Genomic DNA, 115,343 nt, shown 5'->3' on the forward strand with positions numbered 1-115,343 from the left:
GCGTAGTCGAGTGCCGCGTAGGTGACTTCACCGCCGGTCACGAGCGGGACGGTGACGTCCCGGCCGAGGACCGGCAGCGGGGCGCCGCAGCAGGGCGCATCCCCGGCGGCGGTGTCCGCGGCGGCGGTTCGCGCCGGCGCGGCCGAACCCGTGCCGGCGCAGGCAGGGACACAGGCACCGGCGCAGGCAGGGACACAGGCACAGGCACAGGCACAGGCAGGAGCACCGGTACCGGTAGAGACGCAGACGCAGGCGCAGGCACGAGCACCGGTGCCGGCAGGAGCAGCGTTGCAGTCGCAGGCAGGGACACGGGCAGGGACACAGGCGGAGGCAGGGGTGGCGGTGGTGCGGAGGCGCACGGACATGGCGGTGTCTCCCGGCGGTCGGGGGCGAGCTGGCGTGGGGAACCCGCACGGCGCGACGGCGGCACGGGGCGGCCGCTCCGCGTACGGGTGTTGCCTCGACGCACGCCTGGCGGCGTACGGAGGGGGGCGAGGGCCGACGGCCCGGGGCCGTGTCCGCTGGTCCGTCCGCCCGTCGGGCGGGCGGCGCTCACGGACGTGGCCTAACGCATTCGCTTGCTCACGAGAAGGCTCCCTCGAGGACCAGGACCCCAGGGATGCGACATTCACCGATGTCCGCGGGGTCCGCGCTTGCCGCAGACCTCGCTGCCTGCGGCCTGGTCTTCACCCGGGGCACCCCGCCACGGACGGAGGGTTGCCGGACAGCGGGCCGGGGCCGTCGTCGCTGTCACTCATGACCTTGGGAGGCATCCTGCCACAGGGTGCCCGGTGCGCAAGGCGCGGTCCGCCATCCGGACCGCGCCCGCCCCGCGCCCGCCGCGCCCGCCCCGCGCCCGCCGCGCCTCACGCGTGGCTCGCCGCCACCCACCGGTCCAAAGCGCGCCTGGCCGCGCCGGAGTCGATGGACTCCGCGGCCCGGGCCATGCCGGCCCTGATCTGCTCGACCAGACCGCCCTCGCCGTTCCCGAGCGCGGCGAGCGCCGCAGCCGAGTTCAGCAGGACCGCGTCCCGTACCGGCCCGCCCTCCCCGGCGAGGAGCCGGCGGGCGACATCGGCGTTGTACGAGGCGTCCGCGCCGCGCAGCGCCTCGACCGGGACCAGTTCGACGCCGACGTCCCGGGGGTCGAAGGACTCCTCGCGCACGGCGCCGTCCCGGACGACCCACACCCGCGAGGTCGCGGTGGTCGTCAGCTCGTCCAGGCCGTCGTCGCCGCGGAAGACCAGCGCGCTGGATCCGCGTGCGGCGAGCACACCGGCCATGATCGGGGCCATCCGGGCGTCCGCCACACCCGTGGCCTGAGCCCTCACCCGGGCGGGGTTGGTCAGCGGGCCGAGGAAGTTGAACGTCGTGCGGATGCCGAGTTCCCCGCGGGCCGCGGCGACGTGCCTCAGCGCCGGATGGAACCTCACCGCGAAGCAGAAGGTGATCCCCGCCTCGCCGGCGACCGCCGCGACCCGCTCGGGCGCCAGCTCCAGATTGACGCCGAGCTTCTCCAGGACGTCCGACGCCCCGCTCGCGCTGGACGCGGCCCGGTTGCCGTGCTTGACCACCTTCGCGCCCGTGCCGGCCACGACGATCGCGGACATGGTGGAGATGTTCACGGTCCTGGCGCCGTCGCCGCCGGTGCCGACGATGTCGACCGTCGCCCCGGGCACCTCGATCGTCCGGGCGTGCTCGTACATCGTGCGCACGAGCCCGGAGATCTCCTCGACGGTCTCGCCCTTGGCGCGCAGCGCCACCGCGAACCCGGCGATCTGCGCGTCGGTCGCCTCGCCCCGCAGGATCCGGTCCATGGCCCAGGCCGTCGCCTCCGCGCCCTGGTCGCGCCCGCTCAGCAGGGAGTCGAGCACCGCGGGCCAGGACAGGGCCGCCGCGGTGGATCGCGCCTCGCCGGGGGCACTCCCGTCTGCGGGGGTCACAGCGCTCATGGTCCCTCCTGGGTCCGGTGCGGATGGGGATGCCTCCCACCCTATCGGCCCGCGGCACGGCGAAGAGCCCCGTCCGGGGGATGGACGGGGCTCTTGGTGCGGCGGTCGCCGGGAGGCCCGGCGGTGGCGGTCGCCGCGATCAGCGCGGGGGATCAGTGGTGGCCGTGGCCGCTGGTGATCTCCTTGTACTCCTCGACGGTCGGCTTCGCGACCTGGTTGTCCCTGCCGTAGTACGCCTTGCTGAGACGCGCCCGGAGCCGCTCGGTGCGCGACACCTTCCGCTCCACGCCGTTCTCGTCGACCGTCGGGCCGACCTCGACCGGGGTGTACTGGTAGTGGGAGGTGAGCGTGTGCAGGGCCTCCTGCGTCAGCGGCTCGTGGACCTCGACGAACTCACCGTGCGGCAGGCGCTTGATGATGCCGGACTCGCGTCCGTGCAGCACCTTGTCCCTGTCCCGCCGCTGGAGGCCCATGCAGATCCGCTTGGTGATGATGAAGGCCAGGACCGGTCCGGCGAAGAAGAAGATCCGGACGAACCAGGTGATGGCGTTGATGGACAGGCTGAAGTGGGTGGCCCAGAGGTCGTTTCCGCCGCCGACCAGCAGGATGAAGTACCACGTCAGCCAGGCCACTCCGAAGGCGGTGCGGGTCGGGGCGTTGCGCGGGCGGTCGAGGATGTGGTGCTCGCGCTTGTCCCCGGTGACCCAGGACTCGATGAACGGGTACACCGCGATCGACGCCAGCACCAGCGGGAAGATCACCAGCGGGATGAAGACGCCCAGGACCAGGGTGTGGCCCCACAGGTTGACCTCCCAGCCCGGCATGACGCGGATCAGGCCCTCGGAGAAGCCCATGTACCAGTCGGGTTGCGCGTTGGTCGACACCTGGTCCGGCCGGTAGGGGCCGAGCGCCCAGATCGGGTTGATCGTGGCGATCGCCGAGATGACCGTGATGATGCCGAAGACCAGGAAGAAGAAGCCGCCCGCCTTGGCCATGTAGATCGGCAGCAGCGGCATGCCGACGACGTTCTTGTTGGTCCGGCCGGGGCCCGCGAACTGCGTGTGCTTGTGGTAGAAGACCAGGATCAGGTGCGCCACGAGCAGACCGAGCATGATGCCCGGCAGCAGCAGGATGTGGATCGAGTAGAACCGGGCCACGATGTCGCCGCCGGGGAACTCCCCGCCGAACAGGAACATCGACAGATACGTGCCGACGATCGGGACGGACAGGATCGCGCCCTGCATGAACCGGACACCGGTGCCGGAGAGCAGGTCGTCCGGGAGCGAGTAGCCGGTGAAGCCGGTGAACATGCCCAGGACGAACAGCAGGAACCCGAACAGCCAGTTGATCTCGCGCGGCTTGCGGAACGCGCCCGTGAAGAAGACGCGCATCATGTGGACCATCATGGCCGCGAGGAAGATCAGCGCCGCCCAGTGGTGGATCTGCCGGATCAGCAGACCGCCGCGGACGTCGAAGCTGATGTCCAGGGTCGAGGCGTACGCCTCCGACATCAGCACGCCCTGCATCGGGACGTAACTGCCGTGGTACTCCACCTCGTTCATCGACGGGTGGAAGAACAGCGTCAGATACACACCCGTGAGGATGATGATGATGAAGCTGTAGAGCGCGACCTCGCCCAGCATGAAGGACCAGTGGTCCGGGAAGATCTTGCGCATGTTGGCCTTGGCCAGGGAGTAGATCCCCAGCCGGCCGTCGGCCCAGTCGGCGACGCGCTCGCCGGCCGGAGCCTTCCGCTTGTCGTTCGCAGTGCTCATCCGCGCTCCCAGAAAGAGGGACCGACGGGCTCGTCGAAGTCGCCGAGCGCCTCGAGGAATCCTTCGTCATTCACACCGATCCGCAGCTGCGGGAGGGCGTGGCCGGCCGGGCCGAAGATGACGCGGGCGCCGTCGGAGAGGTCGAAGGTGGACTGGTGGCACGGGCACAGCACATGGTGCGTCTGCTGCTCGTACAGGGAGATCGGACACCCCACGTGGGTGCAGATCTTCGAGAAGGCGACGATGCCCTCGTGGGACCACTCGAGTTCGCGCCGGTCCTTGATGTCCTCCGGCTGGATCCGGACGATCATCAGGGCGGCCTTGGCGATCTCGGTCTGGAAGCTGTGGTCGTGCTCGCTGAGGCCCTCGGGCATGGCGAAGGTCAGCGAGCCCACGGAGACGTCCTCGGGACGCAGCGGCTCGTTGGTGTTCATGTTGATGAGCTGCTTGCCCTTGGCCCACAGGGTGTGGCGGAGCTTGTCCTCCGGCAGCGGGCCGAGGTCGCGCAGCAGCATCACACCGGAGAGCGGCACCATGGCGAGCGCGCCGAAGAGGGTGTTGCGGATCAGCTTGCGCCGGCCGAAGCCGGACTCCTCCGCGCCCGCGGCGAAGTCGGCCATCACCTTGGCCCTGACCTCGGGCGGGGCCTCGATCGGGTGGCGCTCGTCCACCCGCTCCTCGTCGGACATCAGGGTGCGGGCCCAGTGGACCGCGCCCGCGCCGATGCAGAACAGGGCCAGACCGAGGGTCGTGCCCAGCGCGAAGTTCAGGGCGCTGACATGGCCGAACGGCCAGATGTAGACGATCTTGTCGACCGGGAAGACGACGTACGACGCGATGAACGCGACCGTCGACAGCATCGACACGGTGAACAGCAGGGCGACCGTGCGCTCGGACCGCCGGGCGGCCCGCTCGTCGATGTCCTGGACCCGCGGCCGGTGGGCCGGGAGGCCCGGGTCGGCGAAGGGTTCCTTCACCGCCACGGCGCCGTGTGCGTGGTCCTGCTCGGAGGACGGGGACTCTTCGGGAATGTCTTGGCTACTCATGACTTCTTGGCCTTAGCGGTGTGGGCCGCGACCCAGATGGCGGTGGCGATCAGCGCGCCCATCCCGAACACCCAGGCGAACAGTCCCTCGCTGACGGGGCCGAGCCCACCGAGGCTCAGTCCGCCCGGGGTGGGCGTGTCGCCGCTGTTGACGCTCTGGACGTACGCGATGATGTCGCGCTTCTCCTGCTCCGGCATCGTCGTGTCGGGGAAGGACGGCATGTTCTGCGGGCCGGTCTGCATGGCCTCGTACAGGTGCTTCGCGCTCACTCCCCTGAGGTTGGGGGCGTACTTGCCGTCCGTCAGCGCGCCGCCCTCACCCGTGAAGTTGTGGCACTGGGCGCAGTTGGTGCGGAACAGCACGCCGCCGTTGGCGATGTCGGCACCCTCGGGGTTGTACTGCGACTCGGTCGGCGTGACCGGGCCCGGGCCCAGGGAGGCGACGTACGCCGCGAGCTGGTCGATCTCGGCCTGGCTGTAGATCACCGGCTTCTTCGGCATCTGCGCGCCCGGCTGCTGGGCGGGCATCCGGCCGGTGCCGACCTGGAAGTCCACGGCGGCGGATCCGACGCCGACCAGGGACGGGCCGTCGGACGTACCCTGACCGCCGGTTCCGTGGCAGCTGGCGCAGCCGACGGTGTAGAGCTTCTTGCCCTCCTCGATGGCGAGGGACTGGGCGGTTTCATCGGCCTGCGCCTTGTCCGCGGGTGCGAACGCGGCGTACAGCCCCCCGGTGGCCGCCAGCGCGAGGAGTAGGACGACGAACGCCGCCAGCGGATGGCGTCGTCGTGCGGAGAGCTTTTTCACGGATTACCCCGGTGTCAGGATCTTCTGCGTCGGTGCTTCTGGAAGGTGTGCGGGTACGGGCCCGGCTACTTGATCATGTAGATCGTGGCGAAGAGGCCGATCCAGACGACATCGACGAAGTGCCAGTAGTAGGACACGACGATGGCCGCGGTCGCCTGCTCGTGGGTGAACCTCCGGGCCGCGTACGTCCTGCCGAGAACGAGCAGGAAGGCGATGAGACCGCCCGTCACGTGCAGGCCGTGGAAGCCGGTGGTCAGGTAGAAGACCGAGCCGTACGGGTCCGACGAGAGCGAGAGGCCCTGGTGCTTGACCAGCTCGGTGTACTCGAACACCTGGCCGCCGATGAAGATCGCACCCATCACGAACGTGATCACGAACCACGTGCGGAGCTTCTTCACGTCACCGCGCTCGGCGGCGAAGACGCCGAGCTGGCAGGTGAGGGAGGAGAGCACCAGGATCGTGGTGTTGGTCGCCGCGAAGGGGAAGTTCAGGGCAGATGCCTGCTCCGCCCAGTAGTCGGCACCCATCACTGATCGCAGGGTGAAGTACATCGCGAAGAGGGCCGCGAAGAACATCAGCTCGGAACTCAACCAGATGATGGTTCCGACGCTGGTGAGGTTCGGCCGATTGACCGACGGGTGCGCGTGCCCGGTTTCTACTGTCGTTGCTGTCGCCACGACCGACATTATGTCGGTCGCTTATCCAGCCCTCACTCCGGGGGTGCCGTTCGGTGTGTCAGTGGGCCTCCTCCAGCCCGAACGGCCCAGCAAAAGCAGTCACCGAGCCGGTACCGGCGGTACTGGGCGGGCCCGGTGAGGAGTAGCATCCGGCCCATCGGTGCAGCCCCGATCTCCCCGACGAACCGGAGGAACGATGCAGTCGACCGCCACGGTGCTGGTGTACAGCGACAACTCCGGCACCCGCGAACAGGTGCGGCTCGCCACGGGCCGCCGCCCGGCCGCCGACGCTCCCGCGGTCGAGTTCGTCGAGTGCGCGACCCTGCCCGCGGTCCTCGAGAAGCTGGACGGGGGCGGGATCGACGTGTGCGTGCTGGACGGCGAGGCGGTGCCCGCGGGCGGCATGGGCGTGTGCCGGCAGATCAAGGACGAGGTCTTCGACTGCCCGCCGGTGCTGGTGCTCATGGGGCGCCCGCAGGACGCCTGGCTGGCCACCTGGAGCCGTGCGGACGCCGCGGTGACGCTCCCGGTCGAGCCGGTGGAGTTCGCGGGCGCGCTGGCCGGGCTGCTGCGCCGGGGGCGGGCCGCGGCCTGACACCGCGGGGCCCGCCCCGCACGCTCAGACCCGGGGCCGCAGCCGTGCGCCGCCCGTGCCGGCGGCGCCGTCCCGGGTCCCCTGGAGCAGTGCGCTGCCGGTGCGCCACTCGTCCCAGTCGAGGTTCCAGTCGCCGAAGCCGTTCCCGAACGGGTCCATCGGCGCACCGAGGCTGTTGACGACCTCGACGATGTCGCCCTCGCGCACGTTCCTGAAGAACCAGGCCGCGTGCGCGGTCGACATGCCGGTGCAGCCGTGGCTGACGTTCGCGTACCCCTGGGAGCCGACCGACCAGGGGGCGGCGTGGACGTACTCGCCGCTCCAGGTGACCCGGGTCGCGTAGTAGACGGGCAGGTCGTAGGACTCGGCGCTGCCGACCGGGATGCCGATGCTGGTACCGCGCATACGGACGAAGTACTCCTTGCCGAGCACCACCTTGACGCCGTTGCGGGTGGAGAAGCCCGGCTTGCCGGTGGTCACCGGAATGGTGTTGATCACTTCTCCGTTGCGCTTGACCGTCATCCGGTGGGTGGACGCGTCGGTGACGGCCTCCACACGGTCGCCGATCGTCAGCTTCAGGGGCTTGGCGGGGCCGCCGTACAGCCGGTCGCCGACCTTCACACCGTCCAGGGTGCTGCGCACCTCGACGGAGGCGCCGGCGGGCCAGTACTCCTTCGGGCGGTAGTGCAGCTTCTTGTCGTCCACCCAGTGCCAGGCGCCCTCGACCGCCGGGTCCGAGGTGACCTTGAGGGAGCGTTCGACCGCCGCCCGGTCCGCCGTGGCCGACACGGGGCTGCTGAGTTCCGCGGTGACCGGCTGCCCCACCCCGTAGGTGCCCGCCTTCGGTCCCAGCTCGATGCCGAGGAGGCGCTTCGGCGAGGCCGTCTCGAAGGTGAGGGTGCGCAGGCCGGGGGCGCCGCCGCCGTTCTCCGTGGCGACGCGGACGGTGTAGCGCGTGCCGGCCGCGAGAGGGGCCGTGGAACTCCATCTCGCGCCGTCCGCGGACAGCTCGCCCGCCAGGTAGCGGCCGGCGGTGTCGACGGCGGTGACGTCCGTGATCCGGCCGTCCTTGCCCTTGGCGGTGACCACGAGGGGCTTGTCCGGGTCCGCCTTGGTGCCGGAGGGCGGCGCGTTGAAGGCGACCTGACGCGCCGCGTCGTACGGCCGCGCCGACAACGGGTGGCTGTCCTGGCCGCCGCACCCGGTCGTCCCCGCCCCGAGGGCCAGGGCGAGCACGGTGCAGCTCGCTACGGTGCGCTTGCGCGGCGTGTCGTTCATGAGCACACGCTATGGAGGAACCCCCGCGGCGGCGCGCCGGAAGACTGCAAACGAGGGGCCCGGACACCACCCTTTCGGGTCAGTGTCCGGGCCCCTGCGCGGTGGTGGGCGGCGTCGCCGCCACCTCACCGCTACTGGTTCTGGTTCTCTCCGCGGTAGTACTCGAAGACCCAGCCGAAGATGCCGACCAGGATCAGCGGAGCCGAGAAGTACATGATCCACCAGCCCATCGCGACGGACAGGAAGGCCAGTGCGCCGCCGGCCGCGAGCGAGAGCGGCTGCCAGCTGTGCGGCGAGAAGAAGCCGACCTCACCGGCCTCGTCCGCGACGTCGGCCTCCTTGTCGTCCTGCGCCATCGCGTCGACCCGCCGGGCCGTGAAGGCCAGGTAGTAGCCGATCATGATGCTCAGGCCGAACGCCAGGAACAGTGCCGTCGTACCCGCCGGCTCCTTCGACCACACGCCGTAGAGGACGGCCATGGCGAGGATGAAGACGCTCAGCCAGATGAACATCCTGCCTTGGATCTTCACTTGCCGGCCTCCTTGTCAGCGGTGACGGCACCGTGACCGGCGTGGTCGAGCTGGTCGAGAGCCGCGATCTCCGGGTGGTGCAGATCGAAGGCCGGGGATTCTGAGCGGATCCGCGGCAGGGTGAGGAAGTTGTGCCGCGGCGGCGGGCAGGACGTCGCCCACTCGAGCGAGCGGCCGTAGCCCCACGGGTCGTCCACCTCGACCTTCTCGCCGTACTTGGCGGTCTTCCACACGTTGTAGCAGAACGGGAGGATCGACAGGCCGAGCAGGAACGAGCTGATGGTGGAGACGGTGTTCAGCGCGGTGAAGCCGTCGGCGGCCAGGTAGTCGGCGTAGCGGCGGGGCATGCCCTCGGCGCCCAGCCAGTGCTGGACCAGGAAGGTGCCGTGGAAGCCGACGAACAGCGTCCAGAAGGTCATCTTGCCGAGTCGCTCGTCCAGCATCTTGCCGGTGAACTTGGGCCACCAGAAGTGGAATCCGGCGAACATCGCGAAGACCACGGTGCCGAAGACGACGTAGTGGAAGTGCGCCACGACGAAGTAGGAGTCGGAGACGTGGAAGTCCATCGGGGGCGAGGCCAGGATGACACCGGTCAGACCGCCGAAGGTGAAGGTGATCAGGAAGCCGATCGTCCAGAGCATCGGCGTCTCGAACGACAGCGAGCCCTTCCACATGGTGCCGATCCAGTTGAAGAACTTCACGCCGGTCGGTACCGCGATGAGGAACGTCATGAAGGAGAAGAACGGCAGTAGCACCCCTCCGGTGACGTACATGTGGTGCGCCCACACCGTCACCGACAGGCCCGCGATCGCGATGGTCGCGGCCACCAGGCCGATGTAGCCGAACATCGGCTTGCGGCTGAAGACCGGGATGACCTCCGAGACGATGCCGAAGAACGGCAGCGCGATGATGTACACCTCGGGATGGCCGAAGAACCAGAAGAGGTGCTGCCACAGCAGCGCGCCGCCGTTGGAGGCGTCGAAGATGTGGCTGCCGAACTTGCGGTCGGCCTCCAGCGCGAACAGGGCCGCGGCCAGTACCGGGAAGGCCAGCAGGACCAGCACACCGGTCAGCAGCACGTTCCAGGTGAAGATCGGCATGCGGAACATCGTCATGCCCGGGGCGCGCATGCAGATGATGGTGGTGATGAAGTTGACCGAGCCGAGGATCGTACCGAAGCCGGAGAACGTCAGACCCATGATCCACAGGTCGGCGCCGACGCCCGGCGACCGGACCGCGTCCGAGAGCGGCGAGTAGGCGAACCAGCCGAAGTCGGCAGCGCCGTTGGGGGTGAGGAAGCCGCCCACCGCGATGAGCGAGCCGAAGAGGTACAGCCAGTAGGCGAACATGTTCAGCCGCGGGAACGCCACGTCGGGAGCGCCGATCTGCAGCGGCATGATCCAGTTGGCGAATCCGGCGAACAGCGGCGTCGCGAACATCAGCAGCATCACGGTGCCGTGCATCGTGAACGCCTGGTTGAACTGCTCGTTCGACATGATCTGCGTGCCCGGACGGGCCAGCTCGGCGCGCATGAAGAGCGCCATGACGCCGCCGATGCAGAAGAAGAAGAACGAGGTCACCAGGTAGAGCGTGCCGATCGTCTTGTGGTCGGTGGTGGTGAGCCACTTGACGACCACGTTGCCGGGCCGCCGGCGCCGGACGGGGAGCTCGTTCTCGTACGCGTCGGTACGCGAGGCGTCTTCCGCCGCGGCACCCTGGGGTTCGTTGAGGATGCTCACAGTTGGTTCTTCTCCGCATTCCGGGCCGGGTCAGACTGCGCGATGCCCGACGGGATGAAGCCGGTCTGCCCCTTCTCGGCCAGCTCCTTGAGGTGCTGCTGGTAGCGCTCCGGGGAGACGACCTTGACGTTGAAGAGCATCCGGGAGTGGTCGACACCGCAGAGTTCGGCGCACTTGCCGAGGAAGGTGCCCTCCTGGTTCGGAGTGACCTCGAAGACGTTGGTGTGACCCGGGATGACGTCCTGCTTGAACAGGAAGGGGACCACCCAGAAGGAGTGGATGACGTCCCTGGACGTGAGGATGAAGCGGACCTTCTCGCCCTTCGGCAGCCACAGCGTGGGGCCGGGGTTGCCGGTCTGCGGGTTCCGGGTGCCCGGGATGCCGGCGTCGTAGACGCCCTCGGCACCCTCCGGGAAGTCGTTGGTGTACCTGTCCGGAATCGCGTTCAGTTCCTTCTGGGCCGCGGCGTCGCCGGTGGCCGGGTTCCCGTCCACGTCCTCCAGGTAGTTGAAGCCCCAGCTCCACTGGTAGCCGACCACGTTGACGGTGTGGGCGGGCTTGTCGGAGAGAGCCAGCAGCTTCGACTCGTCACGTGCGGTGAAGTAGAACAGCACCGAGACGATGATGAGCGGGACCACGGTGTACAGCGCCTCGATGGGCATGTTGTACCGGGTCTGCGGGGGAACCTCGACCTTGGTCCGGCTGCGCCGGTGGAAGATGACGCTCCACAGGATCAGACCCCACACCAGCACGCCCACGGCGAGGGCGGCCGCCCACGAGCCCTGCCAGAGGGAGAGGATCCGGGGAGCCTCCTCCGTGACGGGGGTGGGCATACCGAGGCGGGGGAAGTCCTCCCAGGTGGGGGAGCAACCGGTCGCGGTTGCCACGATCAAGCCCGCCGTCAGCACCTGCGGCAGCTTCCGCCGCATCGGGCGCCGCGACATGGGGGTACCGCCCCCGCCGTTCGGGCGGTGGGGGAGGTCGGAGCCGTTGGGACTCACGTAGCGCCTTCCCGAGAGTCTCGCCCGCGCGGCCGGCCGCGGCCGTCACGCTGGTCGGTCGCCGCTCCCTGACGCGGGCAGGGGTTTGGATGTTTATGCGGACCAAACCCTACTGGACGCTATTTGGGGTCACGCATGGAGGGTGCCCAACGCGCCGTCCGACGACCCGAAGGGATGGACCGAGCCGTTCCGGAGGCCGTGCGGCGCCTGGTCGGACGCCCTCCAGCGGGCCCGGGACGACCGCCGGCCGGGGCTCCCGCCGACCCCTGACCGGGCCCCGCGCCGACGCCTCCCGACGACCCCTGACGGCTCCCGGCGGCTCCCGACAACTCGACGGCCCCTGACGGCTACCGACGACTCCCGGCGGCTCCCGACGACTCCCGACGGCTCCCGGCGGCTCCCGACGACTCCTCTGAGCCCGCGCGTTAGCGTGGTGGCGTGCCCTACTTCGACGCCGCGTCCTCGGCCCCGCTGCATCCCGTCGCCCGGCAGGCCCTCCAGGCCTCCCTCGACGAGGGATGGGCGGACCCGGCGCGGCTGTACCGCGAGGGCCGCCGGGCGCGGCTGCTGCTCGACGCGGCCCGGGAGGCGGCGGCGGACGCCGTGGGCTGCCGCCCGGACGAACTCGTCTTCACTCCTTCGGGGACACGCGCCCTCCATACGGGCATCGCGGGCGCACTCGCGGGCCGCCGCCGTGCGGGAAGCCATCTGGTCGTCTCGGCGGTCGAGCACTCCGCCGTGCTGCACGCGGCGGAGGGCCGGCCCGTCACCGAGGTGCCCGTCGACCGCTGGGGCGCGGTCTCACCGGGCGTGTTCGGGGAGGCCCTGCGCGAGGACACCGCGCTCGCCTGCCTGCAGTCGGCGAACCACGAGGTGGGCACCGAGCAGCCGGTCGCCGAGGTGGCCGAGCGCTGCCGGACGGCCGGGGTGCCGCTGCTCGTCGACGCCGCGCAGTCCCTCGGCTGGGGCCCGGTCGGCGGGGACTGGTCACTGCTCGCCGCGAGCGCGCACAAATGGGGTGGCCCGGCGGGTGTGGGACTCCTCGCGGTCCGCAAGGGCGTCCGTTTCGCCCCTCAGGACCCCGCGGACGAACGGGAGTCGGGGCGTGCCCCGGGCTTCGAGAACATCCCGGCGATCGTGGCGGCCGCGGCGTCGCTGCGGGCCGTGCGGGACTCCGCCGAGGCCGAGGCCCGGCGGCTGCGGGAACTGGTCGACCGGATCCGCGCCCGGGTGCCGGAGCTGGTGCCGGACGTCGAGGTGGTCGGCGACCCGGTGCGCCGGCTGCCCCATCTCGTCACCTTCTCCTGCCTCTACGTCGACGGGGAGACGGTGCTGCACGAGCTGGACCGGGCGGGCTTCTCGGTGTCCTCGGGCTCGTCCTGCACCAGCTCGACGCTCACCCCCAGCCATGTGCTGCGGGCCATGGGCGTCCTGAGCGAGGGCAATGTGCGGGTGTCCCTTCCGCCGGGCACCGCGGAGGAGGACGTCGACCGCTTCCTGGAGGTCCTGCCCGGGGTCGTCGCCGGCGTCCGCGGCCGGCTGGGGGCACCGGTGGCCGGGGAGACCTCCCCCGGGTCCGGGTCGCTGGTGGTGGACGCCCTCGGCAAGCGCTGCCCCGTCCCCGTCATCGAACTCGCCAAGGTCATCGGAGACGTACCGGTCGGCGGCACGGTCACCGTCCTCGCCGACGACGAGGCCGCCCGGCTCGACATCCCGGCCTGGTGCGGGATGCGCGACCAGGAGTACGTCGGGGAGTCCCCGGCGCCGGGCGGCACGGCGTACGTGGTGCGTCGCCGCGGCTGACGGGCGGCCCGGGAGGCGGGGCACCCGGCGGCGGGGCACCCGGCGGCGGGGCACCCGGCGGGGGGAAACCCGGCGGCGAGGGACCCCGGCACGCGGAACGCCACGCCCCTCGGGGCGTGGCGTTCGAGCGGCCGGGAACCGGGGCCGGGAGTCCCCGGCGCCGGGCGGCACGGCGTACGTGGTGCGTCGCCGCGGCTGACGGGCGGCCCGGGAGGCGGGGCACCCGGCGGCGGGGCACCCGGCGGCGGGGCACCCGGCGGGGGGAAACCCGGCGGCGAGGGACCCCGGCACGCGGAACGCCACGCCCCTCGGGGCGTGGCGTTCGAGCGGCCGGGAACCGGGGCCGGGAGTCCCCGGCGCCGGGCGGCACGGCGTACATGGTGCGTCGCCGCGGCTGACGGGCGGCCCGGGAGGCGGGGCACCCGGCGCCGGGACCGTCCCGGCGGCGAGGGACCCCGCGACGGGGGCCGCGCAGCCGGGACGTGGCGTTCGAGCGGCCGGGAACCGGGGCCGCGCGGCCGGGACGGGTGGGCGCGGATGTCCGGTGGGGGTCCGCGGCCGGCCCCGACCCGGCGGGTCAGGACAGGTGTGCGCGGACGTCGGACGCCGCGTCGTGGCCGTACGCCTTGGTGAAGCGGTCCATGAAGTGGGCGCGGCGCAGGGTGTACTCCTGGGTGCCGAGCGTCTCGATCACCAGCGTCGCGAGCATGCAGCCGACCTGGGCGGCGCGCTCCGGGCCGACCCCCCAGGCCAGGCCCGAGAGGAAGCCCGCGCGGAAGGCGTCGCCGACGCCCGTCGGGTCCACCTTGGACTCCTCCTCCGGGCATCCGACCTCGATCGACGGCTCGGACCTGTGCTCGATGCGCACGCCGCGCGAGCCGAGCGTGGTGACCCGGTGGCCGACGCGCTCCAGGATCTCCTCGTCGCTCCAGCCGGTCTTCGACTCGATGAGCCCCTTCTCGTACTCGTTGGAGAAGAGGTAGGTCGCCCCGTCCAGCAGTATCCGGATCTCGTCGCCGTTCATCCGTGCGATCTGCTGGGAGAAGTCCGCGGCGAACGGGATGCCCCGGGACCGGCACTCCTCCGTGTGCCGCAGCATCGCCTCGGGGTCGTCGGCGCCGATCAGCACCAGGTCCAGACCGCCGACCCGGTCCGCGACCGACTTCAGCTCGATCAGGCGCGCCTCGCTCATCGCGCCCGTGTAGAAGGAGCCGATCTGGTTGTGGTCGGCGTCGGTCGTGCAGACGAAGCGCGCGGTGTGCAGCACCTCGGAGATCCGGACGGAGGCGGTGTCGACGCCGTGCCGGTCGAGCCAGGCGCGGTACTCGTCGAAGTCGGAGCCGGCCGCTCCGACCAGGACCGGGTCGGTGCCGAGCTGGCCCATCCCGAAGCAGATGTTGGCGCCGACCCCTCCCCTGCGCACGTCGAGGTTGTCCACGAGGAAGGAGAGGGAGACCGTGTGGAGCTGATCCGCGACCAGCTGGTCGGCGAAGCGGCCGGGGAAGGTCATCAGATGGTCGGTGGCGATGGAGCCGGTGACTGCGATTCGCACGGCTGAGTGCTCCTGGAGGGGAGGCGGAGTTGACGGTTAACGCTACCGGTTGTCCCGGGCCCCCTGAAGGACGGAAACTACCCGATAGTAGGTCTTTTACCTCAGCGTTACCCTGCGTACGGTGCCGATATGCCTAACCCCACGTCGCACGTCACCCTCCACGAGCGCCGCCCGGCCGGGCTCGGGCAGATCGACATCAGCCTGGCCGAGCTGCGCGGCGACAGCGCGCGGATGGCGCCGCACTGGGTGGCGCCACCGGTGACCCCGGCCGACCCGGTGCACCCTTCGCTGATCCACGGGGTCGTCGTCGGCCCCGCCTCCGCGCGGCTGGTCGGCTCGATGCCCGGGTACGGCGACTGACACGCGCCCCCGAACGCTCCGCTACCCCCGCACGGCGCACTCCGGGAACCGCGCGCTCCCCCACTCCGTCCCATGGATGCCCCCGATGAACCGGGTCCGTCCGAAGGAGCGATGCGGTGAGCAGCACAGAGCGCCCCCAGAACAGCGCCGACGGCGCCGGAGGTCCCGAGGGCGGAGCGGTCCGCCGTCTTCGGCGATCTCCGCTGGCCGTCGCGTCCGTGGCAGCCGCGGTCCTGGTCGCGGGGGGTGGCGGGACCTGGTTCGCCGCGACCGCCCTCGACGGCGGGGGCGGGGTCCGAGGCGGGGACGGGGGCGCCGCACCGGGAACCGGCCCCGAGCCCCCGCCACTGGCGCTGGACGGCGCCACGGGCATCGCCGTCGGCGAGCCCGGGCCCTACGGCGTGCGGTACCGGGCGCAGGGCGGACTCCCGGACGGCCCCGGCTCCGCCCGCCTCCACGAGGTGAACGGGACCGTCGGAAAGGCGCAGGTCGAGGCGCTGGCCGAGGCCCTCGGTGTGCCGGGCGAGCCGCTGCTGCGGGGCGACGTGTGGAAGGCCGGTGCGGACGGGGACGCCGGCGGCCCGATGCTTCAGGTGAACCGGCAGGCCCCGGGCACCTGGACGTTCAGCGCCTTCGGGCCGCCCAAGGGCGACGACTGCGCCGGGGGCAAGGACGTGTGCGATCCCCCCGCGACCGGCCCGGCCGCGCCCCGGCCGCCGAACGCGCCGGCGGTGAGCGAGGCCGCCGCGAAGAAGGCGGCCGCCCCCGTGCTGGCGGCGCTGGGGCTGGGCGACGCGAGGCTGGACGCGAGGCAGGTGCTGGGTGCGCACCGCGTCGTGCGCGCCGACCCGCTGGTCGGCGGTCTGCCGACGTACGGCTGGTCCACCAGCGTCCATGTGGCCGCCGACGGCACGATCGGGAACGGCAGCGGGCAGCTGGTGCGGCCCGCCGCGGGCCCGGAGTACCCGGTGGTCGGTGCCGAGGAGGCGCTGAAGCGGCTGAACGCCGAGCGCTCGGCCGGCGGCCCGGTCGGCATCGGGGGGTGCGCGACGCCCGGACCGCTGGCCGAGGGGAAGCCGCCTGAGGAGAAGCCGGCCGAGGGAAAGCCGGCCGAGGGGAAGCCGGCCGAGGGGAAGCCGGCCGCGCCGTGCGAGCCGGAGAGCGGTGCGCCGGTTCCCGCCGAGGTGGTGAAGGTCACCGGAGCCGAGTTCGGGCTGGCGGTGCGCTCGCTGGAGGGACGGCCCGCCCTCGTTCCCTCGTGGCTGTTCGCGACGGAATCGAGGACCGGCGCACCGGGTGCCACGGTCGTCTTTCCCGCCGTGGCACCGGAGTACCTGAAGTCCGCCGCCGAGCGGCCGCCCGCGCCGCCGGCCACCGCCGTACCCTCCCCGCCCGACGACTCGAAGCTCCCGGAGACCTCGATCCGGTCCGTGGAGTCGTACGCCGTGGCGAAGGACGGGCGCACCCTGACCCTGCGCTTCTGGGGCGGGGTGTGCAGCACCTACTCGGCGGAGGCGGAGGAGACCGGCAGCGAGGTGAAGGTGAAGATCATCGTGTCCCGGCCGGATCCCGGGCGGGTCTGCATCCTGATCGCCAAGGAGCTGACCGAGGAGGTCACGCTGAGCGAACCGCTGGGTGACCGCATCGTGGTCGACGAGGAGAGCGGCGACGCCGTGCCCCGCAGGTGAGCGGGCGTCCGGCGGTCCTGCGGGTCCGCCCGGTCCGGTCCGCAGTCCGGTCCGGTAGTCCGGCGGTCTGGTCCAGTCCGGTAGTCCGGCGGGCCGGGCGGAAGGTTCGGCCGACTCAGCTGAAGGAGTCGCCGCAGGCGCAGGAGCCCGTCGCGTTCGGGTTGTCGATCGTGAAGCCCTGCTTCTCGATCGTGTCGACGAAGTCGATGGAGGCCCCACCGAGGTACGGCGCGCTCATGCGGTCGGTGACGACCCTCACCCCGTCGAACTCCTTGACGACGTCGCCGTCGAGCGAGCGCTCGTCGAAGAAGAGCTGGTAGCGCAGGCCGGAACAGCCACCGGGCTGAACCGCGACACGCAGCGCCAGGTCGTCCCGGCCCTCCTGCTCCAGCAGGGACTTCACCTTGGCGGCGGCGGCGTCGGACAGGAGGATGCCGTCGCTCACGGTGGTGGTCTCGTCCGATACGGACATCTGCTTCTCTCCCGGGTTGTACGGACACTGCTTGCCGACGTTGGCAACCGGCTGGGCCCCGGATTCATTCCGGACCGGCCCTGGCTTTTCCCTTTCATGCTCGCACATGCCCTCCCTCCGGGTCATCGACCAGTGGACGGCTCGGCACCGGGAATTGCGTCACATCGACACTATGGACATCGTCAAAGTGACGTGAAGCGGTTATGATAGATAGCGTCAAATAGACGAAAAGGCTCTCCGGTGCACCTCGGCGAGCCACCGGACGCGGCTCCGCCGCCCCGATCGAAGAGTAGAAAGGGTGCGTGACGTGACCACCGCCCAGCCCTCCCTCACCGCGCCGGACGCAGCGGGAGGCTCCCAGGATGTCCAGCCGACACCGCTCGCCCTGCTGCTGCTCGGCCGCGAAGCCGACCCCAGGAGCGAGCGGGGCGTCGAGTGCCCCGGTGACCTTCCCTCCCCGTCCGACCCGGACCTGGTGGAGCGCGCCCGTGCGGCGAAGGAGAAGCTCGGCGACAAGGTGTTCGTGCTGGGCCACCACTACCAGCGCGACGAGGTCATCCAGTTCGCGGACGTCACCGGCGACTCCTTCAAGCTCGCGAGGGACGCGGCGGCCCGGCCGGAGGCCGAGTACATCGTCTTCTGCGGTGTGCACTTCATGGCCGAGTCGGCGGACATCCTCACCGGCGACGACCAGAAGGTCGTCCTCCCCGACCTCGCCGCCGGCTGCTCGATGGCCGACATGGCCACGGCCGAGCAGGTCGCCGAGTGCTGGGACGTCCTCACCGAGGCGGGCGTCGCGGAGCGGACGGTGCCCGTCTCGTACATGAACTCCTCCGCGGACATCAAGGCCTTCACCGGCAAGCACGGCGGCACGATATGCACGTCGTCGAACGCCAGGCGGGCGCTGGAATGGGCCTTCGAACAGGGCGAGAAGGTCCTCTTCCTGCCCGACCAGCACCTCGGCCGGAACACGGCGGTCCGCGACATGGGCATGTCCCTGGACGACTGCGTCGTCTACAACCCGCACAGGCCGAACGGCGGACTCACCGCCGAGCAACTGCGCGACGCGAAGATGATCCTGTGGCGCGGCCACTGCTCGGTGCACGGCCGCTTCTCGCTGGATTCCGTCAACGACGTCCGCGAGCGCGTTCCGGGGGTGAACGTCCTGGTCCACCCGGAGTGCAAGCACGAGGTCGTCGCCGCGGCGGACTACGTGGGCTCCACGGAGTACATCATCAGGACGCTGGAGGCCGCCCCCGCGGGCTCCGCGTGGGCGATCGGCACGGAGCTGAACCTGGTACGCCGTCTGGCGAACCGTTTCGCCTCGGAGGGCAAGAAGATCGTCTTCCTCGACAAGACGGTCTGCTTCTGCTCGACGATGAACCGGATCGACCTGCCGCACCTGGTGTGGGCGCTGGAGTCCCTGGCGGAGGGAAACCTGGTCAACCGGATCCAGGTCGACTCCGAGACGGAGAGCTTCGCCAAGCTGGCCCTCGAGCGCATGCTGGCGCTTCCCTGACCGTGACGGGCCCGCCCGTGTGCGCGGGCCCCCCGTCGCCCCGGCACCTGCTCGCCAGATGCCGGGGCGACACCGCCCCCGCCGGGCCCGGCATCCGCGCGAGCGGACCAGAGCCACCAGGACGTGACGCGGGGGCCGGCAGGACGCCCGGGGGTGGTGCCCCCGCACCGGGACGACGGCGTTCCCACCGAGGCGGCGGGGGTCCCGGGTCGCCGCCCACGGCCGCGTACGCGGGGTGAAGCGGAGCACTCTCAGCGCGTCCCCCATGTCGGCGCCACCCGCGCCCGTGTACGCGGGGTGAAACGGCTTCCGGTGGGGGCCCTGCCGGGGTGAAGCCCTGCCGCATGGAGTGCTTCCGCGTGAAGCCCTGCCGCATGGAGTGCTTCCGCGTGGAGTGCTTCCGCGTGGAGTGCTTCCGCGTGAAGCCCTGCCGCGTGGAGTGCTGCCGCGTGAAGCCCTGCCGCGTGGCGACTCAATCCGCCCCTGGGCGTACCAGACCCGACTCGTACGCGATGACCACCAGCTGCGCCCGGTCGCGGGCGCCGAGCTTCGCCATCGAGCGGTTCACATGCGTCTTGACGGTGAGCGGGCTGACCTCCAGCAGCCCGGCGATCTCGTCGTTGGGGTGTCCGCCGGCGACGAGGACGAGGACCTCGCGTTCCCGGCCGGTCAGCGCGGCCAGCCGCTCCGCGTACAGCCCGGAGTCCTGGTGCCCCGGACCTCCGCCCTGGGCCAGGAACTCGGCGATCAGGCCCTTGGTCGCCGCGGGCGAGAGCAGGGCGTCGCCGGCGGCGGCGATCCGGACGGCGTTCAGCATGTCCACGGGTTCCGCGCCCTTGCCGAGGAAACCGGAGGCCCCGGCCCGCAGCGACTGCACGACGTACTCGTCCACCTCGAACGTCGTCAGCATCACCACCCGCACCCCGGCGAGTCCGGGGTCGGCGCTGATCATGCGGGTGGCGGCGAGACCGTCCGTGCCGGGCATCCGGATGTCCATGAGGACGACATCGGGGCGGGCCGAGCGGGCCAGCTCCACGGCCTGGGCTCCGTCCGCGGCCTCTCCCACGACCTCCATGTCGGGCTCGGAGTCCACCAGCACCCTGAACGCGCTGCGCAGCAGGGCCTGGTCGTCGGCGAGCAGCACCCTGATGGTCATCCGTCCACGTTCCCCTCCGCGTCCGCCTCGACCGGCAGTATCGCCTGCACCCGGAAGCCGCCTCCGTAGCGGGGGCCCGCGATCAGGGTGCCGCCGAGGGCCGTGACGCGCTCGCGCATACCGACCAGTCCGTGCCCGCCGCTGCCGCCTCCGGCCACCGGTTCGCCGCCCGCGCCGTCGGCACTGCCCGTGCCGTTCATGTTGTTCGTGCCGTTCATGCCGTCCGCGCCCTCCGGCCCGGGTCCGGCGGGGCGGCCGTCGTCGAGGACGGTGACCTCCACGGCCCCGACCACCCGGACGACGCTCACCTCGGCCTTCGCCGCGGCCCCGGCATGCTTGCGCACATTGGTGAGCGCCTCCTGCACGATCCGGTACGCGGCGAGGTCGACGGCGGCGGGCAGCTCGGCGCCCCGGTCGGTACGTGCCAGCCGGACCGGCATCCCGGACCGCCGGAAGCCGTCGAGCAGCGGCTCGAGGACGGCGAGTCCCGGCGCGGGCTCGGTCGGCGCCGCCGGGTCGCCGGACTGCCGGAGCAGACCGACCGTGGCCCGTAGCTCGTTCAGCGCCGAACGGCTCGCCTCCCGCACCTGGGACAGGGCCTCCTTGGCCTGGTCGGGCCGCCTGTCCATGACGTGTGCCGCCACTCCTGCCTGCACGTTGACCAGAGCGATGTGATGGGCGACGACGTCGTGGAGGTCTCGGGCGATCCGCAGCCGCTCCTCGGCCACCCGGCGGCGGGCCTCCTCCTCCCGGGTCCGCTCGGCCCGCTCGGCCCGCTCCCGCATGGCGTCGACGAAGGCGCGCCGGCTCCTCACGGCGTCGCCGGCGGCGGACGCCATGCCGGTCCACGCGAAGAGCCCCAGGTTCTCCTGGCTGTACCAGGGCGCGGAGCTGAACAGCACGGCCGCCCCGGTCAGCACGGTCATGGCCGGCAGGCCGACCCGCCAGGTCGTCGGGCGGTCGGTGCGGGACGCCACCGTGTAGAGGCCGACCACCACGGACATGGCGACGGGCGCGGGCGGATCGCCGGAGACGAGTTCGGCGACGCACAGGGCCCCGGTGACCGCGACCACGGGCACGGGGCGCACACGCCGGAACACCAGAGCCCCGGCGGCCGTCACCATCAGCAGCAGACTGCGGACCTCGGGTGTGCGGGTGCCGAAAGTCGGCCCGTGGGGCCCGTGGGGGTCGGCGAACGACGCGGCGACCATGCAGAGGAGCACCGCGGCCGCGAGGCCGGCGTCGAACGCCGTCGGATGCGCACTGAGCCAGGAGCGCGTCGGTGCGAGCCGGCTGAATCCGGCCAGAGATGCGGTCACGTCAGGCAACGGTACGGGGTCGGCCGGGACGGGAGGCGGGCCGCGCCCGCCCCGGGGCGCAAGGGGGCGTAAGGCAGCGCAAGGGGCGCACTGCGGGGCGTGCGGGAGGTACGCAGGCGTGCGGGAGGTACGCAGGCGTGCGGGTGGTACGCGGCTGACGGGCGCGGACATACGACCGCCCGGAAGGCGACGGGCCGGACCGGGCCGGGGACGTACGGCCGCCGGAAAGGACGGGCCGGGGACGGGACGTACGGGGACGTACAGGCCCGGCCGGGAACGCCGGGTCCCCGGCCCGGCCGGAGCGTCGTCCGGGCGCGGGCCGTGGCCGGGGGACAGAAGCCCGGACCGGGCTCAGCCCGGGATGAGGCCGCCGTCGCTGAGCATGGCGCGGACCTCGTCGAGGGTCGCGTCCGGGGCGGGCAGGATCAGCTCGGAGGGCTCGAGGGCGTCGTCCGCGAGCGGTGCCCCGCAGCGGCGCACCTCGTCGAGCAGGGCGCCCAGAGTACGGCGGAAGCCTTCCGCGTCACCCGTCTCCATCTCGGCGAGCAGCTCGTCGTCGAGCTTGTTCAGCTCGTCGAAGTGGCTGTCCTCCAAGGTCCACTGCCCCTCCCCCATGATCCGTACGATCATGACGCGCCGTCCCTACTGCTTGTCGAACTTGTGCCGGGTACTGCCCTGGGCCTGGTCCTGCGCCGAGGCGTCGCCGCCCTCGATGGCCTGCTGCCGGGTGCCGCCGCCCTCGGAGCCGATGGCCTGCTGGGAGGTGCCCCCGGCCAGCTCGGCCTTCATCCGCTGGAGTTCCAGCTCGACGTCGGTGCCTCCGGAGATGCGGTCCAGCTCCGCGGCGATGTCGTCCTTCGCCATCCCGGTCGGGTCGTCCAGCGCACCGGACGCCAGAAGCTCGTCGATGGCCCCGGCCCGGGCCTGCAACTGGGCGGTCTTGTCCTCGGCCCGCTGGACCGCCAGACCCACGTCGCCCATCTCCTCGGAGATCCCGGAGAACGCCTCGCCGATCCGGGTCTGCGCCTGGGCGGCGGTGTAGGTGGCCTTGATCGTCTCCTTCTTCGTACGGAAGGCGTCCACCTTGGCCTGCAGCCGCTGGGCGGCGAGGGTGAGTTTCTCCTCCTCGCCCTGGAGGGTCTCGTGCTGCGTCTGCAGATCGGTGACCTGCTGCTGCAGCGCGGCACGCCGGGACAACGCCTCGCGCGCCAGGTCCTCGCGGCCCAGCGCCAGCGCCTTGCGGCCCTGGTCCTCCAGCTTGGAGGACTGGCTCTGGAGCTGGTTGAGCTGCAGTTCCAGGCGCTTGCGGGAGGTCGCCACGTCGGCGACACCACGACGGACCTTCTGCAGCAGCTCCAGCTGTTTCTGGTACGAGTAATCGAGGGTCTCGCGCGGATCCTCGGCCCGGTCAAGGGCCTTGTTTGCCTTCGCGCGGAAGATCATCCCCATACGCTTCATGACACCGCTCATGGGCTTCGCGCGCCCCCTTCTGACGGAACTCAGCTCCAGCTTCTCCAGAACCCACAGTACGGGCCCTGCATCCATTACCGCACTGTTCGGGCGCCGATGCGCTCATCCCCGAGGACGACCTGCGGGCCGCTTCGCTCCCGCGCAGGGAGTAGGTGGCCGTCAGGGGGCCGCGGAGGCGCCGTCCCGTGCACGCTGCTTCTGCTTCTGCTTCTGCCCCTTGCAGACGAGTGCCGTTGCCGGATCGTTCCCCAGGGGGCTGGGGCTGCCGCCCGCCACCCCGTACCCTTGTGTTTTGTGTTCCGTAGCCGTTCCAACGAAGAGAAGGCCCCCACCGACAAGGTGACGGCGGACCTCTCCAAGCAGCCCCGCGACCCCGAGGCCCCCAAGGGCCGCCCGACCCCCAAGCGCAGCGAGGCCCAGACCCAGCGCCGCCGGGCGCAGTCGGCCCCCCTCGACCGCAAGGCGGCCATGCGCCGCCAGCGCGAGGCGCGCCGAGCCGATCTGGCCAAGCAGCGCGAGGCACTGGCCGGTGGCGACGAGCGCTATCTGCCGGTCCGCGACAAGGGTCCGGTGCGCCGCTTCGTCCGCGACTTCGTGGACTCGCGCTTCTGCGTCGCCGAGTTCTTCCTGCCCCTGGCCGTGGTGATCCTGGTGCTCTCCATGGTCCGCGTGCCCCAGTTGCAGAACATCGCAATGCTGCTGTGGCTCGGTGTGATCGTGATGATCGTGGTCGACTCGATCGGCCTCTGGATCCGGCTCAAGAAGCAGCTGAACGAGCGATTCCCCAACGAGCCGAAGCGCGGCGCGGTGGCCTACGGCCTCATGCGCACGCTCCAGATGCGCCGGCTGCGGCTGCCCAAGCCCCAGGTCAAGCGCGGAGAGCGGCCCTGAGCGCGAGCGTCTCCCCGACATCCGAGCGATCCGAGCCGTCCGAGCCGCCCGCGCTAGCCGCAAGGCCGTTCAGTTTGCGGATGGGTGGGGTTGTCCAGGGTCCGTAAGCTGCGGTTTCGCGGACATGAGGAGCGGAGCCCCGGTAGAACTGGCAGTCGACCAAGACAAGCCGTTCACAAGGACCGGAGGCTCCGCTGTCCGGACAGTGTGCCATCACTCGTGTCGTCACGGTGGCCGGAGGCCGGTTCGCACCCGGTCATCTCGGTGAACTCACCCAGTGCATCCCCTTCGAAATGGTCGACGAGGCATTGAAGGCCACGGGCAGGGTCCAGGAGCGGCTGCGGGACCTGCCATCCCGGGTGGTCGTCTACCTGCTGCTGGCCGGGTGCCTGTTCCCGGAGGTCGGATACCTCGGGGTCTGGCGCAAGCTCACCGGCGCTCTGGCCGGTCTGCCACTGGCCGCGCCGTCGGCAAGCGCGCTGGCCCAGGCCCGCCGCCGTATCGGCGCCACACCGCTGAAATGGCTGTTCGACCTGCTGAAAGGCCCGGTGGCCGGGCCACGGACACCGGGAGCATGGTGGCACGGTCTGCTGGTGATCGCGCTCGACGGCACCACCCTGACGGTCCCCGACACCCCTGCCGTCCTGACCCGGTTCACCAAGCAGGCGGGCAACCACGGCGGGACCGGCTACCCGCAGGTCCGCCTGCTGACCCTGGTCGCCTGCGGCACCCGCACCCTCATCGACGCGGTCTTCGGACCCACCACATCGGGTGAGACCACCCACGCCCCGCGCCTGCTGCCCAGCCTGCGGCCGGGGATGATCCTGCTGGCCGACCGCAACTTCGCCGCCCAGGGGCTGATCAACGACATCGCGGCCACCGGGGCCGAGGTCCTGGTCCGGCTCAAGAACGGCCGCCGGATGCCGATCCTGGCCCGCTACCGGGACGGCTCCTACCTCTCCGCCCTCGGCCCGGTACCCGTGCGCGTCGTCGACTGCGAGATCACCATCACCACCACCGCCGGGAAACACACCGGCCTCTACCGGCTCGCCACCACTCTGCTCGACCACCACCGCCACCCCGCCGGTGAACTGGCCATGCTCTACCACCAGCGCTGGGAGATCGAAACCGCCTACCTGGAACTGAAATCGACCATCCTCGGCGGCCGGGTCCTGCGCGCCCGCACCCCCGAGGGCATCGACCAGGAGATCTACGCCCTGCTGGTGGTCCACCAACTGCTGCGGACCGCCATGGCGGACGCCACCAGCACCCAGCCCGGCACCGACCCGGACCGGGCCGGCTTCTCCATCGCCTGGCAGGCCGCCCGCGACCAGCTCGTCCTGGCCGCGGGCATCATCGCCGACCCGGTCGTCGACCTCGTCGGCATCATCGGTCGGCACGTCCTGGCCGGCCTGCTGCCCCAGCGGCGGCTACGGGTCAGCCCCCGCATCGTCAAACGCGCCATCTCGAAGTACCAGGCACGAGGGCCCTGTATCGACCGGACCAGCTACAAGGCCACCACCGGCATCGAGATCCTCGCAGCCGCAGGCCCTTGACGACACGGCCCAGCCGCAAACTTCACGGCCTTGGCGCTAGCCGAGGACCACGGGCCGTTCGGGGACCACGGGCCATCCGGGGATTCCGGGCGGTCCGGGCATTCCCAGGGGTCCGGGCAGTGCACGGAATCCGAGCAAGCCGAGAGACCTCACGGACCCGGGAAGCACGAGGGACCCGGGAAGCACGAGGGACCCGGCAGGGGCGACGTCTCCGGTTTCGCAAACGGCGCCGCCGCCTGGCTCAGGGGTCTCGGCGGACTGCGCAACACGGTTCGGCAGGAACTCGTGGCACGGCAGCTCGACGAGCAGTTGGCCGCCCGCTTCCCCGTCGGGCAGCGGCTGCGCGTCCTCGACGTCGGCATGGGGCAGGGCACCCAGGCGCTGCGTCTCGCCCGGGCCGGGCACAAGGTCACCGGTCTGGAGTCCGACCCGGACCTGCTGCGGGTCGCCCGGGAGGCCCTGGCGCACGAGCCGGAGGGCATCCGGGAACGCTTCAGGGCGATCGAGGGCGACGGCCGTGAGACCGGCGTGCACTTCCTGCCCGGTTCGTTCGACGTGGTGCTGTGCCACGGTGTGCTGATGTACGTCGAGGACCGCGACGCCATGCTGGCGGGCCTGGCCCGGATGCTGGCGCCCGGCGGTCTGCTGTCCCTGCTGGTACGGAACGCGGACGCGCTGGCGCTGCGGCCGGGGCTGGCGGGCGACTGGGAGACGGCGCTGACCTCCTTCGACACGGACACGTACACCAACCGCCTCGGCCTCCGGGTGCGCGGGGACCGGCTCGCGTCGCTGACCGCGACCCTGGCCGGGATCGCCGCTCCCCTGCACACCTGGTACGGGGTGCGGGTCTTCACGGACAGCGTGGCGGACGACGCGGAGCCGCCGTCCGGGGAGGAACTGACCCGGCTGCTCGCGGCCGAGGACCGAGCGGGCCGGACGGAGCCGTACCGCTCGGTGGCGGCGCTGCTGCACCTCTGCGGAGTGCGCGGCAGCTAGAGTGCGGCCCCGCGTTCGGCAGCCCCCGCACGGGCGGTCGCCACACGGGCGGTCGCCACACGGGCCCCCTTCACCGTGTGCTCCCCGCGCCTTCGACGGGCCGTCCGCCCGGGCCGACCGGCCCCTGAGGCCGGCCTTCCGCGCGTTCGGCGGGCGGAGGGACGCGGGCACGGGATGGGCGCCGGCGTCCTGGGGTGCTCGGACAGCAGCCCTGCCTCGGGTCACCTCGGGTCACCTCGGGTCACCTCCGGCCACCGGGTCGCCGGGTCACCAGGTCGCCTCGGGTCGGGTCGGGTCGGGTCGGGTCGGGTACGGGCGCGGTGACTCGCCCCGGAACTCGTCCCGGCGCCGGCTCAGGTGACCGGGCCGCTGAGGCGTCCGTCCCCTTGTGACCACCAACGCATCGGACGTGTCCGCGATGGACACCCCCCGTCTCCCCGCCCGCGAGACCTTCCGGGCGCTCTACCGCCATTTCCGGCCCCATCGCTGGACCGTCGCGTTCGGGGCCCTCCTCGCCCTCCTCGGGGCCGCGAGCGGGCTACTCCAACCACTGGCCGCGAAGGCCCTGGTGGACCGGCTCGGCGCGGGCCAGTCCATCAACGGGATCCTGCTGGTGCTCACCGCCCTCGTGGTCCTGGGCACCGCGATCCACGCCGTCGGCGCCTATGTGCTGGAGCGCACCGCCGAGTCGGTCGTGCTGGCCGCCCGCCGAACGCTCGTCGGCCGACTGCTGAGACTGCGGCTGCCCGAGGTGGAGCGGACCCAGCCGGGCGACCTGATGTCCCGGGTCACCTCGGACACCACTCTGCTGCGCGCCGTGACCACCCGGTCGATCGTCTCGGCGTTCACCGGGTCCCTCTCCTTCGTCGCGACGCTCGTGATGATGGCGGTCATGGACGCCGTGCTGCTCGGTGTCACCGTGGGGGTGATCGTTCTGATCGGCGGCTCCGTCGCGCTGGCGATGCCCAGGATCGCGCTGGCCACACAGCGGGCGCAGGAGGCGGTCGGGGAGATCTCCACCGTGCTGGAGCGGGTGTTCGGCGCGTTCCGCACGGTCAAGGCGTCGGGCGCCGAGGAGCGTGAGACCGCCGTCGTGGAGGCGGCGGCGCGGCGGGCGTGGCGGTACGGCGTGCGAACGGCCAAGTGGCAGTCGGTCGCCGGCTCGTCGGTGGGGCTCGCCGTGCAGGTCTCGTTCCTCGCGGTGCTGGGCATCGGTGGGGCGCGGGTCGCGTCGGGGGCGATATCCGTTTCCACGCTGATGGCGTTCCTGCTCTATCTCTTCTATCTGATCGAGCCCGTGACGGATCTGGTCGAGGCGGCGTCCCAGTACCAGATGGGTTCGGCGGCGGTCGCCCGCATCGCGGAGGCGGAGCGGCTGGAGACGGAGGAACTGGATCCGGTCGGCCCCGACAGGCCGCGCACACCCCGTGAGGCCACGTCCGCGCGGTACGGGACCCCGCCCGTACCCCACGGGACCCCGCCCGTAGCCCAGGAGGCCGCGTCCGTGCGGTTCGAGGACGTCTCCTTCAGGTACCGGGACGATCTGCCGTATGTCCACCGCGGCGTCGGCTTCGAGGTCGCCGGCGCCGGTATGACGGCGTTCGTCGGCCCCTCGGGAGCGGGCAAGACGACGGTCTTCGGTCTTGTCGAGCGGTTCTACGAGGCGACCGGCGGCCGGGTGCTGGTCGACGGGCGGGACGTGAGGGACTGGCCGCTGACCGAACTGCGCGCCGCCATCGGCTACGTGGAGCAGGACGCGCCGGTGCTGGCCGGAACGCTGAGGGAGAACCTGGTGTTCGCCGCACCCGGCGCGACGGAGGACGAGATCCGGGACGTCCTCGTACGGGCCAGGCTGGACGGGCTCGTGGAACGGCTGCCGGACGGTCTGGAGACGGTGGTCGGGCACCGCGGCTCCAAGCTGTCGGGCGGCGAGCGCCAGCGGGTGGCGATAGCGCGGGCGCTGCTGCGCCGGCCCCGGCTGCTGCTCCTCGACGAGGCGACGTCGCAGCTCGACGCGGTCAACGAACTGGCGCTCCGGGACGTCGTCGCCGAGATCGCCCGCGAGGTGACGGTGCTGGTGGTCGCACACCGGCTCTCCACCGTGACACTGGCCGACCGGATCGTCGTGATGGACGCGGGGCGGGTTCGTGCGGTCGGCACCCATGCCCGGCTGGTGACGGAGGACCCGCTGTACGGGGAACTGGCGGCGACGCAGTTCCTGTCATCGGCCCGCTGACGACGGCGTCCCGCGGAAACCGGCCCGCGGGCACGGAGCACCGGGCAGGGGGCAGGGGGCAGAGGGGGCAGGGCACCGGCCGGCAGGCACCGGGCGCGGCCACGGACCGGCCCCGGGAAGGCCACGGCCCACCGCGCCGCGTCGGCGGAGCGGCGGGCCGTGACCGTGGCCGGTGGCCGATGGCCGTGGCCGTGACCGTGGCCGTGACCGTGGCCGATGGCCGCGAGGATCAGCCCTCGGCGCGTCCTCAGCCCTCGGCGTGCAGGCTCATGGGGCCGTAGACGCGGCCGCCGTCCTCGTAGAGGAAGACCTGGTCGGCGCCGCCCTCCCGGAGTTCGCGCCAGACCTCGCCGATCCAGGACTCGGCATCCCCCTGGGTGCTGAACTCCTCCGGTTCGACGGCCGGCTGGACCTCCGTCCCGTCGGACTTCTCGAACCGCCACGTCCATGCCATGTGCGCCTCCTGGTCCCACCACGTGACCGCGGTGCCGATCGTCCCTGCCGATCACCTTGCTGCCCGCAGCGTAGCCGGGCGCGCACCCGGCGCGGAGACGCGGGAAGATCGTGACCGTGGAACTGACTCTGCTCGGCACCGGAGCCCCCACCGGGCTCCCCCGCCCCGACTGCCCCTGCGCCGTATGCGCCACCGCCCGCGGCGACCGGGCGCGCGCCGCGACGGCCCTGCTCGTGGACGGCGCGCTGCTGCTCGACCTGACGCCCGGTGCCGCGCTCGCGGCCGCCCGCGCGGGCCGTTCACTCGTGGGCGTACGGCAGGTACTGCTGTCGCACCCGCACACCGGGCCCGCGGTGGAGCTGCCCGCGGGGCTTCCGGCGGCCGGACGGGTGCCGGACGGCCAGGAGCTGACGCTGATCAGCGGTCACCGGGTGCGGGCCGTGGCCCTGGACTCGCCGGGCACCGGCTACGAGGTGGCCTCACTCGACGGGGAGCGGCTGCTGTACCTGCCGCCGGGCGGGGGGCCGGCCGGGGCCACCGACGGCGACCCGCTCCCCTACGACATGGTCGTGGCCGATGTGCTGGGGCGGCCGGACGGCCTGGCGAAGCTGCGGGCGAGGGGCGCGGTCGGTCCCACCACCGACGTGATCGCCGTCCACATCGACCACGACGCGCTGCCCGGCCCCGAGCTGGACCGGCGGCTTTGCGCCTCGGGGGCCCGGACCGTGCCGGACGGCACGACGCTGTACGTGGGCGAGTACCAGGACGTACCGGACGTGCCCCGGCGCACCCTCGTCACCGGCGGTGCGCGGTCCGGGAAGTCCCTGGAGGCCGAGCGGCGGCTGGAGACGTTCCCCGGCGTGGTGTACGTGGCGACGAGCGGGACGCGCCGCGACGACACCGAGTGGGCGGAACGGGTAGCCGCCCACCGTGAGCGCCGGCCGGGGAGCTGGCGGACCCTGGAGACCTGCGACCTGGTCCCGCTGCTGACCGGGAGCGGACCGCCGCTGCTGATCGACTGCCTGGCGCTGTGGCTGACGGACGCGATGGACCGGGTGGGCGCCTGGGACGACGCGCGCTGGGAGGCGGCCGGCCGCACGGCTCTGCGCCGGCGCACGGCCGCCCTCGTCGAGGCTCTGCGCGGTACGCGCCGTACGGTCGTCGCCGTGACCAACGAGGTCGGTTCGGGCATCGTCCCCGCGACCGCCTCGGGCCGTCGATTCCGCGACGAACTGGGCCGTCTGAACGCCTCCTTCGCCGCCGAGTGCGAGCATGTGGTGCTGATGGTGGCGGGGCAGGCGATGCCACTGCGATAGCGCGGTTCGGAGGGTTCCCACCCGCCCGGCCCCGACGCGGCCCGGGCGCCGAACACCGCGCGCGTGCCGGTACTGTTCGGCGAATGAGCTCGCTGAATCTCGACGACTTCTCCGACCTGATCGAGCGCCCCGACAGCGGTGTGCGGCGCGACGCCGCGGAACGCCGGGAGCGGCTGGCCGTGCCGCCTGGCGCTCTGGGCCGGCTGGACGAGCTGGGTGAGTGGCTGGCGGCGGCGCAGGGAGCCGTGCCGGTACGGGCCGTCGAACGGCCCCGGGTGGTGCTGTTCGCCGGCGACCACGGGGTGGCGGAGCTGGGTGTCTCCGGCCGGGCCGCGGGGACCGCGCACGAGCTGGTGCGGTCCGTGCTGGACGGGGTGAGCCCCGTCGCGGTGCTGGCCCGGCGGGCGGGCGTGCCGGTGCGGGTCGTTGACGCCGGCCTGGACTGCGACCCGGACCTGCTGCCCAAGGACGTCGTCCGGCACCGGGTGCGGCGCGGGAGCGGGCGGATCGACGCCGGGGACGCGCTCACCCGGGAGGAGGCCGAGCAGGCGGTACGCCTCGGGGTGGCGATCGCCGACGAGGAGGCGGACGCCGGCACCGACCTGGTCGTGCTCGGCGATCTCAGCGTGGGCGGTACCACCCCCGCCGCCACGCTCGTGGCCGCGCTGTGCGGCACGGACGCCTCAGTCGTCACCGGCCGCGGCGGCGCCGGCATCGACGATCTGGCGTGGATGCGCAAGTGCGCGGCGATCCGCGACTCGCTGCGCCGGGCCCGGCCCGTGCTGGGCGACCAGCTGGCGCTGCTGACGGCCGTGGGCGGCGCGGATCTGGCCGCGACGACCGGGTTCCTGCTACAGGCCGCGGTGCGGCGGATGCCGGTGATCCTGGACGGGGTCGTGTCGGCGGCGTGCGCCCTCGTCGCCCAGCGGGCGGCGTTCCGGGCGCCGGACTGGTGGCTGGCGGGTCAGGTCAGCGGGGAGCCGGCCCAGGCGAAGGCGCTCGACCGGATGGCCCTGGAGCCGCTGCTCGACCACGGGGTCACCGCCGGGGAGGGCACCGGCGCCCTTCTCGCGCTCCCCCTGGTCCAGGCGGCCGCCGCGCTCGCGGCCGAGCTGCCGGAGCGTGCGACCGCCGCGGGGAGCGGCACCGCAGGCGGTACCGGGGACGGCACAGGAGACGGTACCGGGGGCGGCACAGAGGTCTCGGGCCCGGCCGGGTCCGGAAGCGAGAACCCGGCCGCCGCCGACGGCGACAGCCGCTGAAGCGACAGCCCGACCGCCGGCAGCGGCCCGGCCGGGTGACAACCGCGGTCGATGAGGAACCGGCGCCAGGCGGGGACGGGACGGAGCAGGCGTACGGGACGGACGGGGCAGGCGGGCGTACCGGACGGACGGGGTGTACAGGACGGACGGGGAAGGCGGACGTACCGGACGGACGGGGAAGGCGGGCGTACCGGACGGACGGGGTGTACAGGACGGACGGGGAAGGCGGACGTACGGGACGGACGGGGAAGGCGGGCGTACCGGACGGACGGGGTGTACAGGACGGACGGGGAAGGCGGACGTACGGGACGGGCGGGGCAGGCGGCAGGGCGGCAGGGTTGGAGCCGTAGGGGGCTCTCGGCGGGTTTCGTGGTCGGCCTTCGGACGCCGGACCTCGACGGCCAGGCCTCCGGCGACCCAGCGGTCTCGGCGGTCTCGGCGACCTCGGCCCGGTCCGGCAGCCGTAGTTCGGTGCGCCGGGCGGCGATGGTGAACCCCGACAGCAGGGCGGTGGCGTCCCGGCGGCCGCAGGCCTGGTGGTGTCGACGGACACGAGCGTCTTCCGGAGCGCGGCGGCGGTGGACGGGAGCGACGTTCGCAGCACGCCTCGGTGGCGACCTGTGCGGCGGTCTGCCCTCAGCGCGTTTCGCGGTCCCTGCCCGGGCCGGCGGGACCGGCCGCGGGCAGCCGGTCCGGGGCACCGCCGATCAGGTCCTGGATCTTGCGGCGCGGCCCGCTCCAGCGCCTGTCGTGGCGGAAGGCCCGCAGCATCGCCCTGGCCCGGGAGCGCGGGCGGTGCCGGTAGAGGCGCCTGGCCCACGGTGAGGTGGGCCTGGCCAGCCGCAGGGCGCCGACGATCGCGACGAACGGCACCAGGGTGCCGATGATCGCCATACGCGGCTTGCCCTTGAAGAGGGAGATCAGGACGAACATGAAGTTGACGGCGAGGGTCAGCAGGAAGGCCCGCCGGTCGTCGCGCTCCTCCTCGGACAGGTCGTTCACGCCGAGGGGTGCGAAGCCGCCGAGGGCGAGCAGCAGCAGGGCGGTGGTGAGGACGACGACCTCGACGCTCTTGCGCCCTTCCTCGGTCCAGTAGACGTCGTCCAGATGGAGGATCAGCGCGAACTCGTCCAGGACGAGTCCCGCGCCCACCCCGAAGACCACGGCGAACACCACGGTTCCGGCGCCGGTGTGCTGACTGCTGGCGACCGAGCCGAAGCCGCCGATCACGGTGAGGACGACTCCGGGCACCACATGGTGGATATGGAGTCCGCCGGCCCTGACGTTGCCGAACGGCCCCTTGCCCGCCCGGATCATCCTGGTGACGATCCGGGTGATCAGAAAGGTCAGGACGAACGAGGCCAGCGCGAGGAGCAGCGGGAGCTTCCCGGGCTCCAGGATGTTGCGGTAAAACCAGTGACCCATGCCACCCGCTCCCGTTTTGTCCGTCATGCGCAATTTACCGTCGTGGTGCACCGGCTACGCTGCGCGCGGTGAACTCCCACAACACACCCGGTCTCGCGGGCCTACGGTTCGCCTTCGGCACCCTCACCGTGCTGCCCGTCCGCGTGAGCCGCTGGGACCGCGACTGCGCGGGCGCGGGGATGCGCTGGGCCCCGCTCGCCGGACTCGCCGTCGGTCTCTGCGCGGGGGCCGCGGGCGGACTGCTCCTGCTGCTGGGCGCCGGTCCGCTGCTCGCCGCGGTGGCCTCCGCCGCCGTGCCCGCGGTCCTCACCCGCGGTCTGCACCTGGACGGCCTCGCCGACACCGCGGACGGACTGGGCAGCGGCCGACCCGCCGAGGACGCGCTGCGGATCATGAAGCAGTCGGACATCGGGCCGTTCGGAGTCCTCGCCCTGGTGTTCGTACTGCTGGCCCAGGTCGCGGCGCTGTACGAGCTCTACGGGCGCGGCTGGGGGTACGGGGCGACGGCGGCGGCGGTCGCCGGCGCCGCCGCCCGGCTCGCGCTCACGCTCGCCGCCCGCTCCGGCGTCCCGGCGGCACGGCCCGAGGGGTTGGGCGCCATGGTCGCGGCCACCGTGCCGGCGCGGCAGGCACTGGGCATCGCGCTGCTGGTCACGGCCGGTTTCGCCGCCTGGGGGACGCTGTTCGGCGGGTACGGGGCGCCGCGGCTCGCCCTGGCCGTGCTCGCCGGGGCCGCCGCCGCCGAACTGCTGCTGCGGCACTGCGTGCGACGCTTCGGCGGGGTCACCGGCGACGTGTTCGGAGGGGTCGCGGAGACGGCGGCGACGGCTGCGCTGATCGCGCTCGCCGTCGGGTTCCGGTAGCCCGTCGCGCGGCCCACCGGGCCGCCGCGACCCACCGGGCATTCGGGATCCACCGAATACCCGCGGCCCACCGGACATCCGCGGCCCGCCGACAGACCCACCGGACGGCCGCCGCCCTACCCAGACATCCGCAGCTCTACCGGACATCCGCGGCCCGCCGGCAGACCCACCGGACATGCGCGACTCGCCGACAGACCCACCGGACGGCCGCGGCCCGCCCGGCTTCCGCGGTCCGTCCGCCTCAGCAGGGCTGGCGCCAGGCGTCCAGCTCGTAGCGCTTGCGCATCGAACTCAGCCCGAGCTGCCGCGACCGGGGGCAGAAGCGGCTCGTCGGCACCTCGTACTCGACGTGGAACACGGCCTTGCCCGCCTCGACGAACGGTGTCAGCGCCTCGCACTCCGCGTACTGGGCGCACTGCTCGTTGACCGCGAAGTCGAAGTCGCCGACGAGGGCCGGGATCTGGTCGAGGTCGTTCTTCAGCCCGACGGCCAGCCCCCGCTCATGGGCCATCCGGGCGATCAGCCGGTTGTAGCGGAGCTGGTCGCCCGCGGTGAGGGGGAAGCCGGTGTCGTTGGCGTAGCCGTCCATGTTGTCCGGCTCGATCGCGTCGAAGCCCTTGTCCCGGCACATGTCGAAGCGCCTGGCCATCAGCGGCTCCAGGACGTCCGTGCGGCGGATGTCGAGCCAGCGCTCCCCCTCCCAGCCGTTGCCCTTGCCCAGCAGTTCCGCGGGGAACTCGTCCGCGTCGGGGCGGAACTCCTCCCAGGCGCCGGTTGACAGATAGCAGATCACTTTGCGGCCGCGCCGCTGGAGGTCGGCGACCGTGGACCCCGGGTGCTCGAAGCCGTCGATGTCGTACACCGGGACGTCCACGGTCGTGTCCAGACGGCCGCCGAGCTGCCACTGCCACGGTGTCCCCGGCCCCGGCCGCCAACGGGTGGTGCGCGGGGGCGCGGAGTCGTCGGGGGCCGAGGTGCAGCCGGCCAGCAGCACCAGGGCCACCAGCGGCAGCAGCAGGCTTCGTGTCCGGGCCGGCAGGCTCATGATCCGCGACTCCCTCAGCGATGTGCGGTGATCCGGCCCAGCTGAGCACAGACCAGCAGGACGAGCACTCCGGACGCGGCGGCCGGAGCGAGCAGCGGCCCCGAACCCGGCAGCAGCAGCGGGACCAGCGCGGCCAGGCAGCACACCGCGGCCGGGCTCAGCACCGCCCCGAACGCCTGGAGCAGCAGCCCGGTCCACAGCACCGCCCCGAGCAGCAGTGCGCCGGCCGTCGCGGCCGGGGCGGGGCGGTCGGCCCCACCGGGCCACAGCAGCAGGGCCGCGGCCATCAGCGCCGGCAGGACGGCCAGGTATCCGGCGAGGGAACGCAGCAGCGCCGAGCCGACCGCGATCCGGAAGGCGCCCGGGGAGGTGCAGGCCCGCAGTCCGGCGAGGCTGTCCGCCCGGAACCGGTGGAGCAGCCACTCCGCCGGTCCCATGCCCAGGGTGAGGGCGACCGCGAACGGCGGGTTGTCCAGGGCGACATGGAGCACCAGCACCCCGGAGCCCAACCCGAACAGTCCGTACGGGACCGAACCGCCGAGCCCGCTCGGCGCCGCGCGCCCGCGCCCGTTCCGGCTCCGGCTCCGGCTCCGGCTCCTGCTCCTGCTCCGGCCCCCGTGGCCCGCCGGCCGGAGCATCCCGGCGACCGCGCCCGCCGCGAGGCCGGTGGCGGCCGTGACGGACGCCAGGGGGAGCACCGGATGCGCCCAGCCGGGCATCGGCTGCAGCGCCGTGTACAGCGCCCCGCCCACCAGCGGCAGCAGGGCCGCCAGCAGGACCCGCTCGCGGCCGAGGACCAGCAGCACCGTCGCCGCGGCGAGGTAGAGCGACTGGCCCGCGGCGAACAGCAGCGCCGGGCCGTGATCGGGAGCGGCGGGCGCGACCGCCGCGGCGGCGGCCGTGCCGAGCACCACCCCCACCGGGGCGCCCCTCAGCAGGGCACGGGCCGCCGCGGGGCGGTCGCCGAGTCCGAGCCAGGTGTACGCGCGGTGGGCGAGGGCCTGGTTCCAGGCCCACCCGGCCAGCGCGGCCGCCAGCAGCGGGGCGTGGGCGGTGCCGCCGCCCGCGAGGACGGGCGCGGCCAGGACGTGGCCCAGCCCCGGGAGGGTGAACAGCAGGCCCCGCAGCAGGCAGCCGAGGAGCGCCGGGCTCCCCGGGCCGGGCGGCGGGTCGCCGGTGCGGGGGAAGCGCCGCTCGACGCGCGCGTAGAGGTCCTCCGCCAGGGCGAACGAGTCGTCGTGTCCGTAGCGCCGACGTATCTGCTCGTCCGTCAGCCCGTCGGACTCCAGCAGCGCCGCCACCTCGTCGGGGTGGACGGCCGCCGCCACGAAGTCGTCCAGCCGTCCGGCCAGTTCGCCGACCGGGTCGGCTCCAGCCCGGCCGGACCGGTTCCGTTCCGCTGCAGGCGGCAGGGCGTCCCGCACATCCGTGCCCGGGTCCTTCAGCCACGGCGAGCCGCTCACCGGACACCCCCGTGGACGGGCACGGAGGAACCCGAGGAACCCGAGAGACCCGAGGAACCCGAGAGACCTGAGAGACCTGAGGGTTCGGACCAGTGGTGGCCCCAGGCCGTGTGCTCCTGGTACCAGGGGTCCCTCAGTTCGACCGTCCAGTCGGCGACCGTCTCGACGGCGGGCGGGGCGTACACCGCGCCCGGCGTTCCGGCGAGTTCCCGGTAGATCTGCCGGAACGCGTCCACCGAACGCCGCAGGGTGAAGAGGTCGACGACCCGCTGCCGGGCGCGGCGGCCCAGTTCGGCGCGGCGCGCGTCGTCCTGGAGCAGTTCCAGGGCCGCGGCCGCCAGCGCCTCGGGCTCGCGCGGCGGGACCACCAGACCGGTGTCGCCGACGGCCTCGCGCACCCCGCCCACATCGGTGGACACCGTGGTCCGCCCGCAGGACATCGCCTCGATGATCGAGAACGGAAAGCCCTCGCTGATGCTGGAGAGCATCACCACATGGCCGGCCGCGTAGGCGCGTGCCACGTCGCCGATCCGGCCCTCCCAGAACACCCCGTCGGCGACGCCCAGTTCGGCGGTGAGCTTCTCCAGCGCGGAGGCGTACCACTCGCATCCGGCGGGGGCGGCGCCGAACAGCCTGAGCCGCAGCGCCGGAACCTCGGCGCGGGCCAGGGCGAAGGCCCGGACCAGCGTCTCCAGGTCCTTGATCGGGTCGATCCGGCCGGCCCAGCTGAGGGTGGGCTCGGGCGGCTCCGCCCCGGCGTGCGGGAAGGCGTGCGGGTCGACGCCGTTGTAGACCGTGCGGATCTTGCCGGGGAGGGCACCGCCCCGCTCCTCCCAGCGGCGGTTGTAGCGGTTGCACGGGGTGATCAGGTCGGCGCGTTCGTAGCCGAGGGTGTTGAGTTCCCGGTAGAAGCCGAGCATCAGCGCCTTGACCGGCCAGCGCTGCGCCTCGGTGCGGTAGCCGAGGTAGCGTTCGCGCAGATAGATGCCGTGCTCGGTGAGGAGGAACGGCACCCCGTCCGACCGCTGTGCGGCGAGTGCGGGAAGGGTGGCCAGCCCGCTGCTGACGGCGTGGGCGACGCTGTCCCCGGGGATGCGCACCGCCAGCGGGCGCAGCGCGTGTTCGAGCAGGTCGACGGCGGTCAGGGCGTCGTGGACGGTGGGTTCGGCGGCGGCGGTGGGCAGTGACGGCCGCCTCCACAGGCGCATCAGCGTGCGGACCGCGGTCTCGGTCCGCAGTGCGGCGGTGAGACGGCCCGCGCGTGCCTCGTCGGCCAGCTCGTCGAGCGCGGGGCCGAAGTCGGCGTGCGCGTCCGGGTCAAGCAGCGACAGCAGAAACCGTTCGAAGGTGTGGAGGAAGCGCCGGCGGACGGCACCGCGGCGGGGTGCGTGCTGCCGGCCGGGCCGCGGTCCCCACAGGGGCACGGGGGTGTGGTCGCGGACGTTCGGCGGCAGCTCCCAGGCGACGGGCTCACGTCCGCTGCCGGTGAGGGAGACGACGGTGAAAGCGACCTCGGGCATGCCCCGGACCAGCTGGTCGCACCAGGTGCTGACACCGCCGTGGACGTGCGGATAGGTGCCTTCGGTGAGCATGGCGACATGGAGTCCCTGGCTCATCGGCTTGAGTTCTCCTGGACATACGGGTGGTGGGCGCGGAGTGCCGGGGCACGAGGTGGTACCCCGGGTGCTGCGGGCGGGCGGCGCGGGGGCCGTGCCGTCGCGTACCCCGGCCGCGCGGGCCGGGGTACGCGACGTGCGGCCGGGCGACCCCGGTCAGGAGGAGGGCAGTCGCAGGGTGACGGCGGACTGGAGCAGCTCCGGCTGGGTCCAGGCCGAGCGCTGTCCCGCGTAGGCGGTACCGAAGGCGCTTGTGCCGAGCAGGTGTTGCTTGCGGGTGCCCTCGGGCGCGGTGACGGGGACGACGACCCCGCCGGGTGCCTGGACGGTGACGGTGGTGCCGATCCGGTACGCCGTGACCCGGTCGGCGTCCAGGGCCGACTGCCAGGCGGCACGGCGGCTCAGTTCCACCCCGGCGTCCCGGTGGCGCGGGTTGACGAGGGGCGTGTTGTCGGCGAACGTCGCCCGGTAGTCGGCGAGGATCCGGTCGAGGACGGGGTAGAGGAGCCGGTCCTCGGCCAGGTTGGACTGGTGGACGTAGTGCGGGCGCGGGTCGTTGGCGACGATGTGGCCGAGGGCGATCCGGGCCTCCTGCGGGACGATGTGGGTCCCGTACCCGGTGGCCACGTCGAGGGGCTCGTCCAGGCAGGTGGAGGCCGGGTCGGTCTCGCAGACGCCGCTTCCGCCGTCGGCCCGCGAGGTGTAGATCCAGTTGTACTCGTCGGCCATCTCGGTCGCCGTGCCCACGTTGTAGTACACGTTCATCGGGTGGCGGGGCACGGTGTCGGCGGCGCCGACGGGACGCTGCTGGGGCTCTCGGGAGTTGTCGCTCGCGATCCACTTGACGCCGTTGTCGGCGAGGGCGGGCGCCAGGTTGGGGTTGTCCACCGGCTGCTGCGGCAGCGTCTTCAGCCCCGAGTGCTCTCCGGTGACCAGCTCCGCGCGGTCGACGGGGAGGTCCTCGTCGACCGCCCAGTCGTGGTTGTCGCGGATCTGCGCGGAGATCTCGGCGCGGCTCATCCAGCGGGTGGCGCCCGACGCGTCCTTGGAGCACTGCCAGGGGACGACGGAGACGTCCTGGACGCAGCCGAGGAACGGGTGGCTCCAGGTGTGGTTGACCCAGCGGTACTCGTCCCGGTCGGCGAGCAGTTGCGCGGTGAGGGCGTCCGTGCCGCCGTTCTCCGCCTTCCACTCCTCGGCCGCGCCCGCGTTGTAGACCATGTCGAGGGTGAGGCCGCTGGTGCGCTGCCACTGGGCGGCGTACTGCGCGTCGGCCACGGTCATCCGGATGTCCGGGACCTGTTCGCCCGGTCCGCCGACGCAGTCGATGTCCCCGGGGGTGCAGTTGCGCTCGGTGTCCCAGCGGGCGTCGGACGCGAAGACGTCGTCCACGTGGACCGAGAAGTAGTTCCGGTTCCGGCCGAGGTGGACGCCCTGGGTGAGCCATTCGACGATGCCGCGCGCCAGCAGCCGGAACTGCCGCTGGTGCTGGTTGTAGGAGAAGGTGACGACGAGTTCGCGGCGCCCGTCGTGGGCGTACTCCCCGAGCAGGCTGCCGCGGCCCTCGCCTCCCGGCACGGGGGCGTCGACGTAGCTGGTGAAGCCCTCGCGGGGGCGGGCGAGATAGCCGTAGCTCTCGCTGACGGACGGCGCGTTGTCCTCGAAGGCCAGGGCGCCGTCGAGGTAGCCGAACGGGCCGGACCTGCCCGCGGCCGTGACCTCGGCGGCCGCGCCGTCGAGCGTGCCGGACCAGCCGCCCTCGCTGGTGTAGTCGAGCCCCACCCCCGGGTGGGCCCAGGTGTAGGCGTCGACCTGGCGGACGCCGAACCGCTGCTCGTACGCGACGAGCGCGGCCTGCTCGGCGGTCCCCGCGGAGCCCTGCCCGAAGGGCGCCTCGTTCGGCAGCACCACCCCCTGGTACTTGGCACGCGGCCGGCCGGACACGGTGTCGCTCAGGAACGCGGCGTCGATCCTCGGGCGGTCCGGGTCCGCGAGGTCGAGCAGGCGGTACGGAACTCCGGTGCCGCGCAGCTCGGCGGTGACGGCGGCGACCGCCGGCCCTCCGTCGTCGACGACGAGGACCTTCAGGTCGATCCGCGGCACCGGGTCGGCGGCCGCGGCCGGGGACGCGGGCAGCGCCGCCGCGAACAGCGCCGACGTGGTGAGCGCGACCACCGCCGCGCCGAGCCCGCCCCGCCGGCCGGTCCCCCGGCCGGGCGCTCTCCCGCCGTGGCCGCGCCGGGCCGACGCCCTCGGCGATCCGCCCGTGAGCCCGCCTGTGCCGGTTCCCCCGGCGAATACGGATGCCATGGTGTTTCCCCCACCCCTTGTTGATCCGCTGTTGCTCTGTAGTCGATCCGCTGTTGCTCTGTGGTTGATCCGCTGTTGCTCTGCCGTTGATCCGCAGTCGTCTGCCGCTGATCTGCAGTCGTCTGCCGCTGATCTGCCGCCTGCCCGCCCCGCGAAGACACGGGGGAGGACATGTGGAAATCATGCGAAGAGCCGGTCGCTCCCTTGCTTCTCCGGCCCGAGTGTGGCCGAGAGATCGGTGTCGCGGCGGGAAACCAGGCGGACTGACCACGGATGGGTGAATCTTCGTCGGCGCGAGCGAACATCGCGGGCGCGCGTAGGCTCGTGGCGGCGCTCCGACCCGCCCGACTTACGATGCGCCGGGCGGCCGACCCACCTCTTCGGCCCAGGAAACTCAACGGAAGCGAGATTTCACCACCGTGACTGCTCTCACTCTCAGCACTGCCGGCGCTGCGACGCTGCGCGCCGACGCGGTCGTCGTCGGCGTCGCCAAGAGCGCCAGGGGCGCCAGGGGCGGCAAGGGCGACAAGGGCGCCGGCCCCGTCGTCGCAGCCGGCGCCGAGGCCGTGGACGCGGCGTTCGACGGGAAGCTCGCCGCGGTCCTGGAGACGCTCGGCGCCTCCGGTGCCGAGGGCGAGGTGACCAAGCTGCCCGCGCCATCGGGTCTGAAGGCCCCGCTGGTGATCGCGGTCGGGCTCGGCGCCGCCCCGGAGAAGGACGGCGCGTACCCGGCCGAGTCGCTGCGCCGCGCCGCCGGCTCCGCGGCCCGCGCGCTGGCCGGCTCGAAGAAGGCGGCGTTCGCCCTGCCGGTCGGGACCGCCGCGGACGCCCAGGCGGTCGCGGAGGGCGCGCTGCTCGGCGCGTACTCCTTCACCGCCTACCAGGACGAGGGGAACGGCAAGAAGCCGCTGGCCGAGGTCGCCCTGCTGGGCGCCAAGCCGCGCGACAAGGACTTCAGGGAGGCCGCCGCGCGGGCCGTCGCGGTGGCCGAGGAGATGAACCGCGCGCGTGACCTGGTCAACACGCCGCCGAACGACCTCTACCCCGAGTCGTTCGCCGCCGTCGCCACCGCCGCCGGCAAGGAGCACGGCCTGAAGGTGCAGGTCTGGGACGAGAGGGCGCTCGTCAAGGGCGGCTTCGGCGGCATCCTCGGCGTCGGCCAGGGCGCGGCCCGCGGCCCTCGCCTGGTGAAGGTGGCGTACACGCACCCGGAGGCGGAGAAGTCCCTCGCCCTCGTCGGCAAGGGCATCACCTACGACTCCGGCGGCATCTCGCTCAAGCCGGCCGGCCACAACGAGACCATGAAGTGCGACATGAGCGGTGCCGCCGCCGTGTTCGCCGCCGTCGTCGCAACGGCCCGGCTCGGTCTGCGGGTGAACGTCACCGGATGGCTGGCCCTGGCCGAGAACATGCCGTCCGGCACCGCCACCCGCCCCGGCGACGTGCTGCGGATGTACACCGGCAAGACGGTCGAGGTGCTCAACACCGACGCCGAGGGCCGTCTGGTGCTGGCCGACGCCATCGCCAAGGCGTCGGAGGAGGGCCCGGACGCGATCGTGGACGTGGCGACGCTGACCGGCGCGATGGTCCTGGCGCTCGGCCACCGGCGCTTCGGGATCATGTCCAACGACGACGCGTTCCGCTCCGCGGTCCACGAGACCGCCCAGGAGGCGGGCGAGGACTCCTGGCCGATGCCGCTGCCCGCCGACCTGCGCAAGGGCATGGACTCGCCGACCGCCGACATCGCGAACATGGGCGACCGGATGGGCGGCGGCCTGGTCGCGGGCCTGTTCCTGAAGGAGTTCGTCGGGGACGGCATCACCTGGGCCCACCTGGACATCGCGGGCCCGGCCTTCCACGAGGGCGCGCCGTTCGGCTACACGCCCAAGGGCGGCACCGGCTCCGCGGTCCGCACCCTGGTCAGGCTGGCCGAGCGCGCCGCCGACGGCGACCTGGGCTGACGCGGGCGGGCCGGGTGGCCGGGGGCCGGGTTCCGGGGCCTGCCCGGAAGCCCGGCGCCGGGCCGGCGTCCCGGCCCGCGGGAGCTCGGGAATACCGGGCGCCGGCCCTCCGTTCGCCATCGACGGAATCCGCGGGTTCCTACGTACTGGTAACCGACGGGGGCGGCGGCGGTGCCGTCCCGTATCCCGGCCCGGCGTCCCGGCTCCCGCCGACAAGTGCGAAGATGGGTTCCCGGCAGGACAGGGCCCCCACCACAGGGCCGAAGACAAGCGGCCGAACACCAGCCGCCGCCCGGCCGTCCCCCGCCCTGGGAGACGCCGGCGCCCGGCGCACATGCATGGAGGACGTGACGTGGCGAACGACGCCAGCACCGTTTTCGACCTAGTGATCCTCGGCGGTGGCAGCGGTGGTTACGCCGCGGCCCTTCGCGGAGCGCAGCTGGGCCTGGACGTCGCCCTGATCGAGAAGGACAAGGTCGGCGGCACCTGCCTGCACCGCGGATGCATTCCCACCAAGGCCCTGCTGCACGCCGGCGAGGTCGCCGACCAGGCCCGCGAGAGCGAGCAGTTCGGCGTCAAGGCCAGCTTCGAGGGCATCGACGTCCCGGCGGTCCACAAGTACAAGGACGAGGTGATCTCCGGGCTGTACAAGGGCCTGCAGGGTCTGATCGCCTCCCGCAAGGTCACGTACATCGAGGGCGAGGGCCGGCTGTCCTCCCCCACGTCCGTCGATGTCAACGGCCGCCGGGTCGAGGGCCGCCACGTCCTCCTCGCCACCGGTTCGGTGCCGAAGTCGCTGCCCGGTCTGACCATCGACGGCAACCGGATCATCTCCTCCGACCACGCGCTGGTCCTGGACCGCGTGCCGAAGTCCGCGATCGTCCTGGGCGGCGGCGTCATCGGTGTCGAGTTCGCCTCGGCCTGGAAGTCCTTCGGCACCGACATCACGATCATCGAGGCGCTGAAGCACCTCGTCCCGGTCGAGGACGAGAACAGCTCCAAGCTCCTCGAGCGCGCCTTCCGCAAGCGCGGCATCAAGTTCAACCTGGGCACCTTCTTCGAGAAGGCCGAGTACACCGAGGACGGTGTGCGGGTCACCCTCGCCGACGGCAAGACCTTCGAGGCCGAGGTGCTGCTGGTCGCGGTGGGCCGCGGGCCGGTCTCCCAGGGCCTCGGCTACGAGGAGCAGGGCGTCGCGATGGACCGCGGCTACGTCCTGGTCGACGAGTACATGCGGACGAACGTGCCGACCGTCTCCGCCGTCGGCGACCTGGTCCCGACCCTCCAGCTCGCGCACGTCGGCTTCGCCGAGGGCATCCTGGTGGCGGAGCGTCTGGCCGGTCTGAAGACCGTGCCGATCGACTACGACGGTGTGCCGAAGGTGACCTACTGCCACCCGGAGGTCGCCTCGGTGGGCCTGTCCGAGGCCAGGGCCAAGGAGGTCTACGGCGCGGACAAGGTCGTCGCTCTGAAGTACAACCTGGCGGGCAACGGCAAGAGCAAGATCCTCAAGACCGCGGGCGAGATCAAGCTCGTCCAGGTCAAGGACGGTGCCGTCGTCGGCGTCCACATGGTCGGTGACCGTATGGGCGAGCAGGTCGGCGAGGCCCAGCTGATCTACAACTGGGAGGCTCTGCCGGCCGAGGTCGCGCAGCTCGTCCACGCGCACCCGACGCAGAACGAGGCGCTCGGCGAGGCCCACCTGGCCCTCGCGGGCAAGCCCCTCCACTCCCACGACTGATCTCGGTCACGGGCGCGACGACCACTACCGCACTTTCGTAAGGAGCAACCGAAACCATGCCGGTTTCCGTAACCCTTCCGGCGCTCGGCGAGAGCGTCACCGAGGGCACCGTCACCCGCTGGCTGAAGGCCGAGGGCGAGCGCGTCGAGGCCGACGAGCCGCTGCTGGAGGTGTCGACGGACAAGGTCGACACCGAGATCCCCGCACCGGCCTCCGGTGTGCTGGCGTCCATCAAGGTCGCCGAGGACGAGACCGTCGAGGTCGGCGCCGAGCTGGCCGTCATCGACGACGGCACCGGGGCTGCGGCCGCCGAGCAGGCGCCGGCCGCCGAGCCCGCCCAGGCCCCCGCGCCGCAGCAGCCCGCACCGGCCGCCGAGCAGGCCCAGGCTCCCCAGCAGGCCCAGGCCCCCGCGCCGCAGCAGGCCGCGCCGGCCGCCGAGGCCGGCACCGGAGCGGGCGCGGGCGGCGCGGAGGGTACCGACGTCGTCCTGCCAGCGCTGGGCGAGTCGGTCACCGAGGGCACCGTCACCCGCTGGCTGAAGGAAGTCGGCGAGGAGGTCGTGGAGGACGAGCCGCTGCTCGAGGTGTCCACGGACAAGGTCGACACCGAGATCCCCGCACCGACCTCCGGTGTGCTGCTGGAGATCGTGGTCGGCGAGGACGCGACCGCCGAGGTCGGCGCGAAGCTCGCCGTCATCGGTGCCCCGGGCTCCGCTCCGGCCGCGCCCGCCGCGCCGGCCCCGGCACAGCCCGCAGCGGCCCCGGCGGCTCCCGCACAGGCACCGGCGCAACCCGCGCCCGCCGCTGCCGCCGCACCCGCCGCACCCGCCGCACCCGCCGCACCCGCTCAGGCAACTCCGGCTCCGGCACCGGCACAGCCCGCACCCGCCGCTGCCGCCCCCGCTCAGGCGGCCCCGGCACAGGCACAGGCACCGGCCCCGGCTCCCGCACAGGCCGCCCCGGCCGCGCCGGCCAAGCCCGCGGCCGCCCCGGCACCGGCCCCCGCCGCCCCGGCTGCGGACGACGGCGCCTATGTCACACCGCTGGTCCGCAAGCTCGCCGCCGAGAGCGGAGTGGACCTGTCCGCGGTCAAGGGCACCGGGGTCGGCGGCCGTATCCGCAAGCAGGACGTCGTCGCCGCCGCCGAGGCCGCGAAGGCCGCCGTGCCGGCCCCCGCCGCGGCAGCCGCACCGGCCCGGAAGCAGGCACCGGTTCTCGAGGTGTCCCCGCTGCGCGGCCAGACCGTGAAGATGACCCGCATGCGCAAGGTCATCGGCGACAACATGATGAAGGCGCTCCACGGCCAGGCCCAGCTCTCCTCGGTCGTCGAGGTCGACGTCACCCGGCTGATGAGGCTGCGCGCCCAGGCGAAGGACGCGTTCGCGGCCCGCGAGGGAGTCAAGCTCTCCCCGATGCCGTTCTTCGTCAAGGCCGCGGCCCAGGCGCTGAAGGCCCACCCGGTCGTCAACGCCCGGATCAACGAGGACGAGGGCACCGTCACCTACTTCGACTCGGAGAACGTCGGCATCGCCGTCGACTCCGAGAAGGGCCTGATGACCCCGGTCATCAAGGGTGCGGGCGACCTCAACCTGGCCGGTATCGCGAAGGCCACCGCCGATCTCGCGGGCAAGGTCCGCGGCAACAAGATCACGCCGGACGAGCTGGCGGGTGCGACGTTCACGATCAGCAACACCGGTTCGCGCGGTGCGCTGTTCGACACGATCATCGTGCCGCCGAACCAGGTCGCGATCCTGGGCATCGGCGCCACGGTGAAGCGTCCGGCCGTCGTCGAGACGCCCGAGGGCACGGCCATCGGCGTCCGCGACATGACGTATCTGACGCTGTCCTACGACCACCGTCTGGTGGACGGCGCCGACGCCGCGCGCTACCTGGCCGCGGTCAAGGCCATCCTGGAGGCCGGTGAGTTCGAGGTCGAACTCGGTCTCTGAGCGCCCCGGCTGTAACCGGCCTCACCGGCGGCGGCCGTACCCGGGAGTACTTCCCGGTACGGCCGCCGCCGTATTGTCTAGGGGTCTTCTCTTCTTGAAGGAGCGGTCCATGACCATGCCCGTCGTCCACTCGCTGCGCGACCAGATCCGCGAGCACATCGTGGAGGGCATCGTCAGCGGCCGCTGGAAGCCGGGCGAGCGGATCGTGGAGCGCCGCATCGCCACGGAGCTGGCCGTGAGCCAGACGCCCGTACGGGAGGCCCTGCGCGAGCTGGAGTCCCTCCGGCTGATCGAATCGGCACCCAACAAGGGCGTACGGGTGCGCAACCTCACCGCGGCGGACCTGGAGGAGAGCTACCCGGTCCGGGCGGGGCTGGAGCAGATCGCCGCCGAGCTGGCCGCCGAACGGCTGGCGGCCGACTGCTCCGCGCTGGAACCGCACGTCGCCGCGCTGTACGAGGCGGACCGCGCAGCGGACGGGACGGCGCAGGTGCGGCACACGGTGGCGTTCCATCGGGAGCTGGTCAAGGCGGCGGGCAACGGGGTGCTGCTGCACACCTGGGAGGGCCTCGGCATCGAGGTCTTCACCGCCCTGTCCATCCGGTGGCTGGGGACGAAGCAGAAGTCCTACGCCGAGGAGCACGAGGAGCTGGTCGAGGCGTTCCGCCGCCGTGATCCGCGGATCGGCGCGCTCGTCAAGGCCCACGTCCTGGGCTGCGCGCCCCGCGCCTGAATCAGGGATCCCACCAGAACCCTCCACAGCCAACACCGGTGTTACCAACCTCGATGTCAGTAGCACCACCGGCAGGTGGTGAGGGAGAGATGGTCCCATGACGGCATTCGTGGGTAGGCGGCACGAGCTCGAGACGTTGGACCCGCGAGCTGGGCAAGGTGGCGAGCGGGGTCGGCGGGGAGCGGCCCGGGCGCTGCGTGATGCTTCGCGGGCGTCGCCGGGTGGGATAAGTCGCGGCTCGTGGAGCGGTTCGCCGAGAGGTCCGGCGCGCCGTTCCTCTTCCACGCCGCCACAGGAGCGTCGCCGGAAGCGGACCTGGAACGGCTCAGCCAGGACGCCCGGGCGTCGAGCCTTCCGCTGGCGAGCCTACTGACCGCGGCCCGCCCGGCGACCTGGGACGCAGCCTTCGATGTCCTGGTGGCGGCACTTCCACCCGACCGGGCGAGCGTGGTGGTCATGGACGAGGTGCCCTATCTCATGGACGCGGAGGGCGCTTTCGAGGGCACGCTTCAGCGCGCCTGGGACCGAGTACTGGAGATGAAGCCGGTCCTGCTCGTTCTCATCGGATCCGACCTGTCGATGATGGAGACGCTGAACAGCCATGGACGCCCGTTCCACCAGCGCGGACGGGAGATGGTGCCGGGTCCGCTGAACCCGGCGGAGGTGGGCGAGATGCTCGGTCTCGATCCCGCATCGGCCTTCGACGCGGCCTTGATCACCGGTGGACTGCCTCTGATCTGCGCGGAGTGGACGCACGGCGCCGGGATCTGGGAGTTCCTGCGGGCTGCGCTCAGCGATCCGGTCTCCGCCTTGCCGGTGTCCGCGGAGCGCTCGCTGGCGGCCGAGGTCCCCCAGCAGGTTCAAGCCCGCACCGTCCTCTCGGCGATCCCTGCGCGGGGCTCGACGCCGCATACGGCCCGGCCGAACTCCTCGCGGCATGGTCCTCCTGAGCACGCCGGACCGCGGGTGGCCCCGCCCGGCGAACGCCGCGCACCGACGCCCGCGCCCCGGTACCCGTGCCGCCACCCACGCCCGCACCGGCATCCGCACCCGCACCCGCACCCGGCCATGACGCCGGCACAGGGTGCCCCATTCCGCGGCACCCTGTGCCGACTTTCTCGCTGCGGGGAAGTTTTCCCTCGAACGCTTTGATCGATCATCGATCGGAGGCTTAGAGTTCACCACGGACTCACCGGTCCGCCCGGCCCCGTCCTGCCAAGACAAGGCCCCCTCCACCCCTCCTCCCTCTCCGGAAGGCGGTGTCATGACCGACCCCGTAGCCATGCTTCCGAGCGAGCTCGACCAGCTCCCGGACCGTGACACCGAGGAGACCGCCGAATGGGCGGCCTCCCTGGACGCCGTCACCAAGGCCGCCGGCCCGCATCGCGCCGCGTACCTGATGCGCCGCACCCTCCAGCACGCCGAGGGTGTGGCAGGGCTCGATCTGCCCAAGCTCCTGGAGACGGACCACGTCAACACCATCCCGACCGCCGCCGAGCCGCTCCCGGCCGGCGACGAGGAGATGGAGCGCCGGATCACCGCCTGGAACAGGTGGAACGCGGCGGCGATGGTCACCCGCGGCTCCCGGCACGGCGTCGGCGGGCACATCGCCACCTTCGCCTCCGCCGCCTGGCTCTACGAGACCGGCTTCAACCACTTCTTCCGCGGGAAGGAGGGCGGGGGCACCTCAGAGGCCGGCGACTCCGGCGACCAGCTGTACATCCAGGGCCACGCCTCCCCCGGCATCTACGCCCGGGCCTTCCTCGACGGCCGCCTCACCGAGGCGCACCTCGACAACTTCCGCCGGGAGGCCGGCGGCGGCGGTCTGCCGTCGTACCCGCACCCGCGCCGACTGCCCTGGCTGTGGGAGTTCCCGACGGTCTCCATGGGGCTGGGCCCGCTGTCGGCGATCTACCAGGCGCGCTTCAACCGCTATCTGACCAGCCGCCGCATCAAGGACGTCTCCGCGTCGCACGTCTGGGCGTTCCTCGGCGACGGCGAGATGGACGAGCCCGAGTCGACCGCGGCGCTCGCGCTGGCCGCTCGCGAGGGCCTGGACAACCTGACCTTCGTCGTCAACTGCAACCTGCAGCGCCTCGACGGCCCGGTGCGCGCCAACTTCAAGATCGTGCAGGAGCTGGAGGCCCAGTTCCGCGGCGCCGGCTGGAACGTCGTGAAGACCCTCTGGGGCAACGCCTGGGACGAGCTCTTCCGGCTCGACACCACGGGCGCCCTGGTCCGCCGGCTGCGCGAGGTCCCGGACGCGCAGGTCCAGACGTACCAGACCCGTGACGCCGCCTACATCCGCGAGGACTTCTTCGGCAAGGACCCCGCGCTCGCCGAGATGGCGAAGCTGCTGAGCGACGACAGGATCCTCGAGTGCTTCCACCTCTCGCGCGGCGGTCACGAACCGCGCAAGGTGTACGCCGCCTACAAGGCCGCCGTGGAGTTCAAGGGCGCCCCGACGGTGATCCTGGCCCAGACGGTCAAGGGCCACACGCTCGGCCAGGGCTTCGCGTCAAAGAACGCCAACCACCAGATGAAGAAGCTGACGGTGGACGAGTTCAAGGCGATGCGGGACCTGCTCGACCTGCCGATCGGGGACGGCGACTTCGCCGACGGACAGGTGCCCTACGGCCACCCCGGCGCCGACTCCCCCGAGGTCCGCTATCTGAAGGAGCGCCGCGCGGCGCTCGGCGGCCCGGCCCCGGCCCGCCGCGTGCACCCGGTCGCCCCGCTGCCCGCGCCCGCCGAGAAGGCGTTCGCCGCCTTCGACAAGGGCTCCGGCAACCAGTCGGTGGCGACGACGATGGCCTTCGTCCGCCTGGTCAAGGACCTGATCCGCGACAGGGAGACCGGGCGGCGCTGGGTGCCGATCGTCCCCGACGAGGCCCGCACCTTCGGTATGGAGTCGCTGTTCCCCTCGCTCGGCATCTACTCGCCGAAGGGCCAGACGTACGAGCCGGTCGACCGCGACCAGCTGATGTACTACCGCGAGGCGGAGAACGGGCAGATCCTCAACGAGGGCATCACCGAGGCCGGCTCGATGGCGGACTTCATCGCCGCCGCTTCGTCGTACGCCACGCACGGCGAGACGATGATCCCCTTCTACATCTTCTACTCGATGTTCGGCTGGCAGCGGACCGCCGACCAGATGTGGCAGCTCGCCGACCAGCTCGGCAGGGGCTTCCTCGTCGGCGCCACGGCCGGCCGCACCACGCTGACCGGCGAGGGCCTGCAGCACGCGGACGGCCACTCGCCGGTGATCGCGGCGACGAACCCGGCGGCGCTCAGCTACGACCCGGCGTTCGCCTACGAGGTCGCGGCCATCGTCAAGGACGGTCTGCGCCGCATGTTCGGCGAGGCCCGCCCGGACGAGGACCCGGACGTCTTCTACTACCTGACGGTCTACAACGAGCCGATGCCGCAGCCCGCGAAGCCGGAGGGCGTGGACGAGGGCATCGTCCGCGGCCTGTACCGGTTCCGGGCGGGCGAGGGCACCGCGGACGGCCCGCGCATCCAGCTCCTCGCCTCGGGCACGGCGATCCACTGGGCGCTTGAGGCACAGCGCCTGCTGGCCGCCGAGTGGGGCGTCACGGCGGACGTGTGGTCGGCGACCTCCTGGACCGAGCTGCGGCGCGACGCGCTGGAGGCCGACGAGGCGCTGCTGCGCGGCGAGTCCCGCGTCCCGTATGTGCGCCAGGCCCTGGAGGGCGCCGAGGGCCCGGTGCTCGCGGTGAGCGACTACATGAGGCAGGTGCCGGACCAGATCGCCCAGTGGGTGGAGCAGGACTGGTCGTCGCTGGGCGCGGACGGCTTCGGCCTGTCGGACACCCGTGAGGCGGCGCGCCGCCACTTCGGTGTCGACGCGCAGTCGGTCGTGGTCGCGGCACTGGCACAGCTCGCCCGCCGCGGCGAGGTGCCGGCCTCCGCGGTCAAGGAGGCACGCGAGCGTTACGGCTTCTGAGCCGGGCACCGCAGGGCGCCCCCGCGGACCCCCGGGTTCGCGGGGGCGTCCGCGTTCCGTCCCCGCGTGGCCGCGGCCGGGCGTCGTCCGTGCTCAGTGCTCCGTACTCCGTACTCAGTGCTCCGGACTCCGGGACTCCGGGACTCCGGGACTCCGGGACTCAACAGTCCGGACTCCGTCCGCCCGGCGGGCCGCGGGGGCTCCGCACCCCGCCCGCCGGACACGACACGGGCAGGCGCCCACGACGCCCGCCCGCCGGGTCACGGAGGCCCCCGCGCGGTTGCCCACGATCCGCCGCCCGCCCCGGGTGACGCGGGAATCCGCACCCCGCCCCCAGGCCACGGGGGCGTCCGCGCCCCGCCCGCCGGACAGGCCCCGCGCGGGCCTGGGTTCGCGGGGGCGCCCGTCGCGGCGACAATGGCCGGCATGCGCGCTGCCCGGCTCATCAAGATGGTCCTGCTGCTCCAGTCCCGGCCCTCCATGACCGCCGCCGAACTCGCCCACGAACTGGAGGTCTCCGAGCGGACCGTCACCCGCGACGCGCTCGCACTGTCGGAGGCGGGGGTTCCGGTGTACGCGGACCGGGGGAGGACGGGCGGGTACCGTCTCGTCGGCGGGTACCGGACACGGCTGACCGGCCTCGCCAGGAGCGAGGCCGAGGCGCTGTTCCTGTCCGGGGTGCCCGGGGCGCTGCGCGAGATGGGACTGGACGACGCGGCATCCGCCGCGCGGCTCAAGGTCTCCGCCGCACTGCTCCCGGCGCTGCGGGACGCCTCCCGCAGCGCGGCGCAGCGGTTCCATCTGGACGCGCCCGGCTGGTACCACGAGCCGGAGACACCGGACCTGCTGCCGGTGGTCGCCGAGGCCGTGTGGGACGACCGTGTGGTGGCCGCCCGCTACCGGGACGCCGAGCGGCGGCTGGAGCCGTACGGCCTCGTGCTGAAGGCCGGAGTCTGGTACCTGTGCGCCTTCGCCGACGGCACGTCGTTCCGCGTCTACCGCATCGACCGGTTCACGGCCGCCTCGCTGACCACCGAGCACTTCGAACGGAACGCGTCCTTCGATCTGCCGGCCTTCTGGGCTGCGCGCGCCGCCCAGTTCGCCCGCTCCATCCTGCGGGCCGAGGTGGTACTGCGGCTGTCCCCGGAGGCGGCCCGCCGGCTGCCGTACGTCACCGACCGGGCGGCGGCCGAGGAGGCACTGGAGGCGGCGGGCCCGGCGGACGAACGGGGGTGGCGCACGGTCACCCTGCCGGTGGAGTCCGAGCAGGTGGCGTTCGCCCAGCTCCTCTCGCTCGGAGCGGAGTCGGAGGTGCTGCGGCCGGCGGGCCTCCGCGAGCGGTTCGCGGAGGCCGCGGCCCGTCTGCACGACCTCTACGGGGGCCGGTCCCGCGGTGGCGCCTCCCAAGCAGCAGACGGCGCCTCACCGCGGTAGACGGCATGACCGCGGTAGACCCCGGCGCAGAACCCCGGCGCGGCAGACCGCAGCGCGGCAGAGGGCAGCGCTGACGGCAGACCGCACCTCACCCCGACAGACCGCAGCGCGACAGACCGCACCGCTCGACGGCAGACCGCACCTCACCCCGACAGACCGCAGCGCGACAGACGGCACCGCTCGACGGCAGACCGCACCTCACCCCGACAGACCGCACCTCTCAGCGGTAGTCGTCCGCGGATGCCTCCTTGCCCCCGAACACGACGTCCTCGAAGTACGCCAAGGCGTCCGGCCGGCTCCCGTCGGCGTCCGTGAACCCGTACTCCTTCGCGAGCTGTCCGCTGGAGAGCGACCGGCCGTTCCAGCGGGCCCGGTCCGGGTCGGCGGCGAGGGCGGCGACCGCGCGCCCGAGGTAGACCGGCGACTCGGCGATGGCGAAGTGGGGCTGTTCGGCGATCGCGTCCCGCCAGTTGTCCTCGCGTACCCCGAAGGTGTCCAGCATCTGCTCGGAGCGCAGAAAGCCCGGGGTCACGCACACCGCGGTGCAGCCGGTGGACTTCAGGTCCTCCCCGAGGGCGAACGCCATCCGGATCGGGGCGTTCTTGGTGAGGTCGTAGTAGAAGTTCTCGCGGTAGCGGCGGTTGGTCTCCGCCGTGCCGTCGGTGACCTCGACGACGAGCCCGCCGGGCCGGCGCACCATCAGCGGCAGGGCGCAGCTGCTGGTGATGATGTGGCTGCGGACGCCCAGTTCCAGCATGCGCAGCCCGTGGTCGAGGTCGGTGTCCCACATCTTGGCGTCCCATAGAGCCAGAACGAGGTGCTCGCCGCCCCAGACGTCGTTGACCAGGATGTCCAGCCCGCCCTGCTCCTCGTCGATCCGGGCGACGAGGGCGCGGACCGCGGCCGGGTCGAGGTGGTCGGTGGGGACGGCGATGCCCCGGCCGCCTGCGGCCGTGACCAGTTCGGCCGTCTCCTCGATCGTCTCGGTCGTCCGGCCGACCTCGCTGACCCGCTCCCGGGTGGTACGTCCGGTCGCGTAGACCGTGGCGCCCGCCGCGCCCAGCTGTACGGCGATGGCCCGGCCGGCGCCCCGTGTCGCACCCGCGACGAGTGCGATCTTTCCCTGCAGTGGTGTCTCGGTCGTCATGGTGCGACGCTCGCACGTAATCCAGACATCCTCTGTCCGCATTCCGGGTTTCCCCGTTCGCCGGGGCGTGCTGCGACCGGCCGTGCGCCCCGCCTCCGTTCCGCAGGGCGGTTTTTCGGCCGCTCCGCGTGCGTGGTCCCCCGCGAGCCCCGATGCTTGTCCCGTGATGGACGAGACGGAGTTCTGGGAGATCATCGACAGCACGCGCGAGGCGGCCGAGGGCGATCCCGAGGACCACGCCGACCTGCTCGTCGGACGGCTGCTGCAACTCGACCCCGACTCCGTACTGGACTTCGCGCGGCACTTCGAGGCCCGCTACAACCGCGCGTACCGCTGGGATCTGTGGGGTGCGGCGGCCGTCCTGCTGGGCGGGGCGAGCGACGACGCGTTCGACTACTTCCGCTGCTGGCTGATCGGCCAGGGCCGGGAGGTCTTCGAGGGCGCGGTACACGCCCCGGACTCCCTCGCCGAGCTGCTGGACGACTTCGACGAGGACATCGACGGCGACGGTGAGGAGCTGGGGTACGCGGCGGACGAGGCGTACGAGCAGCTCACCGGAACGGCCGCACCCGATCCGGGGATCGCGGCGCAGCCCGCGGAGCCGGAGGGCGCACCGTTCGACCTCGAGAGCGACCGTGTGCTCGCGGAGCGGTTCCCGGCGCTGTGGGAGCGCTTCGGGTCATAGGGCCCGCCGGGCGCGGCCCGGCCCGCGCCCGGCGGGCGTCCGGGCCGGTGTCAGGAGCCGGTGTCAGGGAGCCGCCCGGGAGCATCGGCGGACGGAGTACCGCGGCCGGGGCCCGTACCCTGTCCGGTGTCCGGACCCGCGGTGTTCCGGGGGCGACGGCGGACGGGGTACGGCGGACGGGGTACGGCGGCCGGGGTACGGCGGCCGGGCCCGAAGCGACCCGGGAGACCCCACCGACGGAGTACGGCCGGGTCCCTGCCCGAGCCCGCTTCTGGTCCCTGCGCGCCCCGGAAGCGACACCGGCGGAGTACGCGCCTCGCGGCTCGCACCGACGGGTGACGTGTGCGGCCCTGACGCACGGTCGGTGGCGCCGGCCCCCGGCGGGCGTACCCTCGTCCGGTGAACACCACGCCGCCGTCCCCGCGCCGGCCGCTGACCGAGCGCCGCAAGGCCGCGACCCGGCTCGAGATCGCCCGGGCCGCCGCGGAGCTGTTCACCGAGCGCGGCCCGGACGCCACGTCGGCCGAGGAGATCGCGGACCGAGCCGGGGTGGCCCTGCGCACGTTCTACCGGTACTTCCGCAACAAGCACGACGCCGTCGGCCCGCTGCTGGCCGTGGGGGCGGAGCGCTGGCGGGCACTGCTCGCGGCCACCGGCCCGGGCACCCCGCTGCCCGAGGCGCTGGAACGGACTCTGGCCGAGGCGCTCGCGGTGCCGGTGGGCGGATCGGCCGAGGGACTGCGCCGCACCCGGGCGCTGCTGCGCACGGCGCTTCGGGATCCGGCGCTGAAGGCGGTCTGGTACCGGGTGAACCAGGAGTCGGAGGAGCGGCTGGCCCCGGTGCTCGCACGGCTGGCCGGGCCCGGCGCCGACCCGCTGGAGCTGCGGCTCGCCGCGGCGGTCGCCGTGGACGCGCTGCGGATCGGGCTGGAGGTGTGGGCCCTCTCCGACGCACCGCCCGGAGCCGCGGGGACGGCTAGGGGCACAGGTGGGCGCGCGGGCATGGGCACGGGCACGGCCGAGGGAACGGGCACGGCCGAGGGAACGAGAGCAAGTCCGGGTACGGGCTCGCCCGCGGGGCCGGCCCTGCGCTGTCTGCGGGAACTGTCCGGCGGGCTGCGCCCGTTGGCGCCCGCGCCGCGGGCCAACCGGTGAGCGGCCGCCCCATCAGCACATCGTCGACGTACCGGCCGGCCAGGAAGAACTCACCGGGCAGGACGCCCTCGACGGTGTAGCCCTCGGACTCGTACAGCCGGCGGGCAGGGGTGTTGTGCCCGAGTACCCGCAGGGTGAGGCGGGTCGCGCCCTGGCGGCGCGCCGTGTCCCCGGCCGCGCGCAGCAGGGCCCGCGCGGCGCCCTGTCCACGAGCCCAGGGGGACACCGCGAGGCCCTGGATCTGCCGTACATGCCGGTTGCAGGAGAGCGGGGTGGGGGCGCAGACCCGGATGTACCCGGCGGTTCTTCCGTCACCGGCAGCACCCCCGGTCACGGGCTCGGCGACCAGATGCTGCTCGGGCGGGCGGGCCTCGTCGAAGAACGGGCGGTACGGCGGCACCGGGCGCGGGTGGACCGCGTGCAGCGTCGACCAGGTGGCGCGGTCGAGTTCGGCGAGGGCCGCCTCGTCGGATCGCCGGGCGGGACGTATCACGAAGGGCGTGCCGGGTTCGGACATGGCGGTCAATGTGTCATGAGGGCAGGATGTGATGCATGCGTATTGCTGTGACGGGCGCGAGCGGTCTGATCGGTTCCGCACTGGTGCGGTCCCTGCGGGGCGGGGGTGCGGGCGGAGAGCACGAGGTGGTACGCCTCGTCAGGCGGCGGCCGAAGGCCGCCGACGAGGTCCGGTGGGATCCCGCACGGCAGTTCGTGGACGCGGCGGGCCTCGTCGGCTGCGACGCCGTTGTGCATCTCGCGGGCGCCGGGGTGGGCGATCGGCGGTGGAGCGAGGAGTACAAGAGGGAGATCCGGGACAGCCGGGTGCTCGGCACGGCCGCGATCGCGGAGGCGGTGGCGTCGCTGGAGGAGCCGCCGCGGGTGCTGGTGTGCGGCTCGGCGATCGGGTACTACGGCGACACGGGCGACCGCGCGGTCGACGAGAGCGCCCCGCCCGGTGAGGGCTTCCTCCCGCGGGTCTGCGAGGAGTGGGAGGCCGCGGCGGCGCCGGCCGAGGAGGCCGGTGTGCGGGTCGCGTTCGCCCGCACGGGGCTGGTGGTGGCGCGTGAGGGCGGCGCCTGGGGCCGGCTCTTCCCGCTCTTCCGGGCGGGTCTGGGCGGGCGGCTGGGGAGCGGGCGCCAGTTCTGGAGCTTCATCTCGCTCCAGGACGAGGTCGCGGCGCTGCGGCACATCGTGGACACGGGCACCCTGTCCGGCCCGGTCAATCTGACCGTCCCGGAGCCGCTGACCAATCGCGAGGTGACGGCCGCGATGGGCCGGGTGCTCAACCGTCCGACCCTGCTCACCGTGCCGCCGGTCGCCCTGCGCGTGTTCCTCGGCGAGTTCGCGGAGGACGTGCTCGGCAGCCAGCGGGTCCTACCCGGGAAGCTCCTCGACTCCGGCTTCGCCTACTCCCACCCGTCCATCGAGGGGGCCATCCGCGCGGCGCTCGACTGACTTCGAGGACACTCCCGGTGACGCCGCTGGGCGGGTCTCACCCTCCGGCACACCCGCCGACCGGGTCAGGCAGCCATCCCGGCACGACCGCCGGGCAGGAACGGACCCGACCGCGGACCGAGACGGGCACGACCGCCGGGCAGGAACGGACCCGACCGCGGACCGAGACGGGCACGACCGCCGTCGTACGCCACCGTCGCACCGTCCCGGGTCGGCGCCAGGGCGCTTTCGAACACACCCGGCGCGTCGGCGCACGGACGTCAGCGCTCTTCGCACGCCCCGGCGCGTGCCCCGGTCCGAAACGGGTCGCACGGCCCGGTGGCACCGTGCTCCCGGGCGCCCGCCGCGCGCGCGTGGATTCCCGCGGCCGGCTTTCTACCCTCGTTCCGAACTTCGGCATTCCGCCAGCCGGTTGGGGGCATGAGGACCCCACAACAGCCGCGCCGACCTCGGGGAGGGGCACGTGCTCAGCAGCGCACGCCACGCGGACGTCGTCATCGTCGGAGCCGGTATCGCCGGACTCGCGGCGGCACATCGGCTGACCAGTGCGGGAGTCACGGTCGCCGTACTCGAGGCAGGGCAGAGCGCGGGAGGCCGAACGGCCACCGGTGAACTGGACGGATTCCGGCTCGACCGGACGGTCCAGTTGCTCAACACCTCCTACCCGGAGTTCCGCCGTGCCCCGGCCCTGGCCGGCCTTCCGCTGAGCCGGTTCTCACCCGGCGTGCTCGTGCACAGCGAGGGCCGGCACCACCGCGCCGGAGAGGTCCTCGGCACCCGCGGGTCCGGGGGTACGCGGCGCGCGAGGGGCGCATTGACCGCAGCGCGCGCCCTGGCAAGCGCCCCCCGAGCCCCCCTCGGTGGGGCCTTCGACCAGGCCCGACTAGCGGCGGCACTCGGACGGATCGCCGCCACCCCGACCCGGCGCCTGCTGGCCCGCCGTGAACTTCCCACCTACGAGGCGCTGTTCAGCCGTGGCCTGCCCCCGCGCACGGTGCACACCTTCCTCCGGCCGCTGCTCACCGCCCTCCTGAACGACGCCGGTCTGGTCGCCTCCAGCCGCTGCGCCGACCTCGTGCTGCGCGGCTTCGCCCGCGGCCGGCTCTGCGTGCCGACGGGCGGCGCCGGCCGGCTCCCGGAGGCCCTCGCGGACGCGCTGCCGCCGGGCACCGTGCTCACCGGTGCGCGGGTTACCGAGGCTTCCATCTCCTCGGTCACCACCGAGGAGCACGGCACCTTCAGCTGCCGGGCCCTGCTCGTGGCGACGGGGGCCAGGGCGGCGGCGGAACTGCTACCGGGTCTGCGGGTGCCGGACTTCCACTCCCTCACGGTCCTGCACCACACCGCCCCGGAGCCGCCGTTGGCCGAGCCGGCCCTGGTGCTGGACGCGGACGGCGCCGGCCCGGTCGTACACACGGCGGTGATGAGCGAGGTGGATCCGTCCCGTGCGCCGGGGGGCAGGGCCCTGGTCACCTCCGCGGTGCTGGGCAGCCCACCCGCCGAACTCGACAAGCGGGTGCGGGCCCATCTGTCCACGCTGTACGGGACGTCCGCCGCCGACTGGGAACTGCTTGAGGTGCACCACGACCCGGAGGCCGTCCCCGCGATGCCCGCACCACACGACCTCCGCCGCCCCGTACGGCTGCTCAGCGGGCTCTACGTCTGCGGCGGCCACCGGGACACGAGCACGGTCCAGGGCGCGCTCCACTCGGGACGCCGGGCGGCCCACGCGGTCCTGCGCGACTTCGGCATCCAGCCGGAACTCGCCCCCGCGCTGCTCAGTCCCGCCGCGGCCTGACCACCGCCACCCGCACCCCGCTGCCGCCGGGCACCGCGACCCGCACGCCGCCGGCCGCCGGGCACCGCCGCCGGGCCGGTTCCAGGTGCCACCCGACCACCACCGCCGCCGGCCACCGCCGCCCGCACACCACCGGCCTCGGGACTGGTACAGCGGTTGGCGCTGAGAATGATCATGGTCGGCTAGCACACCGGCCGGGGGCTATGCCGGGGATAGCTGAAAGATCGCCGGGCGGGTGCCGGGGCTGGCTACGGTCCGCTCGTGCCCGTGGAGTTTCTGGCTGATGAGCAGGCCGAGGCGTACGGCAAGTTCGCCGAGGAGCCGACCCGCCCCGAGCTGGAGCGGTTCTTCCTGGAAGACGTCGACCGCGATTTGATCGCCCGGCGGCGCTCCGCGCACCATCAGCTCGGCTTCGCGCCCGAGAGGTGCACGGTGCGCTACATCGGCCGGTTCCTCCCGGATGACCCGCTGGGCGCGCCGTGGCCGGTGGTCGAGTACCTCACCTGGCCGCGCAGCTCGGTATCGAGGGCCACGAGATCCGCGACGAGGACATCGCCCGGCTGTCCCCGCTCAGGCACCGAAACCTGAACCTGCTCGGGCGCCACAACTTCACCACCGGCGTCCCGGCCCCGGGCGCCCTGCGCCCGCTGCGCGATCCGGACGCGCCGGCACTGGACGAGGACGACGACGGGGGCGGACCGGAGTAGGGCCTGTCGGCTCGTCGGCAGGAGCGCGGCCTGGCGCCTGCTGCAGGAGTCTGTCCCATCCGAGAACGCGAAGCGTCTGGAGCACGTCACTGTGACGTGCTCCAGACGCTTATGTGTGTCGTGCCCCGTAGCCGTTTCTTGATGAGAGGCCTCTGCTTGGCTCTGTCAGCGTTCGGCGGCCCCACTTGTCAGCCGCCGCTGGCCCCACCCTCCGACCTGCTCCTTGCGTACTCCGGTGGGGCCATTTCTCGCTGCCGATCACGGCGTCCGAGATCAACGAGTGGAGCCAGAACGCGGTGTCGGGCGGGGCCGCTTCTCGCTGCCGAAGCCACTCTGCTCGCTCACGGCACCATGAAGTGGAAGGGCTGGTTACTGGCCCCCCCGTCCTTGCCCGTCCATACGATGAACGTGTGGTCATCCGGAGGGTTTCCGGGGATACCCGCGAGGGCCTCGGTGCCCCAGGCGCCACTGCGGTCGATGCTGGCCAGCACTACGGACTCGGACGCCTTGATGGTGGTGGCGACGGTGATGATGTACTTCCCCGTCTCGGGACGGGACACGCTGGTGATGTTCTTCCCTCGGACGAGGTTCCCGCCCGCGTTGATGTGGGCGGCCGCGCGGGCGTAGGGGGCCGTGACGTTGTTGGACATGCTGAACTCCTGCCTGGTGAGGTGGGCAGCCAACGGCTGCTGGGAGGACGGGCGGCACGACACCTCGTGCTGCTTCAGTCGTGTTGCCGTGCGCGGGACGGACACCTTTTCGTCGTACGCGTAGCTGTGCAGGTCAGCCCTGCGGGTGAGGCGTCAGGGCACGATGACGTTGAACGGCATCAGCACGTCCGTGACGGCGTCACCGTCGTGGTCCACACGGGTACTCACAACGAACGAGTTGGGACGGACGCTGGGGTTGATGAAGAGCTTGCCGCGGAGTGGCGAACCAGCACCCGGCGCACCGTTACCCCTCAGGACGGCGATCGGCACGGCACTTCCCATGTCGATGCTGGGGTCGACCGTGATCACGTAATCCGAGGTGCCGTGGATGGTCACGCTGACGATGTTCTGCGAGCGAACGACGGTGCCGTCCGCGTCCACCACGGCTGCGGCCTGCGCATAGGGGGCAATGGCAGCAGTTCCCGGCATTCGATCTCCTCATCTTGTAGTTGCCCCCGCCGTTCAAGCCGGGGGATACGGAATCTAATGCCTACGTCCGCTCCACGGCCCGATAGCGCATCGACATCATTACTAAGCGTGAATACTGGCTGGTGGGGGCGTAGGAACGAGTTCTCTTGGGGAAGCTTCTGCGCCCTTGCGCACCTGCACCGCGACCGCCTCGCCCTGCGCATCCACGACGGCGCGTTCTCCGCGATGGACCTCACCGCCCGCCACCCGCGCACCGGCGAGCTGCTGTCCACCGTGAAGTTCATGGTGCAGACCCTCGCCGCCGGCGAACTCCAGCGAGACCTCCAACGCGAGCTGACCTACGACGGGCTGCGGGCCGCCGAGGCCAAGGGCGCGAAGGGCGGGCGCCGCCCCGCCGTGGCGGCCGCGAAGACCCACGGCGTGCGCACCGCGTACCTGAAGGGCCGCTCCATCGCCGCGCTCACCCGCCACCACGGCGTCAGCCGCGGCGCCATCCGCACGGCCATCGCCGGCCTCATTCCCCGCCACACCGCCATCGAGGCGGACGCCCCAGTCCCGGAGCCGTCGGTCACCCTCGACATGCCGGGCAAGGTCGCCGACTTCCTCCGCACCTCCGAACTGGAGCCCGCCGAGCGGGCCGCGTTCGATGAGGACCAGGCCGTACGACGCGGGGCTACACCCTCCGCGTCAGCGCCGTTCCCGCGGTCCACCTCCAACTCCTCGAGCGCTGTGGGGTCCTCGACGGCACCACGGCGGTTCCCGCCCAGCGCAAGGCCCGCCGCGAGTACGAGAATCAGGTGAGCGCCCTCACCTGACCATGATCAATCTCAACGCCGACCGCTGTAATGATGTTCCCCGAGGCCGACCACCGCCGCCGGGCCGGTTCCAGGTGCCACCCGACCACCACCACCGCCGCCGGGCACCGCCGCCCGGACACCACCGCCGCCGCCGGGCCGGCAGCAGGGGACGGCAGCAGGGGACGGCACCGGGTGAAGGGTCTCCCGGTCAGCGCGGGGTTCCGCAGTCAGGCCCTCCGGGCGGCGGGCCAGTCCGCGGCCCCCGGGGGCGGGCACGCGGGCGGCGGGGCGCACGCGCCGCGCGGGGCCTCGAAGAGCTTCTCCGCGCCGCGGTGCATATAGCCGATCACCGGCTCGGCCTGCTCGATGCGCTCGCCGTCCAGGACGAGACGGAGACGCAGCACGCCGTGCGTGGAGGGATGCTGCGGTCCGATGTTCAGCACCATGTCGGTGCTCTCCGCCGCGCCGCCGATGCCGATCGTCGTCTCCGTCATGGGCGACAGTATCCCCCGCGTGGGGCGGCGGCCGGGGGGCCACCTTGCTGAAGCTCACCGCCGAGGACTCGCTGCGCTGGCTCGGCGCGCTCAACGACCTGCGGCTGACCATCGGCACCCGGCCACGACCATCGGGGCGGCGGGCCGGCCACTCAGCCCGGCCCGCCGCCCGCCGTCCGCCGCCTGCCGTCCGCCGGCCCAGGGGCGCGCCGGCCGGCCAGTCAGCCGATCGCCGCGACGCGGTCCCGGTAGGTGCGGACCGCGGCCGCGTCGCGGTAGGGCTCCAGCCGCCGCTCGAAGTCACGCACGTACTCGATGGCCCGTGCCGACCGCATCTCCGACGCCTGCTGCGCGGCCTCGGCCCCCAGCGCGCACGCCTGGTCCAGCTCCCCGAGGCCGAGCCGGGAGGTGGCGAGGACGACACGGCAGAAGAGCCGGCTGCGTGCGAACCCGGGGGCGCGCAGCTGGAGGGAGCGCTCGGCGTGCTGCGCGGCCGCGCGGTACTGCTGCAGATCGCGGTGGCAGTGCCCGAACTCGTCGGCCAGTTGAGCCTCGTCGAAGAACCGTGCCCAGACGGGCACGTCGTCCCCGGGTCGTGCGATGCCCAGCGTGCGCTCGGCCCGGACCAGCGAGGCCGTGCAGGACCGCACCTCCCCGAGCACCCCGTGGCCGCGGGCCTCGACCGCGTGCAGCAGGGCCTGGACGGTGGGCGGGGCGGAGGAGCCGACACCCTGCTGGGCGACCCGGGTCAGCTGGACGGCCTCGCGCCCGTGCCCGAGGTACACGGCCTGGCGCGCCATCGTGACCAGGACGTACGCACCGTAGGCCCGGTCGCCGGCGGTCTGGGCCAGCCGCAGCGCCTGGACGAAGTACCGCTGGGCGAGACCGTGGGCGGCGATGTCGAACGACGTCCAGCCGGCGAGCCTGGTCAGGTCCGCCACGGCCCCGAACAGTCGGCGTCCGGTGCTCTCCCCGTACGTCCCCCGCAGCATCGGCTCCGCCTCGTGCTCCAGGTAGCGGACCAGGGCCTGGCGCGCGTGCCCGCCGCCGTAGGCCTGGTCCAGGGTGCGGAAGAGATCGCCCACCGAGCGGAGCGCCGCGATGTCGCCCGCGCTGACCCGCTGGCCCGGGCCCCGGTCGGTGCCGCGCTGCCGGGGCACCGAGGTGCGGCTGCCCTGGCCGGGCACTCTGGCCTGCGCGCCGTTCTGGTTGGGCTCCCCGCGACCGACCCGCTCGTCGGCACGCCCGATCAGCCAGTCGCGGCTGGGGACGACCAGACCGGCCGGAGTGAACGCGATCTTCCGCAGCTCGGCGTGGCTGCCGGAGTCCTTGCGCCAGAGTCCGCTGACGATGTCCACGGCCTCCTCGGGGGTGGCCGCGAACTCCAGCCCGGCGTAGACCGGCGCACAGGCGTCCAGGCCCAGGTCCTGGGCCGAGAGGCGTCGGCCGAGCCGCCGGGTGAAGACCTCGGCGATCAGGGCGGGTGTGGTACCGCGCGGCTGCTGCCCGCGCAGCCAGCGCGTCACCGACGTCTTGTCGTACCTCAGGTCGAGGCCGTGCTCCAGGCCGAGCTGGTCCACCCGGCGGGCCAGCCCCGCGTTGGAGAAACCGGCTTCGGCGATGAGTGCGGCGAGCTGGCGGTTCGGGGTGCGCTGCGGGGGTCGGTCCGTCATCAGCTGTGCGGTCTCCTGCCTTCCGGGCCCGGGTGCGGCCCTCGCAGCCTGGGGTCCCCCAGGCCCGGCCCTGCGGGAGAAGCTCTGGAGGGAGGAACGGCGCGAATTTAGCGGCCCGTACCGGCGCTACCGCCGCCTTCGTCCCGCATTCATCCGATCGTGTGAGGATTAGGGGCAGCGCTGACGGGTGCGGCACCCGTCGTACAGTGGCCGGGGCGCGATGGGTGCACCGTAAACGCTTGAGGAGGCACTGCGGTGAGCGAGCTGCGATTTGTCCATCTGGGCTTCGGTGACGACGCCGTCGAGTACCAGGCGGCCTGGGACGAGCAGCGCCGTGTGCACGCGGCCCGGTTCGCCGGCGGGATCCCCGACACCTGCCTGCTGCTGGAGCACCCACCGGTCTACACGGCCGGACGGCGCACGGAGGACGGCGAGCGGCCGCTGGACGGCACCCCGGTCGTCGACGTCGACCGCGGCGGGAAGATCACCTGGCACGGCCCCGGCCAGCTCGTCGGCTATCCGATCATGCGGCTGCCCCGGCCGGTGGACGTGGTCGCCCATGTGCGGCGGCTGGAGGAGGCGCTCATCCGGACCTGTGCGGACTTCGGCGTGGAGACCGTCCGGATCGAGGGGCGGAGCGGCGTCTGGGTGCTGGGCGACCCGGTGGAGCGGCGTCCGCCGACCGGAGGGCTGTCACTGGACTTCGACCCGCGGCTGCACGACGAGGAGTTCGACCCCCGCCTCAGCGGCCCGGACTACGCCCCGTCCAACGCCGGGCAGCGGCGCGAGGACCGCAAGCTCGCCGCCATCGGCATCCGGGTGGCCAAGGGCGTGACCATGCACGGCTTCGCCCTGAACGTGAACCCCGACAACACCTGGTTCGACCGGATCGTGCCCTGCGGCATCCGGGACGCGGGTGTGGCCTCGCTCGCGAACGAACTGGGCCGCGACGTGACGATCGCCGAGGTCCTGCCGGTCGTCGAGAAGCACCTGCGGGAGGTGCTGGAGAACGCCGACCCGAAGCCCCGGGCGGTGGCGGGCGCGACCGGGCCGGAGCCGGCGGCGCGGGCTGCGGACCCGGCGCCCGAGCCCGCACCGGCGGCCTGAGGACGACCTGAGGGCGCCCGAGGGCGACCCGAGGACAACCTGAGGAACGCCCGAGGACAACCTGAGGAATGCCCACCCATGGCCAGAGGTTGACCAGGGGTGAGGGCATCACTATCAACGGGCGTACCCTGGGGTCCGCCGAGGAATCGAAGTTAGGGAGCCGGTCGTGTCCGCTGTAGCACCCGACGGACGCAAGATGCTGCGCCTGGAGGTCCGGAACAGCCAGACCCCCATCGAGCGCAAGCCCGAGTGGATCAAGACGCGGGCGAAGATGGGCCCCGAGTACAACCGGTTGCAGAAGCTCGTCAAGAGCGAGGGCCTGCACACGGTCTGCCAGGAGGCCGGCTGCCCGAACATCTTCGAGTGCTGGGAGGACCGCGAGGCCACCTTCCTCATCGGCGGCGACCAGTGCACCCGGCGCTGCGACTTCTGCCAGATCGACACGGGCCGGCCGCAGGCGCTCGACCGGGACGAACCGCGCCGCGTCGGCGAGTCGGTCGTCACGATGGACCTGAACTACGCCACGATCACCGGCGTCGCCCGCGACGACCTGGAGGACGGCGGAGCCTGGCTGTACGCGGAGACCGTGCGCCAGATCCACGCGCAGACGGCGGGGCGCGAGGCCGGCCGGACCAAGGTCGAGCTGCTGATCCCGGACTTCAACGCGGAGCCGGACCAGCTGGCCGAGGTCTTCTCCGCCCGCCCCGAGGTGCTGGCGCACAACGTGGAGACGGTGCCGCGCATCTTCAAGCGCATCCGTCCCGGCTTCCGCTACGAACGCTCGCTGAAGGTGATCACCGAGGCCCGCGCGGCCGGCCTGGTCACCAAGTCGAACCTGATCCTCGGCATGGGCGAGACCCGCGAGGAGGTCGGCGAGGCCCTGCGGCACCTGCACGACGCGGGCTGCGAGCTGATCACCATCACCCAGTACCTGCGGCCTTCCGTGCGGCACCACCCCGTCGAGCGCTGGGTGAAGCCGCAGGAGTTCGTGGAGCTGAAGGAGGAGGCCGAGGAGATCGGCTTCTCCGGCGTGATGTCGGGACCGCTGGTGCGATCCTCGTACCGGGCCGGACGCCTCTTCCAGCAGGCCATGGACCAGCGGCGGTCGGCCGCCGGGCAGCCGGGCGGTGAGGCCGCGGCCGCCCAGGCCGGGTGAATCCGCGGTCGCGAGCCCCCGCGACCGTGCGAGTCCGCCACCCTGCGAGCCCGCGACCGTGCGAGTCCACGGCCGTGTGAACCCACGGCCGTGTGAACCCACGGCCGTGTGAACCCACGGCCGTGTGAACCCACGGCCGTGTGAACCCGCGACCGTGCGAGTCCGCGGCCCGGCGGACCTCCGCGGCCGCGGGGTTCCCCAACGGTCGTGTGAATTCACGCACAAGGACTTACCGAGGAGTAATGGCCGGTTTCGCGCGGCCCGCACCGCCCCCGCAGGTCGGAGGCACGTGCGGGCCGCGCCCTGCTCCCCGCGACGCGCGGAAAGGTTTCATCAGCGTTTGACCAGCGAGTCACGCCCTGGTAACACCAATCAGTGACTCTGTATTCACGCAGAGCACGCACACTCCCGTCGATCACCACCCGCCCCAGAGGGAGACCTCCGCCATGCAGGCCGCGACCTCCGTACGCGCCAACGCCTTCCCGACGCTCACCCAGGCCCTCCTCGCCGTCGAGTCCGTACTCCTGGGCGGCGGCCAGCGCACCGCCCGCCGCAACGCCTGGACCGCGGTCCTCGAGGACCGGCGCCGCGCCAGGGACCGGGTTGCGGCGCAGCACGTCCTGGAGGCCGTGGCGACCCGCTCTTCCTGGGGCACGTAAACTTCAGGACATGGCGAGGAAGGACAAGGCAGAGAACTCTGCGAACCCCGGGCGACTGAAGCAGATCGCCCTTACCTACAAAATGACCCGGCGGGTCGACCCCAAGGTCGGCCTCGTCGTCGCGGGTGTGGGAATCGTCACCTTCGGTGTCTTCCTCGCGATCGGCTTCCTGATCGGCCACCCGGTCTATCTGGGCATCCTGGGCTTCCTGCTGGCCTTCCTCGCGATGGCGATCGTCTTCGGACGCCGCGCCGAGCGCGCCGCCTTCGGGCAGATGGAGGGACAGCCGGGAGCGGCGGCCGCCGTACTGCAGAACGTGGGCCGGGGCTGGACCACGACCCCCGCGATCGCGATGAACCGCAACCAGGACGTCGTCCACCGGGCCGTCGGCCGCGCCGGCATCGTGCTGGTGGCCGAGGGAAACCCGAACCGGGTCAAGACCCTGCTGGCGGCCGAGAAGAAGAGGATGGCCCGGGTGGCCGTGGACGCGCCGGTGCACGACATCATCGTCGGCAACGACGAGGGCCAGGTGCCGCTGAAGAAGCTGCGCACCACCATGACGAAGCTGCCCCGGGTACTGACCGGCTCGCAGGTGACGCAGGCGAACGACCGTCTGCGCGCCATGGGCGACCTGATGAGCAACATGCCGCTGCCGAAGGGCCCGATGCCTGGCCGTGGGTTTCGCGGTCGCTCACCGCGAGGATGACCCCCGGCCGGATCTTCCCCTTCATGTGCATGGGAGGGAGCGGGTGAAGGGGGGCCGGCGGCGTCCCTTCGCAGGCACTCATGGCCTGCATAACCCGCTCCCAGCGGCCCGACTTGTACCACCGGCCCCAGTGGCCGATAAGCCCGGTAGAGCCGTACTCGGTGTTCAGCTCAGGCCAGGCCGCCCCCGTACGGGCCTTCTTGAGGAATGCCTCCAGTACCGTGCGAGGGGCGAGCCCGCCTTTCTGGCGGGGCTCCGTGCCCCCGTTCGGGAACTTCTCCGACTCCATCACCAGCGCCCATGAGTGGTCGCAGAGGATCGGGACTGGCTGCTCGTTGGCCCTGAACCATTCCCCGATGGGGCATCGCGCGCCGCGATGCATCCCGGGGTTGGGTCCAGTCAGGGTGATCTCCACGTCGAGCAGATGGAAGAACTCCCTCTGCTGCTCGGGCTCCAGACCTTCGAGGCGGTCATGGGCCATCTGGGCAAGCTCCTGGAGATCATTGGACCTCCCGTCCGCTCGCGCGGCCTCCGCCTTCCAGCCTTCGATTTCGCGCCGCGACCGCTTCAGCTCGTCAAGCTCATCGCAGAGCGGCTTTACGATCCGCTCCACTGCGGCTTCGGCCTCCGAGCCGATGAGCCCCTTTCCGGCTGCCCGCTTCGCGGCGACCACGGTCGCGATGTCCACGGCCTCATCCTGCGCCGCGATCTTCTGATCCAAATCGGCCAGCCGGGAGGAGTAGTCGACGCGCTCACCCGAGGAACGGCCTACCCACTGATCAGCCATCGCGCGGAGACGGGCGCCGTCGCCGAGCAGTACGCAAAGCTCCTTCCACGCCCACTCCTCGACGCCGGATGCATCGAGTTGGGAACAGGAGCAGGTCGGCGCCCCGGGGTGCTCTGCGGTCTTCCCTGCGCACACGTAGTGCGGCGCCTCCCCGGAGGGCGCGCAGCCGACATAGTGCCTGCCGCAGGGGCTCGCGATGCGCCCGGTAAGCGTATACACGCGACTTGCCGCCCAGTGGCGAACCTTGTTGGCCGTGACTCTGCGGAATTCGGCAACCTCGTCCGGACTGAAGACAGGGTCAAGATCCATCACAACACTCTCGCCCCAGACCGGAGTTCCGTCCGGATTGACCTTCGAGCTTCGTCCTCGAAAGACGAATCGCGCGTCAAGCAGATCGTCGTTCATCAGGATTCCCCGAATGTGCGGGGCCGCCCACGGGCGACCGGATCGCGTGAGGAAACCCTCGGCGTTGAGAGAGCGGGCCACCTGACCGAAGTTGCCCTTCGCCCTGACAGCCGCCTTGCGGGCGAAGCGGAGGGCGGGCGCCTCGTGCATGGTGGTGCACGGATCGGTGCGGGTGCAGGCATCCCCGCCGTCACAGTCATCCACTACGAGAACCTGCTCACCCTTCTTGCCTCGATTCTCGATGCGGTAGCCGTAGCGGGCCTGTCCGCCCGGAAAGCCGCCCATGAGCGCCTTCTGCTGGATGCCACCCTGCGTCCTCTTACGGATGCGCGCAAGTTCCTTGAATGCCTCGTGGGCCTTCTCCTGCATGCGGGCTTCGCCGTCTTCGGTGGTGTTGTCGATGTCCTCATCGACAATGGCCACGAAGACCCCAAGGTCTTGAAGTGTCCACACCCAATCCCAGAAGACCCTGTTCTTTCGGCCGATGGCGCGCGTCTCGAAGACCACGACGACATCGAATGGCCTCGGGGTCCGCTGGGCAAGCTCCATGATCTGCGACGCACCCGGCCGCTCCTGCCACGGCAAAGTGCCGCTTTCCCCTTCGTCCTTGAACGTGTCCAGGTGCTCCCAGCCCTTGCGCCTGATGTGCGCGGCCGTGGCCCGGCCTGTGTAGGTGATGCCGTAGCCTTTAGTCTGCTGCTCCGTGCTAACGCGAAGGTAGTCGACGGCGCGAAGAGCAGCCTGGCCACCCACTGCACGGGCGGACGTTTCCAGAGCGAGCGCAACGGAATTGCGCATGCTGGTCCCCTCCCGGATCGGCCCGGCCCCGGGGCGCGAGGGCGCCGCCGGGGTCTCCGGCTCGATAGCTGACTAGACCTCAAGGCCCACGCGGGGTCGGTGAGAACAGGATTTCCAAGATGCGATCATAGGCCGCCGGCGCAGCCATGCGCGGGATGGTCTTGACCTGCGATGTCTCCCCCTGGCACGTCGTGTCAGCCTGGTCAGGGGAACGTGGAACTCACTGCCTTTGCGCCGGCCACCGCTGTCCGCGGTGACGACGATTCTCGCCACGCGCGGTGACACCGCGCGAGCGACCATGGCGTATGTCGGGCCACCCCACCCCCTGCGGGGTGCCCTCCGGCCACCTCTTCCAGGAGCCCTTGGCCAAGCGCTCGCGGGCGCGATGGCGCTCATACTCGTCCACGCCGCCCCAGACGCCGTACTCCTCGCCCTTGGTATCCCGGCGACATTCCTCCAGTACCGGGCAGCGGCGGCATATTGCTTTCGCGTCATCCCAGATGCTCTGCGTGACGTCGGCCGGCTTCCGACCGAGCTGGCTGCCATTCGGGGCGAAGAACTTGTCCGGGTGGACCGTGCGACAGAGGGCCCGGTCGAGCCAGCGCCGTTCCGGGTCATAGAGCACGAGGTCCCTCCTATCGGTTCGCAATCCACAGGGCCGCCGCCGTGAGGCCCACGGCCGCACCGATCAGGCCCTCCAAGAGGGCCCACCCGATGCGGCTCAGCCCCTTCCTGTGCGAGCGCAGAAACCTCGCCAGGTGCAGGTGGTCCCGGAGGCGGGAAAGGCCGCCCTGAAGGCGGCCGGTGGGCTTGTCGTGGGCGCTCATCGCGCCCTCCGGAAGCAGATGCACTGCACCCGCTTGCAGTTGTGGCAAACCATCAGCTCTTCTCCTCGGGGTTTCGTCTGGCCCTGTAGCCGGCCTGGCTGCGGCCGGCCATCAGGCCGCGCTTGTACGCGCCCTCAAGATGGGGGAGGACGGACAGCAAGACAGCGTCGATGATGTTCGCCGGGCAGGTGCCGCCCGTCACTCCGTCGATGGCGTTCGTGATGTCCTCGCGGAGGTCAAGGCGCCATCTCTCCTTGGGCATGGGCCCTCCAATGCGAAGAGCCCCCGCGTCAGCGAGGGCTCTTGGTCGGTGTTCGGGCTGGTCAGGGGGCCGTGGCCAGAGTGAACGGGTACCCCATGATCGCGAACTCTTCCGAAGGGCCCGATGCCGAAGGGCATGCGGATGCCGCGAGGCGGAAAGATGCGCTGACCCCGTCCCGTGCCCGCGAACGGCGCGGGCGGACGGCATGACAGGGAGGAGGGCGCCCCGGCCGGCCGGGGTGCCCTCCTCCCTGTCATGCCGTGCGGCTTGCGGAGTCGTGCGGGCGCGCGCCGGTCGGATCGTGCCCCGTCCGGCGGCTGAGGGGCCAGAAGCGCGGGGTCGCCGGCGCGGGGGTACGCCCCGGTGACGACGAGGACGGACACAGGCCTCACGGGCGGGCGGGCGCTACGCGGCTCAGGCCCCGGCGTACCCACCGGTACGACTCCCGCGTACCCCTAACGCCTACGCGCCCGGGTGCCCGTTTCCCGATGCGGCGAGGTCCTCCCTCGAACACCCCACCACACCCGTGCGCCCGGGGTGCCCGGGTCCCCGAGTGCCCGCCTCGGGCTCCCACCCGGCGGTCACCGGGGCGGTTGCCGTCCGCGGCAGGAGGCCTCAGGCGCGCACCTGGACCGCGCGGGCGAGCCGGTCGTGCAGCCCCCGGCCGTCGCGGTCCCAGACCAGCGCCGGAACGGCCAGGCAGAGCAGCACGCTGCGGACGAGGACCCGGCCCGGGCCGAGCCGCCCGCCGTTCTCGCCGACGACCCGCAGTCCGAGGAGCCGCTTGCCGGGGGTGCTGCCGACGGTGCCGACGGTCAGCACGCTGAGCACGAGGAAGACCAGCAGCGCCGGATTGCCCGCCGCGGACCAGTCGCGTCCGGTGACGAGGCCGTATGCGACGAGCACGCACAGGCCCCAGTCGATGAAGAGCGCGCCGAAGCGCCGCCCGAGCGGGGCGACGGAACCCGGCCCGTCCTGCGGCAGCCCGAGCCGCTCGCCCCGGTAGCCGAAGTCGGCGCCCATGTCCTCGGCCGCCGCGCGGGGCCCGGAGAGCCACGATCCGATCGCTTGCCTGTTGTCCACCCGTCCACGGTACTGTGCACGCTTTCGATCACCCCCTCCCGGGTGCCCGGGTGCCCGGAAGCCCGGAACGGAGCGGGCCCGCGGGCCTGCCGACCAGCCGGCCCGGAGGGGTCCTGGAGGGGCGCGGTCAAGGGTCCGGGAGAGGGTCGGCGGCGGGTCCGGGAGGGGGTCGGCGGCGGGTCCGGGAGGGGCAGCGGGAGGCCCTGCGAGGCGTGTCACGGCGCGGAGCACCGGCCGTCCGGTTAACTTCCGCGAAACAAATGAGTCATGCTGGAGAAATCCCGGCTGCCTAGGGTCGTGCCCTGTGTGTGCCACCGCACTGGCCGCACGACCGAGTCACAACCCCGCCCCTCCCCGGGACGGGAGGAGGAGGAGTTGGATGTTCCAGAACGCCGACGACGCCAAGAAGTTCATCGCGGACAACGACGTGAAGATGATCGACGTCCGGTTCTGCGACCTTCCGGGCGTGATGCAGCACTTCACCATCCCGGCCACGGCGTTCGACCCGTCCGAGGAGCTCGCCTTCGACGGCTCGTCGATCCGCGGCTTCCAGGCGATCCACGAGTCCGACATGGCGCTGCGGGCGGACCTGTCCACGGCGCGGCTGGACCCGTTCCGCCGTGACAAGACCCTCAACATCAACTTCTTCATCCACGACCCGATCACGGGCGAGCAGTACAGCCGCGACCCGCGGAACATCGCCAAGAAGGCCGAGGCCTACCTCGCCTCCACCGGCATCGCGGACACCGCGTACTTCGGCCCCGAGGCCGAGTTCTACGTCTTCGACTCGGTGCGCTTCGCCACCTCGGCGAACGAGGGGTTCTACCACATCGACTCCGAGGCCGGCGCCTGGAACACCGGGGCCGTCGAGGACAACCGCGGCTACAAGGTGCGCTACAAGGGCGGCTACTTCCCGGCCCCGCCGGTCGACCACTTCGCCGACCTGCGCGCGGAGATCTCCCTGGAGCTGGAGAACGCCGGCCTGCAGGTCGAGCGCCAGCACCACGAGGTCGGCACCGCCGGCCAGGCCGAGATCAACTACAAGTTCAACACGCTGCTCGCCGCGGCCGACGACCTGATGCTCTTCAAGTACATCGTGAAGAACGTCGCCTGGCGCAACGGCAAGACCGCGACCTTCATGCCCAAGCCGATCTTCGGTGACAACGGCTCCGGCATGCACGTCCACCAGTCGCTGTGGCAGGGCGGCTCCCCGCTCTTCTACGACGAGCAGGGCTACGCGGGCCTCTCCGACACGGCCCGCTACTACATCGGCGGCATCCTGAAGCACGCCCCGTCGCTGCTGGCCTTCACCAACCCGACGGTCAACTCCTACCACCGCCTGGTGCCGGGCTTCGAGGCGCCCGTGAACCTCGTTTACTCGCAGCGCAACCGCTCGGCCGCGATGCGCATCCCGATCACGGGCTCCAACCCGAAGGCCAAGCGCGTGGAGTTCCGCGCGCCGGACCCGTCCTCCAACCCGTACCTGGCCTTCTCGGCGCTGCTGCTCGCCGGCCTCGACGGCGTCAAGAACAAGATCGAGCCGGCCGAGCCGATCGACAAGGACCTCTACGAACTCGCCCCCGAGGAGCACGCGGGCGTCCCGCAGGTCCCGACCTCCCTCCCGGCGGTCCTCGACGCCCTCGAGGCGGACAACGAGTACCTCCAGGCCGGCGGCGTCTTCACGGCCGATCTGATCGAGACCTGGATCGACTACAAGCGGACGAACGAGATCGCCCCGATCCAGCTCCGCCCGCACCCGCACGAGTTCGAGCTGTACTTCGACATCTAGAAAGCCCGCAGGTCGCAGCGCCTCGGCGCCGACCCGGGCCGTGCAGGAACCGTGGGCCGTGTCCTCCTCCGAGAGAGGAGGACACGGCCCACGGTCGTCGTACGCGGCCGTCATGCGCGGCCCTCGTACACGGCCGTCATGCGCGGCCCTCGTACACGGCCGTCATGCGCGGCCCTCGTACACGGCCGCAGGGCGCGGTCGCCGGGCGGCGAGCGCCGGGCGCGGGCGGCGAGCGGCGGGCGGCGGGCTACTCGGGGTCCGAGGCGGCGTCCCGGTCGGCGACTCCCGCGGCCGACTCGGCGCCGTTCACCAGTTCCTCCATCCTGGCCAGTTCCCCGTCGCCGTCCGTGGCCCCCGGCTCGGAGCCCGTCCCCGGGGAGGCGGGGCCGGTCCCGGCGGGCGCCGGGCCCTCGTCGCCCGCTTCCTGCGCGCCGGGACCGCACCCGGCCAGCAGGGCGGCCGTGGCGGCCACCGCGGCGAGCACCAGGGCGCCGCGCGGGGAGGCCGCCCGCATCAGTTTCCGTCCCCGTCCCCGTCGCCGTCGCCGTTGCCGTTGCCGTCGGCCTCGCACCACTTCTTGACCTCGGCGAGGTCCTTCTGCCGCTGTTCGAGGGTGGGCTTCAGCGCCTTGCGGGCGGCGAGCCGGTTCTTGAGGAACGTGTGGACCTCGGTGTGGCCGGCCGCTTCCGCTGCGGCGACACGCTTCTCCAGCCTGGCGACCGAGCCCCGCGCGTCGGCGGCGCCGTCGAGACGCCCCAGCGAGCGCTCGATGCGCTTCTCGATCTTCGGTACCCGCTTGCACAGGGCCTGCGCGCCGTCTTGGGCGCTGTTCCTGCCCGGCGCGGGTGTGCCGCCGTCGGCCTGCGCCGTGCCGGCGCCGACGAGCAGCGAGCCCATGACGGCGACGGCGAGGGCGGTCTTCCTGAACGTTGACATGACGGTCTCTCCACGTTCGTTTCCGCGGGCGGTTGCCCGTTCGGGCCGGAACGCTAGGAGCGCTCTCTGTGGAAACTCTGTGGGGGTCCGAATCCCTGTGGAGGGCGTTCCCCGCCCGGCGGCCACTCGGGCTCCCGCGGATGCGCGGCGGTCTCGATCATCCAGTCGCGGCGCAGCGGCAGTGCCTGCCCCGCGTCGGCGCGCACCGGGAGACGGACCTCGAAGCGCGTCCCGCCCCCCGGCCCGTCCAGCGCGCGTACCCGTCCCCGGTGCAGCGCGACCTGCTGGGCGACGAGAGTGAGCCCGAGCCCGGAGCCCGGGCTTCCGGGGCGCCGGCGGAACCGCTCGAAGACGCTCTCGCGCTCGTCTGGTGCGATCCCCGGCCCTTCGTCGTCCACGGTCAGGACGGCGGCACGGCCCTCCGGGCCGGACTCGGTCCCCAGGGCCAGCCCGACCCGCGGGGGCGCACCCGGACACTGGCCGTGCAGGACCGCGTTGGTGAGCAGGTTGCCGACGACGGTCCGCAGCCCGGGCTCCCAGCCGTGGACGTGCACACCGGACCTGACGGACACCGCGATCTCCGCGTCGGGATGCCTGCGTCGCAGGTCGGCCGCCGACGCGTCGGCGATCTCCGACAGGTCCACGGGCCCGAAGGAGTCGGTCTCCACCAGGTCCCCGCGGCCGAGTTCGCGGAGCATCACCAGCAGTCCGAGCAGCCGCGCGTGCTCCCGCCGGAGATCGGACACCACCTCCGCCCGCTCGGAACCGGCGAGTTCCGGGTGTTCGGCGAGGATCTCCAGATTGGTCTGCATGCTCATCAGCGGGGTGCGCAGTTCGTGGGACGCCGCGGCGGAGAAGGACCGCGCGGTGGCGAGCGTCTCCGCGGTCCGGGCGGCCTGCTCGTCATAGCGGGCCAGCACCGTCTGCACGGTGCGGGCCAGGTCGTCGACCTCGGTCACCCGGGTGGGGTGGTGGACCGGACGGGTCGCCGTGGAGCGCGGGTCCAGCCCGCTGGTGCGCTGCTGGAGCCGTCGCAGCGGCCGGGTGGCCCGGGTGGCCACCGCCCCGGCCGCCAACCCGGCCAGCGGCGCGGTGGTCCCGGCGACGAGGAGTACGCGGGTGCGGACCAGGTCGAGCTGGGCCTCGCTCCTCGTGCCGGGCGAGAACAGCCACAGGGTGCCGTCGACGCGCTTCCCCGGGCCGGTGAGGTCGACCGAAAGGGCCCGCCAACTCGCCTCCCCGGCACGGACGGTGACCGGTTCCGGCGCCTGGGCGGGCAGTGGTACGGACGCGTCCGGCTGAGGCCCGCCGAAGGAGGTGCCTTCCGGCCCGATCAGGCGTATCCCCACGTCCAGCGCCGAACCGTACAGGCGCCGCTCCCGCGCCTGCTCCACCGCGGGCGGCCGGTCGGCGGCGGAGGCCCTGAGCAGACCGCGCGCGTCCTTGGCGACGGTCCCGGCCCGGTCGCGCAGCAGGGCGTCCTGCTGGGTGTGGAGTTCGGCCGCCACCAGCCGGACCAGCAGCCACCCGGCGGCCAGGACGAGCAGCGGGACGGTGACGCCGACGGCGAGCGCGATCCGGGTGGACAGCTTCACCGCGCCGCACCCCCGCCGCGCGTTCCGCCTTCCACACGCAGGACGAAGCCGACGCCGCGGACCGTGTGGATCAGCCGCGGACGCCCGCCGGTTTCGAGCTTGCGCCGCAGATAGCTGACGAACGTGTCGACGACCCCCGTACGCACCTCGAAGTCGTAGCCCCACACGCGGTCCAGCAACTGGTCGCGGGTCAGGACCAGCCCGGGGTTGCGGGCGAGCACGGCGAGCAGCTCGAACTCCCGCCGGGTGAGCGGCAGCCGCTCCCCGTCCAGCCGCGCCTCACGGGCGGCCGGGTCCATCTCGAGCGGGCCGGCCCGCAGCAGTTCACCACCGGCGGGCGGGCGCCTGCGGAGCAGTGCCTCGAGCCTGAGCACCAGTTCCTGCAGGGCGAAGGGTTTGACCAGGTAGTCGTCGGCGCCTGCCTGGAGGCCTGCTATCCGGTCCGTGGTCTCGTCCAGGGCCGACAGCATCAGCACCGGCACGTCGTCGCCGTCCGCGCGCAGCGTCCGGCACACGTCGATACCGCTGATCCCGGGCATCGATATGTCCAGCACGATCACGTCGGGACGACGGGCGCCGACGCCGAGCAGCGCCGAGCGCCCGTCCTCGGCGAGATCCACCGAGAAACCGCCCAGCCGCAGTGCCCGCGCCAGCGACCGGCGGATCGCCGGGTCGTCGTCGACCACCAGAACGCGCCCCCGCTCCGCCGCCCCGGCCATCTGCACCCTCCTGCCCCCGAACCCCCCGGGCCCGGCTCCTCTGCGGGCGACCATCGTGCCCCATGGGCGGCACGGGCGGACCGGACGCCCTGTCCCCCGCGGGCCGCGGTGCCCGGGGCGCGGAGCCCGCTCACAGGGAATCCCCAGGCCGGCCCGCTACCTTCCGCGGCCATGAGTCGGCATCGATCCCCCACGCGCCCCGGCGCCCGCATATCCGCCGCCGCGGCCCTGACCGCACTGCTCCTCGTCCCGGTCGGAGCGGTCGTACTCGCCTGCCTGGCATGGCCGGAGGACGGGTCCGTGAGCGGCACCCGCGCCGAGCCGGCCGGCGCGGTGCGGACCCCCGGCCCGTCCGCCTCCTCCGGGCCGTCCCCGGACGAGGCACTCGCCGCCGCGACCGAGGCGGTGCGCGCGGAAACCACCGGGCGCGTGTCGGTGGCCCTGATGGACGTGGACAGCGGGCAGAGCGCCACCGCGGGTGACGGCCGCGCCCATGTCACCGCGAGCATCGTCAAGGCCGACGTCCTCGCCGCGCTGCTCCTCCAGGCCCAGGACGCCCGGCGCCGGCTGACGGAACAGGAGCGGCAGTGGGCGGCGGCGATGATCCGGAACAGCGACAACACCGCGACGACCGCGCTGTGGGACGCGATAGGCGGAGCCGACGGCCTGGCGGAGGCGAACCGCCGGCTCGGGCTGCTGGAGACCGAACCGGGACAGGAGGGCCTGTGGGGCCTCACCGAGACCACCCCTGCCGACCAACTGCGCCTGCTCAGGGCGGTGTTCACCGCGGACTCCGCCCTGTCCGACGCCTCGCGGGCCTACGTCCAGGAGCTGATGGGCACGGTGTCCGCCGGCCAGGACTGGGGGGTGTCCGCCGCCGGCGACACCGGGTCCGCGCGGCTGAAGAACGGCTGGCTCCCCCGGAGCGGCACGGGCCTGTGGGTGGTCAACAGCATCGGCCTCGTGGAGAGGGACGGCCGCCGCCTGCTGATCGCCGTGCTCAGCGACGGCCAGCCCACCCAGGCGGCGGGCATCGCCCTCGTCGAGGGCGTCGCCGACGGCGCGGCCGCCTACTTCGCCGGGCTGTGAGACGTCCGGGGCCACGGCCCGTGTTCGTCCGGGGGACGTGCCCGTACCCGCGCCGTGCGCGCGCCGTGCCCGCGCCGTGCCCGCGCCGTGCCCGTACCCGCGTACCGAGCCCGCGCCGTGCCCGTACCCGTACCCGTACCCGTACCCGCGTACCGAGGCCGCCCGAGCGCCGCACCCGCGTACCGAGCCCGCGCCGTGCCCGCACCCGCGTACCGAGCCCGCGCCGAGGCCCTCGGCACGTGAGGCCCCGGCCCCTCGCGCTCGCCCGTCCCCCGGGTGTCCGTCCCGGGGAGTGCCTCCCGGGTGTCCGTCCCGGGGGGTGCGTCCGCCGGGTGGCCCGTTCACCGGTCGGCTACCCCCCGGTCCCCCGGCCCCCGGTCTCCAGCAGGTCCCGCAGCTCCGCGACCGCCTCGCGCAGGCGGTCGGCGAAGGTGCGCATCCGGTCCGCGACCGGCACGGGCGTGCTCAGGTAGAGGTTGAAGCGCTCGGGGAGCAGCACGTACGCCACGCCGATGCAGCGGCTGCTGGTGGAACCGAAGCCGAAGAACTGGATGTTGCGGGAGGGCGCGGAACTGGTACTGAGGTAGTCGTCGCGCATCTTCAGCCACCCGGGGGTGCGGTAGAGGGCGGGCTGCTCGGTGACACCCAGTTCCGGGCCGCGGCGGCGCTGGACGAGTTCCAGCTCCCACAGGTGCTGCTCGGGTACCTGTCCGGCCTGGGCGGCCTTCGCCCTGGCCGTGTGGGCTTCGGCAGCGGCCCGGAAGGCGGCCGCCCGGACCGCCGGTGAGGCGGCGGGATCCTCCATCGCCGCCACGAACGCCCGCATCTCCGGGGTGACGACGCGCATGGCCTCGGTGCGGCCGTTGCGGTACTGCCGGGTGGCGATCGACTCGTAGGTGGCGCCCAGAAGTCCCTTGGCGCGCTGGTGGGCGAGCTGGTAGGCGCACTGTACGAAGGCGTCCGGGGACATGCCCAGGGACTTGGCCGTGGTGCTGCCGAAGTCCGGGAACGTCACCGTGGTGGTCGCGGTCGCGTCGCCGTACGCGGCGAACGACTCGGCCGCGGCGCGTACCCGCTCCCGGAGCGGCCCGTCCAGTGCGAAGACGACCGGCTCCAGGGCGGGCAGGCCCTGGGAGCGGGCGCCCGAGCGGCGGGAGTGCTCCTCGGCCGGGGTGCCCAGCAGGAAGTCGGTGAAGCCGAGGATCGTGGTGCCGTCGAGTTCGCAGTGCTCGACGTTGATGCCCGCCCGGCCGTCCGCGAAGACGACGAACGACACCGCCTTGTCGAACCAGCGGTTCCCGCGATCGCCGTAGAGCAGTTCGTCGCACGCCTCCTGCACTCCGGCGGGCGCGAAGTCCTCGAGGCAGACGCAGAACAGCGCCGTCTCGACGACGTCCAGGGACTCCGCGTTGCGCGGGTCCACCCGCAGCAGGTCCTCGCGGGCGGCCGCCCACTCCGCACGCGCCATGGTCGTGAGGTGGCCCACCGAGGTGCCCGGCGCGGCGGGTTCGGCACCGGCCTCCACGACCGCGTGCAGTCCGGCCTCCAGGTCCCGCAGACCGTACGGGACGCCGTCCGCGCCGAGCACGTCCAGCCGGAACATCCCGCCGCGGAAGAACACCACGATGTGCCGGGCACCCGACGGCCCGGGCCGGTCCTCGCCGTAGGGGGCGCGCACCGTGTCCTGCCGCACGCCGGGAATCCGGGTGGTGGAGTAGAGGAACTTGTTCTGCACCATCGACTGCGGCACCCCGCGCTGCGTCACCGGCGGGAGCCGCTCCCGGTCGAGCAGGCCCTTGTGGTGCAGCGCCCCCGCGATCAGCCCGGCCGCGCGCGGCACCTGCCCCCCGCCGCCGTCCCGGAACAGGAAGAAGAAGTTGGCGTTGAGCGCGATCCGGTCGCGCCGGCCGAGGTAGCGGTACGGCCAGAACGTGTCCAGCCAGCTCTGCACTCCCTCGGTGGCCTCGTACTCCTCGAGTGCGGCGTGCAGCACCCGGCCGGCGCCGCCGGGACGGAGGAAGGCGGCGGTCTCCGCCTCGGTCACCGCCAACTCATCCGCGGTCAGCAGCGGTGCGCACCAGGAGAGGAACCTCTCGCAGCTGGCCTCGGGCGTGGGGAGCGGTACGCGCGGCAGGCTCTCCTCGTAGGCGAAGGTGGAGGGTGCCGCGCCGGGCCGCGGTGCCTCCGGCGTGGGGGTCTGACGGTTGTCCACTACTGGTCTCGTTTCGGGTCGTCGGTGCCTGCGGTGTCGTACGGCCGGGAGATGTAGAGCTGTGCGTGGAGCCAGCCTTCCGCTTCAAGGCCCCGCGCATCCACCCCCGCGGCAGCCATGCCGTCGAGGACGAGTGCCTGCTCCTCCGGGGAGGCGAACCTGCGCTGTTTGAACACCTCGTCGACGCGGACGGTGCGGTACCCCAGCCCGGCCAGGGCGTGTTCCACGGACGCGAAGGGGAACATCCGCAGCACGAAGTGCGCCATCCACGGCAGGCGTCCGCCCTGGGCCCGCACCACGCGCGTCAGCGTCCGCTCGGTGACGTACCCGAGGCAGCCGGTCGAGATCACCAGGTCCGTGCCGGCGAGCCGGGCGCGCTGGCGGGGGGTGGGGTCGTAGTTCTCCAGGTCGGCATGGACCGCGTCGTCGAGGAAGCCCGCTTCGAGGGCGTAGGCCAGCGCGCCGCCTGCGGCGTCCAGGCCGACGAAGCGGAGGGGCCGCGCCGGGCGGCGGGAGCGGGCCAGTTCCCGGTCGCGGGCCAGCAGGGCCGCCCGGCTGTCGTCACCGGCCCGGACGTCACCGTAGCGGTCGTACAGCTCGTCCAGGGTGGCGTCGTACTTCACCAGGGCGGCGTTGATGCCGTAGGAGCAGCCGATGTCCAGCACCTGCGGCACGGTGACCCGCCGGGACTCGCGGTACTCCCGGATCAGCTTGGCGAACCACGGTTTCGCCTGCTGGGGCACGCAGTAGCCGAGGGGGCGGAGCACGGAGAAGTAGGTACGGGGGTCGGGCTGGGCGTAGATGTGGTCGAGGGACACTTTTCCGGTGGCGTCGAATCGCACGGGGTGCTGTTCCTCCGTGGGGTCGCTGAGTGGCTGGGGCGCTGAGCGCCGGTAGGGGTCGCTGAGCGGCCCGGTCGCCGGTTCTCCGGGGGCTGGGTGGTCGGGGGCAGGGTGGTCGGGAGCTGGGTGGCAGGGGGTCGGGGGCCGGGGGCCGGGCTGGGTGGTCGGGACGCAGGTGGCTGCGGCGCGGGGACGCCCCGCGGGGCACGCGTACGGGGTGGGGCGGAGGGGCGGCCGTCCGGTGCGGTCCGGCGGTGGTGGCGGGTGCGGGACCGGCGCCGGCGGTCCGGATCCGGTGGCGCACCATGCGACGGCCGGGCGGTGCCCGGAGAACGGAACCGCCGGCCGGCAGTCGCACACCGCACGCCGCACGCCGCGCACCACGCACCGTGCACCGCCCCGGAACCGCTGGGGCGTGTTGTGGGAACCCCTCCTGCCCCGCCCTGCGGGCGACGGAGCCGCGTTCGCAACACGCCTAGTCGAGGAGCCGGTCTCCACGGACGGCGCGGCCTTCGGCCTGGAGATGCTCGGGCAGCACCCGCCCGAACAACTGCCGGGTGCGGGCGACGCTCCCGATCACACCGGGGCGCTCGCTGTAGGCGAAGATCGCGGAGTGGCGGGCGGTCCCTCCCCTGACGGGGCTCACCCGGTGCAGCGAGTAGCGGCCCCTGAAGAGTTGCAGGTCGCCCGGGCGCAGGGGCAGACGGCGGATGAAGCGGTCGCCGCGGCCGTCGAGGACGGCCCGTACGGCGGTGAAGTTCTCCTCCCGCGCCGACCGGATGTTGGGGCAGTACTCGAAGGCGCCGCCGTCCTCCGCCTCCCGGGTGAGCATGCTGACGGTGAACTCGTTGGTGTCGAAGTGCCAGGGGTGCTCCATGCCGGGCGGGACCACGTTGAGGACCAGTCCGGACAACGGGTCGGCCAGCTCGTACAGTCGCGGCAGCCCGAAGCAGAGGGCGACGAAGTCCCGGAAGAGGTCGTTCGAGTAGAGCCGGCCTATCAGTGAGTCCTCGGGGATGCGGTCCCTGGCGACGAACGCGTTGCCCCGCTGGAAGGTCCGCCGGCCGGGGTGGTCCTCGGGCAGATCCGAGTCGACGGCGATGTTGTAGACGTTCACCGTCTCCGTGTCGTGGTACGCGCGTGGGGCGAGCGACGAGCCCTCCTCACGGAGGACGTCCCGGAGGGACGGCCGGATGAAGTCCGGCAGCACGGTGCAGCCGAGGTCCGACAGTTCGCGCCGGGCCTGGGCCACCACCACCTGCCCCTCGGGGCCGTCGAGATCCGACAGTGGATACCGGTTCGTATCGGCCACCTGGTCAAGCGTGATGGCTTCCAGCGTGCTCATTCGATCCTCTCGGCAGGCGGGCCGGTGGAATGCATCAACTCGATTGAGGGAAAGCAGAGTTGAACTTCCCACAGCGACGGCCCGCTTGTCTGTGACACGCCACACGGGGGCCGCGTCCGGCACCCCGGTCCGCTCCCTCCGACTGCGGGGGCAGTCGGGGACTCGACGAGCCCCCGCGGCAGACGGCGGCGGCTGGGCACTGCCTCGCGGCCGGGAGGAGCGGGGCACGGCCGGGCAACGGCACCGCTCGGCACCGCTCGGCGGCACCCGGGGGGCCGCCGAGCCGGTGGACTCCCGGCCGCAAGGCACGGTGAGCCGCACGCAGGTCCGCCGTACGCGCGGCTCACTCCGCGTCAGCCTTCAGCCACCGGTCGCCGGTCGCCGGTCGCCGGTCGCCAATTATGGGACCTGGGCTGTGAGGTGTGAGGTGTGAGGTGTCGACTGACAGCCACTGAATGACAGTTGCGGATATCTGTCAGTTGTCATCTGTCAGCCGATATCTGTCAGTCGTCGTAGTGGATCAGTGAACGCACCATGCGGCACGTCGTGTCGGACGGCGGACGGATCCCGATGCGCTCTGCCGTGGTGCGGATCCGCCGGTTGCTCGCGTTCGCCGGGTGGTACACGCCGGTGTCGAGCAGCGCGATGGCCAGGCGCATAGCCTTGAGCCGGCGGTTGTGGGATTCGTACCACTCGCGCGGGAGCCCCGCAGGCAGTGGCCTCTTCACCGGCCCGGACGGCGCGGACCCGCGCTCCGGCCGGCTCGCCCTCGCCCCTGCCCCCCGCCGGGCCTTCCTGCCCGCCCCTGCCGTTACTCCCGCTCCCGTCCCCGTTTCCGTTTTCGTCGTCGTGCCCGCCACTGTTCCCGTCCCCGTCGTCGTGATTGCGGCAACGCCCATCGGCGACCTCCTGGCGCGGTGGTTGATCCCTCACGAACTAGTTCGATTTTAGCGCCCACCACTGACAATCGCCCCTGGCCAAAGGGTGTTCAGGGTGTTCGAGTGACAGACGGGGAGTACGGTGGCGGAATGGAGATCTGGATCAACCCCGCCTGCTCGAAGTGCCGTGGTGCGCTGCATCTGCTGGACGAGGAGGGGGCGTCGTACACGGTGCGCCGGTACCTCGAGGACGTCCCGTCCGAGAACGAGATCCGCGACGTACTCGAACGGCTCGGACTGGAGCCGTGGGACATCACCCGCACCCAGGAGGCCGTCGCCCGGGACCTCGGTATGAAGGACTGGTCGCGGGACGCGGAGTCGCGCGCCCGGTGGGTCACGGCGCTCGCGGAGCACCCCAAGCTGATCCAGCGCCCGATCATCACGGCGGACGACGGCACGGCGGTCGTCGCGCGCACCGAGGAGGCGGTACGGGACGCCCTCGGCCGCTGACCCCCGCGGCCACCACGGGCCCGGCCCCACCCCGGCCCGCCCGCCGGGGCGCCCCCCGGAAGGGACCCGTGACCGACGCGGAGCCGGGGGGCGGCACCGCCGATGGGACCCGAGCGGACGGAAGGAAGCCCCAGACCCCGGACCCCCGGACCCCGGACCCCGGACCTCGGACACCGGGCCGCAACCTTCCCCATGACCCTGTCGAGCCCGGGGACTCGCCCCGGACCCCAGGCCCCGCGGCCGCCCCTGCGCCGCACCCACTCCGTGGACCGCACCGGACCCCAGGCCCCGGGTCCCCCGTCAACCGGCCCCGCCGTCCCGATTCCCGCCCGCCTGCGGAGACTTAAGCCCCAGTTAAGGAAGTCGCCGCCGAGACGTTGAGCGGGCATCTCGGCCTCCTCGTACGTAGCGGCACACGGAACCGATCCGGCCGCCGTTCAGGCCGGGGACAGGAGCCTTACGTGTCGCGCAAGAAGACCCTCAGCGGCAAGAAGAAGATCGCGCTCATGGTCGGTGCCGCGGCGGTGGTCGGCGGAACCGCGGTTGTCATGACCGGGACGAGCAGTGCCTCGGCGGCCTGTGACGGATTCGCCCAGGCGGTACGCAACAACGAGAACTTCATCACCGCCCAACGGACCGACCCCGACGCCCAGTCGGAAGCACGGATCGCCAACCGCGAGGCGGTCATCAGGCAGATCAACCTCCAGCAGCGGGCCGCGGGCTGTGCCGAGGGCTCCGGAGGCGGAGACCGGTCCGCGGCTCCGGCCGAACCCCCGGCGGGCCAGGCCGAGGCAGCCGGCGGTGCGGCCTCGGGCGGGGGTGCGGCCTCGGGGGGTGCGGAGGCGGCTGCCACCGGCGAGGTCGTCTGCGCCGGACAGAACCTCACCTTCTCCGGCGACGGCGGCGCTCCGGCCGCCTCCAGCGGCCAGTTCCCGATCGGCACCCTGCTGAAGATCACCAACCTGGCGAACGACAAGACCACCACCGTCGAGGTGACATCGACTTCCGGCAGCTGCGCCCTGCTGAACGCCGCGGCCTTCGAGCAGGTCCGTGAAGCCGGCAGGAACGTGATCCGCGAGGTCCGCATCGAACGCCTCGGCGGAAACGCGGGCGACGCGGGCGACGGGGGCGCAGACGGCGGCGAAGCCGCCGGGCCCCCGGCCGCCGAGCAGCCGCCCCCGATCGGCGCGGGTGACCGGGGCGCTCCCGCCGGGGAGGTCGTCTGCGTGGGATCGACGGTGACGCTGTCCGGCGAAGGCGGCGCTCCGGCCGCCTCCAGCAGCGAGTTCCCGGTCGGCACCCTGCTGAAGGTGACGAACCTCGACAACGACAGGTCGACGACCGTCCAGGTCACAGCCGCGTCGGGCAGTTGCACGCTGCTGAACGACGCCGCGTTCGAGCAGGTGCGGGAGCCCGGGAAGTTCCTGATCCGCAACGCCCGGATCGAGCGCGTCGGCTGACGTGCCACGAGCCCCCCGGTGCCTGCCTCCGCCGCGGGCACCCGGGGTGGCGGAGGAGCGGACGGAACCTCGGTACGGCCGCTCCTCCGCCGTTCCATGGCACGGGAACGGCCCCGTTCACAGACGGCGGCCGCAGGCGGCGACCGCCCCGCCCGCTCGGGCCCTGCCTCAGCCCCCGCCCGCTCGGGCCCTGCCTCAGCCCCCGCCCGCCGCGGTCCGCGCCTCCCCCAGCCGTTGCTCGGCCTCCGCGAGGATCTCCGTGATCCGCAGGCCAAGGCGTACGTCGCAGGCGTGCGGATCACCGGTGCGAGCCGACTCGACGAGTTCGTCGACCGCCGTACGGAACGAGCCGACGGGATCGCTCCATTCGGGCATGGCCACGCGCCCCCGCTCCCCGTACAGTTCGATGCCCGCGCCCGCCGCCTCGGGCGGCGCGCTCAGGCCCAGCGTGGCCGTGCTCGACGCCCCCGACGCGTGCCGGAACGCCAGATGGGCCGTGTCGGCCGGACCTCGCAGGGCCGTCAGCTCCGTGACGTCGCCGAGCACCGGCAGCAGCACGGACAGCACATGGGGGCCGACGTCCCACAGCGCGCCCCTTTCCCGCCTCCAGGGCGAGGCGGCGTACGGGCTCGCGGAGCCGTGCCCGAAGAGCGAGCCTAGCCAGTGCGCCCGACCCGTCAACCAGCCCTCGGAAGCGGCCTGTTCCGCGATCCAGGGGGCCGTGTCCGCCGCGAACCGCAGTGTGCAGAAGACGACGGAAGCGACGCCGGCCCCCTCCGCCGCCGCCACCACCTCACGGGCCCCGGCCACCGTGGTCGCCACCGGCTTGTCCAGGAGCAGATGCCGTCCGGCGGCGGCGGCACGGGCCGCCAGGGGTGCCTGGACGTCGGGCGGCACGGCGAAGGCGACGGCGTCACTCGCCTCGATGAGGGCGTCCACATCCTCGTACGCCTTGACGCCGTGCGCCGAGGCGAGCGCGGCGGCGGCCTCCGGGCGCCTGCCCCAGACGCCGCTGAGTACGGCCCCGGGGTGCTCTGCGAGAGCGGGGGCATGCGTGTGCTCCGCCCAGGGGCCCGTTCCGATCAGTCCGATGCGTGGCTTGGTCATGCGGCCAGTCTGCACCGCGGACGCCCGCGACCGGACGGCGGGGGACGGGCCGCCGGGCCCGGAGGCCGGCGGCCCGCTCGCAGGACCGCGACGAACCTGACCCGGGGTGGCCCGCGCCCGGGTCGCGGAACCCGGGGATCGCCGAGTAACACGGGGTTCACCGTCGGGCAATGACCGGGAAATCCGGGGTTGCCAGGCTGCGCCTCATACCCGCTGCACCCGCGAAGGATGAGGGCCCGTGACCATCAAGGCTGAGTACATCTGGATAGACGGCACCGAGCCGACCGCGAAGCTTCGCTCGAAGACGAAGATTCTGACGGGTCCCGCCTCAGCCGTCTCCGAGCTTCCCGTCTGGGGCTTCGACGGGTCCAGCACCAACCAGGCCGAGGGCCACGCCTCCGACCGCGTGCTGAAGCCGGTCTACTCGTGTCCGGACCCGATCCGCGGCGGCGGCAACGTGCTGGTGCTCTGCGAGGTCCTCAACACGGACATGACCCCGCACCCCTCCAACACGCGGGCCCGGCTGGCCGAGGTGGCGGAGAGGTTCGCCGCTCAGGAGCCGGTCTTCGGCATCGAGCAGGAGTACACCTTCTTCGACGGCGACCGTCCGCTCGGCTTCCCCGTCGGCGGTTTCCCGGCTCCCCAGGGCGGCTACTACTGCGGTGTCGGCGCCGACGAGATCCACGGCCGGGACGTCGTCGAGGCGCACCTGGAGCACTGCCTGCGGGCGGGACTCGGCATCTCCGGCATCAACGCCGAGGTCATGCCCGGCCAGTGGGAGTTCCAGGTCGGCCCGCTGGCGCCGCTGGAGGTGTCGGACCAGCTGTGGGTCGCCCGCTGGCTGCTGTACCGGACCGCCGAGGACTTCGACGTCTCCGCGACGCTCGACCCGAAGCCGGTGAAGGGCGACTGGAACGGTGCCGGCGCGCACACCAACTTCTCCACGAGGGCGATGCGCGAGGGCTACGACGCCATCATCACCGCGTGCGAGTCGCTGGGCGAGGGCTCCAAGCCGCTGGACCACGTCAAGAACTACGGCGCCGGCATCGACGACCGGCTGACCGGTCTGCACGAGACGGCCCCGTGGAACGAGTACAGCTACGGCGTCTCCGACCGCGGCGCCTCGGTGCGCATCCCCTGGCAGGTCGAGAGGGACGGCAAGGGCTACATCGAGGACCGCCGGCCCAACGCCAACGTCGACCCCTATGTGGTGACCCGCCTGCTGGTGGACACCTGCTGCTCCGCGTTGGAGAAGGCCGGCCGGGTCTGATCCCGCGCACGCCGCGAAGGGGCGGCCGCCGGCCGGACACGGTCATCCGGCGGCCGCCCCTGAGTGCTGCCCCCGGCGTGCGCGCGGTGCGCCCTCGGTGTACGCGCGGTGTACGCGCGGTGTACGCGCGGTGTACGCGCGGTGTACGCGCGGTGTACGCGCGGTGTACGCGCGGTGCGCCCTCGGTGCCCTCGGTGTGCGCGCGATGCGCGCGATGCGCGCCGGGGCTGCGCCACAGGCCGAGCCGTCGATCGTGCGACAGGCCGTGCGGCGGGCCGTACGGCCGGCCGGGCTTGGTCCCCCTACACGGGCGCCGGCCGCGGATGCGTTCACCGACGCGTGGCAGGGGCGCCGAACGGTACGGCGCGGCGGCTCCACCGCGTCCCACCGGGCGTGCCGCGGACCCACCGCACACCGGGCGCGCTCCATGCCGCCGTGCGGACGGGTGGCGCGGCGGGATCCCCCACGTCGCCGAGTGCCGCATGCCGGCGAAGCGGGCGGGTAGGCGGGGGCGGCCCCGGCGCCATGAGACCTCTGGTGCCGGGGCCGTACCCGGTTCGTGTGGCGGGGCGTGGTGGAGACGGCGCCGTACCGCGGCGGGTCGTGCCGCCGCTCATGGCGACGGGTGCCCGCGGTGGGCCGGGCCTGCCGCCGAGGTTTGGGGAACTCCGTTCCAGGGCATGCCCGTTGACCCCCTGAGACCCGTTTTGCGAATGGAGTTTTCTACGAAATCCGGTCCCGTCTGAACGTGGCGCGACGCGACGCCGTATGGAACGGCGCGTTGCTCCCACCCCGGGATTGGAGTTCCATGGCACGCACGACACGCAAACGCTCAACGCTGGCGAACCGGGCGATCGCAGCCTCGGCCGCCCTGATTCTGGGCGGGGGTGGGCTGATCGCGGTCAATGTCTACGCATCTGCGGGTGAGAGCCGTCAGAGCCCCAACAGAACCCAGGCCGCCGGCCAGTCGGTCTCCACCATCGACTGCCCGGACGTCGGAAACGAACTGAAACAGGTGCCTCAGCAGGAGCGCCGCAACATCGACCGCGAACTCGCCACACTGGACACCCAGATCACCACGGCGTACAAGCGCTTCGCCCAGCTCAGGCAACGGATCGAGCAGAACCCCCAGTACGGGCAGCAGCAGATCCTCAACCCGCTGAAGAACGAGCGTACGGTGATCCTCCAGCGGATCGCCGCGCTCATCGAGCGCGGCAAGGCGCCCAAGCCGCAGGGCCTCACGTCCATGGCGCCGTGCACCCTGCGGGCCGACGACGGTGGGAACCAGGGTGGCAACGGCCAGGGTCAGGACGGTGGTCAGAACGACGGTGGTCAGGACGATGGCGGTCAGGGCGGTGGCGGTCAGGCGGGCAATGGCCCGGTGCAGGCCGACTTCGTCGACATCAAGTCCGTCAAGCCGAACGCGGGCGACCCGCGCAACCGGCGCGGCGTCTCCCGTGGTGTCTTCAAGACGAGCTGCGGGGTGAACGAGAACGGCAAGTTCAACCCGGACAACGTGATCGTCGCACCCGGTGTCGCCAACGGCGCGCACCATATGCACGACTACATCGGCAACCAGGCCAACGACGCGTTCGCCAGTGACGACGATCTCGCCGCGGGCGAGACGACCTGTGTGAACCAGGGCGACCGGTCGTCGTACTTCTGGCCGGTGCTGCGGCTCCAGAACGGGCAGCAGGAGGACGACGCCGACGCCGACGGCGGCGGCAAGGACCAGAACGTCGGCGAGATCCAGACACCGTCGCAGGTGACCATGGACTTCGTGGGCAACCCGCGGTCCAAGGTGACGGCGATGCCGCGGCTTCTGCGGATCATCACCGGCGACGCCAAGGCGTTCGTCAACGGCGACGCCAACGCGAACGCCTCCTGGAGCTGCACCGGCTTCGAGAACCGCCAGCTGAAGGACAAGTACCCGATCTGCCCCCAGGGCAGCCAGGTGGTGCGGACGTTCAAGTTCCAGAGCTGCTGGGACGGCCAGAACACCGACAGCGCCAACCACCGCACCCATGTCGCCTTCGCCCAGGCCAACGGCGCCTGCCCCAACGGCTTCCGCGCCATCCCGCAGCTCGTGCAGCGCATCGTGTACGACGTGCCGCCGCCGGTCTTCGGCGGGGCCAACCCGAGCGTCTTCGCCGTCGACTCCTTCCCGGAGCAGCTGCACAAGCCCATCACCGACCACGGCGACTTCATCAACGTCTTCGACCAGAACCTGATGAAGAAGATGGTCGGCTGCATCAACAGCGGTCGCACGTGCCGCTGACCGCTCCCTGAGCCGGCGCCGAACCCCGGGCTTACCGCCTGAGCCCCGGGTTCGGCGCCATCTTCCGCGGGCCCGCCCCGCCCGGGCAGCCGAAGCCGCCCTCCCCGAGTGCCCGGCCCCGCGCCCTCCCGCGGACAACCGAGGCCAGCCCTCCCCCTGAGCCTTCCCCGCTCGCGTCAGGCCTCGCGCCTGCCGCGGGCGGGCCCCGCCCTCCCGGGCAGTCGAGGGCCGGCCCTCCCCCCTGAGCCTTCCCTCCCCGGAACCCTCCCTCCCCCGGCCCGCGCGGCCCGCGGCCTGCTCAGTGATGGCCGGAGTGCTCGTCCTCGTTCCCGCCACTGCCGGAACTGCTCCCCGAGTGCCCGCCGTGCGAGGCGCCGCTCTCCACGGTCCCGCCGAGCCGGCCGCGCAGTGCCGTCACCACCTTCTCGTCGCCGACCGCGACCCACTTCCGGCCGACGAGGTAGGTGCCGCCGTAGTCGTTGGCCTCGTTGATCCACTCGCGCTGGCCGCGGTCCGTGGCGAAGGTGGTGAGGATGTACCTGCCGTCCTTCGTCGTGCAGTTGGCCTGCCGCAGTTCCTCCGCGTCCGTCTGGATGTTCGGCTCGCAGTCGGCCTGCTCGGCGAGCTGTTCCAGACTGCCCGTCGCCGTCTTCGGCACGTCGGGGGCGTCGTCCGCGTCCCCGGCGCACGCGGTGAGGACCGTGACGGCCGTCAGTGCCAGTGCGGCCAGGGCCTTCGGGGCGGTGCTTCGGGCTCGTTGCGTACTCATCGGGCCATCGTGCCCGGTCGGCGCGCCGGTGTGCAGAGGAACGGGCGGAACGTGCCGCACGTCGCAGGCGCACCTCCTGCCCCATGTGTCCCGTCGTATGCCGCGGGAGGGGCTGGCATGCCGTGCCCGTGACCCCGGTGATCGCCCGGGGACTCACGGCTCGCGGGGCCGGTCCGCCGGATATGGTGACTATCGCAGTATTCGCTCGTTCAGCTGAGGGTGAGCACTCAGGAACCCGTCCCCGGCGCCGTCGACGCGGAGCAGGCCGAGGCCGTGCCCGTGGAGCACTATCCGCGTCTGGTGCGGATCGCCTACCTCGTGCTGCCGCCCTCCCTCGGCCGCGGCCGCCGGGTACTGACCGCACACTGGATCGTGCAGCGCTCCCTGCCGCGCGGCCGCACCGCGCGGGTTCCGCGGACCGGCGGGGCGGCGGTGCCGGTCCCGGGCGGATCGGCCGGTCCGGGATACGCCTACGTCCGCGGTCGGGTGCTGCGGCAGGCGCTGGTGGCGGGTCTGCCGCCACGGCGGCGGACCTGGCCGAGACGGGTGCGGTTCCCGCCGCCGCTGCCCGAGGGCTGGGGTCCCGGGCTGTTCCCCCACTCCGGCGGTGCCGATGAACTCGCCCTGGGGCGGCAGCTGTCCGCGCTGTCCGGGGCCGCCCGTGCCGCATACGCGCTGCGCGCCCTGGAAGCCCTTTCGGACACCTCCGTACGGCAGGTCCTGGCCGACGCGGGGGTCGCCGACCCACTCGCGGCGCTCGCCGCGGCGGACGGCCTGCGCACCCCGGAGCGCGGGACGGCCCTCGCCCTGCCGCAGTCCCCGGAGTCCGCCCCCTGCTCCCCGCAGGCCCGGACGACCGATCCGTAGCGCCGCCGCAGGCATGCCGAGGCGGCGGCCCCGGCGGCCGCGACCGCGCGCAGGTCGGGCACGCTGCCGGGCCTGCCCCGAGAGCACTGGGGGCCGACGGGGCGCCGGCGGAGGCGGCAGCACCTCCGTACGCGCGCCGCCCGGCGGCCGAGGCGGCGCTGGACCCGGCCCGGCCGAGCGGGCCGGACTTCCGGTCCGGCGGACTTCCGGTCCGGCGGACTTCCAGCCGCAGGGACTTCCCCGGTTGGCCCGCCCTGGGTGGCCCGCCCCGGTTGGCCCGCCCTGGGTGCGCTGAGCGGAGACCGCGCACTGCGCCGCGTCGGCCGGGCGCCTCAGGGCAGCAGCAGCCAGTCCGCCGCGAGGGCCGCCGCCAGGCCCGCGCCCAGCAGATACGTGCCCAGCCGGGTGCGGCCGTGACGGCTGAGTTCGATGACGGCTCCGCACAGGATCACGGCCAGTCCGTACACCCCGACCACGAGCACCGAAGTGCGGCTGGCCAGCCGCACCGCCAGGACCGCGGCCAGCGCCACGAGCACGACAGACGCGGCGGCGATCCGCAGCAGCCGGGCCTGACGGGGGCTCATCCCCGTCGGCGTCTCCGCGGGCACAGGCGTCTCCGCGGGCACAGGCACCTCCACCGTCGCAGGCGGCTCCACGGTCGCGAACGCCCCCGCGTCCACCGGCGCCTCTTCACTCACCGGCGCCTCTGCGTTCACCGGCGCCCCCGTAACCACCGGCGCCCCCGGGGCTACCCGCGCCGACGCGTCCACCGGGACGTCCGGGGGTGTCTCCTGGTCAGAAGCCGTCATGTCCCCGGAGCGTACCCGCCGAGCGGCGGACGGCGTTCGAGACCCGGCCGTTAGGCTGTTCGCATGACGACCGGGGTTCGCCGAAGGATGGGCGTCGCAGAGCGCAGGCAGCAGTTGATCACAGTGGCGCTGGAGCTGTTCAGCCACCGCTCGCCCGACGAGGTGTCCATCGACGAGATCGCCGCTGCCGCGGGCATCTCGCGTCCGCTGGTCTACCACTACTTCCCCGGCAAGCAGAGCCTGTACGAGGCCGCGTTGCGGCGGGCCGCGGAGGACCTCGCGAACCGCTTCACGGAGCGGCGGGAAGGACCGCTCGGCGCAAGGCTGCTGAGGGTGATGCGACGGTTCTTCGACTTCGTCGACGAGCATGGTCAGGGCTTCGCGGCTCTGATGCGGGGTGGTCCCGTGGCCGGCGGCGGGACCGCCGGTGCGGTGATCGAGCAGGTTCGCCAGGCGGCCTACGAGCAGATCCTGGGCCATCTCGGCGTCACCGACCCGGCCCCGCGCCTGCGGCTGGTGGTCCGGTCCTGGGTGTCGCTCGCCGAGTCCACCGCGCTGATCTGGCTCGAGGGGCGGGACGTGCCGCGCGCGGAGCTGGAGCGCCAGCTCGTCCACGACTTCGCGGCGCTGGTGGCGGTGCCGGCGGCGTACGACGACGACATGGCCGCCGTACTGGCGCGCATCATGCGGGACGAGCCGGCCGACGGGCCCCTCGGGGACCTCGCCGGCCGGCTCGCGGACCTGGTGCCGCAGGTGTCGTCCGCGGCGCGGGTGCCGCAGCAGCGCGCCTGAGCCCCCGAGGGGCCGGGCCCGCCGCCGCGGACAGCCGCCGATCGCCGGTCACCGGTCGGCCGCGGACGAGTCACCGGTCACCGATCGCCGGTCGGCCGCGGACGAGCCTCCGGTCAGCCGCGGACGAACACCGCTGCGGTGCGGCCCGGCACCGCGAAGGTGCCGGTGGCGCCGTCGTACGACGACGACTTGGCCACCGCGTCGGCGCCCCCTGCCTGGACGGGGTGCAGCCCGTACGGAGTGCCCGCGAGGGCGCCGATCCGCTGGGTCTGCCGGTCCGGGGTGGCGTTGAACACCACGACCAGGTCGCCGAGGCGCATGGTGATCACGCCGGGCGTCTCCTCCGTCCCGGAGAGGGGGAAGGAGAGCGCCGACCGCACCTTGCCCGCCGTGCCGAGGGAGAACGCCTTCTCGGTCGTACGGATCTTCAGCAGGTCGCGGTAGGCGGCCGAGGTGCCGGTGATCTCCGCGCAGCCGGGCTTCAGCGCGGGCTCGGCCAGCAGCGGCCTGGCGAAGGGCCACTTGGCCTTGTTGTCGGCGGCAGGCGGCAGGCCGCGGCCGAAGCCGTTGCCGTCGCGGCAGTCCCAGTGGACGGGGTTGAACCAGTCGCCGCTGTCGTAGGAGTTGCGGTCCAGCGACTTCGACCGCAGCAGGTCGGTGCCGGCCTGGGACAGCGCGGGCCCCTGGGAGAGAGCGGCCGTCGCCATCGCCAGCACCTGCATCCGGGCCCGGTCGGCGGCGGACACCGACGGCGGCAGCTTGAACGCGAGGGCGTCGTAGAGCGTCTCGTTGTCGTGGGCGTCCGCGTAGGCCAGGGCGTCGCCGGGCTCGTCCGCGTAGCCGGCCGGTGAGCCGTTGTAGTCCACCTCGGAGCCCTTGACCGTGCGGCCCCGGGTGTCGGTGAAGGTGTACGACGCCAGGTTCCCGGACAGCCCGACCTTGATCAGGTCCTGGTAGTGCAGCAGCCGGGCCCGCTGCTCGGCGGGGGTGCCGTTGGCGTCGGAGGCGTTGGGCTCGGTGAACAGGCCGGAGGCGAAGCCCTGCACGCCCGGGTCCTCGTCGAACGGGCCGCCGCCGCGGACGGCGTCGCGCGCCCGGTCGGAGAAGGTGGCGATGCCCGTACCGGCCATGTTCTCCTGGGTGGCCTGGACGAAGCGGGCGTCGTCCGCGATCTCGCCGAAGTTCCAGCCCTCCCCGTACAGGACGATCCTCTTCCCGTCGACGCCGTCCTTCCGCGGGGTGAGCGCGTCGAGGGCCTCGCGGACGGCGAGGATGTTCGCCTTCGGGTGGTGGCCCATCAGGTCGAAGCGGAAGCCGTCGACCTTGTACTGCTTCGCCCAGGTGACGACGGAGTCCACGACGAGCTTGCCCATCATGGCGTTCTCGGGCGCGGTGTTGGCGCAGCAGGTGGACGTGGCCACCGAGCCGTCGTCGAGGAGCCGCTGGTAGTAGCCGGGGACGATCCGGTCCAGTACGGACTTCTCGGACTGGCCGCTCGCGACGGTGTGGTTGTAGACGACGTCCATGACGGTGCGCAGTCCGGCGCCGTTCAGGCCCTGCACCATCCGCCGGAACTCGACCGTGCGGCGGGTGCCCTCGGGGTCGGAGGCGTAGGAGCCCTCGGGGACGGTGTAGTGCAGCGGGTCGTAGCCCCAGTTGTAGGCGTCCTTCGCCGCCGTCCTGGCGACGCAGGCCTGCTGCTCCTCGGAGTCCGGCGGGTATGCCTTCAGGTCGCAGTCCGGTACGGACTGGCCGGACTTCCGCTCGGGGATGGTCCCGATGTCGAAGGCGGGCAGCAGATGGACGTGGGAGGTGCCGCTCTTCGCGAGCGAGGTGAGGTGCTTCATCCCGGCCGAGTCGCGGTCGGTGAAGGCCAGATAGCCGCCCGGGTGCTTCGCGGTGCGGTCGGCGGCCGAGAAGTCCCGGACGTGGAGTTCCTGGATCTGGGCGTCCTTCAGCGGCACGGCCGCCGGCTTGCGGAGCGTGGACCAGCCCTCGGGGGCGAGCTTCGGGTCGGCGAGGTCGACGACGAGGCTGCGGGCGGAGTCCGTGGTGAGGGCGGTGGAGTACGGGTCGGTGACCTTGTTGGTGACGAGCTTCTGCACGCTGGGCGCCCAGACGGTCACGGCGTACCGGTAGGGCTTGCCCCGCCAGCTCGCCGGGCCGGTGACCGACCAGACGCCGGAGGCGTCGTGGCGGCGCATCGGGACGGTCCTGCCGCCGATTTCCAGGGCGACCCGGCGTGCGGTGGGTGCCCAGACCGACAGCGTCGGGCGGCCCTTGCGGAACACCGGCCCGAGCGCGGCCTTCTCGGCCCTGCCCGCGTAGAGGTCGTCGAGGACGCCGGGGATCTGCACTCCGGTGGCGGCGAGCAGCGCCCCGTTCGCCGCCCGCTGGGTGGCGATCAGCTGGCCGCGCAGGGCCTTCTCGACGCGGTCCCGGTCGCGCGGGTCGACGGTGAAGGCGGGGAGGTCCTTCAGATGGGGGAACCTCGCCTTCTGGTCGGCGGTCAGCTCGGACGGGTCGAGGCGCAGCCAGTGCCCCTCGTCGGAGAGTGCGCCGTCGACCACCTCGATGCCGCCGCCGGGCGCGTACACCAGCTGCCGGCTGGCGGCGTCGCTGTGCGCGGCCTTCCACACGACGGTGTCGCGGTCGATGAACTGCGCCTCGGCCTTCGACAGGTCGAGCGAGGGTGCGCCGCCGGTCGTCGGCAGCAGGTACTCGGGCTGACCGGCGAGCATCCACACCTCGCGGCCGTGGGTGCCGAAGGACAGCGACCGGTCGTCCGGCAGGTCCTTCTCGTCGCCCTTGTGGAGGATGTAGCTGAGCGATTCCGCGCCTTCGGCGAGCGGGACCTCGAAGGTGACGCCGTAGGTGTCCCGGCGGACGGGCATCAGCGGCTTCGACCAGTCGGTGGGCTCGGCGGCGCCGGTCCAGACGTGCAGGCCCCAGCCGTCGTAGTCGCCTTCGCCGGAGCCTGCGTCCGGGGAGGTGCCCCCCGGCCGGTGGTAGTGCAGCACGGCCTTCTTCGGGTCCTGCGGCGGGTAGGCGCCGTCGGGTGCGGTGCCCGACTGGCCGTCCTGGCCCTGGGTGATCCAGACCTGGCCGGTGGCGCCGAGGTCGATGGTGCGCTGGGGTCCGTCGGCGGCGCCGTCCTTCTCGACGGTGTACGGGAGGGCCGAGGCGCCCTCGGGGACCTCGACCCAGGCGAAGGCGCCCCAGGCGTCGCGGCCGGTGAACGCGGCCGTGGTCCCGGCGGCCTTCAGCCGCGCGCCGTCGTAGTCCCCGTCGGCGCGCCGGTAGTGGACGACCGCGTGGGTGCGTTCCGCGGCCGTGGGCTTCCCGGGCGGCGGGGCCTGCCCGGCGGTGGTGCCGGCGAGGGCGCTCGCGGTGCGGCCGAGGCTGTCGACGGCGACCGCCTTGTAGCGCAGCGGTGTCCCGGCGGGGGCGGTGATGTGCTGGGTGACCTTGTACGGCGCGTGGTCGGCGGTGCCGAGGGTGCGCCAGGTCCCGTCGCCCACCTGTGCGGCGAAGACGACCCGGTTGAGCTGCCCGCCGCGGACGTCGGCGGAGATCTCCACGGTGCCGGTCGCCCCGGCGGCGGGGGGCTCGAGGGTGAGGGCGGGCCGGGTGGCGGGCGGCGCGAGGGGTCCGGTGGCGCGCAGCACCAGCGACGACAGCGCGGGGACGGTGAGGGTGAGCTTGCCGGCTCGGGCGCGGACGGTGCCGGAACCTCCGTACAGGGTCCGGAACGCGGCCGAGTCCACGGGCACGGTCACGGTCTCGGCGGTGGTGGCGTTGTTGGCGGCCACCAGGTATTCGACGGCCCGGCCGCGCTTCTCGGTGCCGGTGCGGGAGAAGGCGTAGACGGAGTCCCCGGCGTGGCGCTCCCGCTGGGCTCCGTCGCGCAGCGCCGGGTGCTCGCGGGTGAGCTTCGACAGGGCCGCGATGGAGCGGTAGAGGGGGTGGCCGGTGTCGTAGGCGTCGTCGGCGTGGGTGCGGTCGGTGCCGAGCCGGTCGTCGTCGAGGTAGTCGGCGGTCCTCGAGGCGAACATCGTCTGGCGGGCGTCCTTGTCCCCGCCTGCGCCGGTGAAGCCCTGCTCGTCGCCGTAGTAGACGACGGGGTTGCCCCGGCTGAGGAACATCAGCTCGTTGGCGAGGCGGGCCCGCTTCAGCAGCTCCGCTTCGCCGGCGCCGGGGTTGTCCTGCTTCAGGAAGGTACCGATGCGGCCCATGTCGTGGCTGCCGAGGAAGGTCACCTGCTCGTAGGCGTTGGCCTTGTCGGTGGTGTACCGGTAGTCGTCGGCGAAGACGTCCCCGAGCCGGCCGGCGTCGGCGCCCTGCGAGGCGTAGGCGCGGGCCGCGGCCTGGAAGGGGAAGTCGAGGGTCGAGTCGAGCCGGCCCCGGGTGACGTAGGGCGAGGTCACGGCCGGGTCGGCGGAGTAGACCTCGCCGAACATGAAGAAGTCCTCACGGCCGCGTTTGGCGGCGTAGGCGTCCAGCGCGGTGGCCCACTGGGTCCAGAAGTCGAGGTCGACGTGTCTGACGGTGTCGATCCGGAAGCCGTCTATCCGGAAGTCGCGGACCCACTTCTCGTAGATCCGCTTCATGCCCTCGACGACCTCGGGCCGCTCGGTCCACAGGTCGTCCAGACCGACGAAGTCGCCGTACTCGGCGCTCTCCCCGGCCCAGTCGGTGTCGCCCCGGTTGTGGTACATCGTCGGGTCGTTGAGCCACGCCGGGACCTTGCGGACGGCTCCCTCGCCCTTGACGGGCGTGTACGGGAAGGAGTCGGCGTCGACCGCTCCGCGCGGGATGCCCTCGCGGTCGTCGAAGGGGCGGCCGTCCTTGCCGAGGTACGGGTAGGCGCCCTTGGGGCGGTAGCCGTAGGCCTTCTCGGCGTAGTCGACGGTGTCGGCGGTGTGGTTGGTGATGACGTCGAAGAAGACCTTCATGCCCTTGGCGTGGGCCTTGTCGATCAGCGTCTTCAGGTCCCGGTTGGTGCCGAAGTGGGGGTCCACCTGGGTGAAGTCGGTGATCCAGTAGCCGTGGTAGCCCGCCGAGGCGTCCTTGCCGGTGCCCTGGACCGGCCGGTTCTTGAAGATCGGCGCGAGCCAGACGGCGGTCGTGCCGAGGCCCTTGATGTAGTCCAGGCGCTCGGTGAGCCCCTTGAGGTCGCCGCCCTGGTAGAAGCCCTTGTCCGTGGGGTCGTAGCCGGTCCGCAGGCGCGAGCCGGTCAGTCCGCCTCGGTCGTTGCGGCGGTCGCCGTTGGCGAAGCGGTCCGGGAGCACGAAGTAGAACTGCTCGCGGGTCAGATCGTGCCGGGTGGGCTCGGCGGCGAGCCGGGCGTCGGACGGTGGGGAGGGAGGCTTCGCCGCCGCGGCGGGCACGGCGGGCGCGAGCGCGGCGCACACGGCGACGGCCAGGGCGGCCGCCACCGTTCTGCGCCTGCCGCGCGAGGGGGGTGTCACGAGGGTGCTCCTCACTGGTCGGGACTGACCGGCCGGGACCGGCCGGGGCTCGCCGGGGCTCGCCGGGACTCGTCGGGACCGGCCGGGACTGGCCGGGGCTCGTCGGGGCTGGCCCGGACTCGTCGGGACTGACCGGGACTCGTCTGGGCTGGCCCGGACTCGTCGGGACCGGCCGGGACTGACCGGGACTCGTCTGGGCTGGTCGGGACTCGTCGGGCTGGTTCGGGGCTCTTCAGGGCTCGTCGCGGCTCGTCCCGGCTGATCGCGGCTGACCCTGGCTGATCGCGGCTCGTCCCGGCTCGACTCGACGGACGGCAGGGGAACCCGCCGCGGCCGGCCGGGCGGGCACCGGACCGGCGGGCACCGGCCGGGCGGGCACCGGGTTCCGTTGATCTCACCCGCGCCGCGCTGCGGCCGCGCCGTGGCGCCGGGCCCGGGCGGCACGGCCGCGGTGTGCTCCCCGGACCGCGCCGCCCGCCGGGCCGGGCGGGGCGGTGGCGCGGGCCTCCACCGCGCCGCCCCGCCGCCCTCGCCGTCAGGACCGCCAGGTGTCGTTCAGGCTCACCCTGCCGGTCGACGGGACCGTCGCCGTCCGGTTCGCCCCGGACTCCCAGGTGACGTTGCCCGCACCGTCCTTGCGCACGTACTTGTACTCGAAGGCGGTGCCGGCGGGCAGGTCGACGTCGAGCTTCCACACGGGGTAGGTCGCCGGGTCCAGCTTGAGGGCGCTGCCGGTGTTCCAGTTGCCGAGGGCGGCCTGGTTGCCGTGGACGTAGATGTTCTGCCCCACGCCGTCGTGGCGTTGACGGCGAACGAGGCGCCGGAGCCGGGCGAACCGCCGCCACCGCCGCCGCAGTTCCTCGCGCCCGTGTGCAGCGCCACGGCGGTGTTGGGACCGAGGGTCCGGGTGAACCGGCCCGAGCCGTCCACCGTGACGCCCGTGCCCGACTGGACGTCGCAGTAGCTGCCGGCCGGGAGGGAGGTCTGGAAGGTGCGGCTCAGCGACGACGACTCGTGGTTGATGGCCACATACGCCTTGTCGCCCCGGCCGAACGCGATCGCGTCGGCGCCGTTGTCCCACAGTTGGTGACGCCCTGGCCGCGGGCCGTGTTCCGGAAGGCGACATGGAGGAGATCTCACGCCAGGCGTGCTGGCACTTCCAGCCGTCGCTGTAGCAGGCGTTCACCGTGCCGCCGTTGGGCGGGCCCGCGTCCCTGTCGGACCACTCGTAGCCGGAGTGGACGTCCGGCGAACCGTACGGCCAGGCCAGCATGAACACGTTCGCCAGCGTGTAGTCGGCGCCGTTCTTGTAGCTGAGGGTGTCGCCGCCGCGCTCGGTGTCGTGGTTGTCGACGAAGACGGCGGACTTCCCGCTCGTCATGTAGCCCCAGCCCTCGCCGAAGTTCCTGAGGTAGGCCAGGTTCTCGTTGAGGAAGACCCGCTTGAGGTCGCGGGCGTAGCGGAACTCCTGCACATCGCCGTTGCCCAGGTACTCGCTGGGCTGGACGGCCTCACCGGCGCCGTGGATGGCCTCCTGCTTCCAGTACGCGCCGGGTTGGTGAGCTTGCCCTTGATCGCGGCGAGGTCCCCGGCCGGCATGTGCTTGGCCGCGTCGACACGGAAGCCGTCGACTCCGAGGGACAGCAGGTCGTTCATGTAGCCCGCGATCCTGTTGCGGACGTACTCCTCGCCGGTGTCGAGGTCCGCGAGCCCGACGAGTTCGCAGTGCTGGACGTTGAAGCGGTCCTGGTAGTTGTTGATCTCCGCGGTGCAGTCGTCCATGTCCCAGGAGGAGTACAGGCCGGGGTAGTTGTACTTGGTGTAGGACGAGCCGCCGGTGCCCGTGCCGTTGCCGGCCGCCATGTGGTTGATGACCGTGTCGACGACGACCTTGACTCCGCCGCGTGGCAGGTGTTGACCATGTTCGTGAACGCGCCGCGGTCGCCGAGCCGTCCCGCGATCTTGTAGCTGACGGGCTGGTACGACGTCCACCACTGCGGGCCCTGTATGTGCTCCTGGGGCGGTGAGACCTGGACGTATCCGTAATCCGGCCGGGCCAGGGTGCTGGAGCACGCCTGCGCGACCGAGTCGAAGCGCCATTCGAAGAGGACGGCGGGACGTCCTTGGTGCCGGGCGGGGCCGCCTGTGCGGCGTCCGGTGGCGCGATCACCGCGCGGCGGTGCCCGCGACGACGGCGAGCACGGCAGCCAGAGATCTGCTGGCCATGTGGTTCCTCCTGCGGCTCAGGAAGGGGTGAGGTGGGGCGAGGGCTCCGGAACGGAGACTGAATGTTCTTGCTGCAAAACTGAAAGAGCCCTCTGCGCAGGTGACGGTAGGCCGGAACGATTGCCCGGTCAACCGTTTGGACACATCCGGGAAACATGAACGCCCCCTGCCTGCAAGGCTTTTCACCCTGCGGACGGACTGCGTACCGGCCCCGGGCAGGCGAACGGCTCCGAGCGGAACCCGGTGAAACCAGGCGCGCGCCCGTGAACGCACGACGCGGGAACGGCGGAGGCCGCCCGACCGGTACGCGAGGGCACCCGCGGGCGCGGCCGTCCCCGCGGGCTCGCCGCCGGGACGGTACGCGGCTCCGCGGGGAAGGCCAACACGGCGAGGTGCCGCGGGCGTCGCCGTGCACCCGCCGGGGACTGCGGGGCAGGCGTTCTCCTCGGGTGTGGTGTTGCTGTCGGTCGGGCACCCGCCGGGGACTGCGGGGCAGGCCCTAGGCTGCCGGGCATGACTGCTCGCTCTGACACCGACCTGTTCTCGGGGCTCGGCCGCCTGGTCGTCCTCGTCGAGGATCCCGAGCGCGGCCTCTGCCTTCTACCGCGACGTACTCGGCTTCCGCGTCCTGCACGACCGTACGGCGGACGGATTCCGCTATGTGCACGTCGGGTGCCCGGCAGGATGCGGTCGGCCTCTGGCTCATGACCGCCGGCAGCGGTCGGGAAGCCGAACTGATCGGCCGGCAGTGCGGCGGTCAGCCCCTGCTCGTGCTGTACACCACCGACCTGGACGCGGTTCCGCGCGCATCTGCACGGGCACGGCGTGCGGGTGTGGAACGAGCGGGAGGACACCGACAGCCGGTCGCTGCACCTGGCGGACCTGTACGGGAACGTGATCGTCGTGGCGCAGCTGCGCCGGGCGGCGGCCTGAGCGCGATGCTCGCGGTCGCGGTCGCGCGCAGCCCACCGGCGGCGGGGCCACCGGCGGCGGGCCGAGACGCCGCAGTCGGGAGTAGACGCTGCCGCCGGGCCGAGACGCCGCCGCAGGCCCGGGGCGCCGCAGGGCCGAGACGCCGCCGCAGGCCCGGGGCGCCGCAGGGCCGAAGCGCCGCCGCCGGGCCGAGACGCCGGGGCCGGGCCGGCGAGGCGGGCTCGGCGCGCGCGGCCGCGTCGGGTGAGGCGCACACCGCAGCGCCCGGTGCCGGGCGCTGCGGGCTCCGGCCGGATCGGCCCCGGCGGGCGCACCGGGGCCGGGGCGCACGGCCCGAGGCACCGCCCCGCCCGGCGCCGTCAGCCCCGCGCCCGCGCCGTCGAGCCGCGTACCACCAGTTCCGGCCGGAAGACGTACTCGGTGCTCGGCACCGGGTTCCCGCGGATCTCCTCCAGCAGTGCGCCGACGGCCGCCGACGCCATCGCCTGGACCGGCTGGCGCACGGTCGTCAGGGGCGGGTCGGTGAAGGGGATCAGCGGCGAGTCGTCGTACCCGACGACCGACACGTCCCCCGGCACGTCGAGTCCGCGTTCCCGCACCGCCCGGATCGCCCCGAGCGCCATCATGTCGCTGCCGCAGACGATTCCGGTGCAGCCCGCCTCGAGGAGTTCGGCGGCGGCGGCGTGACCGCCCTCGACGCTGAACAGGGTGTGCCGTACGTACCGTTCGGCGTCCGGTCCGGCGGCCGCCAGGAAGCCTTCCGTCTTCCGCCGGGACGGCACATAGCGCACCGGTCCGACCGCGAGCCCGATCCGCGCATGGCCGAGTTCGGCGAGATGGCGCACCGCCATACCCGCGGCCATGTGGTCGTCGGGTGACACGAACGGAGCGGAGACCTGCTCGTTGAAGCCGTTGACGAGCACGAAGGGGACACGGCGCGCGGCCAGTTCGGCGTACCGCCGCTGGTCCGCCGCCGTGTCGGCGTGGAGTCCCGAGAGGAAGACGATGCCGTCGACCCCGCTCTCCTCCAGCTGCTCCACGAGTTCGTCCTCGCTGGCGCCGCCCGGCTGCTGGCAGCACAGCACCGGGGTGTAGCCGTGCCCGGCCAGCACCTGCTCGATGACCTGCGCGAACGCGGGGAAGATCGGGTTGGTGAGTTCGGGCACCACCAGCCCGACCAGTCCCGCGCTGCGTCGCCGCAGCCGCACCGGGCGCTCGTAGCCGAGGACGTCGAGCGCCGCGACGACCCGGGTGCGGGTCGCCGCCGACACACCGGGCTTGCCGTTGAGGACACGGCTGACCGTGGCCTCGCTGACGTCGGCCTGCGCGGCGATGTCGGTGAGCCGGGGAGCGGCCGCTCCCGGGGCCCTCGACCGGGGGGCGGCCGCTCCCGGGGCCCTCGACCGGGGGACGGCCGCTCCCGAGGCCCTCGGCCTGGGGAGCGTCACACCGTCCACCACGCGGTGGCGTCCGCGGGCAGGACGGCGAAGTCGCCCTCGGACCCGACCGGCGCACTGGCCAGCAGCAGGGTGCCGGGGGCGGGGAGGCGTACCGGCGCTCCCGTGGTGTTGGTGGTGCAGACGAATCCGCCGCGGGCGAAGGCCAGCACCCCCTCGGGCGCGTCGAGCCAGGTCACCCCGTCACCAGCGCCGAGCCCCGGGTGCTCGCGCCGGGCGGCCAGGGCCGCCCGGTAGAGCTCCAGGGTGGAGCCGGGCACGCCGGTCTGCGCCTCCACGCTCAGGTCCGCCCACTCCGCGGGCTGCGGGAGCCAGCTGCCGCCGGCGCCGAAGCCGTACGAGGCGCCCTCGCGGGTCCAGGGGATCGGCACCCGGCAGCCGTCGCGGAAGCCGTCCTGGCCCTCCGCGCGGAAGAACGACGGGTCCTGGCGCACCTCGTCCGGCAGGTCCGTGACGTCCGGGAGGCCCAGTTCCTCGCCCTGGTAGACGTACGCCGACCCGGGCAGCGCCAGCATCAGCAGCGTGGCCGCGCGGGCGCGGCGCAGCCCCAGCTCGCGGTCGCCCTGCTCACGCAGCTGGGTGCCGAGGCCGGGCGGGTTGGCGAAGCGGGTGGCGTGCCGGGTGACGTCGTGGTTGGACAGCACCCAGGTGGCGGGCGCGCCGACCGGGCGCATCGCGGCGAGCGAGCCGTCGACGACCTCGCGCAGCTCCTCCGCGTCCCAGCTGGTGCCGAGGTACTGGAAGTTGAACGCCTGGTGCATCTCGTCGGGCCGGACGTACAGCGCGGTGCGCTCGACGGTCGGCGTCCAGGCCTCGGCGACGAGGATGCGCTCGCCCTCGTACTCGTCGAGGACGCGCCGCCAGGAGCGGTAGATCTCGTGTACCCCGTCCTGGTCGAAGAACGGGCATGACGTCGTTGCCGAGCAGCTTCACCTGGTCGCCGGAGCCGATGTCGGGCAGCCCGGGGGCCTTGACGAGGCCGTGGGCGACGTCCACGCGGAAGCCGTCGGCGCCCAGGTCGAGCCAGAAGCGGAGGATCGAGCGGAACTCGTCCCGCACGGCGGGGTGCTCCCAGTTGAAGTCCGGCTGCTCGGGGGCGAAGAGGTGCAGGTACCACTCGCCGGGGGTGCCGTCCGGGTCCACCGTGCGGGTCCACGCCGGTCCGCCGAAGACCGACTCCCAGTCGTTGGGCGGCTGTTCGCCGTCCTCGCCCCGGCCGGGCCGGAAGTGGAAGCGCTCGCGCAGCCGGGAGCCGGGGCCCTCGCGCAGTGCCTGGCGGAACCAGTCGTGCCGGTCGGAGCAGTGGTTGGGCACGAGGTCGACGATGACGCGCAGCTCCAGTGCGTGGGCGCTGCGGATCAGCGCGTCGGCGTCGTGGAGTGTGCCGAACATCGGGTCGATGGCCCGGTAGTCGGCGACGTCGTAACCCGCGTCGGCCTGTGGGGAGGCGTAGAAGGGGCTGAGCCAGACCGCGTCGACGCCGAGTTCCCTGAGGTAGGGGAGCCGGCTGCGTATCCCGGCGAGATCGCCCATGCCGTCGCCGTTGCCGTCGGCGAAGCTGCGCGGATAGACCTGGTAGATCACCGCGTCCCGCCACCATGGCGCTGGCTCGGCGCGGTGGCCGGACGTCGTCGCGGTGGCGGGGGCAGCGAGGTGCTGGGTCATTTCATCCCTGGGATGGTTGTGGTTGGGGGGGAAGGTGGGCCATGTGCGGGGTCAGCCCTTGACGGCGCCCGCCGACACGCCCGTGACCAGGTGGCGCTGCGCGAGGAGGAACACGATCGCGGCCGGGATGGCGATGAGTACGGAGGCCGCGGTCATCGGGCCCCACTGGGCGCCGTACTGGTTGACGAACTTCTGCAGGCCCCCGGCGAGGGTCAGGTTCTCGTCGCCGACCATGAACGCGGACGCGTAGGCGACCTCGCCCCAGGCGGTGATGAACGAGTAGAACGCCGTCACCGCGATGCCCGGGCGGGCGAGCGGCAGGATCAGCCGCCAGAAGGTGCCGAACGGGGTGAGCCCGTCGACCTGGCCCGACTCGTCGATCTCGCGCGGGATGGTGTCGAAGAAGCCCTTCATCATCCAGGCGCAGAACGGCACCGCGATGGTGAGGTAGGTGATGACGAGTCCGGCCGGCTGGTTGAGCAGGCCCAGGTTCGACATGATGTTGTAGATGGGCACGATCAGCACGGCGACCGGGAACATCTGGGTGATCAGCAGTGTCCACATCAGGCCCCGCTTGCCGGGGAAGCGGAAGCGGCTGACGGCGTAGCCGGTGGTGGCGGCCACGAAGACGCCGAGGACCGTGGTCAGGCCGGCGACGAGCAGCGAGTTGCCGAACCAGGTGAGGAACTCGGTGTCCTGGAGCAGCTTGGTGTAGTTCCGGAGCGTCGTCTCCCGCACGAAGTCCGTGGTGGTGGCGTAGCTGGCCGGCTTCAGCGAGGTCAGCAGCACCCAGAGGACCGGGAAGACGGCGATCACGGAGGCGGCGAGCAGCGTGAGGTGCAGCCCGGCCGAGGCGATCGGCGAACGGCGTCCGCGCACCGGGGTGCCGGCCGGGGCGGTCGCCGGGGCCGGGGCGTTGGTCGTGGTCACCAGGTTTCTCCCTGCTTGCGGAGGACGCGCTGGTAGACAGCGGCGAAGACCATCAGGAGGACGAGGATCAGCACGCCCCAGGTGGAGGACTGGGCGAAGTCGCGCGGGCTGATCTCGAACGAGAACTTGTACGCCTGGGTGACCAGGATCTGGGTGGCCTCGCCGGGGCCGCCCCGGGTGAGCAGGAAGATCACCGGGAACATGTTGAAGGTCCAGATGGTGCTCAGCAGCACCACGGTGGTGGACACCGACCGCAGTCCGGGCATGGTGATGTTGCGGAACCGCTGCCAGGCGTTGGCGCCGTCCATCTCGGCGGCCTCGTACAGTTCGCCGGGGATGGACTGCAGCCCGCCGAGCAGGGCGACCATCATGAACGGGACGCCGAGCCAGACGTTGACGGCGATCACCGAGAACTTGGCCCAGGTCGGGTCGTTGAGCCACGGCACGGCGTCGATGCCGCCGCCCGCGAGGAGCTTGTTGAGCAGGCCGTTGTCCTCGTTGTAGAGGAAGCGCCAGGCGAACACGGAGACGAAGCCGGGCACGGCCCACGGCAGGATCAGCATCATCCGGTAGAACGACCGGCCGGCGATCCTGCGGTTGAGGATGTTGGCCAGGGCGAGGCCCAGCCCGAAGGTGACGGTCACGCAGGAGACCGTCCACACCAGCGTCCATCCGAGGGTGCCCAGGAACTGGTTGCCGGTGAGCGCGTCGGCGTAGTTGTCGAGTCCGACGAACTCGTATGTCGCGGGGAGGTGGTTCACCCCGATCGACCGCTCGACGTTGCGCTCGTTGGCGTCGGTCAGCGACAGGTAGACGCCGCGGACGAGCGGATAGCCGATGATCACGCCGATCACGATCACCACGGGGGCGACCATGGTCCAGGCGTACCAGTGCGTGGAGAGGCCGCGGCGGAACGTGCCGGGCGCGCCTGCGGAGTCGCGGCGACGGCCGCGGGCCCTCCCGGGCTCCGCGGCCTCCGCCACCGACTGGCCGCTGGTGTGGACAGCCATCGGTCGCTATTCCTCTTCTCTTGCCGTCTCGTGCCGTCTCTTGGTTTCCGTACCTGCTGCCGCCCGCTCCTACTTCCAGTCCTTCAGGAGCTTGCGGTAGGCGTCGCCGACGGCCTTGGCCCCCTTCTCCGGGGTGGTCTGGCCGGTGAGGACCTTGGTGTACTCGGTCACGAGCGGGGCGAAGAGGCTGCCGGCCTCGGGGATCCAGGGGCGTTCGACGGCCTTGTCGACGACCGGCTTGAAGAAGGCGACCGTCTCGTTGCCGGAGACGGTGGGCTTGTCGTAGACGGAGGAGCGGGTCGGCAGCAGGCTGAGGTCCTTGGCCACCGTGGTCTGGGACTCGGCCGAGGTCATGTACTCGACGAAGGCGTAGGAGGCGTCGAGGCTCTTGGAACCGGCGTAGACGGCGAGGTTGTGGCCGCCCTGCGGGGCGCCCTGGCCGTCGGAGCCCGCCGGGACCGGGACGATGCCGAGGTTGGACCTGTCCGCGAACTCCTTGCCGGCGTAGGTGTCCGTGACCGCCCACGGGCCGTTGATCATCATGGCGACCTTGCCGTCCTTGAAGGCGGTCTGCATGTTGTTCCAGCCGTCGGTCGCGTCGGTCTTCGCGGCGCCGGAGTCGACGAGGTCCTTGACGACCTTCATGGCCTTGACGCCGGCCGGGTTGTCGACGGTGATCTGCTTCTTCTCGGCGTCGACCAGGTTGCCGCCCTCGCCGTAGAGGAAGGACAGGAACCAGTACGCGTCGTCGCCGCGCAGGTAGAGGCCGGTCTTGCCGGTCTTGTCCTTGATCTTCTCGGAGACGGTCTTCAGGTCGGCGATGGAGGCCGGCGGCTGGACACCCGCCTCCTGGAAGATCTTCTTGTTGTAGAAGATGCCCATGGAGTCGATGACCTGCGGGACGGCGTAGGTCTTGTCGGCGTACTTCGTGGAGGCGGCGGCCTGCGGCAGGAAGTCCTTGTCGTCCTTGAGGGCCGGGGTGCCGTCCAGCGGGGCGAGGTAGCCGAGGTCGGCGAACTCGGGGGTCCAGGCCACCTCGGAGCGGATCACGTCGGGGGCGCCGGAGCCGGACTGGGCGGCGTTCTTGAACTTGTTCTGCACCTCGCCGAAGGGCACGTTCACGTAGTTGACCTTGACGTCGGGGTGCAGCTTGGTGAAGCCCTCGGCGAGCTTCTTGAAGACCTTGTCCTCGCTGCCGACGGTCGATGTGTCCCACCAGGTGACCGTGCCCGACAGCTTGCCCGAGGCGCTCTTGCCGCCTTCGGCGTCGTCCCCGCCGCACGCGGTAGCCGTGAGCGCCAGGCTCGCGACCAGAGCGGTGGCCGCTATGCCACGTCGCATGTGAACTCCTTCAACCCGGGCCCGTTCCGTCACGGCGCCGATTCGTGCAGGAACGTAACAAGGCTGAAAGCAGACCGAAAGACCTTGCGACAATTTTCCGCAAGGGACCGCGATCGTTACCTGCGCGTGTCCTCACGGTTGCCGTTGTGCGCCTTGTCAACCAACGCTGTACCCCCTCCAGCGCCCCGGATGCGCCCCCTCAAGCGTTTCGCAAGAGATTGCAGCGCTGTTACCGTCGGGGACAGGTCGCCGTCGGCCGGAAGATCCGGAACGTCCCGAAACAGACATCCGAAGGAGCGCCCATGACCCAGGAGCTCGGCACCACCTCCACGCCGCAGATCGCCCCGGTCGCCCCGGCCGCCCCCGCAGCGCCGAACACCCCCGCAGCGCCGAACACCCCGGCGGCGCCCGTCGCCCCGGTCGGTCGGGGCGCCCCGGTCGGTCCGGTCCCGCAGACCTCCGCGGCAGCCCCGGTCCCGCAGGCCCCTCCGGCCCCGCGGGCGACGCCGCCCGTCCGGCCCGGGGACTGGTGGCGGGACGCCGTGATCTACCAGGTGTACGTACGCTCCTTCGCCGACGGCAACGGCGACGGCATCGGCGATCTGCGCGGCATCCGCGACCGGCTCCCCCATCTCTCGGGACTCGGCGTGGACGCGGTGTGGCTGACCCCCTTCTACGCCTCCCCGCAGGCGGACGGCGGCTACGACGTCTCCGACTACCGGGCCGTCGACCCGCTCTTCGGCACCCTCGACGACGCCGGCGAACTGGTCGGGGAGGCGCACCGGCTGGGGCTCCGGGTGATCGTCGACATCGTCCCCAACCACACGTCCGACCGGCACGCCTGGTTCCGCTCAGCCCTGGCGGGCGGCCCGGAGCGGGCGCTCTACCACTTCCGGCCGGGCAAGGGCGAGCACGGCGAACAGCCGCCCAACGACTGGGAGTCGGTCTTCGGCGGACCGGCGTGGACCCGCACGGCGAACCCGGACGGCACCCCCGGGGAGTGGTACCTGCACCTCTTCGCCCCCGAGCAGCCCGACCTGAACTGGGAGCACCCCGAGGTGCGCGAGGAACTCGACGCGGTCATGCGCTTCTGGCTGGACCTGGGGGTCGACGGCTTCCGCATCGACGTCGCCCACGGCATGGTCAAGGCCGACGGACTGCCCGACATCGGCGCCCGCGAGCAGGCCAGGATGATCGGCGCGCAGGTGCTGCCCTTCTTCGACCAGGACGGGGTACACGAGATCCACCGCTCCTGGCGGCGGCTGCTCGACGGCTACGGCGGGGAGCGCATCGGCGTGGCGGAGGCCTGGACGCCCAGCCCGGAACGCCTCGCGCTCTATGTGCGCCCCGACGAGCTGCACCAGGCGTTCAACTTCCAGTTCCTGCGCTGCCCCTGGGACCCGGAGCGGATGAGGGAGGTCGTCGAGGCGTCGCTGGCGGCGACCGCGTCCGTCGGCGCGCCCACCACCTGGGTGCTGTCCAACCACGACGTACCCCGGCACACCACGCGCTACGGCGGCGGACCGGCGGGGCTGCGCCGGGCCCGGGCCGCGGCGCTGCTGATGCTGGCGCTGCCCGGCTCCGTGTACGTCTACCAGGGCGAGGAACTGGGCCTCCCGGACGTCACGGACCTGCCGGACGAGGTGCGCCAGGACCCGTCGTTCTTCCGCGCGGAGGGCCAGGACGGCTTCCGCGACGGCTGCCGGGTGCCGATCCCCTGGACCCGCGAGGGCGCCTCGTACGGCTTCGGCGCCGGCGGCAGCTGGCTCCCGCAGCCCGCGGAGTGGGCGGACCTGAGCGTGGAGGCGCAGACCGGCGTGCCCGGCTCCACCCTGGAGCTCTACCGGGCCGCGATCGCGTTGCGGCGCGAGCACCCGGCTCTCGGCGCCGGCGCGGGTGTGACCTGGCTCGACGCGCCCGAGGGGGTGCTGGCCTTCGCCCGCGGCGGATTCGTCTGCACCACCAACACCCGCGGCACGGACGTGCGACTCCCCGCGCCCGGGAGTTGCCTGCTGTCCTCCGCTCCGCTCGGGACCGGCGGCGGGACGGTCGCGCTTCCCGCCGACTCGACCGTCTGGTGGGCAATCTGAGATGCGACCGGTACAGTCCAATCCCATGACCGCACGGCTCGCCGACATCGCAGCCCAGGCGGGGGTCAGCGAGGCGACGGTCAGCCGGGTACTGAACGGCAAGCCGGGTGTCGCCCCGACCACCCGCGAATCAGTGCTCGCCGCACTCGACGTCCTCGGCTACGAGCGCCCCGTGAGACTGCGGCGCCGCAGCGCCGGGCTCGTCGGGCTGATCACGCCCGAGCTGGAGAACCCCATCTTCCCGGCCCTGGCCCAGGTCATCGGACAGGCACTGACCCGCCAGGGCTACACGCCCGTGCTGGCCACCCAGACCCCCGGCGGCTCCACCGAGGACGAACTCACCGAAATGCTGGTGGACCGGGGCGTCTCGGGCATCATCTTCGTCTCCGGACTGCACGCCGACACCACCGCCGACATGCAGCGCTACGAGAAGCTGCGCGCCCAGGGCGTCCCCTTCGTCCTCGTCGACGGCTTCTCCCCGCAGGTGCAGGCGCCCTTCATCTCGCCCGACGACCGGGCCGCGATGCAGCTGGCCGTGACCCATCTCGTCGCCCTCGGCCACACCCGTATCGGGCTGGCCCTCGGTCCGCGCCGCTTCGTGCCGGTGCTGCGGAAGATAGACGGCTTCGTCAGGGCGGTGCGCGACCAGCTCGGCCTGGGCGAGCAGCAGATCGGGGCCGAGCTGATCCAGCACTCCCTCTACACCCTGGAGGGCGGCCAGGCCGCGGCGTCCGCCCTGATGGACCGGGGCTGCACGGCGGTGGTGTGCGCCAGCGACATGATGGCGCTGGGCGCGATCCGGGCCGCACGGCAGCGGGGGCTCGAGGTACCCGACGACATCTCGGTCGTCGGCTTCGACGACTCCCCCCTCGTCGCCTTCACCGATCCGCCGCTGACGACGGTCCGCAAGCCCGTGCCCGCCATGGGTCAGGCCGCGGTCCGGACCCTGCTGGAGGAGATCGGGGGGACTCCGGCCCCGCACAGCGAGTTCGTGTTCATGCCGGAACTGGTCGTCCGCGGCTCGACCGCGGCAGGACCTCTGCACGGTTCGTCCTGATCTGTCCCGCCGGCCCGCACACCCTGCACCGGACTCCCGAATTCCGGGCCGTGCCGGCGAGACACGGGGGCCCCGGCTCGTCCTCAGGAGGGACCGGGCCCCTCTCGAACCAGCCCGAGGGATGATCGGATCGCTTGCACCCGTCTGGCAGACTCTCCTCCCATGGGTGAAGCGACCGTGAAGTCCTCGGAAGACCGGACCGCGCCCCCGTCACCCATGGTGACCGTGGACGGCCCGGCCCCGGAGCGGAGCAGACTGCGCGAGTGGCGGTCGGTCCGCCGGCCGCGCATCTGGTTCGAGATCCTCCTCATCGCGGTCAGCTACTGGACGTACTCCCTGGTCCGCAACGCCGTCCCCGAGCAGAAGGCCCAGGCCCTGCGGAACGCCGACTGGATCTGGGAGGCAGAGCAGGCCCTCGGCATCGCCGTGGAGCAGACCGTCAACCACGCCGCCAACTCGGTGACATGGCTGATCGTGACGATGAACTACTACTACGCCACGCTGCACTTCCTGGTGACCGTCGGCGTCCTGGTGTGGCTCTACCGCAGGCACCCAGGCCGCTACGCCCCCGCCCGGCTGGTCCTCTTCGCCACCACCGGCGTCGCGCTCGTCGGCTACTACCTCTACCCGCTGGCGCCGCCGCGGCTGATGAACGGCCAGGACTTCATCGACACGGTGCTGGTGCACCACACCTGGGGTTCCATGGCCTCGGGCGACCTGAAGAACATGTCCAACCAGTACGCGGCCATGCCGTCGATGCACATCGGCTGGTCGCTGTGGTGCGGGCTGACCGTCTTCGCACTGACGGCGGCCCCCTGGGGAAGGATCCTGGGGCTGCTGTACCCGACCCTCACCCTCGTGGTGATCGTGGCGACCGCCAACCATTTCTGGCTGGACGCCGTCGGCGGACTGCTCTGCCTCGGCTTCGGCTACGGCCTGTCCTGCGCCTGGTACGGAGCCCTGCCGCACCGGCTGCCGCGGCATGTGCCGGACCCGCTGCGCGGCGGCCCCGTGCTCACGGCGTAGGGCGGCCCGGGGACGCGGCGCGGGGGGAACCGTGCTCACGGCGCAGGGCGGCCCGGGGACGCGGCGCGGGGGGAACCGTGCTCACGGCGCAGGGCGGCCCGGGGACGCGACGCGGGGGGAACCGTGCTCACGGCGCAGGGCGGCCCGGGGACGCGACGCGGGGGGAACCGTGCTCACGGCGCAGGGCGGCCCGGGGACGCGGCCGCTCCCCGGTTCGGCCCCGAGGTCGCCGGGGAGGTCGCCGCGACCTCGCTCACCGGCATAGGGAACCGCTCGGGCCTCCCGGACGGCAGGCCGCGCGGCGGTCGCCGTCCCGCCCCGGACCGGGGCCGGTGCCGGGTGCCCGGGATCTCCGGCCCGGCCGGGTGACGGCTCGCATCCCGTATCCCGGATTTCATCAGATGGTGTGAATCGACCTCCGTTCGGCTGTTTCGCCCGCCTCGTCCTCTGAATGATCGAGTGGCGCCCGGGTGACGGCCGGGGGACGTGTCCGCGGTCCCCCGTGTGCCCGGCCGCGTGCACTGTCCGACCGAGAGAAACGGCTCATCGTGCATTTGACTCCGCATGAGCGGGAGCGCCTGCTGATCCATGTCGCGGCCGACGTTGCACAGAGGCGCCGCGACCGCGGGCTGCGCCTCAACTACCCGGAAGTGACGGCCCTGCTGACGGCGCACGTCTTCGAGGCGGCCCGCGACGGCAAGACCGTCAGCGACATCATGGACTCGGGTCGGCAGTTGTTCACCCGTGACGACGTGATGGACGGCGTCCCGGAGATGATCAGGAACGTCCAGGTGGAGGCCACCTTCCCGGACGGCACCAAGCTGGTCACCATCCACGACCCGATCCCGGAGGGCGCGGAGGAGAGCAGGGTGCACCCGGGCAAGGTCGAGCACCCCCGGCCCCCCGGAAAGCCGGGCTCCCCGGTCGACCGCGGAGACGGTGACGGCGGCGACCGCGGCGGTGGCGCAGGTGAATCGCCCGGGTGCTGCGACGAGGACGGCGACGCCGGCTCCCGGTTCGACGCGATCCTCTTCAATGTGCGTCTCGACGGGGACGACCAGGGCCCCAGCCTGCAGCAGGAGGCCACCTCCCTGCCGGGTCCCGGCAAGACGAGGATCAGGGTGAAGAACGAGTCGGACCGCCCCGTCCAGGTCGCCTCCCACTATCACTTCGCCGAGGTCAACCCGGGGCTCAAGGTCGTCGGCATCGAGGTCCCCGCCGGCCGGGAGGTCCCGGCCGACCGCAGTCTGTGGAACTGCGAGGCGGCGAAGGGCCGGCGGCTCAACATCGCCGCCGGCACCGCCGTGCGGTTCGAACCGGGTGACGAGCGCTGTGTGGAGCTGGTGCAGATCCAGGGTGCCGTCACGGCGGGCGGCGGCACGGGCGACCTGACCAAGATCCAGGGACTGCGCGAGGGAGTCGTCCGATGAGCGACCCGCAGAGGCAGACCCCCGGCCGGGCGCCGAAGCCGGGGAAGGGCCGGCCGAAGCCGGGCAACGAGCTGACACGGGCGGAGTACACGGCGCTGTACGGGCCGACCACGCGGGACCGGGTCCGGCTCGCCGACACCGACCTCACGCTGGAGATCGAGGCCGACTGGAGCGGCGGCCCTTCCTACAGCGGCAACGAGATGCTCTTCGGCGGCGGCAAGGTGATCCGCGAGTCGATGGGCATGTCGCACCTCGCCAGGGACGGGAAGGACGGCACGGGCAGGGCCACGGACCACAGGCCCGTGGACACCGTCATCACGGGCGCGCTGGTCCTCGACTGGTGGGGCGTGGCCAAGGCCGACATCGGCATCCGCGACGGCAGGATCGCGGCCGTCGGCAAGGCCTACAACCCCGAGACGATGAACAGGATCACGCGCTTCGAGATGCCGGACCGGGGACCCGCGAAGGAGGCCCCGCCGGTGACGCCGACGAACTTCGTCATCGGACCGAGCACCGAGGTCGTCTCCGGCAACGGGCGGATCCTCACCGCGGGTGGTGTGGACACCCACGTCCACTTCATCTGCCCCGGGGAGATCGACGAGGCCCTGGCCTCGGGTGTGACCACCCTGATCGGCGGCGGCACCGGACCGGCCGAGGGAAGCACGGCCACCACCGTGACCCCGGGCGCGTGGCACATCAGGCGGGTCTTCGAGGCGCTGGACGGGTTCCCGGTCAACGTCGGCCTGCTCGGCAAGGGCAGCACGATGAACGAGCACGAGCTCAACGCTCAGGTGGACGCCGGTGTCTGCGGCTTCAAGATCCACGAGGACTGGGGCGCCACGCCCGCGGTGATCGACCGGGCCCTGGACGTCTGTGAAGAGCGCGGTGTCCAGCTCGCCCTGCACGCCGACTCGCTGAACGAGTCCGGGTTCCTGGAGAGCACGCGGGCGGCCTTCACCGGCGACGGCAGGGACGCCGGGGGGAAGTTCACCGGGAAGAAGGCACGCTCCGTCCACATCTTCCACGTCGAGGGTGCCGGCGGCGGTCACGCGCCGGACATGATCGAGCTGGTGAAGGACCCGAACGTGCTGCCGGCCTCGACCAACCCGACGCGTCCCCTGACGGTCAACACCGTCAAGGAGCACGTCGACATGATGATCGTGTGCCATCACCTCAACCCGGAGATCGAGGCGGACATGGCCTTCGCCGACTCCCGGATCCGGCCGTCCACCATGGCCGCGGAGGATCTCCTGCACGACATGGGCGCCATCTCCATGATGTCCTCGGACGCCCAGGCGATGGGCCGCATCGGCGAGATGATCATGCGGACCTGGCAGACCGCGCACGTCATGAAGCGCCGCTACGGGCCGCTGAAGGAGGACCTCGAGGCCGTGAAGGCCCGCAGGACCGCCGCCGACGGCGACCCGTCCCGCGGTGACCGGCAGCTCCTGCCGAACGACAACTTCCGGGCACGCCGGTACATCGCCAAGTACACGGTCAACCCGGCGATCACGCACGGCATCGACGACCACGTGGGCTCCGTGCAGCCGGGGAAGCTCGCCGACCTGGTGCTGTGGGAACCGAAGTTCTTCGGCGTCAAGCCGCACATGGTGCTCAAGGGCGGCCAGCTCACCTACGCCCAGGTCGGCGACGCCAACGCGTCGATCCCCACCCCACAGCCCTACCAGCCGCGTCCGGTCTGGGGCTCCACCGGCCGCTCCCCGGGTCACAACTCGGTGAACTTCACGGCTCCGGGCGTGGCCCGCACCCTGAACGGAGACGGCACCGGCAGCCATCCGGGGCTCGGCCTCGGCAAGGACTTCGTGGACATCACCAGCACCCGCCACGTCACGAAGGCCGACATGAAACTCAACGACACCGTGCCCGACAGTCTCGAAGTCGACCACGACACCTTCGAGGTCACCATCGGCGGTGCGACCACGACCGACACCCGCACCGAACTCAACGGCGCGACCGTGCCACGCTCCTACGTCACCGAAGTACCCCTGGCCCAAAGGTACTTCCTCTTCTAGGGCGTGTCGCCGGAGCAGCTCCGCCCGCCCGCAGGGGCGGGCCCCGGCGTCCGGTGCGTGCGATCGCGGGGCGGAGGGCCATCCCCGTACCCACCGCACGTACCCGGCCGCGTCCGACACCGCAGCGCGGGGACGCCTCCCGTGCCCGAAGGGCCCCGGAGGAATGCGCGCCGGACGTCGCGGGCCAGGGGCACTCCCGCAACACGGCACAAGACCACCCCTGCCCGGTCACCGGACGAACCGGCCGGTGACCGGGGCCCGGGCGGGCCGGGGAACCGGCCACCACCGGGCGTCGCCGGCCGCGCCCGGCGACGTCCGGCGTACCTTCCCGACCTGCGAACCTGCGAACCTGCGAAAGGCGGCAGCCCATCCGTGAGCCGTGCAGCCCTGCTCCTGCTGGCAGACGGCCGCTTCCCCGCCGGGGGACATGCCCACTCCGGCGGCGTCGAAGCCGCGATCGCCCACCAGTCCGTACACGACATAGACAGCCTCCTGGCGTTCTGCCGCGGCCGGCTGCACACCACCGGCCTGACCACGGCCGGGCTGGCCGCCGCAGCCGCCGCCGGAGTCGACCCGCTGCTGCTGGACGACGCCGCCGACGCACGTACCCC

At 72.5% G+C, this 115,343-nt stretch carries 86 protein-coding genes, 9 pseudogenes and 1 riboswitch (2 of these 96 only partly in view); of the genes and pseudogenes, 44 read left to right on the forward strand and 51 right to left on the reverse strand.

What is annotated here, in order from left to right:
* From DDQ41_RS03405 to ctaE, 6 genes are all read right to left on the reverse strand, one after another.
* On the reverse strand, window positions 1–365 hold the 5' portion of the coding sequence (locus tag DDQ41_RS03405) for an aminotransferase class V-fold PLP-dependent enzyme (RefSeq protein ID WP_394342122.1). The gene continues 1,306 nt to the left of window position 1, outside the view; the window shows 365 of its 1,671 coding nt (coding positions 1–365); the start codon lies at window positions 363–365; the stop codon falls past the left edge of the window.
* A gap of 279 nt (window positions 366–644) precedes the next feature.
* Window positions 645–762: riboswitch (SAM riboswitch) on the reverse strand.
* Window positions 763–866: 104 nt separating this feature from the next.
* Entirely contained in the window at window positions 867–1,952 is a 1,086-nt protein-coding gene (gene trpD, locus DDQ41_RS03410; RefSeq protein WP_109293135.1) for an anthranilate phosphoribosyltransferase, read from the reverse strand.
* A 152-nt stretch (window positions 1,953–2,104) separates the two neighbouring features.
* Window positions 2,105–3,727, reverse strand: coding sequence for a cytochrome bc1 complex cytochrome b subunit (gene qcrB, locus DDQ41_RS03415; RefSeq protein ID WP_109293136.1), 1,623 nt, complete (start codon window positions 3,725–3,727; stop codon window positions 2,105–2,107).
* Entirely contained in the window at window positions 3,724–4,773 is a 1,050-nt protein-coding gene (qcrA, locus tag DDQ41_RS03420) for a cytochrome bc1 complex Rieske iron-sulfur subunit (protein ID WP_109293137.1), read from the reverse strand. The genes qcrB and qcrA overlap by 4 nt, the downstream gene beginning before the upstream one ends.
* Window positions 4,770–5,579, reverse strand: coding sequence for a cytochrome bc1 complex diheme cytochrome c subunit (gene qcrC / locus DDQ41_RS03425; RefSeq protein WP_109293138.1), 810 nt, complete (start codon window positions 5,577–5,579; stop codon window positions 4,770–4,772). The genes qcrA and qcrC overlap by 4 nt, the downstream gene beginning before the upstream one ends.
* 65 nt (window positions 5,580–5,644) lie before the next feature.
* Window positions 5,645–6,265 (reverse strand): aa3-type cytochrome oxidase subunit III, encoded by a 621-nt coding sequence (gene ctaE, locus DDQ41_RS03430; RefSeq protein WP_109293139.1) that lies wholly within the window; start codon window positions 6,263–6,265, stop codon window positions 5,645–5,647.
* A gap of 187 nt (window positions 6,266–6,452) precedes the next feature.
* On the opposite strand from ctaE, the gene DDQ41_RS03435 reads away from it, so the two are divergent.
* Window positions 6,453–6,851 (forward strand): response regulator transcription factor, encoded by a 399-nt coding sequence (locus DDQ41_RS03435; protein ID WP_109293140.1) that lies wholly within the window; start codon window positions 6,453–6,455, stop codon window positions 6,849–6,851.
* A gap of 24 nt (window positions 6,852–6,875) precedes the next feature.
* Here DDQ41_RS03435 and DDQ41_RS03440 read toward each other — a convergent pair whose 3' ends face one another.
* From DDQ41_RS03440 to ctaC, 4 genes are all read right to left on the reverse strand, one after another.
* Window positions 6,876–8,129: a L,D-transpeptidase gene (locus tag DDQ41_RS03440; protein ID WP_109297511.1), complete on the reverse strand. Its 1,254-nt coding sequence runs from the start codon at window positions 8,127–8,129 to the stop codon at window positions 6,876–6,878.
* 131 nt (window positions 8,130–8,260) lie between these two features.
* Complete coding sequence (locus DDQ41_RS03445; protein ID WP_109293141.1) at window positions 8,261–8,659, reverse strand: cytochrome c oxidase subunit 4; 399 nt, start codon at window positions 8,657–8,659, stop codon at window positions 8,261–8,263.
* Entirely contained in the window at window positions 8,656–10,398 is a 1,743-nt protein-coding gene (gene ctaD / locus DDQ41_RS03450) for an aa3-type cytochrome oxidase subunit I (protein WP_109293142.1), read from the reverse strand. The genes DDQ41_RS03445 and ctaD overlap by 4 nt, the downstream gene beginning before the upstream one ends.
* A complete protein-coding gene (gene ctaC / locus DDQ41_RS03455) occupies window positions 10,395–11,399 on the reverse strand; it encodes an aa3-type cytochrome oxidase subunit II (protein ID WP_373995461.1) in 1,005 nt (334 codons plus the stop codon). The genes ctaD and ctaC overlap by 4 nt, the downstream gene beginning before the upstream one ends.
* Before the next feature lie 438 nt (window positions 11,400–11,837).
* Between ctaC and DDQ41_RS03460 the strand changes: the two genes are divergently transcribed.
* Window positions 11,838–13,202, forward strand: a complete 1,365-nt coding sequence (locus DDQ41_RS03460) for a cysteine desulfurase/sulfurtransferase TusA family protein (protein ID WP_109293143.1) — start codon at window positions 11,838–11,840, stop codon at window positions 13,200–13,202.
* A 577-nt stretch (window positions 13,203–13,779) separates the two neighbouring features.
* Here DDQ41_RS03460 and DDQ41_RS03465 read toward each other — a convergent pair.
* Complete coding sequence (locus DDQ41_RS03465; protein WP_109293144.1) at window positions 13,780–14,754, reverse strand: carbohydrate kinase family protein; 975 nt, start codon at window positions 14,752–14,754, stop codon at window positions 13,780–13,782.
* Between the two features lie 129 nt (window positions 14,755–14,883).
* Between DDQ41_RS03465 and DDQ41_RS03470 the strand changes: the two genes are divergently transcribed.
* Both DDQ41_RS03470 and DDQ41_RS03475 read left to right on the forward strand, forming a co-directional pair.
* The gene (locus DDQ41_RS03470) at window positions 14,884–15,114 is read left to right on the forward strand and encodes a hypothetical protein (protein WP_109293145.1); all 231 of its coding nucleotides are present in this window, start codon (window positions 14,884–14,886) and stop codon (window positions 15,112–15,114) included.
* A 116-nt stretch (window positions 15,115–15,230) separates the two neighbouring features.
* Window positions 15,231–16,802 (forward strand): hypothetical protein, encoded by a 1,572-nt coding sequence (locus DDQ41_RS03475; RefSeq protein WP_109293146.1) that lies wholly within the window; start codon window positions 15,231–15,233, stop codon window positions 16,800–16,802.
* Between the two features lie 115 nt (window positions 16,803–16,917).
* Here the strand turns inward: DDQ41_RS03475 and erpA are convergent, their stop codons facing one another.
* Entirely contained in the window at window positions 16,918–17,274 is a 357-nt protein-coding gene (gene erpA, locus DDQ41_RS03480; protein WP_093660113.1) for an iron-sulfur cluster insertion protein ErpA, read from the reverse strand.
* Between the two features lie 298 nt (window positions 17,275–17,572).
* Here erpA and nadA point away from each other — a divergent pair, with 298 nt between their 5' ends.
* The gene (gene nadA, locus DDQ41_RS03490) at window positions 17,573–18,793 is read left to right on the forward strand and encodes a quinolinate synthase NadA (RefSeq protein ID WP_373995524.1); all 1,221 of its coding nucleotides are present in this window, start codon (window positions 17,573–17,575) and stop codon (window positions 18,791–18,793) included.
* A gap of 472 nt (window positions 18,794–19,265) precedes the next feature.
* On the opposite strand, the gene DDQ41_RS03495 is transcribed toward nadA, so the two are convergent.
* The 4 genes from DDQ41_RS03495 to DDQ41_RS03510 all read right to left on the reverse strand — a co-directional run bounded on the left by DDQ41_RS03495 (window position 19,266) and on the right by DDQ41_RS03510 (window position 22,738).
* Entirely contained in the window at window positions 19,266–19,949 is a 684-nt protein-coding gene (locus tag DDQ41_RS03495; RefSeq protein WP_109293149.1) for a response regulator, read from the reverse strand.
* On the reverse strand, window positions 19,946–21,268 hold the full coding sequence (locus tag DDQ41_RS03500; protein WP_109293150.1) for a sensor histidine kinase: 1,323 nt from the start codon (window positions 21,266–21,268) through the stop codon (window positions 19,946–19,948). Before DDQ41_RS03500 ends, DDQ41_RS03495 begins: the two co-directional genes overlap by 4 nt.
* 351 nt (window positions 21,269–21,619) lie before the next feature.
* The gene (pspAA, locus tag DDQ41_RS03505) at window positions 21,620–21,898 is read right to left on the reverse strand and encodes a PspA-associated protein PspAA (RefSeq protein ID WP_109293151.1); all 279 of its coding nucleotides are present in this window, start codon (window positions 21,896–21,898) and stop codon (window positions 21,620–21,622) included.
* Window positions 21,899–21,910: 12 nt separating this feature from the next.
* Window positions 21,911–22,738: a PspA/IM30 family protein gene (locus DDQ41_RS03510; RefSeq protein ID WP_172607887.1), complete on the reverse strand. Its 828-nt coding sequence runs from the start codon at window positions 22,736–22,738 to the stop codon at window positions 21,911–21,913.
* Window positions 22,739–23,032: 294 nt separating this feature from the next.
* Between DDQ41_RS03510 and DDQ41_RS03520 the strand changes: the two genes are divergently transcribed.
* The 4 genes from DDQ41_RS03520 (at window position 23,033) to DDQ41_RS03535 (ending at window position 28,417) form a co-directional block, all read left to right on the forward strand.
* On the forward strand, window positions 23,033–23,629 hold the full coding sequence (locus tag DDQ41_RS03520) for a DUF3043 domain-containing protein (protein ID WP_109293152.1): 597 nt from the start codon (window positions 23,033–23,035) through the stop codon (window positions 23,627–23,629).
* Window positions 23,630–23,859: 230 nt separating this feature from the next.
* Window positions 23,860–25,185: an IS4 family transposase gene (locus DDQ41_RS03525; RefSeq protein WP_109293153.1), complete on the forward strand. Its 1,326-nt coding sequence runs from the start codon at window positions 23,860–23,862 to the stop codon at window positions 25,183–25,185.
* A gap of 285 nt (window positions 25,186–25,470) precedes the next feature.
* Complete coding sequence (locus tag DDQ41_RS03530) at window positions 25,471–26,181, forward strand: class I SAM-dependent methyltransferase (RefSeq protein ID WP_109293154.1); 711 nt, start codon at window positions 25,471–25,473, stop codon at window positions 26,179–26,181.
* A gap of 418 nt (window positions 26,182–26,599) precedes the next feature.
* Window positions 26,600–28,417 (forward strand): ABC transporter ATP-binding protein, encoded by a 1,818-nt coding sequence (locus DDQ41_RS03535; protein ID WP_109297514.1) that lies wholly within the window; start codon window positions 26,600–26,602, stop codon window positions 28,415–28,417.
* A 247-nt stretch (window positions 28,418–28,664) separates the two neighbouring features.
* Here the strand turns inward: DDQ41_RS03535 and DDQ41_RS03540 are convergent, their stop codons facing one another.
* A complete protein-coding gene (locus tag DDQ41_RS03540; protein WP_017949892.1) occupies window positions 28,665–28,871 on the reverse strand; it encodes a hypothetical protein in 207 nt (68 codons plus the stop codon).
* Between the two features lie 116 nt (window positions 28,872–28,987).
* On the opposite strand from DDQ41_RS03540, the gene DDQ41_RS03545 reads away from it, so the two are divergent.
* Together DDQ41_RS03545 and cobT are read left to right on the forward strand one after the other, a co-directional pair.
* Entirely contained in the window at window positions 28,988–30,187 is a 1,200-nt protein-coding gene (locus DDQ41_RS03545) for a bifunctional adenosylcobinamide kinase/adenosylcobinamide-phosphate guanylyltransferase (RefSeq protein WP_167450233.1), read from the forward strand.
* Window positions 30,188–30,270: 83 nt separating this feature from the next.
* Window positions 30,271–31,449, forward strand: coding sequence for a nicotinate-nucleotide--dimethylbenzimidazole phosphoribosyltransferase (gene cobT / locus DDQ41_RS03550; RefSeq protein WP_109293156.1), 1,179 nt, complete (start codon window positions 30,271–30,273; stop codon window positions 31,447–31,449).
* A gap of 636 nt (window positions 31,450–32,085) precedes the next feature.
* On the opposite strand, the gene DDQ41_RS03555 is transcribed toward cobT, so the two are convergent.
* Window positions 32,086–32,874 (reverse strand): hypothetical protein, encoded by a 789-nt coding sequence (locus DDQ41_RS03555; RefSeq protein ID WP_109293157.1) that lies wholly within the window; start codon window positions 32,872–32,874, stop codon window positions 32,086–32,088.
* 59 nt (window positions 32,875–32,933) lie between these two features.
* Here DDQ41_RS03555 and DDQ41_RS03560 point away from each other — a divergent pair, with 59 nt between their 5' ends.
* Window positions 32,934–33,737, forward strand: a complete 804-nt coding sequence (locus DDQ41_RS03560; protein WP_373995525.1) for an adenosylcobinamide-GDP ribazoletransferase — start codon at window positions 32,934–32,936, stop codon at window positions 33,735–33,737.
* Between the two features lie 241 nt (window positions 33,738–33,978).
* Here DDQ41_RS03560 and DDQ41_RS03565 read toward each other — a convergent pair whose 3' ends face one another.
* The 4 genes from DDQ41_RS03565 to DDQ41_RS03580 form a co-directional block, all read right to left on the reverse strand.
* Window positions 33,979–34,782, reverse strand: coding sequence for an endo alpha-1,4 polygalactosaminidase (locus DDQ41_RS03565; RefSeq protein WP_109293159.1), 804 nt, complete (start codon window positions 34,780–34,782; stop codon window positions 33,979–33,981).
* A gap of 14 nt (window positions 34,783–34,796) precedes the next feature.
* Window positions 34,797–36,245, reverse strand: coding sequence for a hypothetical protein (locus tag DDQ41_RS03570; protein WP_109293160.1), 1,449 nt, complete (start codon window positions 36,243–36,245; stop codon window positions 34,797–34,799).
* Entirely contained in the window at window positions 36,242–37,861 is a 1,620-nt protein-coding gene (pelF, locus tag DDQ41_RS03575) for a GT4 family glycosyltransferase PelF (RefSeq protein ID WP_262508339.1), read from the reverse strand. The genes DDQ41_RS03570 and pelF overlap by 4 nt, the downstream gene beginning before the upstream one ends.
* 156 nt (window positions 37,862–38,017) lie before the next feature.
* Window positions 38,018–40,171 (reverse strand): hypothetical protein, encoded by a 2,154-nt coding sequence (locus DDQ41_RS03580; protein ID WP_245991553.1) that lies wholly within the window; start codon window positions 40,169–40,171, stop codon window positions 38,018–38,020.
* Window positions 40,172–40,590: 419 nt separating this feature from the next.
* On the opposite strand from DDQ41_RS03580, the gene DDQ41_RS03585 reads away from it, so the two are divergent.
* The 7 genes and pseudogenes from DDQ41_RS03585 to DDQ41_RS03615 all read left to right on the forward strand — a co-directional run bounded on the left by DDQ41_RS03585 (window position 40,591) and on the right by DDQ41_RS03615 (window position 51,956).
* A complete protein-coding gene (locus tag DDQ41_RS03585) occupies window positions 40,591–42,132 on the forward strand; it encodes a leucyl aminopeptidase (protein WP_109293162.1) in 1,542 nt (513 codons plus the stop codon).
* Between the two features lie 352 nt (window positions 42,133–42,484).
* Complete coding sequence (gene lpdA, locus DDQ41_RS03590) at window positions 42,485–43,873, forward strand: dihydrolipoyl dehydrogenase (RefSeq protein WP_109293163.1); 1,389 nt, start codon at window positions 42,485–42,487, stop codon at window positions 43,871–43,873.
* Window positions 43,874–43,929: 56 nt separating this feature from the next.
* Window positions 43,930–45,822, forward strand: coding sequence for a 2-oxoglutarate dehydrogenase, E2 component, dihydrolipoamide succinyltransferase (gene sucB, locus DDQ41_RS03595; RefSeq protein ID WP_109293164.1), 1,893 nt, complete (start codon window positions 43,930–43,932; stop codon window positions 45,820–45,822).
* 109 nt (window positions 45,823–45,931) lie between these two features.
* Window positions 45,932–46,555 (forward strand): GntR family transcriptional regulator, encoded by a 624-nt coding sequence (locus tag DDQ41_RS03600; protein WP_017949905.1) that lies wholly within the window; start codon window positions 45,932–45,934, stop codon window positions 46,553–46,555.
* A gap of 97 nt (window positions 46,556–46,652) precedes the next feature.
* Window positions 46,653–47,443: pseudogene (locus tag DDQ41_RS03605) on the forward strand (AAA family ATPase); the annotation flags it as partial.
* A 376-nt stretch (window positions 47,444–47,819) separates the two neighbouring features.
* A complete protein-coding gene (gene aceE, locus DDQ41_RS03610) occupies window positions 47,820–50,522 on the forward strand; it encodes a pyruvate dehydrogenase (acetyl-transferring), homodimeric type (RefSeq protein WP_109293165.1) in 2,703 nt (900 codons plus the stop codon).
* A 426-nt stretch (window positions 50,523–50,948) separates the two neighbouring features.
* The gene (locus DDQ41_RS03615; RefSeq protein ID WP_109297515.1) at window positions 50,949–51,956 is read left to right on the forward strand and encodes a helix-turn-helix transcriptional regulator; all 1,008 of its coding nucleotides are present in this window, start codon (window positions 50,949–50,951) and stop codon (window positions 51,954–51,956) included.
* A gap of 220 nt (window positions 51,957–52,176) precedes the next feature.
* Here DDQ41_RS03615 and DDQ41_RS03620 read toward each other — a convergent pair whose 3' ends face one another.
* Complete coding sequence (locus DDQ41_RS03620) at window positions 52,177–53,103, reverse strand: SDR family oxidoreductase (protein WP_109293166.1); 927 nt, start codon at window positions 53,101–53,103, stop codon at window positions 52,177–52,179.
* Window positions 53,104–53,269: 166 nt separating this feature from the next.
* Between DDQ41_RS03620 and DDQ41_RS03625 the strand changes: the two genes are divergently transcribed.
* Window positions 53,270–53,788 (forward strand): DUF4240 domain-containing protein, encoded by a 519-nt coding sequence (locus tag DDQ41_RS03625; protein ID WP_109293167.1) that lies wholly within the window; start codon window positions 53,270–53,272, stop codon window positions 53,786–53,788.
* Between the two features lie 399 nt (window positions 53,789–54,187).
* Window positions 54,188–54,943: a TetR family transcriptional regulator gene (locus DDQ41_RS03630; RefSeq protein WP_109293168.1), complete on the forward strand. Its 756-nt coding sequence runs from the start codon at window positions 54,188–54,190 to the stop codon at window positions 54,941–54,943.
* On the opposite strand, the pseudogene DDQ41_RS03635 reads toward DDQ41_RS03630, so the two are convergent.
* Window positions 54,939–55,460 (reverse strand): annotated as a pseudogene (locus tag DDQ41_RS03635) (N-acetyltransferase family protein); the annotation flags it as partial. The gene DDQ41_RS03630 and the pseudogene DDQ41_RS03635 overlap by 5 nt on opposite strands.
* 35 nt (window positions 55,461–55,495) lie before the next feature.
* Between DDQ41_RS03635 and DDQ41_RS03640 the strand changes: the two are divergent.
* The 3 genes and pseudogenes from DDQ41_RS03640 to DDQ41_RS03650 all read left to right on the forward strand — a co-directional run.
* On the forward strand, window positions 55,496–56,398 hold the full coding sequence (locus DDQ41_RS03640; RefSeq protein ID WP_109293169.1) for a TIGR01777 family oxidoreductase: 903 nt from the start codon (window positions 55,496–55,498) through the stop codon (window positions 56,396–56,398).
* Window positions 56,399–56,861: 463 nt separating this feature from the next.
* Window positions 56,862–58,196, forward strand: a complete 1,335-nt coding sequence (locus DDQ41_RS03645; RefSeq protein WP_109293170.1) for an NAD(P)/FAD-dependent oxidoreductase — start codon at window positions 56,862–56,864, stop codon at window positions 58,194–58,196.
* Window positions 58,197–58,457: 261 nt separating this feature from the next.
* Window positions 58,458–58,723 (forward strand): annotated as a pseudogene (locus tag DDQ41_RS03650) (DUF4158 domain-containing protein); the annotation flags it as partial.
* Window positions 58,724–59,244: 521 nt separating this feature from the next.
* Here DDQ41_RS03650 and DDQ41_RS03655 read toward each other — a convergent pair.
* Complete coding sequence (locus tag DDQ41_RS03655) at window positions 59,245–59,658, reverse strand: hypothetical protein (protein WP_162602610.1); 414 nt, start codon at window positions 59,656–59,658, stop codon at window positions 59,245–59,247.
* Between the two features lie 48 nt (window positions 59,659–59,706).
* On the reverse strand, window positions 59,707–60,042 hold the full coding sequence (locus DDQ41_RS03660; protein WP_162602611.1) for a hypothetical protein: 336 nt from the start codon (window positions 60,040–60,042) through the stop codon (window positions 59,707–59,709).
* 108 nt (window positions 60,043–60,150) lie between these two features.
* Between DDQ41_RS03660 and DDQ41_RS32190 the strand changes: the two genes are divergently transcribed.
* Window positions 60,151–60,843 carry a serine integrase family protein gene (locus tag DDQ41_RS32190; protein ID WP_262508341.1) on the forward strand — a complete coding sequence of 231 codons (693 nt, stop codon included), beginning with the start codon at window positions 60,151–60,153 and terminating at the stop codon, window positions 60,841–60,843.
* 301 nt (window positions 60,844–61,144) lie between these two features.
* Here the strand turns inward: DDQ41_RS32190 and DDQ41_RS03670 are convergent.
* Window positions 61,145–61,333 (reverse strand): annotated as a pseudogene (locus tag DDQ41_RS03670) (NADH-quinone oxidoreductase subunit D); the annotation flags it as partial.
* 221 nt (window positions 61,334–61,554) lie between these two features.
* Window positions 61,555–63,006, reverse strand: coding sequence for a regulator (locus DDQ41_RS03680; RefSeq protein WP_109293173.1), 1,452 nt, complete (start codon window positions 63,004–63,006; stop codon window positions 61,555–61,557).
* A 255-nt stretch (window positions 63,007–63,261) separates the two neighbouring features.
* Here DDQ41_RS03680 and lipB point away from each other — a divergent pair, with 255 nt between their 5' ends.
* The 4 genes from lipB to DDQ41_RS03700 all read left to right on the forward strand — a co-directional run bounded on the left by lipB (window position 63,262) and on the right by DDQ41_RS03700 (window position 66,634).
* Window positions 63,262–64,113, forward strand: coding sequence for a lipoyl(octanoyl) transferase LipB (gene lipB, locus DDQ41_RS03685; protein WP_109293174.1), 852 nt, complete (start codon window positions 63,262–63,264; stop codon window positions 64,111–64,113).
* Between the two features lie 166 nt (window positions 64,114–64,279).
* Complete coding sequence (gene lipA / locus DDQ41_RS03690; RefSeq protein WP_109293175.1) at window positions 64,280–65,269, forward strand: lipoyl synthase; 990 nt, start codon at window positions 64,280–64,282, stop codon at window positions 65,267–65,269.
* A gap of 446 nt (window positions 65,270–65,715) precedes the next feature.
* Window positions 65,716–65,928 (forward strand): SCO2195 family GlnR-regulated protein, encoded by a 213-nt coding sequence (locus tag DDQ41_RS03695; RefSeq protein ID WP_109293176.1) that lies wholly within the window; start codon window positions 65,716–65,718, stop codon window positions 65,926–65,928.
* A 10-nt stretch (window positions 65,929–65,938) separates the two neighbouring features.
* Complete coding sequence (locus DDQ41_RS03700) at window positions 65,939–66,634, forward strand: DUF4191 domain-containing protein (protein WP_109293177.1); 696 nt, start codon at window positions 65,939–65,941, stop codon at window positions 66,632–66,634.
* A 1,483-nt stretch (window positions 66,635–68,117) separates the two neighbouring features.
* Here the strand turns inward: DDQ41_RS03700 and DDQ41_RS32200 are convergent.
* From DDQ41_RS32200 to DDQ41_RS03725, 5 genes and pseudogenes are all read right to left on the reverse strand, one after another.
* A pseudogene (locus tag DDQ41_RS32200) lies at window positions 68,118–68,624 on the reverse strand (recombinase family protein); the annotation flags it as partial.
* Between the two features lie 220 nt (window positions 68,625–68,844).
* Window positions 68,845–69,249, reverse strand: a complete 405-nt coding sequence (locus tag DDQ41_RS03710) for a WhiB family transcriptional regulator (protein WP_109293179.1) — start codon at window positions 69,247–69,249, stop codon at window positions 68,845–68,847.
* Between the two features lie 10 nt (window positions 69,250–69,259).
* On the reverse strand, window positions 69,260–69,451 hold the full coding sequence (locus DDQ41_RS03715; protein WP_109293180.1) for a hypothetical protein: 192 nt from the start codon (window positions 69,449–69,451) through the stop codon (window positions 69,260–69,262).
* A gap of 52 nt (window positions 69,452–69,503) precedes the next feature.
* On the reverse strand, window positions 69,504–69,713 hold the full coding sequence (locus tag DDQ41_RS03720; protein ID WP_109293181.1) for a hypothetical protein: 210 nt from the start codon (window positions 69,711–69,713) through the stop codon (window positions 69,504–69,506).
* A 615-nt stretch (window positions 69,714–70,328) separates the two neighbouring features.
* Window positions 70,329–70,796, reverse strand: a complete 468-nt coding sequence (locus DDQ41_RS03725; RefSeq protein ID WP_109293182.1) for an RDD family protein — start codon at window positions 70,794–70,796, stop codon at window positions 70,329–70,331.
* A 379-nt stretch (window positions 70,797–71,175) separates the two neighbouring features.
* Between DDQ41_RS03725 and glnA the strand changes: the two genes are divergently transcribed.
* A complete protein-coding gene (gene glnA / locus DDQ41_RS03730; RefSeq protein WP_109293183.1) occupies window positions 71,176–72,585 on the forward strand; it encodes a type I glutamate--ammonia ligase in 1,410 nt (469 codons plus the stop codon).
* Between the two features lie 247 nt (window positions 72,586–72,832).
* Here glnA and DDQ41_RS03735 read toward each other — a convergent pair whose 3' ends face one another.
* Genes DDQ41_RS03735 through DDQ41_RS03750 form a run of 4 tightly spaced genes read right to left on the reverse strand, consistent with a single transcriptional unit; the run spans window position 72,833 to window position 75,835 of the window.
* Window positions 72,833–73,099 (reverse strand): hypothetical protein, encoded by a 267-nt coding sequence (locus DDQ41_RS03735; protein WP_109293184.1) that lies wholly within the window; start codon window positions 73,097–73,099, stop codon window positions 72,833–72,835.
* Entirely contained in the window at window positions 73,099–73,521 is a 423-nt protein-coding gene (locus DDQ41_RS03740; RefSeq protein WP_109293185.1) for a hypothetical protein, read from the reverse strand. The genes DDQ41_RS03735 and DDQ41_RS03740 overlap by 1 nt, the downstream gene beginning before the upstream one ends.
* A 53-nt stretch (window positions 73,522–73,574) precedes the next feature.
* Window positions 73,575–75,116, reverse strand: a complete 1,542-nt coding sequence (locus tag DDQ41_RS03745) for a sensor histidine kinase (protein WP_109293186.1) — start codon at window positions 75,114–75,116, stop codon at window positions 73,575–73,577.
* The gene (locus DDQ41_RS03750) at window positions 75,113–75,835 is read right to left on the reverse strand and encodes a response regulator transcription factor (RefSeq protein WP_109293187.1); all 723 of its coding nucleotides are present in this window, start codon (window positions 75,833–75,835) and stop codon (window positions 75,113–75,115) included. The genes DDQ41_RS03745 and DDQ41_RS03750 overlap by 4 nt, the downstream gene beginning before the upstream one ends.
* A gap of 171 nt (window positions 75,836–76,006) precedes the next feature.
* Here DDQ41_RS03750 and DDQ41_RS03755 point away from each other — a divergent pair, with 171 nt between their 5' ends.
* Window positions 76,007–76,924, forward strand: a complete 918-nt coding sequence (locus DDQ41_RS03755) for a serine hydrolase (RefSeq protein WP_109293188.1) — start codon at window positions 76,007–76,009, stop codon at window positions 76,922–76,924.
* Window positions 76,925–77,276: 352 nt separating this feature from the next.
* Here DDQ41_RS03755 and DDQ41_RS03760 read toward each other — a convergent pair whose 3' ends face one another.
* The 4 genes from DDQ41_RS03760 to DDQ41_RS03775 form a co-directional block, all read right to left on the reverse strand.
* Entirely contained in the window at window positions 77,277–79,136 is a 1,860-nt protein-coding gene (locus DDQ41_RS03760; protein WP_109293189.1) for a choline/carnitine O-acyltransferase, read from the reverse strand.
* Window positions 79,136–79,978 (reverse strand): class I SAM-dependent methyltransferase, encoded by an 843-nt coding sequence (locus DDQ41_RS03765; protein WP_109293190.1) that lies wholly within the window; start codon window positions 79,976–79,978, stop codon window positions 79,136–79,138. Before DDQ41_RS03765 ends, DDQ41_RS03760 begins: the two co-directional genes overlap by 1 nt.
* A gap of 475 nt (window positions 79,979–80,453) precedes the next feature.
* A complete protein-coding gene (locus DDQ41_RS03770) occupies window positions 80,454–81,323 on the reverse strand; it encodes a HalD/BesD family halogenase (RefSeq protein ID WP_109293191.1) in 870 nt (289 codons plus the stop codon).
* 503 nt (window positions 81,324–81,826) lie between these two features.
* Window positions 81,827–82,051 (reverse strand): hypothetical protein, encoded by a 225-nt coding sequence (locus DDQ41_RS03775; protein ID WP_109293192.1) that lies wholly within the window; start codon window positions 82,049–82,051, stop codon window positions 81,827–81,829.
* Between the two features lie 300 nt (window positions 82,052–82,351).
* On the opposite strand from DDQ41_RS03775, the gene DDQ41_RS03780 reads away from it, so the two are divergent.
* Both DDQ41_RS03780 and DDQ41_RS33205 read left to right on the forward strand, forming a co-directional pair.
* Window positions 82,352–82,711 carry an arsenate reductase family protein gene (locus DDQ41_RS03780; RefSeq protein WP_109293193.1) on the forward strand — a complete coding sequence of 120 codons (360 nt, stop codon included), beginning with the start codon at window positions 82,352–82,354 and terminating at the stop codon, window positions 82,709–82,711.
* Window positions 82,712–83,823: 1,112 nt separating this feature from the next.
* Window positions 83,824–84,171: pseudogene (locus tag DDQ41_RS33205) on the forward strand (hypothetical protein); the annotation flags it as partial.
* 195 nt (window positions 84,172–84,366) lie between these two features.
* On the opposite strand, the gene DDQ41_RS03790 reads toward DDQ41_RS33205, so the two are convergent.
* On the reverse strand, window positions 84,367–85,278 hold the full coding sequence (locus tag DDQ41_RS03790; RefSeq protein WP_109293195.1) for a Gfo/Idh/MocA family protein: 912 nt from the start codon (window positions 85,276–85,278) through the stop codon (window positions 84,367–84,369).
* 238 nt (window positions 85,279–85,516) lie between these two features.
* Here DDQ41_RS03790 and glnII point away from each other — a divergent pair, with 238 nt between their 5' ends.
* Both glnII and DDQ41_RS03800 read left to right on the forward strand, forming a co-directional pair.
* Window positions 85,517–86,548, forward strand: coding sequence for a glutamine synthetase (gene glnII / locus DDQ41_RS03795; protein ID WP_109293196.1), 1,032 nt, complete (start codon window positions 85,517–85,519; stop codon window positions 86,546–86,548).
* A gap of 808 nt (window positions 86,549–87,356) precedes the next feature.
* The gene (locus tag DDQ41_RS03800) at window positions 87,357–88,826 is read left to right on the forward strand and encodes a DUF1996 domain-containing protein (RefSeq protein ID WP_109293197.1); all 1,470 of its coding nucleotides are present in this window, start codon (window positions 87,357–87,359) and stop codon (window positions 88,824–88,826) included.
* A gap of 298 nt (window positions 88,827–89,124) precedes the next feature.
* Here the strand turns inward: DDQ41_RS03800 and DDQ41_RS03805 are convergent, their stop codons facing one another.
* On the reverse strand, window positions 89,125–89,595 hold the full coding sequence (locus tag DDQ41_RS03805) for a hypothetical protein (protein ID WP_109297516.1): 471 nt from the start codon (window positions 89,593–89,595) through the stop codon (window positions 89,125–89,127).
* A 219-nt stretch (window positions 89,596–89,814) separates the two neighbouring features.
* On the opposite strand from DDQ41_RS03805, the gene DDQ41_RS03810 reads away from it, so the two are divergent.
* Entirely contained in the window at window positions 89,815–90,462 is a 648-nt protein-coding gene (locus DDQ41_RS03810; protein ID WP_245991476.1) for a hypothetical protein, read from the forward strand.
* A gap of 332 nt (window positions 90,463–90,794) precedes the next feature.
* On the opposite strand, the gene DDQ41_RS03815 is transcribed toward DDQ41_RS03810, so the two are convergent.
* Window positions 90,795–91,271 (reverse strand): hypothetical protein, encoded by a 477-nt coding sequence (locus tag DDQ41_RS03815; protein WP_262508342.1) that lies wholly within the window; start codon window positions 91,269–91,271, stop codon window positions 90,795–90,797.
* A 63-nt stretch (window positions 91,272–91,334) separates the two neighbouring features.
* On the opposite strand from DDQ41_RS03815, the gene DDQ41_RS03820 reads away from it, so the two are divergent.
* Entirely contained in the window at window positions 91,335–92,063 is a 729-nt protein-coding gene (locus DDQ41_RS03820) for a TetR/AcrR family transcriptional regulator (protein WP_109293199.1), read from the forward strand.
* 113 nt (window positions 92,064–92,176) lie between these two features.
* Here DDQ41_RS03820 and pulA read toward each other — a convergent pair whose 3' ends face one another.
* From pulA to DDQ41_RS03855, 7 genes and pseudogenes are all read right to left on the reverse strand, one after another.
* On the reverse strand, window positions 92,177–97,534 hold the full coding sequence (pulA, locus tag DDQ41_RS03825; RefSeq protein WP_109293200.1) for a pullulanase-type alpha-1,6-glucosidase: 5,358 nt from the start codon (window positions 97,532–97,534) through the stop codon (window positions 92,177–92,179).
* A gap of 535 nt (window positions 97,535–98,069) precedes the next feature.
* Window positions 98,070–99,760: pseudogene (locus DDQ41_RS03830) on the reverse strand (carbohydrate-binding module family 20 domain-containing protein).
* Window positions 99,761–101,052: 1,292 nt separating this feature from the next.
* Window positions 101,053–102,153, reverse strand: coding sequence for a LacI family DNA-binding transcriptional regulator (locus DDQ41_RS03835; RefSeq protein WP_394342123.1), 1,101 nt, complete (start codon window positions 102,151–102,153; stop codon window positions 101,053–101,055).
* Window positions 102,138–103,815 (reverse strand): annotated as a pseudogene (locus tag DDQ41_RS03840) (glycoside hydrolase family 13 protein). The gene DDQ41_RS03835 and the pseudogene DDQ41_RS03840 overlap by 16 nt, the downstream one beginning before the upstream one ends.
* A gap of 51 nt (window positions 103,816–103,866) precedes the next feature.
* Entirely contained in the window at window positions 103,867–104,745 is an 879-nt protein-coding gene (locus DDQ41_RS03845; protein ID WP_109293201.1) for a sugar ABC transporter permease, read from the reverse strand.
* On the reverse strand, window positions 104,742–105,755 hold the full coding sequence (locus tag DDQ41_RS03850; RefSeq protein WP_109293202.1) for a carbohydrate ABC transporter permease: 1,014 nt from the start codon (window positions 105,753–105,755) through the stop codon (window positions 104,742–104,744). Before DDQ41_RS03850 ends, DDQ41_RS03845 begins: the two co-directional genes overlap by 4 nt.
* Window positions 105,756–105,824: 69 nt before the next feature.
* Entirely contained in the window at window positions 105,825–107,096 is a 1,272-nt protein-coding gene (locus DDQ41_RS03855) for an extracellular solute-binding protein (protein WP_109293203.1), read from the reverse strand.
* Window positions 107,097–107,398: 302 nt separating this feature from the next.
* Here DDQ41_RS03855 and DDQ41_RS03860 point away from each other — a divergent pair, with 302 nt between their 5' ends.
* The 7 genes and pseudogenes from DDQ41_RS03860 to DDQ41_RS03890 form a co-directional block, all read left to right on the forward strand.
* Complete coding sequence (locus DDQ41_RS03860) at window positions 107,399–109,186, forward strand: glycoside hydrolase family 13 protein (protein WP_109293204.1); 1,788 nt, start codon at window positions 107,399–107,401, stop codon at window positions 109,184–109,186.
* Between the two features lie 25 nt (window positions 109,187–109,211).
* Complete coding sequence (locus DDQ41_RS03865) at window positions 109,212–110,243, forward strand: LacI family DNA-binding transcriptional regulator (RefSeq protein WP_109293205.1); 1,032 nt, start codon at window positions 109,212–109,214, stop codon at window positions 110,241–110,243.
* A 162-nt stretch (window positions 110,244–110,405) separates the two neighbouring features.
* Entirely contained in the window at window positions 110,406–111,269 is an 864-nt protein-coding gene (locus DDQ41_RS03870; RefSeq protein ID WP_109293206.1) for a phosphatase PAP2 family protein, read from the forward strand.
* Window positions 111,270–111,817: 548 nt separating this feature from the next.
* A pseudogene (locus tag DDQ41_RS03875) lies at window positions 111,818–112,114 on the forward strand (urease subunit gamma); the annotation flags it as partial.
* Entirely contained in the window at window positions 112,112–112,699 is a 588-nt protein-coding gene (locus tag DDQ41_RS03880; RefSeq protein WP_449451402.1) for an urease subunit beta, read from the forward strand. The pseudogene DDQ41_RS03875 and the gene DDQ41_RS03880, both read left to right, overlap by 3 nt.
* A complete protein-coding gene (gene ureC, locus DDQ41_RS03885; protein ID WP_109293207.1) occupies window positions 112,696–114,732 on the forward strand; it encodes an urease subunit alpha in 2,037 nt (678 codons plus the stop codon). Before DDQ41_RS03880 ends, ureC begins: the two co-directional genes overlap by 4 nt.
* Window positions 114,733–115,104: 372 nt before the next feature.
* Window positions 115,105–115,343: the start of an urease accessory protein UreF gene (locus DDQ41_RS03890; protein WP_109293208.1), read on the forward strand. The gene runs 436 nt beyond the window's last position; the window shows 239 of its 675 coding nt (coding positions 1–239); the start codon lies at window positions 115,105–115,107; its stop codon lies beyond the right edge, outside the window.

The organism is Streptomyces spongiicola, assembly GCF_003122365.1.
Lineage (GTDB): Bacteria > Actinomycetota > Actinomycetes > Streptomycetales > Streptomycetaceae > Streptomyces > Streptomyces spongiicola.

Coding starts and splice junctions, on each gene's coding strand:
- DDQ41_RS03865 (WP_109293205.1), top strand. CDS start 109,212: ATGACCGCACGGCTCGCCGACATCGCAGCCCAGGCGGGGGTCAGCGAG.
- cobT (WP_109293156.1), top strand. CDS start 30,271: ATGAGCTCGCTGAATCTCGACGACTTCTCCGACCTGATCGAGCGCCCC.
- pspAA (WP_109293151.1), bottom strand. CDS start 21,898: ATGATCGTACGGATCATGGGGGAGGGGCAGTGGACCTTGGAGGACAGC.
- DDQ41_RS03820 (WP_109293199.1), top strand. CDS start 91,335: ATGACGACCGGGGTTCGCCGAAGGATGGGCGTCGCAGAGCGCAGGCAG.
- DDQ41_RS03750 (WP_109293187.1), bottom strand. CDS start 75,835: ATGGCCGGGGCGGCGGAGCGGGGGCGCGTTCTGGTGGTCGACGACGAC.
- DDQ41_RS03855 (WP_109293203.1), bottom strand. CDS start 107,096: ATGCGACGTGGCATAGCGGCCACCGCTCTGGTCGCGAGCCTGGCGCTC.
- DDQ41_RS03535 (WP_109297514.1), top strand. CDS start 26,600: ATGGACACCCCCCGTCTCCCCGCCCGCGAGACCTTCCGGGCGCTCTAC.
- DDQ41_RS03720 (WP_109293181.1), bottom strand. CDS start 69,713: ATGCCCAAGGAGAGATGGCGCCTTGACCTCCGCGAGGACATCACGAAC.
- DDQ41_RS03580 (WP_245991553.1), bottom strand. CDS start 40,171: ATGGCATCCGTATTCGCCGGGGGAACCGGCACAGGCGGGCTCACGGGC.
- DDQ41_RS03860 (WP_109293204.1), top strand. CDS start 107,399: ATGACCCAGGAGCTCGGCACCACCTCCACGCCGCAGATCGCCCCGGTC.
- qcrA (WP_109293137.1), bottom strand. CDS start 4,773: ATGAGTAGCCAAGACATTCCCGAAGAGTCCCCGTCCTCCGAGCAGGAC.
- DDQ41_RS03555 (WP_109293157.1), bottom strand. CDS start 32,874: ATGGGTCACTGGTTTTACCGCAACATCCTGGAGCCCGGGAAGCTCCCG.
- pelF (WP_262508339.1), bottom strand. CDS start 37,861: ATGAGCCAGGGACTCCATGTCGCCATGCTCACCGAAGGCACCTATCCG.
- ureC (WP_109293207.1), top strand. CDS start 112,696: ATGAGCGACCCGCAGAGGCAGACCCCCGGCCGGGCGCCGAAGCCGGGG.
- DDQ41_RS03805 (WP_109297516.1), bottom strand. CDS start 89,595: ATGAGTACGCAACGAGCCCGAAGCACCGCCCCGAAGGCCCTGGCCGCA.
- DDQ41_RS03700 (WP_109293177.1), top strand. CDS start 65,939: ATGGCGAGGAAGGACAAGGCAGAGAACTCTGCGAACCCCGGGCGACTG.
- aceE (WP_109293165.1), top strand. CDS start 47,820: ATGACCGACCCCGTAGCCATGCTTCCGAGCGAGCTCGACCAGCTCCCG.
- DDQ41_RS03435 (WP_109293140.1), top strand. CDS start 6,453: ATGCAGTCGACCGCCACGGTGCTGGTGTACAGCGACAACTCCGGCACC.
- sucB (WP_109293164.1), top strand. CDS start 43,930: ATGCCGGTTTCCGTAACCCTTCCGGCGCTCGGCGAGAGCGTCACCGAG.
- DDQ41_RS03625 (WP_109293167.1), top strand. CDS start 53,270: ATGGACGAGACGGAGTTCTGGGAGATCATCGACAGCACGCGCGAGGCG.
- DDQ41_RS03740 (WP_109293185.1), bottom strand. CDS start 73,521: ATGTCAACGTTCAGGAAGACCGCCCTCGCCGTCGCCGTCATGGGCTCG.
- DDQ41_RS03870 (WP_109293206.1), top strand. CDS start 110,406: ATGGGTGAAGCGACCGTGAAGTCCTCGGAAGACCGGACCGCGCCCCCG.
- ctaE (WP_109293139.1), bottom strand. CDS start 6,265: ATGTCGGTCGTGGCGACAGCAACGACAGTAGAAACCGGGCACGCGCAC.
- DDQ41_RS03495 (WP_109293149.1), bottom strand. CDS start 19,949: ATGACCATCAGGGTGCTGCTCGCCGACGACCAGGCCCTGCTGCGCAGC.
- DDQ41_RS03440 (WP_109297511.1), bottom strand. CDS start 8,129: ATGAACGACACGCCGCGCAAGCGCACCGTAGCGAGCTGCACCGTGCTC.
- DDQ41_RS03660 (WP_162602611.1), bottom strand. CDS start 60,042: ATGCCGGGAACTGCTGCCATTGCCCCCTATGCGCAGGCCGCAGCCGTG.
- DDQ41_RS03600 (WP_017949905.1), top strand. CDS start 45,932: ATGACCATGCCCGTCGTCCACTCGCTGCGCGACCAGATCCGCGAGCAC.
- DDQ41_RS03770 (WP_109293191.1), bottom strand. CDS start 81,323: ATGAGCACGCTGGAAGCCATCACGCTTGACCAGGTGGCCGATACGAAC.
- DDQ41_RS03790 (WP_109293195.1), bottom strand. CDS start 85,278: ATGACCAAGCCACGCATCGGACTGATCGGAACGGGCCCCTGGGCGGAG.
- DDQ41_RS03755 (WP_109293188.1), top strand. CDS start 76,007: ATGAGTCGGCATCGATCCCCCACGCGCCCCGGCGCCCGCATATCCGCC.
- DDQ41_RS03715 (WP_109293180.1), bottom strand. CDS start 69,451: ATGAGCGCCCACGACAAGCCCACCGGCCGCCTTCAGGGCGGCCTTTCC.
- glnA (WP_109293183.1), top strand. CDS start 71,176: ATGTTCCAGAACGCCGACGACGCCAAGAAGTTCATCGCGGACAACGAC.
- DDQ41_RS03615 (WP_109297515.1), top strand. CDS start 50,949: ATGCGCGCTGCCCGGCTCATCAAGATGGTCCTGCTGCTCCAGTCCCGG.
- DDQ41_RS03815 (WP_262508342.1), bottom strand. CDS start 91,271: ATGACGGCTTCTGACCAGGAGACACCCCCGGACGTCCCGGTGGACGCG.
- DDQ41_RS03695 (WP_109293176.1), top strand. CDS start 65,716: ATGCAGGCCGCGACCTCCGTACGCGCCAACGCCTTCCCGACGCTCACC.
- erpA (WP_093660113.1), bottom strand. CDS start 17,274: ATGTCCGTATCGGACGAGACCACCACCGTGAGCGACGGCATCCTCCTG.
- DDQ41_RS03680 (WP_109293173.1), bottom strand. CDS start 63,006: ATGACGGACCGACCCCCGCAGCGCACCCCGAACCGCCAGCTCGCCGCA.
- DDQ41_RS03540 (WP_017949892.1), bottom strand. CDS start 28,871: ATGGCATGGACGTGGCGGTTCGAGAAGTCCGACGGGACGGAGGTCCAG.
- DDQ41_RS03780 (WP_109293193.1), top strand. CDS start 82,352: ATGGAGATCTGGATCAACCCCGCCTGCTCGAAGTGCCGTGGTGCGCTG.
- DDQ41_RS03640 (WP_109293169.1), top strand. CDS start 55,496: ATGCGTATTGCTGTGACGGGCGCGAGCGGTCTGATCGGTTCCGCACTG.
- DDQ41_RS03620 (WP_109293166.1), bottom strand. CDS start 53,103: ATGACGACCGAGACACCACTGCAGGGAAAGATCGCACTCGTCGCGGGT.
- qcrB (WP_109293136.1), bottom strand. CDS start 3,727: ATGAGCACTGCGAACGACAAGCGGAAGGCTCCGGCCGGCGAGCGCGTC.
- DDQ41_RS03470 (WP_109293145.1), top strand. CDS start 14,884: ATGCCTAACCCCACGTCGCACGTCACCCTCCACGAGCGCCGCCCGGCC.
- DDQ41_RS03565 (WP_109293159.1), bottom strand. CDS start 34,782: ATGAGCCTGCCGGCCCGGACACGAAGCCTGCTGCTGCCGCTGGTGGCC.
- trpD (WP_109293135.1), bottom strand. CDS start 1,952: ATGAGCGCTGTGACCCCCGCAGACGGGAGTGCCCCCGGCGAGGCGCGA.
- DDQ41_RS03510 (WP_172607887.1), bottom strand. CDS start 22,738: ATGAGCGGTGTCATGAAGCGTATGGGGATGATCTTCCGCGCGAAGGCA.
- DDQ41_RS03735 (WP_109293184.1), bottom strand. CDS start 73,099: ATGCGGGCGGCCTCCCCGCGCGGCGCCCTGGTGCTCGCCGCGGTGGCC.
- DDQ41_RS03850 (WP_109293202.1), bottom strand. CDS start 105,755: ATGGCTGTCCACACCAGCGGCCAGTCGGTGGCGGAGGCCGCGGAGCCC.
- DDQ41_RS03800 (WP_109293197.1), top strand. CDS start 87,357: ATGGCACGCACGACACGCAAACGCTCAACGCTGGCGAACCGGGCGATC.